This window comes from Paenibacillus sp. YAF4_2 (genome assembly GCF_052113225.1).
GTDB lineage: Bacteria > Bacillota > Bacilli > Paenibacillales > Paenibacillaceae > Pristimantibacillus.
This window is the reverse complement of sequence record NZ_JBFRCT010000007.1, coordinates 115,344-230,686: the sequence shown is the minus strand read 5'-3', so window position 1 is coordinate 230,686 and position 115,343 is coordinate 115,344. Positions and strand designations below refer to the sequence as shown.

Sequence of the window (115,343 nt, the reverse complement as noted above, 5' to 3'; positions counted from 1 at the left end):
GTTCTTCGATTTCATCGTTTCCGTCAGAGGACCTTGGAAGTAGTTTTTCATACGAATTTCTTTTTGCTCCATAACAATCTTCATCGCTTCAACATTCTCTGGCTTACGGATGGCCTTGGTTTGCTCCTCGTAAGGAGTCGTCATCGCTTCGCCATTGGCAATCTTAATCATGGTATCTGCGTACAAGGACGGTTGACGTGCACCTTCAAATGTCAGCGAGTAGTAAATTGGTTCTACAAGATGCGTGCGGTCCGCATAGTTCGGGAACAGGTCCGGATATTTTTGCGGGTCTTTTGTAATCGTGCCGTCTGGCAATTTAGCCCAGTCGTAGCCTTCTGCGAAGCCGTTCTCGAACTGGCTGCCTTTTGCTGGGTTAGCCCAGTTATCGAAGAAGAAGTTATAGTAACGGAGCAGCGCTTCAGGATGCTCTGCTTTTTTGTTGATCAGCATCCAACCGTTAACGGATGGGTTGCCGCTTTGGGAACCAATTTTACCGTCTGGACCAGCAGGAATCGGGTATGCTTTGTATTTCGCGCCTGGAACGTTGTTGATCAGGTCGCCAAACGGCCAGTCTGGAAGCCAGTTACGGCCTACAATTGCGCCTGCTTGACCTTTCGTGAAGAACTCGGAACCGGAAGTATCATCCTTCAGACCAGAGTCTTTCGAGATCCAGCCCTTATCCATCCAGTTTTTCAATGTACCGAGAGCTTGCTTCGACGCTGGATCAACTGATCCAAATGCCAGCGTACCGTCAGCAGCTTTGTTCCATTGACCTGGCATTGTACCGTAAGCGCCGAACAGCCAGCTTACGTCTGTCATCCAGTTCAAGAAGCCGTTCTTGAAGCCAAGAGCCATACCAAATGTATCTGGTTTGCCGTTGCCGTCTGGGTCTTTGTTTGTGAAAGCATCCATAATGACTTCGAGGTCAGCTACTGTTTTTGGAGCTTGCAGACCCAGTTTATCCATCCAATCTTGGCGCAGCCAAAGAACCATGTCATCGTTGTATGCATAATCGAGAACTGGCAAGGCCATTTTCTCTCCGTCACGTGTTACAGGAAGGAACGTATCCGGGTTCAGAGCAGCTGCTTTTTTGTACTCGTCACCAGCGTATTTATCGAACAGATCGTTAACCGACATGAATTGACCGGAGTCAATCAGCATGTTAACCGTCTCCATGTCACCGCGGTAAGTAATGACGTCTGGCATTTTCTCGCCGGAGGAAAGCATCAGACGAAGCTTTGTTTTGTAAGCGTCATTTGTATCCGTCACTACCCAGTCATACTTTACATCGATGCCAAGGTTTTCTTTCATATACTTCTGCAAAACGTTGTTTTCCATCGTTTCGCCAGTCTTGAAGAAGTAGTTGGTACCTACGCCTTTTACTGTTGTAAGTGTAATAGGCTCAGCATATTTCGTGCCGTCCCAGCCGGTTTCGTCTACGCCGCTGCCCGCATCGTTAGTAGCCGCGTTGTTTGTAGCTGCTGCGTTGCCTGAGTTTGAAGGTTTTTCGCTGGCTGGCTGGTTGTTGCCGTTATTATTGTTGCTTGATCCGCATGCCGCAAGGCTTGCTGCAAGTACACCAGTCAACGAAACGAGCATTAGCTTTTTCATTGAATTACGCATTGTTTTCCCCCCGTAATATGATTATTCATAGATGAGAGCGCTTTATTTACTCTCAAGTAATACTATAGTCTTGGTTTTTACTGATAGAAATACCATAATTTTGAGTACGATACCAATTTATTATCTTCTTAAATTCTTATTCTTTTACCGCCCCAAGGACAATCCCTTTGACGAAAAACCGCTGCAGAAAAGGATATACAAGCAGCACCGGAAGCATTCCGATAAAGATCTGCGCTGCCTTCACCGTACGCTGCGAGATGTTCTTCAGCTCGTTAACATCGGGGTTCAGCTTGCTGAAATCCTGCTGTACGATAATCGTCTGCAAGAAGGTTGCCAGCGGGTAATTCCGATAATCGTTAATATAAAGCAAAGCGTCAAACCATGCATTCCAGTTGCCAACAATCGTGAACAAGGACATCGTTGCAAGTGCCGGCATTGCCAGAGGAAGATAGATTCGGAATAAGATCGAGAAATGTCCTGCTCCGTCAATAAAGGCTGCTTCTTCCAGCTCCTTCGGAGTTGCACGGAAGAAATTCATCAAGAGAATCATATTGAATACAGCAACCGAGCCTGGAAGAACGAGCGCCCAAATCGTATTCATCATGTGGAGATTACGAATGACGATATAAAGCGGAACGATACCGCCGCTGAACCACATCGTAAATACGAAATACCAAGCGTATCTCGACCGGCTCTTGAATACCGTTGTATCCTTCGACAACGCATATCCGCCTAATGTAATAACAGCTAGTGTAATCGAGGCGCCAAGCGCTGTCCGAAAGATCGAAATCCAGAACGCCCGGAGGAAGTTCGGGTTATTCATTGTTTTCGTATACGATTCAGTGTTGAAGTCTACCGGCCACATGCCGACCAAATGCGCATTCGCAGGGGCACTGGCACTAAAGCTGATAGATAGAATATGAATGATTGGTATAATGCACAGCAGTCCCGCGAGACTTAAGAGAAGATAGTTAAAGATAGAGAATACACGGTAGCCTAATGTTTTCTGATACATGTACGCAGGTACCCCTTTCTAGAAGATTTTATAATCCGCATATTTATGAGCAAGCTTATAGCCAACAATAATGAGCACGAAACCAATGAGTGATTTGAATATGCCGACTGCTGTCGCCAAGCTGTACTGCCCGTTCAAAATACCCGTCCGATAAACGAAAGTATCAATGATATCGCCTTTATCGTAGACTAGCGGATTATACAAGTTGAAGATTTGGTCAAAGCCTGCGTTCAAAATATTACCAAGTGCAAGCGTACCTACAACAATTACGATTGGCAAGAGCGAAGGAATCGTAACATGCCAGGTTTGCTTCCAACGTGTGGCGCCATCGACCTCTGCTGCCTCGTAAAGGGATGGATTAACCCCCGCAAGCGCTGCTAAGTAGACGATTGTACCGTAACCAAATTGCTGCCATACATCACTAAGTACAACGACGAATCGGAACCAATCTCCGTCCCCGAGGAACAGGATCGATTCTTTCACCCCGAACCAATCATGCAGCACAGAGTTAATGATCCCATCCGAAGCCAGCATATCGTTCAAGATCCCGCCGAGGAATACCCAGGAAATGAAGTATGGCAAATAGACCAGGGTTTGAACAGTACGTTTGAATGGATTAAAGTTCACTTCGTTTAGCAGAAGCGCGAAGATAAACGGCACGATAATGCCGCAAATAATCTTCAAGCAAGCGATAAACGCTGTGTTTGTAATGACTTGCTGAATGTCCGGATAATCGAACATAAACTTGAAATGCTCAAGCCCAACCCACTTGGAATGGAAAATACCATCGTAAGGTTTATAATCTTGAAAAGCGATTACCAATCCCCCGAGAGGTACGTACACAAAGATAAATTGCAAGATGACTGCCGGAAGCAGCATGAGATGCAGCGGCCATGTCCTTTTCAGGAAACCTCTTGCTTTAGTTTTTTCAGTGCTCTCTCTAATGACCTCATTACGGGCTATCGCCTTTGTTGTTGTCCCCATCCCCATTGTCCTTTCCGCTGTTCTTTTTGTCGATTGACAGAGTTTCATCATGATGTATAGTAAGTATAGCAATCGGGGAATCAGCAAGTCTGCGCCAATGATTTTAGAACGATACCCATTTCTTTTGTTTTCATCCACTTTGATGCGGGGAGACGAACAAGTATGTCGCTGCGAATGAATACGTTTACAAAAATAGTCGGCATCATCGTTTTGCTGCTCATTCCGATTATCTTACTCTATTGGTACTCGAATAAAACAAGTATGGATGTTGTGATGAATGAAGTTGAAATCTCCATGCATAAAGACTTGTCCTATTTCGCCGACAAAACCGATGAGACGGCAAGCCAGCTTGCGAGGAGCGGCCTCATGATCACAGAAGATATTAACGTTCGCACCCTCGAGTTTCTGGAAATCGCCACCTTATATGAACAAACCGATCAGAAGATCCGGATTGCCGACAAGCTCCGGCTCATTAACGCCTCTTCCCCGTGGGATACAACGATAAGCATCTATGCGCCGGCTACCAACACCTTCGTCTCAACCGACTTCCATCTGGAATACGATAAAGAGCTAGTCACCAAAAACTATTCAAAGGTATGGAAATATACCGAGAATGTCGCCCCCTATTACCAGCACAACCCGAGATTTGTCCGATTTCTGAGCGAGCCCTACGACAGTTCATCCGAGAAAGCCGGTCTGGTCGTAGAGGTCAGCTTTGCGGCAGATGAATTAGTGAAAGCCCTTGAACGCTTTAAGCAAGGCGGCAAAGGAGATGCCTTCTTCGTTTCACCTGACCAGCAAATATTAGCCGTGAACGGCTCTGATAGAGAGCTTCAGCAAACGCTTCTCTCTAAAATTAATTTAAACAAGCTGTCGCATGCCCAGTACAACCGGATTAAACTGAACGGAACCGAATATACCGTGAATAGCGTATACATGCCCGAGCTGGGCTGGTATCTGTTTGATTATTTGCCGATTGATGATGTTGTCAGACCGATTACAACAAACAGCAATCTCTTCTATATCTGCATCGTATTTTTACTTATCGGCAGTACGATTGCGGCCTATATCCTCTTCACAAATGTCCAGGTACCCATCCGTGAGCTTATCCGCGGTGTGAAGAAGCTGAAGAAAGGTGAATATCCGAAGCTTAAAGTCTTCCATCCAAATAACGAGTTTCACTTCCTGCTCGTCAGCTTCAACGATATGGCTGTCCAGATCGAGCAGCTGATTCAGAACGTCTATCTCGAACAGATCCGTTCAAGAGATGCTAACCTGAAGCAATTACAGTCCCAGATCAATCCGCATTTCCTCTATAATTGCTTCTCTCTCATTCGCAGCTTAACGAGACTAGGAGAGAAAGAATCGGTTATGGAGCTTGCTCTTCATCTCAGCCGTTATTACCGTTATACAACCAGATCCGAGAGACAGCTGGCCTACTTGCGCGAAGAAGTGGATCTTGTCAAAAGCTATCTTGCTATCCAAGCAATGAATGTCCAGGATATGACCTATGTCATTACGATTCCAGAGGCAATGGAAGAACTTGAAATCCCAAGACTAATCCTGCAGCCAATTGTAGAAAATGCCGTTGTGCACGGTTTGGAGCCTATCGGTACTGGCGAAGTCCAAATTACAGGCTCGCAAAATGACCGCTACAACCTCATTACCGTCACAGATAACGGCATTGGTGTTACCGAGGAACAGCTCGTCCAGTTGAAGCTGCAAATGTCCATGCCTCCTACCGAGGATAAGGGCTGCGCGTTATGGAATACACGCCAGCGTATGCTGCTCCAATATGGACAAGAAGCTGGCGTACGACTCTACCGAGGTGATGACGGCGGACTTACCGTTGAGCTGTATTGGCCAAATGAAACAAACAATTCATTTTAGGCCTATGCTTACGATGCAAGAATTGCTTCACAATTCTTTAAGCCTATGCTTACGAAGTAAGAATTGCTTCACAATTCTTTAAGCCTATGCTTACGAAGTAAGAATTGCTTCACAATTCTTTTTAGGAGGAACTTAACATGCGCCAACTTCTTATAGTAGATGACCAATCCATACTGGCAGATGATCTTGCAGATATGCTGCCATGGGATGAGGCCGGGATCGATGTCGTACATAAAGCTTATTCCGGTCCTGAAGCGATCGAGCTGATGCATGTACACGCAATTGATGTCGTCATTACCGATATCCGGATGCCTGGCATGACGGGACTTGAGCTTATTCAGGAAATTAAACAGAACTGGAAGCATACGAAATGCATCCTGCTCTCCGGGTATTCCGATTTTGAATATACGAAGCAGGCACTGAAGTTGAAATCCACTGATTACTTACTAAAGCCCGCATCTGATGATGAGCTTCTCACTTCGGTCCGAAGGGCAATTAAGGAACTCGAGCAGGAATGGCTGGAGATCAGCTCTATGCAGCGAGCCATGTACTCCCTTCGTGAACAATTGCCTAAGCTGCGGGAGTATTTGCTTCTTGATCTCTTAAGCGGCAAGCAATCGATAACGCTGCAGCATTTGTCCAAAAAGCTAGCAACCTATTCGATCCCTTTCCAGGAGGGAGATCCGTTCCATGTCTTGCTGCTCCGGTTAGACGATGAGGATCGGCTGTATGATGATGGAGAAAGTGAGGCCCTCATTGATTATGCCCTATCCAATATGGCGGAAGAAGTGTTTGGGGATCAGCTGGATATGTGGCATTGCAAGGACTCGAACGGGTTTATTGTCTGTCTTTTAAAAGCCAAAGTCGGTTCAACCATACCGACTGACCTCGACGGCTGGATCGAAAGCCATGCCTTCCAGCTGCAGCATGTTGTGAAGGCCTATCTCAAGGTCGGCATCTCCATTCTAACGAGTAAAAGCGGCACATTCCCACAAGATGTAAACCCGCTCTATCAGAATTCCATCACTAACTTCCGTCAGTTCATCGGCGGTGAGAGAGACCTATTCGTGTCGCTCGCTAAAGAGCCTACACGCGGAGCCCCTCAGCTGCTCGGCGAGCTGTACCGCCCGCCATCCGTCTTGCAGATGCTCGAGCTTGGTCAATGGGAGATTGCAAACGACAAGCTCGAGGCGATTTTCCGGGAGATCGAAGAAGAATGGCGTGGTTCCCAAGAGCATGTGCTGGAAGCCTATTTCTCTATCGCTGCCTCTCTTGCTGCATTAGCACACAAGAACAAGAAATGGCTCTCTGACATGATCGGCGATGATTTCCACGCTTTCGCGAATGGCAGTCCGATCAATTCCGTTGAGGATTTGCGTGCATGGACAAGCCGATCCATAACTTCCTATCAGAAGTCGGTTAATAGTGAAGATAAGGATTCACGTTCGGGCATCATCCGTAAAGTCCAGGAGTTTATTCATGGCCATTTGGAGCAGGCATCGCTTCACTCCATCTCTACTCATGTTTATCTAAATCCTTCCTACTTGTCGAAAATTTATAAAATGGAGACCGGGGAAGGCATCAGCGAATATTTACTCCGTGCCAGGATGGAGAAGTCAGCTGAGCTGCTCGCCCAAACCGATGAGAAAATCTATGAAATCTCGGTCATGCTCGGCTACCAGAAGCCAAGCTATTTTATTCAATTATTTAAAAAGCATTTTGGCATCACGCCTCAGGAATATCGGAATAAGGTTGCTAACTAGGCGTAAACAAAAGAAGCTTCTCATCCAGATCGGACGAGAAGCTTCTTTTTGTTAGATCAGATTAGATTTCATTAGCAGCCGCTGAATTAGTACAGCAGTCTCTGCCCTAGTAATTTTTGCTGCAGGTGCAAGAATCGAAGCACTCTGTCCGGATACGATTCCGGTTTGCAAGCAAGCCGCAATTCCACTTTTAGCCCATACCGAGATGCTTCCTTTATCCGAGAACCCGTTAATCAGCTCGTTCACTTTGCTCTCTTGAAGGTCGGCTGGAATACCCGTTAATACCATCGCTTTGGCTATAATCTTCATAGCCTGTTCACGGGTAATGCTATCGTTTGGATGGAAGCTGCCATCCGTATACCCGTTAATGAGCTCATGCGAGTAAGCAGTCTGGACAGCCGCGGAGTACCAAGCCGATGTTTTCACGTCCGAGAAGCTGCCTATGCCCTTCTCCAATTGGAGTCCCAGCGCGCGTACAATAATCGCAGCGAACTCGGCACGGGTAATCGCTTTATTCGGGTAGAACAACCCCTCTCCCGCCCCGCCAACGATTAACCGCGACCCCATATCCTCTACTGCGCTCTTCGCCCAATGATGGTTGACATCAGGGAAGGAAACAGCCTTACTTACAAGTGCATACAAGCTGTTCGTAAGACTATTGATAACCGCGTACTGCTTGCCCTCAATCGTGGCCTGCTTCGTAGGCACAGGCCGAACAGAGCCGTCCGGCTCCACGACAATTGCCGTTAAGGCTGGATTCTGAGTGCCCACCGGAATGGCAATCATCCGTTCGACATAGGAGGCGAATGTCGAAAGCTCGATTTTCTTGCCACCATAAGAAACAAATACCGAGAAATTAACAGGTGGTGCTGCCAGGGTAAGATGATTTTGCTCGACTGCTTCCTTGGTCAATGAAGCCATTTCCGTCGTTGGTTTGCTGACTTCCAAGCTAATCACAACATCCTTGGCATTCACGTTGCCAATTAATAGATTCTCCATCGATTCGTAACTGATAGAACCCATTGGCAGAGAGTAAACGGCATACTCAGTCTCGATCCGTAAGATCGCTTGCTTCTGAATTAACATCTGCAGGACATCGCCGGACAGCTCGCCAATTGCAACATCCGATCCCGTCTTGATTGGAAGAGCAACTGTAACCTTCTGGTCCGCGGAGGCAAGCACCTCTTTCACTTTATCCGCATTCAGATGAATGGTTGAAACCGATTGCTCTCCTCGATTAGAGGACTTAAGCTCACCTAGGTTAAAAGATTTTCCGTCAATGATGATCTCGAAATTAGAAGACGGCTTTGGATTACTTCCACTGCTGTTATTGCTAATTTCAGTAAAGGTAGCTGTAACATTCAGGTTGCTGCTTACCCCCAAATCCGTTCTTGTTGCGGTTCCCACTCCGTCACTCCAGCTGACAAACCGATAACCAGCATCCGGAACAGCCGTTACTTCCGTCCCATCCGAGCTGTGAAGCACCATTTGGGCCGCATCACCGGTCAGTGTACCATGCAGGCCTGCCGTATAAGTTAGCGTATATTCGTTAATCTCAAAATTAGCCGTGACGTTCAAGTCAGCCACGATCCGGGTATCCTTACGGGTATCCACCAGAATACCGTCGCTCCAGCCGATAAAATGATAGCCGATTGCCGGTTCTGCTTTTACTTCCGCTCCATCAGCTTCGTAATTCACTTCCTGAGTTGCCGCTCCGGTCACGCTTCCCCCTGCTCCTGCAGAATAGGTCAGCTTGAACGTGTCGATTGCGAATTCTGCCGAGACATTCAGATCGCCGGTTACGTTCAGATCTGTACGGTTAGCCGTCGTCACGCCGTCACTCCAACGTACGAAGTGATAGCCTGCGTCTGCTGCCGCCGTTACTTCCGTTCCCCCGGATCCATGAAGCACCGTTTGAAGATTATCACCAGTCAGTGTTCCATGATCGCCTGCCGAATAAGTTAAGAAGTATTCGTTAATCTCAAAATTGGCCGTGACGTTCAAGTTAGCCACGATCCGGGTATCCTTACGGGTATTTACTAGAATACCGTCGCTCCAGCCGATAAAATGATAGCCGATTGCCGGTTCTGCTTTTACTTCCGCTCCATCAGCTTCGTAATTCACTTCCTGAGTTGCCGCTCCGGTCACGCTTCCCCCTGCTCCCGCAGAATAGGTCAGCTTGAACGTGTCGATTGCGAATTCTGCCGAGACATTCAGATCGCCGGTTACGTTCAAATCTGTACGGCTCGCCGTATTCACGCCGTCACTCCAACGGACGAAGTGATAGCCTGCGTCTCCTGCCGCCTTTATTTCCGTTCCATCCGAGCTATGCTCCCGCGTTTGATGAACAATGCCGGTCAGAGTGCCATGCGCTCCCGCGGTATAAATCAGGTCGTATTGATTAAGTTCGAATTCCGCCGTTACCGCAAGGTTTGCTTGGACATTTTTATCTTGGCGAGATGCCGTGAGCACACCATCGCTCCAGCCAACAAAATGATAGCCTGTGCTTGCTATAGCAGTTACCGACACACCGTCTGATCCGTAATCTACGGTTTGAATGGCATTCTGATCAATGCTTCCTCCAGTGTCAGCCGTGTAGGTTAATGTGTATTGATTGATTGAAAACAGTGCTGTAACGTTTTTGCTGGACATGACTGCGCTATCCATGCGGGATGCGGTCGTAACGCCATCACTCCAGCCGACAAAGCTGTAACCCTGATTCGGGATTGCAGTAATCTCACTGCCATTTGAGCCGTACGTTACCGTTTGGGTGGTTTGGCCAGTTAACCTCCCGCCTTCCGCGGCCGTATAAGTCAGCGCGTATTCATTAATCGCGAAGCTTGCTGTTACGCTTTTGTCCGTTCTGACGTTGCGATCCGCAGGACGAGCCGCGGTCTCCACGCCATCACTCCACCCGGTGAAATGATAGCCTGTATCCGGTGTCGCCGTTACGGCCTGACCATCCGAACCGACCTCTACAATTTGCTCCTTCGATGTTTGCCCGTCAATACTGCCCCCGGCACTTGCCGTATAGGTGAGCTTATAAGTGTCAATCGCAAATTGCGCGGTAACGCTCAACTCCCCTGTTACGTTGCTGTCCGTTCGGCTTGCATTCGTATCGCCATCGCTCCAGCTTACGAAGTGATAGTCTGGATTTGCTGCTGCCGTTACGGTGGATGCGTTCCCGCCGTGGGTTACCTGTTGAGTCGTAATTCCCGTAACACTTCCGTTCGCTCCCGCTTCATACTTAAGATCGTAAACGTTAATCTCAAAATTAGCAGTTACGCTAAGATCGCCAGTAATGTCGTCGTCCTTACGCATTACATCCGTATTGCCATCGCTCCAATCAACGAAATGGTAACCCGTATTCCCGACGGCCGTTACATCAGTACCGCTTCCTCCTGTGCGGACGCCTTGTACTGCGCTGCCGCTAATCGTACCATTCGAGCCTGCCGTATAAGTAAGCCTATGCTGTGCCATAAGTATAGTGCCGTTCGCTCCGAGCGCCATGAACTCTCCATTCACATACGCCGCTCCATACAAGACAGCTGTTGTGCCGCTCGAACGCTGCTGCCAGTTCTGCCCATCCGGAGAACTAAGAATCGTACCATTGCCGCCAACGACTACATACGTGCCGTCGCCATATGCGGCGCCATAGAACGTGCCGCTCACCGGAGGAGTGCTTGCAGTCCAATTTACTCCGTTCGAAGACGTAAGAATCTTGCCGCTGCTTCCAACCGCAACGAATAAACCATTGCCATATGTAATACCTCGAAGTGTCGTAGACACGCCTGAGGTTTGCGGCGTCCAGTTCACACCATCCGTCGAACTTAGAATCGCCCCTCCACTGCCGACCGCGACATAGGTTCTTCCGCCAAATGCAACTGCATTAAGCGCTCCGCTGCCCGGCGAAGCTGACTGCGACCATGTTGACCCGTCAGTCGAAGTCAGAATCGCTTGCGTCTGATTAAAATTAATATCATTGCTTGCCCCGACTGCTACATATCCTGAGTCTCCATACGAGACGCCATACAGAGTCATTCCTGACTCGCCGGGAGGCTTAATCAGCTTCCAATTAACCCCGTCATCCGAAGTCATGATCCTCCCAAGATAGCTCTGTTGACCATACATAATATATTGAGCATATCCTACGCCTACAAAATTAAGAGGACCGCCAGATACCAAACTTCTAATCTCGTGATCTCTCTCGTGTTCTTTGTTCGGGTTTGTCTTAACCTCGTACTCATTGTAAATGGCTTTATTTGTTAGAGTTGTCCATTCCACTCCAGTCGTGGAGGTCCCGTACAAAATTCCACTATGCATATAGCCGCCATTACTACCCGGAAACGGCATTGGCGGTGTACCAGCTGCAACAATCGTTCCGTTGCCGTAAGCCGCCGTACGGAACGAATCCGTAGGATCGGTTGAGCCTGACGGCTTCGCTACCCAAGACAAGCCATCCAATGCATCCGTACCACCGCTTGCAAATGCCTTACCTGCAAACGCACCGAGACCCGCTGTCGGCAGCAAGCCTACTACTATTGCGAAGACTAGCACAATTGCTATTGTCTTCTTTACCGCGTAACGATTCATCATGATCCCCCATATATTCAAACTCATCGCCTAATTCATCCCACCCTCACATGTGCCAAAATACGATAATTTCTAATTAGTATGATATACCATGCAGAAAAACTAATCTATCAAATACATATCCTTACAAATTCCATGAAACGCTAAAAAACCGGCTATCGCCGATAGCCGGTTTTTGTACTGACTCTATTCATTTGAGGCTGATTCCAAATCAATACATAATGTCCATTTAAGCACCTATTATTTCACTGCCTCCGCCTTCGCAAGCGCCTCAAGGAATGGCTGATGTACCTTTCCATTCGAAGCTACGACATGGCGGACACCGAGATTGTACGTTCCACCCAACGTATCGGTTACGATACCGCCGGATTCCTGTACCAGTAATGCACCTGCTGCGAGGTCCCAGCTGTTCAGACCAATCTCCCAGAAGCCGCTAAGGCGTCCGGCAGCGACATATGCCATATGAAGGGCAGCAGAACCTCCTGAACGAATGTTACGCACTTGCGGCGCCATTGCTTGCAATCCCTTCATATTCAGCGGCAGTGCATATTCTGCATCTGCCGGGAAGCCCGTTGCAATCAAGCTCGTCTTCAGTGTATCCTCACCAGACACACTCATCCGTTTGCCATGTACATAAGCGCCTTTGCCCTTTTCGGCAATAAACAGCTCATCCCGCATCGGATCATACACAACGCCTAGAATAACCTCACCTTTATGGGCAAGGGCAATCGATACTACAAAGAACGGAAAACCATGTACAAAATTGGTTGTCCCGTCAATCGGGTCAACAATCCATAGATACTCGGCATCGCTTAATTCTTCCAATGCACGCGCGGATGCCTCCGGCCCTGGCTCAACACCCTCTTCACCCAGGAACGAATGATGAGGGAAATGTGTCAGCACTAGACGTTTTATCAGCGTTTCCGAGCCTTTATCCACTTCTGTCACCAAATCATGTGCCGAATACTTTATATCAAGCTTCTCATAATTTCCTAGCTTAGACTTTATCCATTCTCCCGCTTTAGCCGCACAGTTGATCGCCACGGCGGCGAAGCTTTTGCCTCCGACGACGGTGCCCTGCTGATCACCTACAGTCACAGTCCATCACTCTACTCTCGTCATAATTTAATGAATGCTTTAATTGTATGTTTGTAACTTATACGTATGACTTCCTATGCAAGTTTCACACAAGTGATTACGTCATCTTTAGGAAGAGCAGCGTACACTTCACGAATGAAATATGAGCTCAGTATAGTGAAATCTTACACTTCCTATATTTTAAAAATATTAACCTAGTGTTAAAGCTTCGTCAAACCTTCGTATATCAATTGGCCAGCCAGCAGCAACAGCGTGATGCGCAGCAGCCAGAGCAGACCCTTTCCGCTCATGCGGCTAGCAATCATGGCCCCAAGCTTGCCGCCTATCCATGCACCCGGTACTAAAGCCAAAACAATCCAATAATTGATTTCGCCAAGAAAGCCATGCATCCCGCTCCCAAGAATAGAAGAAAGGAAGATCACAAACATAGATGTAGCGGTAGCCGTATGCGGTGGGAAGCGGAACAACAGCACCATAAGAGGAACAAATAAAGAACCGCCGCCAATCCCAAACAAACCCGAAATTAACCCGACAGCAAAACCAATCCCGAGTGCCGGAAGCATTGCATAGCTGTATGTATGCTCCTGCCCTTTTGCATCCACTATGGTCCGTTTGATTGGCCACTCCCGGGTGATCGGTTTCAAATAATCCTTAGCAATTAACAGACCTGCCATGAGCAGCATGAATACGCCGAACGAAAGCGAGAATGCAGCGCCTTGAAATCGGCTGGTCAAAGCAGATCCAATCATCGCAGCTGGCCCGCTAGTGATAAAAAACAACCAGCCGCTGCGGAAATCGACCAGTTTCTTCTTCGCATAGCTTAGGGTTGAGGCAAGTGCTGTTACAATCAGCATCGTGAGCGATGTACCTACGGCAGTCGCATGGCTGATCTCATCGCCCGTGAGCTGCGATCCGAGGAGCATCAGCACTGGGACGATAATAATGCCGCCGCCAAGACCCACGATACTTCCAAACATCGCTGCAACAACACCAAGCAGCGCGAGAAGAATCCACTCCAACACTTTCGTTTCACCGCTTTCTGAAGTCTCTGGATGCATCTGAATTATGTACCTGCATAAAATAACACCGCCTAAGGTGAAACGCTCTCCGCCATCTTCTGACGGCGTGATGCGTTTCATTCCGGAGAATTCTAAAGCTTATTTATAAGACAAAACTTATAAACACTTAGAATTCAAGGAGTTACCTTGACGGTGCTAACGATTATGGCTCGATCTCAATGGTTCCGCCATCAAGAATCCGGATCCCGTCTTCCTGCGCGGCCCTTTCCTTCAAATCCTCCATCAGCTTGAGCAGAGCGGCATCCTTGCTCTTGGCTTCAAGCATGCAATCAATCCTTGGCGTTATCGATGCAACGCTTCGAAGAAACTGTACAAGCGGCTCCGGCTCCAGAAACTCTGCATGACCGCGAGGATCCGAGAGACTTTTGGGACTCGAAGCATGAATTTTCGGCGGAAGTGCACCTTCTTCTAGCCCAAGGCGCTCCTCTTCCAGCTTCCAGGTACGTGCAATCCGCGGCCATAAGCCAGCAGACAGCTCGTCCATCGATACATCGCCGCTGTTGACGGCATGATGATGAATGTCCAGCACCATCGGCACGCCGACGGCTTCCGCTGCTGCCAGCGTTTCCCGAACATTAAATGTCTTATCGTCGTTCTCCAGCGTAACCCGATGCTTGTACCGAGGCGATAATGCACCAAACTGCTCGATAAATCGCTCACTGGACAGCTTTTTATCGCCATAAGCTCCACCCATATGAATATTGCATTTCACGGTCTCGGGAAGCTCCATTGCCTCAAGCATCCGGATATGATAATCGAGATCACGCTCGGAATTCACCAGAACTTCTGGCCGATTCGTGCTGAATACGCAAAAATGATCGGGATGGAACGAGGTCCTCATCCCTGTCTTAATCGCATAGTCGCCAAGCTCCTTCATCGTAGGACGAAGCACAACAAACGGATCCCAATCTGCAAGATCACCGTGGGTAGCAAGCGGGATAAGCTTTGACGAGAATCGATACATGTGGATGTCATGCGCATTAGCATGTTTCATAATACGAAGCGTGCTCCGCAGATTATCCTCTGCGATCCGCTCCATTTTCCGTATGCCGGCTTCTCGATCATTCAACTTATTAAAGCTCGCAAATGTCATCGTCCGAGATGGTGAAGCATTCTCAAGAATCATACTCATGGCGACGAATCCGAACCGGACGATCATTATGAATTATACCCTCTCTCCGAAAAACATCTCGTAGGCGAGAGCCGTCTGAATGCGCGCTTCCTCTTCGTTCAGCTTGCGCACCAGCTCCATCTCCACTTCCGTCACTTCTTCGCCTTGGAAATTAATTTCCGCAATCGAGGCTAGGACGCGAACGATCGCAATCGCTTCGTTATTAGGTGTATATGCGATTACTTTCTGGCCGGTTGGGAAGACGCGGAACCCGCTCTTCACCATTTTGCCCCTACCGTATTCAAGCAATTCATACAACTCTTGCTCCGATTTGAATTTACACACGGAATTAAACTCTGTTGCAAAACCCATTATAATCTCCTCCTTCCTCTAGAATTAGGGACCTCCATTGCCGCAACCGCCGTAATCAATCGTTTGCTTATCCGCGTAACGCTTCAGAGCAAGCTCGATCAGCTTATCGAGCAGATCGCGATAAGGCAGGCCTGATTCCTTCCACATAAGCGGGTACATACTGATTGGCGTAAAGCCCGGCATCGTATTCACTTCATTTATGAATAGCTGCCCATCTGTTTTTCTTAAGAAAAAGTCTACGCGGGACAGCCCCGACCCGTCAATCGCGAGAAATGCACGGATCGCCATATCTCGTATGACTTCTGCCTTATTGTTCGGGATATTCGCTGGGATATGAATCGTTGATTTGCCATCTACGTACTTCGCCTTATAATCGTAAAACTCATTGGAAGGCGCAATTTCACCCGGTACGGATGCCTTCGGTTCTTCGTTACCAAGTACGCTGACCTCAATCTCCCTTGCATCAACAAATTCTTCAACAATGACCTTACGGTCGAACCGAAAGGCAAAATCTATGGCAGCAATAAGCTCCTCGCGGTTCTTCGCTTTAGATATTCCTACGCTGGATCCGAGATTAGAAGGCTTCACGAAGCAGGGATACCCTAACGCTACCTCACATTCCATAATAAAAAAGGAGGCGTCCTTCTCCCACTGCGCCCGGTTGAAATAACGGAATACGCACTGCGGCAGACCCTCGTAGGCGAATACTTTCTTCATTGTAATCTTGTCCATCCCGACAGAGGAAGCTAAAACACCTGCCCCGACATATGGTATGTTCGCAATCTCCAGCATTCCTTGTATGGTCCCGTCTTCCCCGAAAGTGCCATGAAGCAGCGGGAAAACAACATCAATTCCTGCCGCAGCACTCCCGCCAGCTAGACTGCCAAGCAATGGAGTGAGCGGGAATGCTGGAGTTGCAGGTAGCTGTGAACCATCAGGAGGCAGGAGCCGGAGCTCATCAATTGCCGCCGGCTGGCTTCCAGCTACCTGCCCTACTCTCCATTCGCCAAGCTTTGTAATATAAAAAGGTGTTATTTCATATTTCGCGTAATCGAGCTCACCCATTACTGCAAATGCCGTCTGCAGCGATACGTCATGCTCTCCCGACTTCCCTCCATAAATCAACCCTAAGTGTACTTTCTTCCCCATTAGGTATCCTCCGGTATGATCAATTTTAGAAGTGGTCCGCTATATGAAAAAAACGATATCTCGTTTGTTCTGTCCAAGCATAGGAATCACGATAATCCCAGAAGCGATGCCGGCTCGGAACCGTGTTCGCATTAACGAGCGGCATACCCGCCGCATCGAAGGCCGTAATAATTGTGCTGTGCTGGTACCTATTATCCCCGTTCCAATCATACGTAATGACATCGCCAAGCTGCAGTTCCTCCACCGATTGAACAACCGTTGCATGCAGGCCAGAGCTTCGCTTGCCGGATAAATAATTGGTGAGCGCATTGGACACTGCCCAGCTGTAGCTCCACCATTCTTTGCCGCCATTTCGGCCTTTGTACCACCAGCCGCTTTCTCTTTTACCAGTATAGTTCATAGGTGCGTGGCCTGCAAAGAGACACTGGGAAATATAGTTGGTACAGTTCACTTCAAATTCTTCATAGGCTGGATTACCTTCATTCCACCATCTGTCGGCATAAGCAGCTGCCATTTCACGTCGGTATGGAATTCCTTTCACCCGCTGCTTCAGCTGTGGATACTGGTCAAGATTCAGAAATGGTGTAGACCGGAAGACCGATGCTTCCCGCGTCTGATCCAGCACTTCCTCTTCGACTGCACCTGTATATTCCGACATTCCAAATCGTGGTCTTCGCTCGGCAATGACAGGCTCAACTCGGAAAATACGCCAGGCTTCTCCTGTGAAATTCAGCCATAACCGCTCGAATTCGGTTCTCTCCTCCAAATAGAACAGGCCCGACTGCTCCATCTGCCTTTTGATATGAAGCTTCACAAGTACGGATACTTCTGTTGGGGATTCATTCACCCTTATCAGATCAGCCTTTGTCTCGCCTCTTGCTGGCAGCACACCGCGATACAAATCTCTTTCCCGTAATCTTTCGAGTCGATAACGAAGTCGTGAGCAGTGATCTTTATCGTCTATATAATCATCAAGGGCAGCAAAATGCTGATCCGTCTCAGCCTTATTATATAAGTTCACATATTTCGAAATGGCCGTTTTCCATTCACCAGAGGCCTCTCTCTTCTTTGCTCCTTCCTGATCCGAGGAACGAAGCAAGGAAGAAAGCTTTTGGCGGGCTGGCCTCTCAGCAGTATGTCCGGCAGAAGGCTGGGCAGACTTTGGATGGGTGGATTGGACGGGTAGCTCACTTAACGACGACAACGTCAGATTGCCGGGCTGCTCACGCACGGCTGTTTTAGGCACCTCAAACGGATGTCTCTCCTGAGAATCCGCTGGACTGGATGGCTGGACGGTACGCACCGCCGCCGGCTGGAGCAGAAAAGCTTTGTTTGACCGCTGCCTGTCGGCACGATTCCTTGGACGATCCGATCGCGTAGACATGGCTACCCCTCCCATTCCTGTATTTGCTGGTTCATTATATGAGCAAATGTATAATTTCATGTAACAATCACCACAGGGCTTGGGAACACTACTTGAGGTAAACGGCAAAGGATGCTAATGAAGTGAAGTTTACTTCGTAAACTTAAGCGTATGCTTTCGAAGTGAAGTTTACTTCGTAAACTTTTGAGCTAATGCTTTCGAAGTGAAGTTTACTTCGTAAACTTTTGAGCTAATGCTTTCGAAGTAAAGTTTACTTCGTAAACTTTTGAGGAGGAACAGAAACGTATGTCCACGAACAACCCTTTTGCACAGCGCAGTACGCTGGATGCTGCCGGCAAAACCTATGTGTATTACCCAATTGCAGAGCTGGAGAAGCAAGGGCTGGGCCCAGTTTCTAAGCTCCCCTTCTCTATCAAAGTACTCCTTGAAGCGGCTGTTCGCCAATTTGACGGACGGGCGATAACAGAGGAGCATGTAAAGCAGATTGCCGCTTGGGCGAATGGCCGGGTCGATAAGGAGATTCCTTTTATTCCAGCGCGTATTGTCCTTCAGGATTTCACCGGTGTTCCAGTCGTCGTAGATCTGGCTGCGATGCGTGATACGGTAAAACGTGTAGGCGGAGATCCGAAGAAGATCAATCCGCTAGTACCGGTTGACCTTGTCATTGACCACTCCATCATGATCGATACGTTTGGTACACCAGAAGCTCTTGAATACAACACCAAGCTTGAATTCAAGCGTAATGGCGAGCGGTACCGCTTCCTTCGCTGGGCGCAGACAGCCTTTGATAATTTCCGTGCGGTACCTCCCGGCACAGGTATCGTGCATCAGGTGAATTTGGAGTACTTAGCATCTGTGGCAGCGACCAAACAGATCGGAGAGGACACCCTCGTGTTCCCAGATTCGCTTGTCGGCACGGACTCTCACACCACGATGATAAACGGCTTAGGTGTTGTAGGCTGGGGTGTAGGCGGTATTGAGGCAGAAGCTGGGATGCTTGGACAGCCGCTCTATTTCGTCATGCCAGAGGTTATTGGCTTCAAGCTGACAGGCAGCCTTGCAGAAGGCTCGACCGCTACCGACCTTGCCCTGACCGTAACGCAAATGCTGCGTAAGAAAGGTGTTGTAGGCAAGTTTGTCGAGTTTTTTGGACCAGGGCTGTCCAATATCAGCTTGCCAGACCGTGCTACTGTGGCCAACATGTCACCGGAATATGGCGCGACAATCGGCTTTTTCCCTGTAGATGAAGAGGCACTCCGCTTCCTTCGTGATACCGGCCGGGATGAGGCGCAGATTGAATTGGTAAAAGCGTATTATAAAGCGCAGGATATGTTCCGAACCGATGAGACACCAGATCCTGTATTTTCGGATACGCTGGAGCTTGATTTATCGAGTGTTGTCCCTTCTCTCGCTGGGCCCAAACGGCCGCAGGACCGCGTAGAGCTTACCCATCTGAAAGAGGCGTTTAATGACATTATTAATACTCCTCTTGAGAAGGGCGGCTATGGTCTTAGCGAAGAGAACATTAAGCAGAAAGTAGAAGTACATCACAAAGACGGACGGGTCAGCGAGATGAGCACCGGTGCCGTCGTAATCGCCGCTATTACAAGCTGTACGAACACCTCAAACCCAAGTGTTATGCTTGGCGCCGGACTTGTTGCCAAGAAGGCCGTCGAGCGTGGCCTAAAAGTTCCTGCTTATGTCAAAACATCACTAACACCCGGGTCACTTGTTGTAACCGAGTATTTCAACCGCGCTGGTCTGATGGAACCACTTGAGGCGCTTGGCTTCCATGTGACTGGTTATGGCTGCGGCACTTGTATCGGCAACTCCGGTCCTCTCCCTGACGAGGTCAGCAAAGCGATAGCCGATAACGATATGACCGTATCCGCCGTATTGTCCGGTAACCGAAACTTTGAGGGCAGAATCCATGCTCAGATTAAAGCGAACTATCTGGCGTCCCCGCCGCTTGTTGTTTCCTATGCATTAGCAGGCACGGTTAATATCGACCTGTCGAAGGATCCAATCGGGCTAGGCTCCGACGGCAAGCCGGTCTATCTGAAGGATATTTGGCCAACAAATCAAGAGGTGCATGAAGCAATTAAGGCCTCGCTCCGTCCGGAAATGTTCCGTGACAAATACGCCAACGTTTTCACACAAAATGACCGCTGGAACGCGATCGAGGTTCCAAAAGGTGAAAGCTACGAATGGGATCCGGATTCAACTTATATCCAGAATCCACCATTCTTTGAGGATTTGGGTGCAGATATTGCCGACATCGTTGATATTCCAGCATCGAAGATCCTCGCCCTGCTTGGCGATTCAGTGACAACCGACCATATTTCACCTGCGGGTAATATTAAGACTGACAGCCCAGCCGGCACCTATTTGACCGATCATAACGTGGACAAGGTTGACTTTAACTCTTACGGCTCCCGCCGCGGCAATCACGAGGTCATGATGCGTGGTACGTTCGCCAATATCCGGATTCGCAATCAGGTGGCCCCGGGAACAGAAGGCGGTGTGACCACATACCTGCCAACGAATGAAGTGATGTCTATCTATGATGCTTCCATGAAGTATCAGGATGATGGCACCAACCTTGTCGTTATCGCCGGCAAAGAATACGGAACGGGCAGCTCCCGCGACTGGGCAGCTAAAGGTACTTACCTGCTTGGTGTAAAAGCCGTCATCGCCGAGAGCTTTGAACGGATTCACCGATCGAACCTTGTAGGTATGGGTGTCCTTCCCCTGCAGTTCATGGAAGGTCAAAGCTGGAAATCCCTTGGCCTGACCGGCCGCGAGACGATTGATATTTCCGGGCTGTCGAATGACGTGAAGCCGGGGCAAAAGATAAGCGTCAAAGCCACCGATGAGGACGGCAAAGTAACCGAATTCAGTACAACCGTACGACTCGACTCCATGGTCGACGTCGACTACTACMGCAACGGCGGTATCCTTCAAACCGTACTGCGCCAGATCATGTAATTTTGCAAAAAAGCGACTGTGCTAGGCTTAGCCCGCACAGTCGCTTTTTGTTGTTTCTATTTCTTCCACTCTTTAAAGTTAGGTTAATGGCAAACGGAGCAATTCGAATGATTCTGGAGAAGCGAAGCGTTCGCTTTTGCTCAGGGATTCCATTCCCATTGGAATTGTTCCAAGGAATCCCTGAGCAATGGCGATCGGAAGAACATTCGAATGCGCAGTTGCCCCTTAACGTCTACTTTAACCGTCACTTTATCATCGTCCCCATACGTTTCGCGTATTCGATCAAGACAGGTGAATATTCACGCATACTCTCCATCGTTAACCGGCTTGCAGGTCCAGACACAGATAACGCTGCTGCCACTTGGCCATGCCGGTTAAAGATTGGCGCAGACAAAGCCGCCACACCCGGCTCCCGCTCCTCGAAGCTCGTTGCGTAGCCCTGCTCTACGATTTCCTCAAGCTGCTGCTTATATTGATCCAGGTCGATGGTTAACAACCATGCTGGGTCGCCAAAAATCTGCTCTTGCACGAAACGGTCTGAGTAAGCAATCAATACTTTACTGGAAGCACCGGCATACAGTGGAAGTCTGGCACCTACCGGGGCAACCCGACGAACTGGCTGATTACTCTGCACGGCTTGAATCCGAACGCGTTCTGAGCCGTCACGCACATAAATACTTACCGTCTCTCCTAACCGGTCACGCAAGCGCTCCATCTCTGGCTGCCAAATAACAGCTTGATCATCCGAACGGGATAAATGCGCCGACAGCTCCCACATCCGCATTCCAAGATGATACCGCTCCGACGAAGGATCCCGCTCTAGAAAACCCCGATCCTCCAGCGTAGCCAGCATACGGTGGACGGTACTTTTATGCAGACCGACCTTCTCTGCGATCTCTGTCATCGCCAGATCCGTTCCCGCCGTAAAACATAGCAATATATCCAGCGCCCGCTCAACTGCCCGTACATTTGCTTTGCCTTCTTCCATGAAGTCCGTCCTCCTTTTGCCGTAAATCTAGTTCCGTACAATGAAACTTATTATCATCTAGTATACCTTACTAATGCGAGAATGGTAAAGATATGTTCCTTCATTACAGCCTGATTACAAATGTTTAACATTATATCGACATCAATTGACAGGCTCACCCTACGGGTCTACGATAAAAGTACTAGAGGCGTATAAGCGCTTACATAGTTTTTAGTTTTGTGGGGAGGGACACTGCGATGAGCACAACTATTATGACACCGATGCCGCTTGAAACCGGCTTTCCTCAATCCTTGCAGCCTTTTCCTCTTCTCGAAGGCGGACTGCAGAAACAAAGACCAAAAGCGAAGACCCGCAAGCATTTCTTCATCGCGCTGGTTGCATCTTTTACTGCGCTATGTTTGCTGCTTGTTCTCGTCTTTTACGGATATATCGCATGGATGCTGACTTATCCCTATGTTGCACCACTCACATCCAATCCGAAGGCCGCAGTTGGCCTCGATTATGAAGATATATTGTTACCTAGTGTAAGTGGTAAGACCACCGTCAGCGGCTGGTATGTCCCTGCTGCGGACAATGATTCAGACGCTGTCCTGGCAAGCTCGACCCAATCCTCGGAACGGACCGTTATTTTCAGCCATGGTTATGGCGCGAACCGGGAGGAAAGCTGGGTACCGATGTATGATCTAACAAAGCTATTGCATGGGCTTCACTATAATGTGGTACTTTTTGACTACGGATATGCTTCCCAGAAGTACAAAGCTCCAGCAACCGGAGGCATTGAAGAATCACAGCAGCTGCTTGCCATGATTAATTTTGCCAAATCCCGTGGAGCACAAGAGATCGTTGTTTGGGGCTTCTCGATGGGTGCTGGAACAGCGCTCCAAGCGGCACTCCAAACTAATGACATTGATGCCATGATTCTGGACAGCACTTTTCTTGCCAGCTCAGATACGATGTTCCATAACGTAACGCAAATCCTGCCGCTTCCTAAGTTCCCGTCTATGCCACTGATCGAGACTCTGCTGCCGATTTGGTCAGGTGCGAATTTGAAGCAGGTACCTGTCAAACAAATATTAGCGAAATCCTTTAATATACCGCTTTACATTATGCATGGTACGAATGACGCAAAGGCGCCTTATCAGTTAGCAGAGCAAATCGCAGCTGGTCAGTCGAATCCACTGTCCCGTTCGTGGATCGTACCAAACGGTCAACACGAAATGCTATTCCGAGCTTCACCAACTGAATATATTCAGCGCGCAGCCCTATTCTTAGGCCAAGTGGATCAACAGTTCCAAGCCCAATCTGAAGCTGAATCAAACTCATCCGCTGAATCATCTCAAACCTTATAATCGTATCCAGCACTTATACAAAAAAGCCTCCTGTGCAACAAGCGAATCATACACGCTTGCTGCACAGGAGGCTTTTCTTTCATTCACTTCTATTATTGCTTCAGCAGAGTCAGAAACTCCGAACGAAGCGCACTGTCAGAGAACACACCGCGGACTGCCGACGTAACCGTCTTGCTGCCCGGCTTTTTCACGCCGCGCGCGCACATACATAGATGCTCGCCTTCAACAACAACCATCACGCCTTGTGGCTTCAGCACTTCTTGCATGATATTAGCGATCTGCGTAGTAATCCGTTCCTGTACCTGCAGTCTTCTCGTTACCGCTTCAACAAGTCTTGCAAGTTTGCTGAGACCTGCGATTTTACCGCTTGGAATATATCCGATATGCACCTTCCCAAAGAAAGGCGCCATATGATGCTCGCATTGGCTGTAATAAACAATGTCTTTGACAATAACAAGCTCTTCATGCTGCTCGTCAAAGGTGACGCCTAGCACTTCGCGCGGATCTACCTCATAGCCTGCAAAAATCTCTTCATACATCCGGGTAACACGAGCCGGTGTCTCCAAGAGCCCTTCTCTTTCAACGTCTTCGCCAACCAGCTTCAATATTTCTTTCACATGATGCTCAATTTGCTCCCGGTTGCGCGATACCGCCGAATTGACGTAGTCTTTCATCCCCGCCATTTCGAACCACCTCTCCGGCTACTTCCAACTAACCGCACTTTATTTTCGTGGCATTTTCTGATTTTTCATCATATTCTGTGCACGATTCATTTGCTGCTTGTTTAAGTTGTAGCCCATTTGTTTAGCCATTTTTTGGATCATTTCAGGGTCATTCTGCATTTTCTCAAGCTGCTTGCGCAGGTAGAATACCCCGATAAAGAAGCCGCCTACAGCTCCTACGATTAACGTTACAATCGGAATAATGATGCTCCATGCCGACATTATTATAATTCACCCGACCCTTTCTATCATTGCTGCCTATAGTCTATAATGACCACTATAATAGCATGTAAAGCGGGCATTCGCAAACGTCCCGCAGAAGTAAATTTTCCTAGCTTTCACGCGGGATCGAAGGCGTATCACTAGTCCCAATCTGTACCGCCTCAAGACTAGCAATCGCCCGTTCTATATAAACTCTTGCTTCTTCATCAGATTCACTCGGCAGGGCTTCTCGCAAAGCGTCCAACGCATCCTCACCGCCAATTCGGCTAAGTGCCCAAGCTGCCGTACCACGCAGTACCGGCCTTGTATCTTCCTTCATGACGCCGATCAGATCGGGTACGGCGCTTTTCTCCTTGAAGTTACCTAGTCCAATAAGCGCGTTACGCTGAATCGGCTTCTTGCCCCGCCAAGCGGAGGAACTAGAAGCATAGCGCTCCTTGAACTCTCGATTACCTATCGTAAGCAGTGGGACAAGCAATGGCTTCACAAGCTCAGGATCCGGCTGAAGCTCGGGCTGATGCGTCCAGTTCTTACCCCGGTTCACCGGGCAGACAGTCTGGCACGTATCGCAGCCATATAACCGGTTGCCGATTTTACGCATAAGCTCATCAGATACGAACCCTTTGGTCTGCGTAACAAAAGAAATACATTTCTGTGAATCCAGCTGACCTGGGCCAACTAGCGCATCTGTCGGGCAAGCGTCGATACACTTCGTACACTCGCCGCAGCCTTCTGTTACCGGCGAATCCGGCGGGAATGGAATATTCGTAATCATCTCGCCGAGATAGATCCAAGATCCAAGATCCTCACTTAAGATCGAGCAGTTCTTAGCGCTCCACCCAATACCGGCCCGCTCGGCCACTGCCCTGTCCGATAACGCCCCCGTATCCACCATACTCTCCACACGCACTCCCGGAACATGCTCCTTCAACCAGGCTTCCAGACGCGCCAGCCTGTCCCGAAGCACCTTATGGTAGTCATCTCCCCAAGCAGACCGCGATAAAATGCCGCGCCGTGCGCCAGGCTCTGACTTAGGCGGGTTGTGCAGCTTAGCCGGATACGCAACCGCAATGGCGATAATCGATTGAGGATTATCAAACAGCAAAGCCGGATTTGTCCGCTTGTCCAAATCCGGCTCTTCGAAGCCTGATTCCCGGCCAAGTTCCCGGTGCCTGATCAGCCTCGTTTTTAATTCAGTAAACGGATCTGCGGAAGCGAAGCCGATCTTATCGATACCAAGGCTTGGCGCCGCTTTACGAATGTCCTCTTTTAACTTCGCCCAGTCCATCAGTATCGTGCTCCTCTCCTATTTATTCCTATTACAATCGTTTGATTGCTTCACGGGCAAGCTCGTCACAGCGGTTATTCCACTCGTTGTCACTATGCCCCTTGACTTTGATGTACTCCACTTGGTGGCGTTTCATCAGATCCCATAATACTTGCCATAAATCCTGATTCTCAACCGGTTCTTTCTTGCTATTCTTCCAGCCGTTACGCAGCCAGCCATGAATCCAGCCCTTCTGGAAGCAATTAACGACATAGGCAGAGTCACTGTATACTTTGGCTTTGCAAGGCTCCTTCAGCAGACTCAGAGCTTCTATAACCGCCTGAATCTCCATCCGGTTGTTCGTGGAGTGCTTCTCTCCCCCGGATATTTCTTTCCGATGAGCTCCATAGAACAGTACAGCTCCCCAGCCTCCAGGCCCCGGATTACCGGAACAGGCCCCGTCCGTGTATACCGTTACATCTTTCATGATCCATCTCCTAAAAAGAATTGCGAAGCAATTCTTACTTCGAAAGCATTAGCTTAAAGAATTGCGAAGCAATTCTTACTTCGTAAGCAACAGCTTAAAGAATTGCGAAGCAATTCTTACTTCGAAAGCATTAGCTTAAAGAATTGCGAAGCAATTCTTACTTCGTAATTACATTTATAGTGCGCTCGCCTGCTTAAAAGGCCATAGGATAAAATCCGCTCTTCCATGAATCATCGACCGCGGTACCGTACCAAAAATCCGGCTGTCCTTGCTTGCTCTCGCGTGACGGTTATCTCCCATGACAAAGTATTGACCCTTCTGAACGATAACTGGCATAAAATCCAGATCCTCGATCTCAACATCGGTATACTTCTCGGTTACTTTTACCCCATTGCGATAAAGCTCTTTATTGTAAATTTCGATACGGTCACCAGCTACTCCAACAACCCGCTTCACTAAGTAGTCCTTGTCCCCTCCATAATCAGAAGGATCCTCAAGGATCACCACATCCCCTACCTTCGGACTTCCAACGAGATAGGCGAACTTATTCACGAACAACCACTCCTTGTCCTGAAGCGTCGGCTCCATCGAATGGCCCTCTACCGTCGACAGGTTAAAGACGAACAGGTGAAGTACCATAACGATAAGAAAAGAAATCGTAATGGTCTTACCCCACTCCAGCAATTCTTTTATCCAGCGGGATTTGTTATCAAGAGTATTCTGCTCGGCCTTATCGTTGATTTCCGAAGGGGATACACTCACAGGCTTACCCCTCACTTTCCCCACAGGTGTTATGCCAGTCTGAATAGTAGCCTTGGACAATTTCATCCTGAAACGGGACCGCTCCCTCGTCCACTCGTTTCAGAAGAGCGGACAAGCCTTGCTGTACCTTGTCCTCCACCATCTGCGGATAATGGTAAGCTAATTTGTGCATCTGATACTCATCTTGATCGACAACATAACGGTTACCGTCAGTTGTTCGAATCACATCCAGATCATAATCGATATAGGTAAGCACATCCCCCTGCATATAAGGAGGAGATGCGATATTACAATAGTAACGAATGCCGCTGTCTTCAAGCAGAGCCACAACATTAAACCATTCACCGGGAATAAAAAACGATACCGCTGGTACACGGCTGATCCATTGCTTGCCGTCAGATTCCAAGATAGGCGTCTGACGATTTATAAGCACAATGATATTATGATCCCGATGCACCTGTGCAAGCCGTTCCGTGGGCACAAGGTAGTTGCGCAGCCATGTTCGATGAATATGACCATCGTGCTTGAAGCTTTTGATAACACAGTGCCTATAAATATCCATGACGCCTCTCCTTACTTATTGTGAAACGGTCGCGGTCTACCATCAGTCCGCATTCGTATGTTCCAAACAATAGTCCTTTTAAATAGAAAAGCATATCTGACCGCCAAAAGCAATGGCGATGCAGATATGCCCTGCACAATATGTGCTAAAATGCCGGCCAAGTGTAATGGCTGCGCCGTCCTGTGGAGACGAAGCTGCTTAGCCTGCTACAATACTTAATTTCTGGAATGAACGGAAAAAGTCGTTCGAAGCATATCCCATCGCTTCATATAACGGCAATACCGGTTCATTATGCTCGTCGGCGGTGATTAATATTTTGGAAACGTTGCGTTGTTCAAAGCGCTGCCGTAAGGCTTGTATAAGCGCTTTTCCAATTCCTTGACGTTGATACTCTGCATGAACAGCGATGCGATAATAATAACCTTTGTTATTATCGATCGTACCGATGATCATACCAACAACTTCCGACTCTTCGACAGCGACTAGTACAAGCTCACTGTCCCATGACAATTGACGAGCAAAAGCTTCCATCGTTTGTTCGTAACACTCTTCAGACAATACATCCTCGAGGAGTGTAGTAAGCGGTCTGTAGTCAGACAACTGGAAGGAACGAACGTTCATTAATTATACACCTTCTATACCTTGTCATAGTGCTGCATTAATATATTTTACGACATTTTGTAACGAAATCCTTCTTTCATCTTAAAAAAAACTTAAAAATTTTAAAGAAATTTGCGAAATAACGTTGAAAACGCTTTATTTTAAGCGCTTACAAGGACTTTTTAGCCATTTTCTTAAAATACGGCTCGTTTTCTAATGTTTTTGCATATTTCCTCCTCTTTCGTGAAATGATAGGGTTCGTATGTCTTTGTCCTCAAACAGTCGACTTTCGAAACCTTAATGTTGATTTATGCACTCGGATAAGGGATAATATGAGAAGAGTTTTACATAACCTATTTATGGGAGGCTGTTAATTATGGCTCATCAATTACCTGCATTGCCTTACGAGAAAAACGCACTGGAACCACATATCGACGCACTGACAATGGAAATCCACCACGGTCGTCATCACAACGCTTATGTAACAAACCTGAATGCTGCTCTGGAATCCGCTCCTGAGCTGCAGGACAAATCGTTGGAAGAACTGCTGGCTAACAACCTGGCAATCGTTCCTGACGCAATCAAAACAGCTGTTCGCAACAATGGCGGCGGACATGCTAACCACTCTCTGTTCTGGGAAGTAATCGGACCAAACGGCGGCGGCGCTCCTACTGGCGCACTTGCTGCAGCAATCGAAAGCGAACTGGGCGGCTTCGACGCATTCAAAGCTGAATTCGCTAAAGCAGCTACAACTCGCTTCGGCAGCGGCTGGGCTTGGCTGTCTGTTAAAGACGGCAAACTGAAAGTATCGAGCCTGCCTAACCAAGACAGCCCGATCTTCGAAGGCGAAACACCTGTACTTGGTCTGGACGTTTGGGAGCATGCTTACTACCTGAACTACCAAAACAAACGCCCTGATTACATTGCAGCGTTCTGGAACGTTGTAAACTGGGCTGAAGTTGGCAAACGTTACGAAGCAGCAGTTAAATAATTACCGCTCAAACAACAAGGCTGTCCCTTATGGGGCAGCCTTGTTTTATTTAGGATGAACTTTGTCGCAAAGTATCGTCAGCCTCAACTGCATCGTGCACACAGATAGGCATCCGCCGCATAAGATAGATGAGGATGAATGCCTAATCTGTCATACGAAGGAGTCTGACAAAAGCGCATGAGCAGCTATACTTATAGGTATATCGAAGGGAAAGGCAGCAACAACGTTGTTAGTAACTGCGGCTGCGGCGGCACTCGCATGTTTATGCCTGGCCCACCACCAGGGCCAGGACCGGGACCAGGGCCAGGGCCAGGGCCAGGACCGGGACCAGGGCCAGGACCGGGGCCAGGACCGGGACCAGGGCCAGGGCCAGGGCCAGGACCGGGACCAGGGCCAGGACCGGGGCCAGGACCGGGACCAGGGCCAGGACCGGGGCCAGGGCCAGGGCCATTTCCGCCGGGGCCGGGACCGTTCCCACCAGGGCCGGGGCCGTTCCCACCATTTCCGCCATTTCCTCCGTTCCCTCCTGGCCCTGGGCCAGCATTTGTAACGGTAGTTATTAACGGAGGACGTTTCTTCCCCAACGTAACTAATTCCTACAGGGTACCTTTCCGATTTGGAATGACGATTCGAAATGCCCTTCAAGCAACAGGCGTCGTACGTTTCGGGTTTAATGGCCAAATCGCATCTGTCAGCGGCATTCCACTTGGTGGACCAATTCAAGCATTATTGCGCTTAAATGGCCGTGTGATCCCGCAGAACTTCCTGAATGCCCAAGTACAGCGGTTTGATACCGTCTCTCTCGAGCTGATTTTTAATTTAACTGGCCGCTCCGAGGATGAACTGTCGCAAGACCTGACCGACATTGCACATTTGAACATTGCTGATCATTTTATTGAATAAGGTAATCCAACCCGAGCTGTAAGGCTGTTTTCAGCCTTTACAACCGAGATAGTGGCGCAAGTCTGCAGCACGCGAGTTACAGAAACACAAGAAAGGCCATTCCATCAATCGGAATGGCCTTTCTTTTCGCCTTCGCAGGGTTATTTCTTTTCCTTTTCCTCTTCCTGCTTGATGGCTTTCCCTTTACCACTGATCAGCTTAAGCTGATCGTTCTCGTAGCCAACATCGTAGGTTACTTGATATTTGCTCAGCCGATATTCCCCGTCTAAACGTTCATCAACGGATATAATTGCCGTTACAGTGGCTTCATCATCACCTTCTTTAGTGACATGAATGTTGTCGATGACCACATTCCGAGTCATCATGTATCCTTGACGGAATGACTCGTAGCTTGTGCCAAGCTTCCAATTCCCGCCTAGCAAGGAGTAAGCATATACATAGTCGGCGTTATTCAAACTATCGTAGAAGTGGGTAACCAAGTATTCCGCATACTCCGTAATTGAAGCATCCTGTTTGACCGCACTATCGTCTTCTTCCGGCTTCCATTCGGGGAGCGTCTTCATCGGATTTTTCGACCATGCCTCAGCTAGATCAAGTACGTTTACGATCGGAATACTAAATCCAATTGAGCTTTCCTCAATTCCGGCGGAATTGATACCAAGCACTTCCCCAGTCTTCTTGTCGACGAGTGGTCCTCCACTATTGCCCGGCGCAATTGGCGCGGAGATCTGGTACAAATCGTTATAGGTGTATGGCTTGATCTCAAAGCTCCTGCCCAAACCACTTACCATACCTGTTGTAACGGTATTCTGGAAGCCCAGTGGACTGCCTATCGCAATAACTTCATCACCAATCTCAGCCTTTTCCTTCCTCACCATAACAAGCGGCTCAACCCCAGCTAGTCCGGGCACACGAACTACCGCTACATCCGTCTCCGTGCTGATGCCAATGACATCCCCCTCAAGCTCCCGTGCATCTGCCGTCTTCACTGTAACTTTGCTCTCTCCAGCAACGACGTGAGCATTCGTAATCAGGTCGCCTTTATCGTTATAGACAAAACCTGAGCCTTGTGTTCCATCCTTTGTTTCAATCATGACAACCAGCTTTTGTGTTGCGTAAATAATATCCTTCAGTGATTTTGGCGCTCCTGCATTGGCATCTGCAAGCAGAGGCAATCCGCTTAACTGATTAGGCACCTTGGTGTGGATGAATACAGCTGCTCCCGCTCCCACACAAAGAATTGCCAACGACGTGATGAGGCTAATCCATGTTCCTTTTTTCATGATTAATTCCCCTACCTAATCCAAATACCATGTCATATGATCAATGGCCACTGTTGCATTCTCATCCTGCACATGATGTACAACAAAGGTAAAGCTGAACGTTTCTCCAGCCTCAATATAAGATGGAGTCGCATCCACCTTCCCGGTTGTAATCACTTTTCCTTTTGAATCATGAACCGTATATTCGATCAAAACGGAGTAAATCGGCCGAGTTGCCGCATTCAGCAGCTCCCCTGTCACATTAAAGTCACCCAAAGCATCAAGCTCTGCATTAATATGCTTTACTTTTACAGCTGCCGTCTGATTAAGCAGATCCTCTTCAGCCGCCTTCTGCATGGCCTGTTCAATCCGTTGCTGCTCCGCCTGCTCGAAGTTTTTCTTCTCCACGACAATTTGGTCATACAGCTTTGTCAGCTTCTCATTGTCTGACGCGTAGATCAATCCTTTTTGCGCTGCTGTGATCGCAGCCGTAAAATTCTTTTTCTTCCGCATGGAATCCGCTTCTGCATAGCTAAGATCAGCAATCTTTGTCTCGATCTTTTGCCGTAACGCCAGCGCCTCATCACCAGTCAAGCTTTTCACCTGATTGTATTCCCTTGCAAGGTCATCGATGTTCTCCATCGGTTCGAATTCAGCAGAAACCTGCAGAACCGTTACCCGAGTAGTCAAATTATCCACTTGCTCCCGCACGTTGCCAAAAACCGCTTCCTCCCGGCTGCGCAGCTTTGACTTCACCTGCTCGAGCATCGTGGATGCCTCGTCTAAATCATCACTATTCAGCCTCTGCTCGACTTCCGTAATCGAACGGTCCAGTGATAAGGCCTCTTCCACAATCTTCAGATCCGCCTGTACCGGTTTAAAATTGGGCCGTGCATCAGCTGCTTTATTCAGCTGTTTGAACGCCTCTTCATACTTGCCTGCAAGCGCCTCCTGCCTTGCAGATTCCTGCCATTCCAGTACACGGTCATTTAATCTAGCTTCATATAAATAATAGGACAACAGCAACGCTGCAATACCAATGAATAAGAAGAGGGGAATAAATCCAACTAGTTTTCGTACAGGCAGCTGCTTAGTTTCGAGAGCAGGACCGGCCTGATCCTTCGCCATATCCCATTCATCAAGTGCCGCTGTCTGCGCCTCAGTCCCATGCTGTATATTTCGTTTTTCAGGCTCGAGCAGCCTGCCGCATCTGCTGCAGTATACGGCATCCGCATCATGCTCCCTAACGCAATGATGGCAATACAATTTCATTCTCCTCCAGATTCATCTCTTATATCTCTTATCTATTCTATATGAAATAATAAATGATCTCCATTTTTCCTTTCTGGAAAATAAAAAAAGTTTCTCCAACACTTTTCAGCACAAAAAAAGCCGGTCCTACTTTCGCAGGATCCAGCTTATTACTCCTTGTTCTATTTTACTCCCTACCCCAATTGGTACCATATTAGACTAGATAAGCCGCTCACGCAAAAACTTTTTAATCTCATCAGCTAGATCTTCCCGCTCTAATGCGAAATCAATAGTAGCCTTCACGAAGCCAAGCTTATCCCCCACATCATGACGCTTGCCGGTAAAGCGATGCGCCAGAATAGGAGAAATATGATTAAGCCGCTGCAAACTGTCTGTCAGCTGAATTTCACCTGCTTTACCAGGCTTCGCATGCTCCAGAAGTTCGAAGATTGCGGGATCAAGCACGTACCGCCCGACTACTGCCCAATTGGAAGGTGCCTGTCCCGGTGCAGGTTTTTCGATCAGATCACGAATTCTTGATGGATCGGTTTCGTCGAAAGCAGCAATCCCGTATTTATGCGTCTGATCCCATGGCACTTCCATCATCGCAACAACGGAAGAACCCGTATCTTCATATTGAGCAATCATTTGCTGCAGGCAAGGAGGTTCGGAACGCAGGATGTCATCACCAAGCAGCACCGCAAACGGCTCATCTCCGATGAAACGCCGCGCACAAAGAACCGCATGTCCAAGTCCCAGCGGCTCCTTCTGACGGACATAATAAATATCAGCCAGATGCGAGATATCCCGGACAATCGTGAGCATCTCTTCATTGCCGCGTTCCTCCAGCTCCTTCTCCAGCTCATAAGATTTGTCAAAATGATCTTCGATCGCGCGCTTATGACGGCCGCTTACGATAATGATGCTGTCTATGCCAGACTGGACCGCTTCTTCTACGATATACTGAATGGCCGGCTTATCGATAATTGGCAGCATTTCCTTCGGCTGTGCCTTTGTTGCGGGCAGGAACCTCGTACCTAGACCGCCCGCAGGAATGATTGCTTTTCGTACCTGCTGCGTTGCCTTCTGTTGTACCATCCTGATCACCCTCTCTATATAAGCAGTTTAACCTACTTGTACCTCTGGCTGAAGAGGTAGACGTACTACAAATACCGTCCCCTGCTCCACATCCTCTATGTCGATTGTTCCGCCATGGATGTCGATAATCTTTTTCACAATAGACAAACCTAGCCCGCTTCCACCCTGTGTGCGATCCCGTGACGGATCAACCTTATAAAACCGCTCGAAGACACGGTCCCGCTCCTCCTCCGGAATGCCGCTGCCGGAATCGGCGATTCGGACGACGGCATTTCCATGCTCCTCTGACAGCTGGAACGAAATCTTGCCTTCCTCCGGCGTAAATTTGATGCTGTTGGTAAGCAGATTAATCCACACCTGATTAAGCTGATCCTCATCCCCCTTAATAACCGTTTCTTCCATTAAGAGCTCAACGGTCAGACGTCTCGCAAGCCAGGCAGGTTCAGAGGACAGCACAACGTCTTGGAGCTGCCGGTCCAGCCGGTAGGCAACCGGTTCGTACGGATGCTGCTCGGAGTCAAGAGAAGCAAGCTTCAGCAGGTTCTCACTAAGGCGGGATAAACGGCTGCTCTCCTGTTTAATAATACCAACATAACGATTTCGGTCCGATTCGGTCAACTCTTCGCTGCGAAGTGCTTCGGCAAATCCGCCGATCGAGGTGAGCGGCGATTGGATTTCATGCGATACATTGGATACAAAGTCACGACGCATCGTCTCCAGCTGCGACAAGCTGTGCGCCATCTGGTTAATGCTGTCAGCCAGCTCACCCAGCTCATTACGGTGAGACATAGGGAGCTGTACACTAAAGTCGCCTTTGGCAATGCGGATAGTCGCAGCCGTCATCATTTTGAGCGGCTTCACAAGGTAGCGGGCAGCTAGCAGAATTAAGATACAACCAACTACAAGAAGCGTAATCAGGATCGTAAATGTATTCCGTTGGAAGCTCTTAAACTGCCGCACATGATCGGGTGCAATAAACACCGCCCATTCCGTATTCCCAAACTGCGCAAGACGTCCATATGCCGGCGGCGAAGATGGCCCGGTACGATGCTCGTCAGCAAAGTCGACCCTCTGTGTTTGACCATCGAACACACTTGTAAGCGCCCTCCAGCTCAAATGATTCACAATGGACCGGCTTGTCCGGCCCACTTGAATGACCAATCCGTTCTTGTTCACCGCCACAATGGACATCTCTTGCAGGCTTGATACCTGTTCTAGAAAGGCAGGCAGAGAGCGAGGCGACGAGCCATTGTACAGCTTCTCCAGCCGGGTAATCATCATCTCTTCCATTCCGAACTGCCCCTGAAGATCACGCCGGAACAATTGATTAGCCGTAAAATAGGCAATACTTATACTTACTAATACGATGACCAGAAACGTCACCGCTATTCGCACATACAAGCTGCGAATCATGCCTGCTCCTCCAATCGATAGCCCAGACCGCGAATCGTCACGATGCGGAAGCCGAAAGCTTCTTCCGGGAACCTCTCGCGAAGCCGTTTGATATGTACATCAACCGTACGCTCGTCCCCTTCGTAGTTCATCCCCCACAATTGCTCGATCAGATGCTCCCTTGTGAAGGTTTTACCCGGGTAGCTGGCGAGCTTAAACAGAAGTTCGAATTCCTTCGGCGGCAGCAAAATCTTCTCTCCGTTTGCGACCAGCTGGAAGTCTGAGCGGTTCATCGACAAGCCGCCAAACTCAACGATTTGAGAAGAAGCTATGCGGTAGCGCTTGAGCAGCGCTTTTACCCTGACGATCAGCTCCGGCGGATCAAATGGCTTCACGACATAATCATCGGCTCCAAGCTCGAAACCTTTCACCTTATGGGCCGTCTCCCCCTTGGCGGTTAGCATGAGCAGCGGCATGTCGAAAGATTCTCGCAAAGCGGAGCACAGTGCCCAGCCATCCATCTTGGGCATCATGACATCAATGACAGCAAGATCCGGCTTCACTGCCTCCAGATGGGTAAGTGCGTCTTCCCCATTAGTCGCTTCAATAACTTCATAACCTTCCCTGCGCAAAAACAAGCTAACCAATTCCCTTATATTCGGATCGTCGTCTACGACTAGTATTTTCGGCATTGGAAGCACCTCCTGTACACTCTCTTTCTACAATAATACATCTAGATGAAAATAAGATGAACTGTGTTGACAAAGTTTACAGATTATAATAATTTTAAACTAGAAACATGATTCACCATATAGGACGGAGGAAATCATTATGCATAAAACAGTAATTATCGGTACCGGCCCTGCCGGCTTGACGGCGGCGATCTATCTGGCGCGCGCTAATATGGAACCACTCGTTATTGAAGGCTGGCAGCCAGGTGGTCAGCTCACTACAACAACGGAGATCGAGAACTTCCCAGGCTTCCCTGAAGGTATTCTTGGCAGCGAGTTAATGTCCAACATGCGCAAACAGGCGCAGCGCTTTGGCGCAACCTTCCGCAATGGCTCGGTTAAGAGCGTAGACTTCAGCAAACGTCCTTACACGCTTGATGTAGAAGGTATTGGCGAGATTCAAGCCGAATCCGTTATTATTTCGACTGGCGCATCTGCAAAATATCTTGGTATTCCAGGCGAGCAAGAAAACATCGGACGTGGCGTCAGCACTTGCGCAACTTGCGATGGCTTCTTCTTCCGTAATAAAAAACTCATTATCGTTGGTGGCGGCGACTCTGCCATGGAAGAAGCAGTGTTCCTGACTCGCTTCGCTTCTGAAGTAACGATCGTTAACCGTCGTGACGAGCTTCGTGCATCGAAAATCATGCAGGACCGCGCTCGTGCGAATGAGAAAATCAACTGGAACCTGAACAAAACTCCACTTGAAGTTGTTCCAGGCGAAATGGGTCTTAAAGGCCTGAAAGTGCGCAACAATGCAACTGGTGAAGAAGAATTCGTGGAAGCAGACGGCTTGTTCGTAACGATCGGCCACACGCCTAACACGAAATTCCTCGGCGGCCAAATCGACACGGATGAGCAAGGCTACATTATCGTGAAGCCAGGCACTTCGGAGACAAACATTCCAGGCGTATTCGCTTGCGGCGACGTGCAAGACCGTCAATACCGTCAAGCGATTACAGCAGCAGGCAGCGGCTGTATGGCAGCTCTTGATGCAGAGCGTTTCCTGGAAGCACAAAGCCATGACGCGGTACATGCTTAAGAAATAATTCCAATTGCCTGTGGTAGATTAAAGCCGCCCATAGTATAATGGGAGAAGTTTGATTAAACAACAATTTAAAGGCAATGCTACCTACAAAGGTACAACCTCGCTGATTTATTAGCAGGTTGTGCCTTTTTCTGTTTTTTACCCATTATTCGATTGGAGTGATCCTCATTTATGCTGCTGGAAGCGATCTATCACAGACCAAAACAAAACTGGGCTTATGCTTATAACGAAACGACCCTCCACATCCGGATCCAAACGAAACGTTATGATGCAATTCGTGTGGAGCTGATTGCCGGGGACAAATATGACTGGAGCGGCACGATGACGATCGTAGAGATGACCGCGCTCTCATCCGATGCATTGTTTGATTATTGGGAGGCAGCCATAGAACCTCCATTCCGCCGTCTGCGTTACGCCTTCCGCCTGACTGGCAGCGAGGGAGAAGTTTGTTTTACGGAAAATGGCTTCCCCGCGGAGCTGCCGGATAACCCAAATACGTTTTTTGACTTTCCATATATCAATAAGGTGGATGTGTTCGCTCCTCCGGCTTGGGTGAAGGATGCTGTCTTTTATCAAATCTTCCCGGAAAGGTTCGCCAATGGCGATCCCTCGCTTAATCCGGAGAAGACAGAAGCTTGGGGCGGCAAGCCAACTCCTACGAACTTCTTCGGCGGCGATCTGCAGGGTGTGCTTGATCATCTTGACCATCTGGTCGAGCTTGGCATTAATGCCGTCTACTTCACTCCGCTATTCGAAGCGACAACCAATCATAAATATGATACCGAGAACTATATGCAGGTAGATCGTCATTTTGGCACGAACGAGAAGCTGAAGGAGCTTGTGGAGGCTTGTCATAAGCGGGGGATCCGCGTGCTGCTGGATGCGGTATTTAATCATGCCGGCCGGACGTTCCCACCTTTTGTTGATGCGCTGAAAAATGGTGAAAAGTCCGTATACGCAAACTGGTTCCATGTGCGGGAATGGCCGCTACAGGTAGTCGACGGCATTCCAACTTACGAGACCTTCGCCTTCGAGCCTATGATGCCAAAGCTGAATACGGAGAACCCTGATGTAAAAGCCTATTTATTCAATGTTGCCCGGTATTGGATTGAGAAAATCGGCGTCGATGGCTGGCGGCTGGATGTAGCTAATGAGGTGGATCACCAGTTCTGGCGCGAATTCCGCCAAGCGGTGAAACAAGTGAATCCTGAGGCTTATATCTTGGGAGAGATCTGGCATGATGCAATGATGTGGCTTGAGGGCGATCAATTCGACTCCGTGATGAACTATCCATTCACGAATGCGGTACTCGACTTCTTTGGGCATCAATCCATTGATGCAACGACGTTCACCAATGCGATTGGCCGGCAGCTTGCCGCTTATCCGCAGCAGGTGACGGAAACGGCGTTCAACCTGCTGGACAGTCATGATACGCCGCGGCTTCTTACGATCTGCGGCGATGAAGTGGATGCGATGAAGCTGGCGGTTCTGTTCCAGCTGACTTATCCGGGAGCGCCGTGTATTTATTACGGCGATGAAGTGGGCATGAACGGCGAGGGGGATCCCGACTGCCGGAAATGTATGGTGTGGGAGCCAGAGCAGCAGAACCTCGAGCTGCTCGCGTTCTACAAGCAGGCGCTTGCGCTGAGGCGCGAGCACGCCGCTCTGCGGAGCAGCGACATCCGCTTCCTGCAGGCAGCGGATGGTGAAGATGGCGGCGTGATCGTGTACGAACGCCGCGATGGGGCTGAGCGCATCCTCGTCGCGATGAATGCGCGAGGGCGCGAGGCTGCTGCCGCCGTGCCAGCCGGCGGCGTTTGGGTATCGCTGCTGGATGCGCAGCAGCAGCTTGAGCCGGTGGCCGGGAAGCTGCTGCTGCAGCTCCCGGGCTACGGCTATGGGATTTGGAAGCAGCTTCATTAATGCAAAAAGACGGATGCAGCGTGGCTGCTCCGTCTTTTTTTATTTTAGTCCTACACCTAGCCTATCACCATTCCGCGAACGAGCCGTCATCGTAAGCAAGCCGCGGTGTATCCCAATCGCCTCCGAAGCTGCGTTCGATTAACGCTTCTTCGTTTATTTCAATACCAAGTCCCGGTCCTTGTGGAATCGCAACATGGCCGTCGATCACCTCAAACGACTGCTTTAAGTAGCCCTCACCTAGGTCCCATTTCTCCGCCATTGACGGATGTTCTTGGATGAGGAAGTTCGGCGTACAAGCATCAAGCTGCAGACAAGCTGCAAGCGAGATCGGTCCAAGCGGATTATGTGGAGCGATGGAAGCATAGTGGGTTTCCGCCATTGCCGCGATTTTACGTCCTTCGAAGATGCCGCCAGCATGGCATAGGTCGGGCTGCACGATAGCAACAGCACCTTTCTCAAGTGCCTCGCGAAAGCCCCAGCGCGTGAACAGACGCTCACCGGTTGCAATCGGAATACTCGTCGATTGAGCGACTCGCAGCAGTTGGTCCACATTTTCCGGCAGACACGGTTCCTCGATAAACATCGGGTAATAAGGCTCCAGTGCGGCGGCCAAACGGATAGCCATCGTTGGGCTGACGCGACCGTGGAAGTCGATTGCGATATCGACGCCGCTGCCAACCGCCTCGCGTGCGGCCGCGAACTTGTTCACCTGACTCTCTACGAAAGCCAGCGAATCAACATTGCGGACAGGTGCGTCTACCCCAGTCTTTATGGCGTCAAAGCCTGCAGCCACTCTCTGCTTCGCATTCGCAGCAAATTCCTCCGGCGTTGCACCGCCGCAGTGGCAATACATACGAATCTTGTCGCGGACACGCCCGCCCAGCATTTCATATACAGGCATGTTGTAGAACTTGCCCTTAATATCCCAGAGAGCCTGCTCAATGCCACTGATTGCACTGACGAGAACCGGGCCTCCGCGGTAAAACGTGCCGCGGTACATGATTTGCCAGTGATGCTCAATGCGCAGCGGATCTTCGCCAATCAGATAACGCTTTAGCTCTTCAATAGCCGTCGCAACCGTTAAGGCGCGGCCCTCTACGATTGGCTCGCCCCAACCGGCGATTCCTTCGTCGGTCTCAATCTTCAGGAACAGCCAGCGAGGCTTAACATGGTAAAGCTTCATATCCGTTATTTTCACGATTAGGACTCCTTTGCTTCGCTATACTTGGCATCAGCCGTTTAGGCGTTTATCCTTTCTCCGCCCATACCGGGAGAAGAGCACCGCCATCCATATAAAGGGTCGTTCCCGTTATATAACCCGCGCTGTCCGAAGCGAGGAATACAGCAGCTGCTCCGACCTCTTCCGGCGTGCAGAATCGTCCCATAGGAATACGGGAAGAAATATTCTCGATTGCCTTTTGAACTCGTTCGTTGCCTTCGGTCCAGCTGTTCCTCGTGTAGCCCGGAGCGATCCCGACGACCCGAATACCGTGAGGCGCGAGATCAAGCGCCATATTTTTCGCCAGCTTGTTCACACCAGCCTTCGCCGCTGCGTACACCGTTGAATTTGACCAATTGCCTTCTGCATGATTCGAACTGATATGAATAATGACGCCGCGTGTGCCTTGTTTGACCATCAGGCGCGCCGCATGCTGCGAACAGAAATATAAACCGCGCAGATCGGTATGCATAACCTCTTCAAACAGCTCTGGTGTGGTCTCCAGGAAAGGCTGCATTCGCGTAATACCCGAGTTGTTCACGAGCACGTCGAGCCGGCCGAACCTGCTCTCCACCTGTTCAATCAGCGAAACGATTTGGTCCAAATCGGCGATGTTTGCTTGAACAGCTTCCGCCCTCACACCATAGGTCAACAGCTGCCGGACAACTTCCTCTGCCTGCTCGGCGCTTTTGTTGTAATTGACGCACACATCGTATCCGGCTTTGGCAAATTCATGTGCAATCCCTTTGCCAATCCCTCGTCCCGAACCCGTTACTAAAGCAACTTTACGTTCCAAGCGATCCCCTACCCTTTGAGCCCCGTGAAAGAAACACCTTTCTCAATCAGCTTCTGACAGGACGTAATAATGAGCATAAGTGGTATTGTAGCGATGACGAGACTTGACATAATGACGTTTGAGCCTAGACTTCGCCGCTGCTGGAAGTCATTCAGCGCAACGGTAAAGGTCCATACATTCTGTGTCCGCGCAACGACAAGCGGCCATAGAAATTCGTTCCATACCGCGATAAACGTCATGACAGCAACAACCGTGAAAATCGGCGCCGACATCGGCACAACAATGCGATAGAAGATCTTCATTTCACTCGCCCCGTCAATTCGACCCGCCTGCAGAAGCTCGTTTGGCAGCTGCTCAAAGAATCCTTTGAATAAGAAGATAACAATCCCCCAAGCGGTATGCGGTAAAATAATCCCCCAAAGGGTGTTGACCAAATGCAGCTTATCCATCGTTAGATAAAGCGGTACGAGTATCGCAATCTCAGGAATCATGATTGTCGCGACGAAGAATAACGTCAGCCAGCCGCTGGTTCTGCTTCGCAAAAGATGTGCCAGCGCATACCCCGCTGTCCCTCCGATAATGAGCTGAAGGATAATCGTTGCGCCGGTGACAAAGACGCTGTTAAGCAAGAAGTGAGGGAAGCCGTACGATGCGGTATTCGACTTGCTGTCTGAACTGCCGGACATTTCCCACAGCACGATATAATTGTCAAACAAACGCTTCCAGTCGCTTACTTCATCGATGGTTTGCACCTTGCCCTTGACGACTTTGGACTCGGACAGCCATTTCAAGGCATGGGCCGCCTGCTCCGGCAGCTCAGCAGGAATCACCGTTTCGCCTCCGTACTTGCCGCCTTCACCCTTGAAGTCAAAGGTCGTATACTTGTTGTCTCGAATTTTCTGCAGCTTATTTTTCATCGTGGCATGGGTTGCGACCATCGTAGGGACAATCTCGGAGCGTCCTACCGTAAACTTGTAGGAAGGCATGGATGCTTTATAGACGACAACGCCGTCTTTAACGCCTGTAACCTTCATCGCACCAACGGCTTCGTTTTGCATCCGTTTCCATGTGAACCAGATCGCTTCCATCGCATCAAGCTCGTAATCTTCTTTTTTCAAATCCGTGCCGTCATAATTCAGCGTCAGACTAACGGACTTTGGTACCGTTGGAATCCATGTCGGCGGAAACTTATAGATGGTGATGTTGTCTTTCATCGATGAGCTGACCATCCAGAACAACGGCACTATGGATGCAAGGATAAAAAATGCAGCAACCGAATAAGAGACGATTTTGACCGATAATGAACCTTTCTCCTTAATACGTCCGCGTCCAGCCATGAGATGCTCCTTCCTGCTTTACAAATTACACGAGAGCGATTAGTCCCTGTTTGTTAATTTGATTTGCAAATAGGTGATGACTGCAATAATGATAAACATGACGAATGAGATCGAGCCTGCCACCCCAAAGCGGAACTCCTTAAAGGAGCTGTTAAAGACGAGCATCGAGAGTGTCCGCGTGCTGTTCGCCGGGCCGCCGCCTGTCATAATATACATCGGGTCGAAGGTTAAGAAGACGCCGGAAATAAACGAAATAAATTGAATGCCGATGACGAATTTGAGGCTTGGGAACACAATCGAACGCATCCGGCGCCATGGACCGGCACCGTCAATTTTTGCCGCTTCGACGTTCTCGCTCGGAATGCCCTGCAGCGCGGAATAGTAGATCAGCATCCCCATCCCTGTCGCAAATACGCCTGGCAGCACGATCGCCCATTTAGCCGTTGAAGGATCATTCAGCCAGCCGTACGGGCCAAGTCCGATGAAATGAAGAAGGTAGTTCAATAAGCCGTAATCCGGATTATAGAGCCACTTCCACAGCAGGTAACCGGCAACAGCGGGAACTGCCGTAGGCAGCAAATACAAGGATCTTAGCGTCTTGCTGGCGAACTTGATCTCATTGAGCAGGACCGCCTGTACAATTGGCACCCAAAACGTGAGAATAAAATAGATAAAGAAGAATACAAACGTATTTCGGAGTGCATTCCAGAACTCAGTCGAATGGATTAAATACTTATAGTTATCCAGCCAGACGAAATGGCCAGGCGGGTTAATGACTTTGTAATCGAAGAAGCTCATATATACGGCTTGAAGAAGCGGGTAGTACTTGAACAACAGGAAACATACAATAGCAGGAGTCAAGAAAAGAATTGCTGTCCAAGAGATCTTAATCCGGGGTTTGACCCGCACTTGCACCTGAGGCTTCTGGCCTTCAATGGCTGCTTTCAACGTTGTGACGCCTCCTTCCCAAATGGCAGGCGGAGCAGCTCACGGCGTCTTCATGCCCGTTCATCAACTCCGCCTTCACTTATTAAGCCACCCTTATTTCTTCACAGCTGCGTTAAACGCATCGATAACTTCTTTTTGTGCTGCATCTTGTGCTTCCTGGAGCAGCTGTTTCGGATCGGATTTCTCGTCTGTCAGCGCTTTTTGAACGGCTTTAACGACATATGGAGTGAGACGCTCTTTCAAGAAGTACTCCAGATGCGTATCGGAAGCCGCTTTGTTCACTGCCGCTACAAGCTCAGGCGAAATGTCTTTTGCAAATTGAGAAGGATCAACGTCGGATCGAACAGACAGCAGGTTCGGGAAGATCCCATTGTCTTGCTGGAACTGAAGGTACTTCTCAGCAACCTCTTTGGAGTTAATATAGGTGATGTATTGCCAGGCTGCGTCTTGCTTTTCTTTGGACGTCTTCGGATTAATGATCCAGTAAGCACCACCGATTTGTCCTGGACCTTTGCCGCCTGGACCTACCGGATATGGCGCGAAGCCAACGTCGTTCAAATCCATTCCTTGTGCCACATAGTCGCCGAACCCGCCGGAAGCTGCATTCGACATCGCTGCGCGGCCTTGGAAAATATCATTCATATTATCTTGGTAGCTTTGGAGCACGTTGTTTTGGACGATTTTGTGCACCCATTTCAGATCCTTATAGAATTGCAGGGCGGTCACAGAAGGCTCTTCCGTAAATGCCAATTGAACTGTACCGTCCGCATTGACATGCGTCAGGTCGCCGCCTGCTTGCCATACATAATACTCAAACCACCAGTCAGCCCATTCCATGCCAAGCAGCGTAATTCCGTATTGCTTCTTACCTGTATCCGTCAGCTTCTTGCCGAATTCAACCAGCTGATCCCAGTTTGCCGGAGGCGTATCTCGATCAAGTCCTGCTTCTTCGAACATCTTCTTGTTCCAGAACAGGCCTGTTACATACATATCGTGAGGAATGCCGTATACTTTGCCATCAATTGTGCCTGCTTCCATCGAGGATGGAATGAATTTATCTTTGTCTGCATAGCTGTCCCAGTAAGGAGACAGGTCAAGCGCAAGACCTTGGCCTACCCAGTCCGCAATGATCGGGAAGTGAGCCGAATGGTAAGCATCAGGTCCATTGCCGCCTGCCATCGCAGTTACGAATACTTCACGGTCATTTGTACCTTGCGGCATCAATTCGTGTTTTACTTTAATGTTGGGATTTGCTGTTTCGAAATCTGCATAAACTTCTTCTTTAATAGATTTCATCGTGTCGTCCGGATTCGGCTGATCCCATACCGTAATTTCGACGGTACCGCCGCTTGAAGCTGTGTTATCCGTAGTTGCTGGCGTATTATCGGACCCGTTGTTTGTTGCCGCATTCGTGCTTGAAGAGTCATTCGTCGGTTCAGAAGTGTTTGTCGTGTTGTTATTACCCCCACTGCAAGCTGATGCCATTAGCATTAAGACAAGAACAATTGCCAAACTTGACCAAGTCCTAAACCGCTGCTTGTTCTTCAATTGAATGCCCTCCTCGAATGGATATCGCATTTACAAATCCAGTATAATTCTAAAATGGTAGCGCTTTCTATGTAATATCTTAACCTCCTATTAGGAATATTTTAAGCAACTTTGGACTCAGCCCCTTCCTATAAAAAGGAAAACAATTGAAGTTATCGAATACAATCGAGTAAGCGGTTACAAAAGCGGTTGCTTTCGAAATATGAATCATCATGATGTCCTTTAAGAGGCCATTGTGGTGATAATTCATTGAAGATGCTTTCGAAGTATGAATCATCATGATGTCCTTTAAGAGGCCATTGTGGTGATAATTCATTGAAGGGGGTAGAACATGCAGTTCCGCAATAAAATGATTCTCTCCTTCTTCATCGTCATCAGTCTTACAGCGCTCATCATGGGTTACTCCTATTACCGTATGATGAGCCGCGAGCTCGAAGCTTCCACGCTGCAGGGTCTTGAGAAGATGACCACGCAGTCAGTCGATACACTGGATCTTCATTTCAAGACGATCTCCAATATTGGCTACAGCTATTTCAGCGATACATCCCTGCAGAAGTTTCTTGATGGTCCTCCCAATACCGACAATGAACAGTATTACCGCAACCGTCTTACCTCTCAGAAGCTGCAAAACCCTCTTATTTCGTTCATTTCCATAACCCGTTTAGACAGTCAGCAAATTTCCAGCTACTACTATTACAATAGAAACGTCAAATCACTTCTGGATGAGGAGCAGGCGAACCTGTTCGATAAAGCGCTCCAGATGGATGGCTTCCCCTTCTGGACTGTCTCGCATACGACCATCAGTACTACGGTTACGCCCGTCAAATCAATCAGTTATATTCAGCTGCTCAAGCGCATTACGATGAATGCGCAGCATCCAATCGGCTATATCAAGATCGATATCGACCCCGGCGTGCTGGATAAAATATTTCCTGGACTGCAAAAGGGCGACGCCAGCAGGTACTACATCGCAGACCGCTCCGGCCATATTATCTATACGCAGAATAAAGAGGATATCGGTAAGTCCATTGCGGGAAGCCCTTTGTTCGCGGCTTACAAGCAGACTACAAAATCAAATGATTACGTTAACTTCCGCTACGAGAACCGGAATAAAACCTATATCGGCTTTTACGAGCCGCTAAATGCCGGCGACTGGATCATGATCGGCAGCATTCCGCTCGATCAGGTGCTGAAAAAGGTGAACTCCTTCCGTCATACGCTCATCTTCATCGCCATGATCAGCTTTCTTACCGCAATGCTGCTCGCTTCTCTGATTGCCGCAGGTGTCACCCGCCCGCTGAAAGAGCTGAACAAAAAGATGAAGCAGGTGGAAATGGGCGATTTCGGGGCTACGATCGAGGTACAGGGCAAAGACGAGCTGTCGACCATCCAGCATAGCTTCAATATGATGACCGCTGAGATTAGTTCACTGATCTCCAAAGTGTATGAGACGGAGCTGCTGAAGAAAGAAGCCGAGATTAAAGCGCTGCAAACGCAGATTAACCCTCATTTCCTCTACAATACGTTAAGCACGATCGACAGCATTTCATCGATTGACGGGGACGAGCGAGTCTCTTATATTTGTATCGCGCTCGGAAGCATGCTCCGCTACAACTTGAATGGCGGTAGTCTAGCAACGGTTCAGGAAGAGATCACGCACCTTAATCAATATTTGTCCATCTATCAAATCAGGTTCACCAATCAGTTCGCTTACGAGATTGAAGTGGAGCCCGGCATAGAGGACATCATTATTCCTAAGTTTCTCATCCAGCCTTTAGTTGAGAATGCCATTATTCATGGCTTGGAGCAAAAAATCGGTAAAAAGACGGTACGCGTCACGCTTGGCAGTGTGGATGAATCCTCCTTGAAATTCCTAATTGAAGATAACGGGGTTGGTATGGATCCTGCCATGATTGAGCTTTTTCACCGCAAACTCAGCAATCCGAATGATATCGTGTCCAGGCAGTCATCACCCAGAACTATGATTGGATTAGCGAACGTATTCAAACGCATTCAATTGTACTATGAAAGCGACCCGCGGGTTGAAATCTCCAGTCAGCCAGGTGCAGGCACAAAGATTTATTTCGAGCTGCCGAAGCGGACTGCATGAAGGGATGAATCGGATGAAAGTACTTATTGTGGAAGACGAACCGCTGCTGCGGGAAGGTTTAATTCGCAAAATCGATTGGAAGACGCTTGGCCTTACGCTTGCTGGAGAAGTCGGCGACGGGTTTGAAGCGATGTCTCAGCTGGTCCACTGCCAGCCCGATATCGTCCTTACGGATGTGAGAATGCCCGGTATGGATGGACTCCAGTTCATTAACCAAGCCCGAGTCCTCTTCCCGAATGTGAAATTCGTCATCATTAGCGGCTTCAATGAATTCGAATATGTACGCGAAGCGCTGCTGTATCATGTGAAAGACTACTTGCTGAAGCCGATCGACAAAGAGAAGCTGCATGTGCTTCTTGCCGGCTTGGCGGAAGAGCTGCGAGCAGAGCGGCTGCAGGAAGCAGACCGTTCCAAGCTGAATGCGCTGGACGAAATGATTCGCCAGAGCCATTTGCAGCCGCTGGATTTCCAGCTTACACATCTGATTTCAGAGCAAGACAGCCACTTGGATGGACTTCCCTTGGAGCTCATTCGAAGCTGCTCGTTCGCAGGCGTATCTGTGCGTATCGTCTACCGCAACGAGACCTCCCGCTTTAAGGAGAACGAGGAGCCGCTTGCCCGGTTCGCCGTCCAGAATAGTATTGAGAATGCACTTGCTGCGCTCCCGATTGAAGTTATTGCGTTCAAGCATGCTTACCACTCGGAGGAAATTGTTGTCTTCCTCGCTTCTCAAAGGAGCACCCTCGACCTGGGACGTATTATAGAAACATTAACGCAGACGGTCGGTTGGATTCGCCAGCATCTTGGGCTTATCGTATCCATCGGCGTCGGCGGCGTGAAGGCAGAATTAACACAGCTTAGGCTCTCCTGTATGGAAGCAAGGAAGGCACTTCAAAACCGGCTGTTATTCGGAGGCGGCAACGTCTATACGGATACGGTTAACCATTCACCCGCAGCGGTGTTTCCGCTTCTTCATCAAGCGGAGCGTGGTTTAACCACCTTGCTGGAGGCTGGTCAGCACCGCGAATTTCTCGATTATGCCGCCCAGCTGTTCCATACTCTCGCGGAATCGCCTGACGCACGATATGACCACGTGGAATATCTGTACACCGAGATCATTCATATCCTCCGCAAACACGCCGCCAAGACGGCCTTCGAGCTGCCGAACTGGAATCTCGGCACACCTATCGCGAGCCTAGAGAGCTTTACGGACTGGCGCGAAATTATTGCGATTATTGAACAACAGCTCGAGCGGCTGAGCAGCGTACTAAACAGCGGCGCCGAGCGCTCAAGTGATGATATTATTGAAAGTGTGCAGCAGTATGTGCTGCAGCATTACGACGAAGACTTGTCCCTGCAATGGGTAAGCGAAAAATACTATATCCATCCCAACTATTTCTCAAAGCGATTTAAGAACATTGTCGGCATCAGCTACAACGATTACGTAACGCGGGTTCGCATCGAACGGTCGAAGGAGTTGCTCCGGACCACGACGCTGAAGATCGCGCGGATCTCACAGCTGGTCGGGTACGAGGATCAAGGCTACTTCTGCAGCGTGTTTAAAAAAGTGACGGGCGTTAGTCCGTCGGCGTACCGGATTTGAATCGCGAGTATTCAAATCCGTTCTTTTGACCGGGTACGTATCAGGGTGATAACCGATTGAATTAGCAGCATCAGCAGAATGCCGCTAAGAAACGAGTAGAAGTTAATATAGTTCGTATTCGTATACTGATTTAACCAACCAAATTCATTAACTTGGCCGTCAATTTGTTCATTAATTCGTGAGGCATTATCCATTTGAAGCAAGATCGATACGGCCAAAAATGCGAGAAGCATGAGAGGAATCCCTATCCCCTTTCGGCGCTCCAGATATCGCTCACGATGTACAATAAGAGCAATCCCTATTAATAGAAGCAGATACACCGGCAATTCAATAAACCACAAAATGATTACGGGATTCCCATTGCCCGAGATACCTTTGCCTGGCTCCATCTCAATCGTAAATAGATTCACGAGAAAGATGAGGATCAGGTTGATGAACAGAACAACCAGCGTTGCAATTCTGAGTGATTTTGTATTCACCGCTTCAACTCCTCTCACCAACCAAATATATCCATTTTATATTAGACCATAGATAATTAGTTTACCGCATTATCGTACGATTCAATCCCTATTTGTCGAAAACACAACCGTATCTCCCCATTCCTACCCTGCCACAGACTGTATTTTGTACAGCGTAATGGTGCACCAAGGCAAAGAAACTAAAGCTACATTGGATATCATCCAGCAGAATCTGCTCATTGGAGGCGAATGAGCCAAAGTTGGCGCTAGTTACTGGTTGGAATCCAACATAGCCCACATGTTCTACATTCGATTAAAGTTAGATTGGATGAAATCCAACCCCCCACTCAGTTCGATCTTTAGTAGGGATTCTCCTTAAACTAAAAAACCAGCCCTCTAAGAGGGCTGGTCAGAACGACTTCAATATGACACTGCTTGCTCTCGTCATCCTTATCCTTTCGAAGCACCTGCGGTAAGCCCCTGTACGAGGAATTTCTGCAGGAAGACGAACAGCAGCGTAATTGGAACGGCAATCAGGACGGCACCTGCGGCGAACATCGTAAAGTTCGAGTTCTGATACGAGCTGACCAGATCCCACATGCCGACGGCAAGTGTCCAGTTCTCTTTGGAACGCAGCACCAGCCGGGCGAAAATAAAATCTACCCATGCTCCAGCAAAAGTCGTCAGCGCCACATAGATCAGAATTGGACGGGCAAGCGGCAGCATAATCCGGTAGAAAATCTGCAAATGATTCGCTCCGTCAATCCGCGCCGACTCATCGAGGCTGCGCGGAATGGTATCAAAGAAGCCTTTAATAACAAAACCGTTCCCGAGGACAGAACCTGCGGAATAGACAATGATAATCGCGGTATGCGTATCAAGCAGGTTCAGCTGAAGCAGGAAAATATAGACCGGCACAAGGCTCATAAAGCCAGGGAACATACCGAGGACGAGCAAAGATGTCAGCATTGTTTTCCGCCCCTTGAACCGGAAGCGCGACAGCGCGTACATACTAATCGTCGATAGGAATGTCGAGAAGATCATGGACAGGACAGCGATTTTGAGCGTATTCAGGTACCATCTGCCATAGAGAAACACCTTAGAGTGAAACAGTTCCGTGTAATGCGATAAGGTGAACGACTTCGGAATAAACGAATCACTGTAGAGCGAAGTGCCCGGACGGAAGGACGACAGCAGTACCCAAAGCGCGGGGTAGATGCAGCAGATCGCAATACAGGTGAGAACCACGTAGCTAAGCACCAACCGAATATACCTGCTTCTAGATTTCATTGGATCATGTCCTCCTCTTTGAACGACTTCGTACGGCGGTAGTTAATGATGGAGAATGTAGCGATAATGATGAAAATAATAATACCAATCGCCGAAGCCATATTGAATTGGCTGTTGTTCAGCGTCAGTTTGTACAGCCACGTAACAAGTAAGTCCGTGCTGCCTGCATATTGATATTCACCGTTCAGCGGCTCGCCGTTCGTCAGCAGGAAGATCAAGTTGAAGTTATTAATATTGCCTGCAAATTGCGTAATAAGAATCGGCGCTGTCGTAAACAGAACAAACGGCAGCGTTATGATACGGAATTTCTGATAGCCCGAGGCTCCGTCCACTTCAGCCGCTTCATACAAGTCCCTTGGAATAGCGGTAAGAACGCCAAGAATCAGAACCATCGATACCGGAATACCAACCCACATATTAACGAGAATCGCAGTCGCCTTCGCCATAGTCGGATCCGTCAGCCAAGGCAGCTTGCCAAATCCGAAGTAAGACAGGTATTGGTTGATTGGTCCAAACTGGCCATTAAACAGATTACGCATGACAAGCAGCGAGATCATCTGTGGAATAGCGTAAGGCAGGATGAAGACCGTCCGCCAAAGCTTTTTAAACTTAACATCCTTTTGCTCAATTAAGAGAGCTACGAGCAGACCACCAAAATAGCAGGTTACCGTCGCCAGCACTGCCCAGATTATCGTCCACGTAAATACGCCAAAGAATGTTCTGCTCCACGACTTGAGCGTCAGCAGATCGGTAAACGTCTTAAAGCCGACCCAATCGACCAGCTTGGCTGGCGGGATATGTTGAGGCAATGAGTAGTTCGTGAAGGACAGCAGAATCATGAAGACGATCGGCATAATTGTTAAGAACAATACGCCAAGGCCTGGAATGCTCAGCAATAAATGCGGGAACTTACGATCCCATACATAGCTGATGGATTCCCGGAAGTTCGCAGCCTTTCCGCCTTGTTCTCTCTTCTCCCCCGTACGATACGCATCGCGGATATTCATAATGTAAATGACAATAAAAAGGGCAAGCAGCAAAATCGTAATAAGACCGTTAATCATGAGGAAGATCGAATGATCCCCTTTGACTGTCTGATAAATCTTCCCAACCTTCACCATCTTAGATGGAGTATCACCAAGCGTCCAAATCCCCCAAATATCCTGTGCCAAACGCGGAATGAAATAAGTAAGCGATACCGCTTCAATAACAAGCAGCAGAAGACCTTTTATATATTGCCTGTTGTACAGCTGACCAAGCCCCAGTGATAACGCTGACAAAATAGCAGCAGTATTGCGGCGGCGATTCATACCCGTGCACTCCTTCCCATAGCTTGCGCCCGCCGAAGTCGAAGTCGCTTCAGCGGGCGAGCCATCTATCTCTTATTTCGAAAAACGATTATTTCGTCGTGCCTTTAGCTGCCTCTTGTACTTGAGTTACTGCATTGTCAAGAGCTGCTTTTGGATCTTTATTCTCGTTCCAAATGTCAGCAAGCGCTGCACCCATTGGATCCCATACACTGCCCATTTCCGGAATGGATGGCATTGCTTGCGAGTTCACGAATTGAGCTGCGAAGCCGCTCGAGATCTCATCCGCTTTGAAGGTTGGATCTTCCATTGCTTCTTTGTTTGCTGGAATGGCACCAGTCAGAAAGTAGTCTTTCAGCTGACCTGCTTTAGAAGAGATGAAATTCGCGAACAGACGTGATGCATTCGGGTATTTCGTGAACGAGTTAACGTACCAAGCTTTTACGCCGGAGAACGAAACTGCTGGTTTGCCGTTTATTGCAGGGATTGGAGCTACGCCAAAGTTAATGCCAAGGTTTTTGAAGTCGGCAACTTTCCAAGGACCTGTAATCGTCATCGCAACCGATTTGTCTGCGAATTTGCCTTGGATAATATCAGCCGAAGCATCACCGGATTTGATTGGCAGAATTTCTTTCAAGGATTGGAAGTATTTCAGGCCTTCTACTGCACCATCGTTGTTCATACCGATATCAGCAGGGTTTGTGCCGTTCTCACCAAACACGTAACCACCTGTCGATGCGAAGAAGATGTAGTTGAAGTACAAATTGCCCATTTCCCACATGAACGCATATTTATTGCTTGCAGGATCATTAAAGGTTTTCGAGAATGTCTTGATGTCATCGAATGATGCCGGTGGTGTTTGTACCAGATCTTTGTTATAGAACAAAGCATATGTTTCTACCGAACGAGGGTAGCCGTACAGGATACCGTCCGTCGTTACTGCGTTAACAGCTGCTTCTGCATTTGCTTGTTTTGTCTCATCTTCAAAGAAATCGTTAGGAAGAACGAGGCCTGCAGCTACCGCTTGACCAAGGTTGTCATGCGGGAATGTTACAACATCTGCGCCGATACCGGCAGGACCGTCAGTCGTCAGCTTTTTCACTTGATCCGGTGATTCTACTTCTTCGATTTTTACCGGAATGTTATATTGTGCTGTGAATTCCTTTGCCATCTCTTCTACAAAGCCACGTTCGTTCTTCGAATCCCATACTGTGAGCGTTGCGCCTTCTTCAGGCACGATGCCTTCTTCAGTTGGTGCTTCACTTGCATTACCCGCGTTGTTTGCAGAAGCTTCTTCCGTTGCAGCAGGAGCATTAGTTGCCGCAGAGTTGCCATTGTTGTTATTGTTGCCCCCACCACAGGCAGACACAATGAACAAAGCAGTGATCATCGTCGATACAAACCATTTTCTCATTCTTAAAGATCCCCTTCCGTAATGTCTGACTTGGAAAAAACGCTTTGTGCGCCGATTAGGCTCCTTTTTCTACGCCTGCTGTTATCGTTGCAGTCTATAATTAGCTTGTGCAAACGTTTGTCTAACAGGCCGCAGAAAAATAAGGGAACGCATCGTTTCCATTTAAAATTAGCCTTATTCACGCCAATTTCCGCTATGAAAGCGTTATATCCACGAATTCATCATACAACAGCCCCTCTCGTTTGTTAAAACGTTTGCACAGATGATCTGCGCAAGCATTCTTAAAGTTATCTCGTGATTCCTTCGTTTTTCGCATTTTTCCCCAATATTTCATCTTTTGTTCATCAAACCTCAAGTCAGACAGTTTACTTTAAACTGCCGTTCAAGTAACATTAATGCATAGAGTTCAAACGATTGCATAACAGGTAAGGGGATCACGATAACGATGGTAACCATTAAAGATATTGCAAGAGCTGCAGGAGTCTCCCCTTCGACAGTGTCGCGGGTGGTGTCCAATCATCCCCGCATCAGCAAGGAGACTACCGCCAAGGTTAAAAAGATCATGAAGGAGATGGGTTATCATCCAAACGTCATGGCTAAAAGCCTCGTGTCAAAGACAACGAAGACGTTAGCCATTATGCTTCCGCGTCCAGCAGAAGAGCTGTTCCAGGACTTCTTCTTTGGTGAATTATTAAGAGGAATATTAACCCACTCTACTAGAGCCGGTTACGATATGCTGTTAACAACAGCAACAAGTGCACATGATGAGACAGAGACCATCTCCAGACTCGTATTCGGCAGAAGAGTTGACGGAGTGATCCTGCTGTCTGCAAGGGTAAACGATCCGCTCATTCGTCATTTGAACCAGCAGGACTTCCCGAGCATTCTGATCGGCAGAAGCGATGAAGAAAGCAGCCATATGATGACCGTCAATAACGATAACGTGCAGGCTGCTTATGATGCGACACAACATCTGATTAAGCAAGGCCATTCACGTATCGGCTTTGTGAGCGGACCAACGAATTTGACCGTTTCACATGATCGGATGGAAGGTTATAAGAAAGCGATGCGCGAGGCTCGGCTGCCGATGCAGTCAGAATGGATTGTGGAAGGCGAATTCCTGCAGGAAAGCGGCTTCCGTGCGATGTCCTTTATCATGGGGCTACCGGAGCGCCCTACCGGACTTGTCGTTATTGATGATGTCGTTGCTTTTGGCGTGTTACGTGGATTGACCGAAATCGGCTTTAAAGTTCCGGATGATATCAGTCTTGTCAGCTTCAACAATATTGCTTTGTCTGAGCTTGCGACTCCACCCATCAGTTCGGTTGATATCGGCACGTACCAGCTTGGCTATACAGCCTCCCAAATGCTGATCCGTCTTATTTTAGACGAGCCTGTTCATCAATCTCATGTCACGATTCCGCATCGGCTGATTGTACGGGAATCTTCCGTTCATTTGGCAGCCAATCGCCCCCTCTAAGGCGTATGTAATTCCTTTCCTGCGTACACACTATTGTCTAGGAAAGGAATGAGGAACCTATGACCCAAACAAATGACGTTCTGAACAAACAAATTGCCAACTGGAGCGTCCTGTATATTAAGCTGCATAATTATCATTGGTATGTAAAAGGAACTCAGTTTTTCACCCTGCACGTAAAGTTTCAAGAGTTCTATGAGGAAGCTGCTCTGCATGTCGATGAGCTTGCCGAGCGGCTGCTTGCCTTAAAAGGTGCGCCAGTTGCTACAATGGCAGAATACGTAAAGATCGCCAGCATTAAGGAAGCTAGCGGCAGCGAATCAGCCACCCAGATGGTCGAGACATTGATCAGCGACTTTACCACCGTTATTACAGAATTAAAGCAAGGTATGGAAATTGCCCAAGGAGCCGGTGATGAGACAACCGCCGACATGCTGCTTGCGATTCATACTACACTCGAGAAGCATGTATGGATGCTGACCGCTTTTAACACTTAAATATGCTAGAATGTAACCCCGCCGAAGCTTAGTTTGGCGGGGTTTTGTTTTGCTGCTGGGCAAAACCGCTGGCTGTCGCCGAGTTAAGACCCTGCGAGGGTCTTATTGAGTACCGAATGGCCAGATTTTAATCCAATAAGACCCCGACAGGGTCTTATTCAACTCCAGATGGAGATTGGATGGGCAAAGCCGCTGGCTGAGGCTGAGTTAAGACCCTGCAAGGGTCTTATTATGCAATGAGTTGGACGTGGCGAAGCGGCCGAATGAGAAACTTGAAACATTTGCCAAGCTTCACTGAGATCGTATACAATTGTATACATCAAAGGAGGAATAAACAGCATGCCAATGGAAAAGATCAATACGAATGATATTGAACGAAAATGGCTTAACCTTCCTTATTACTCCGAATCCCCTGCTCAACAGCTTGATATTTATTTGCCAGAGACTGGCGACGGACCCTTCCCGGTCATTATGTCCATCCATGGTGGAGCGTTTAAATTCGGCGATAAAGCTGATATGCAGCTGAAACCTATGCTGAAAGGCTTAAAAAGACAGTATGCGGTTGTCTCTATCAATTACCGTTTAAGCGGTGAAGCTATCTTCCCTGCCCAAATTTATGATGTAAAAGCAGCCATCCGGTGGGTAAAAGCGAATGCTCATACGTACCATCTCAATGCCACGAAAATCGCTCTTTGGGGCGGTTCCGCCGGAGGTCATCTGTCTTCTCTTGCAGGCACTTCTGCGCACGCTTTTGAGCTAGAGGACCTTAGCATGGGCAACTCTGATTACTCCTCTGAGGTGCAGGCGGTTGTTGACTGGTTTGGCCCAACCAACTTCCTCACGATGGACCAGCTGTTCATTCATAGCGCCGTTGCACCACATCAGGTGCACATCGCTTCCGACTCCCCAGAATCTCTACTTATTGGACAGACCATTACAGAGGCTCCCGAGAAAGTAAAGGCGGCCAATCCCGAAACCTATATTACGGAGCAAACCCCTCCGTTCCTCATCCAACATGGCACACATGATCCACTTATCCCTACGGAGCAGTCCGTTGTCTTTTATGAGAAGCTTACTGCTGCAATTGGTGCAGATAAAGTGAAGCTGGATCTGCTCGAGGGAGCCGGCCATGGCGGCAAAGAATTCGAGACCGCAGATAATGTTAAGCGAGTTCTGAATTTTATTGATCGTTATTTAAAGGCTTAGACAGCATTACCAAACATACACTGCAAAAATAAAAGCGGCATGCCCGATTCGGCATACCGCTTTCTATATGAACTAAATCAATTTGATTGTGCAGCTGGCTGCTTTTTCGCCGCTCCACAGCGCTTCAAGCACGTCGCCGTCATGCAGGGCGGCTACGCCAGCAGGCGTGCCGGTAAAAATAATATCGCCGGCGCCAAGGCCATAACGCGAATCGATATGCCGGACTAACTCGGAGATGCTGAACAGCATATCACGCGAGTTACCAATTTGCGCTTGCTCGCCGTTGCGAAGCAGGGCGAAATCTTGCGCCTTCAATGCTTCTTCACCCGGATACGCCATCCATTCACCAAGCGGCGCGGAAGCTTTGAAGCCTTTGGCATCCAGCCAAGGCTGGCCTTTTGCCTTCAGCTTACTTTGCACATCACGAAGTGTCAGATCAAGTCCAAGCGCAAGCCCATCAATAACATCATCCGGCTCCATACCAGGCTCAAGGGAACGGGAAATCCGCAGTACCAGCTCCAGCTCAAAGTGAACTTCCCCACGACCACCTGGAATTTCAACCACATTACCGTTCATTGGAATAACTGCATGGGAAGGCTTCGTAAAGACGAGCGGCTCCTCCGGTACTTCATTACCCAGCTCAAGCGCATGCAGACGGTAGTTCCGCCCGATGCAATATATGTTTCGAATATCATTTGCCATCATGAAATCCTCCTCCAAACAATTATCTCGTGCTTTTCGTGATAATCCTTACTTCGTAAGCAAAATCCTATTGCTATCCTGACTAGCCCTTCTTCTGGGCGGCAATCATTTCGGCGAGCTCATTAAGCTCCGTCCACCGGTCCATCAATTGCTCGAGCTTCTGCTCCAACTGTTGCTGCTCTTCAATTAATTGCTGCAGCAAAACAGAATCACTGCCTGCGTTATTCATCTTATCTGTAACAGAAGCCAGCTGCTCTTCTGCTTTCGCGATCCATTCATCAATTTGCTCGTAATCCTTCTGATCCTTATAGGACATACGTGTTACACGATCACCGGAAGGCCTGCTGCCGCTGTCTGCGGCAGCAACACTTGTCCCTGCAGCTGGTTTAACCACCGTCGCTGCTGGTTTGCCGTTTCCTGCCGAAAGGCCGGATGAGCTTCCAGCGCCGCCAAACTTTTCGACGTACTCCTGGTATTCGGTATAGTTGCCCACATGCTGCGTAATGACGCCTTCTCCTTCGAACGCGAAGATCTTATCTACCGTCCGGTCCAGGAAGTAACGGTCATGGGATACAACGAATACGACGCCCGGGAAGTCATCAAGATAATCTTCCAGAACAGATAACGTTGCGATATCCAGATCATTGGTTGGTTCGTCCAGCAGCAGGACGTTAGGTGCATTCATCAAGACACGTAGCAACTGCAAACGACGCTTCTCACCGCCGGATAGTTTGCTGATAATCGACCATTGCATCGCAGGCGGGAAAAGAAACCGCTCCAGCATTTGGCCCGCTGAGATCGTTGTACCATCTGCCGTGCGTACCTGCTCCGCATCTTCGCGAATATACTCGATCACACGAAGCGACTCGTCCATTTCTTCATGTTCTTGCGAGAACCAGCCTATCTTAACGGTCATACCCAGCTCAATTGCCCCTTCATCGGGCTGCAGCTTGCCTGTAATGAGGTTAAGTAAAGTGGATTTACCACTGCCGTTACGGCCAACAATTCCAACACGATCCTCGGGCACTGCGATATAGCTGAAGTCCTTGATGAGGGTACGATCACCAAACCGTTTGGTGACTGACTCCATCTCTACGATTTTTTTACCCAGCCTCGTCGAGGCAACCGATACATCCATTTTGCCAGATGATTGCTTAGGAGCCTGCGCTTTCAGATCTTCAAACCGGTCAATCCGGGCTTTCTGTTTGGTTGACCGGGCTTTCGCTCCACGTCTGATCCAAGCCAGCTCATTACGAAGCAGGTTCTGACGTTTATCTTCCGAAGCCGCTTCCCGCTCTTCGCGCTCCACCTTCAGCTCAAGAAACCGACTGTAATTGGCTTGATAGAAATAGGCACGCCCTTTGTCCAGCTCAATTACGCGGTTGCTGACCCGATCCAGGAAGTAGCGATCATGCGTAATCATAAGCAAAGCGCCTTTGCGCTTCTGCAGCATACCTTCGAGCCATGCAACGGACTCATTATCAATATGGTTGGTAGGCTCGTCCAAAATAAGAATATCAGATGGCTGCAGCAGCGCCGCTGCCATCGCAACACGTTTCCGCTGACCACCAGAGAAGGTATCTACTTTATCGTCGAAATTCAGAATGCCCAGCCGGCCAAGTGCCGTCTTCGCTTCACTTTCGAGCGTCCAAGCATCAAACTCATCCATCTTCTGATTCGCTTTGATGAGCCGATCCTGCAGTGACTCATCACTTGGCTTAAGCTCAAGCGCCTCAAGAGCAGCCGCATACTCGCGAACTGCGCGCAGTTGAGGCGAGTTACCGCCAAGCACATGCTCCAACGCTGTTTCGCCGGGTGCAAATACCGGGTCCTGTGCAAGCATCCGGACAACCACACGGTTGCCAATGGAGATTCCGCCAGCATCCGCAGGCTCAAGCCCTGCGATTACCTTCAGAAAGGTTGATTTACCTGTACCGTTTACACCAATAATGCCGATCTTATCTCCATCCTCGACGCCAAAGGTCACGTCTTCGAAGAGCATCTTCTCGCCATAGCTTTTCGTTATATGTTCAACTGATAATAAATGCATGAGGGAACCCTACTTTACATCCAAAATGTGCAGCATCCCGCAAGGGCATCTGCCATCCGTATCATACCATATTCCACCGTCCGCTGGCACCCGAGGCAATCATGCAGCCGAACTCCTTCACACTGTATGCCAAGCTAGTTCTCATCATTCAAGCTTAACGATGCTGTGTAGTGTTAAGTAAATCAAGCCGCCACCTTCGGGCCACCTTAACGATGGCACACACATCGTTAAAAATAGACAAAACAGCCATCTTCGGGCGATTTGCCCACTAATCCAACCTCTTAACGATGCGGCGCATCGTTAAGCTCCTCAAAATGCCGCCTTCGCGCAACCTTTACGATGCCGTACATCGTTAAGCTACTCTTAACGTGGTCTGGATAGATAGATGGCCAAGTTTAAGCCCCTATAGAGCCCGCCTTAAACAAAAAAAACAAGCTCCGAATTCTCGGAGCCTGCCTCATCTAAAATTAACGTTTGCCGACCATAGCTTCCGGTTTCACGTATTCGTCGAACTGTTCCGAAGTAAGGAGGCCGCTTGCGATCGCGGATTCTTTCAGCGTCAGTCCTTTTTTGTGCGCGTTTTTCGCAATGGCTGCTGCATTCTCGTAACCGATGTATGGGTTCAGAGCCGTAACCAGCATCAACGATTGATCCAGGTTACGCTTGATTACTGCTTCGTTTGGCTCGATGCCAACTGCACAGTTATCGTTGAATGAGATCATGCCGTCCGCCATCAGAGCAACGGATTGCAGGAAGTTGTAGATAATAACCGGCTTGAATACGTTAAGCTCGAAATTGCCTTGGCTAGCTGCAAAGCCGATTGTTGCATCGTTGCCAAACACTTGGCAAGCTGCCATCGTCAGCGCTTCGCTTTGTGTAGGGTTTACTTTACCTGGCATAATCGAGCTGCCTGGCTCGTTCTCTGGAATCGAGATCTCGCCGATGCCGCAGCGCGGGCCGCTTGCCAGCCAGCGAACGTCGTTGGCAATCTTCATCAGATCGGCCGCAAGCGCCTTAACTGCACCGTGTGCGTACACGATTTGATCATGGCTTGTCAGCGAGTGGAATTTGTTTGGAGCTGTAATGAATGTTTTGCCTGTCAGAGCAGTAACTTCTGTTGCCACTTGAACAGCAAAATCAGGATGAGCGTTCAGGCCTGTACCAACTGCTGTACCGCCAAGCGCCAGTTCGCGCATGGTGTCTACGCTTTGAATCAGCATAGCGCGAGTTTTCTCAAGCATCATGTGCCAGCCGCTGATTTCTTGGCCAAGCGTAATCGGCGTTGCATCCTGCAGATGCGTTCTGCCAATCTTCACGATGTTATCAAATTTCTCCATTTTCTCTGCGAACGTACCCGCAAGGACATCAATGGCTGGAATCAGTTTATCTTCTACTTCAACAACACCTGCGATATGCAGAGCTGCCGGGAATGTATCATTCGAGCTTTGCGAACGGTTCACATCATCGTTAGGATGGATGCGCGCTGCGCTGCCGCGTTCAGCAAGCAGCTGATTAGCACGGAAAGCAACCACTTCGTTCACGTTCATGTTTGTTTGTGTACCGCTGCCTGTCTGCCATACAACAAGCGGGAACTGCTCATCCCATTTTCCAGCCAAAATCTCGTCAACTGCTTCGCCGATCACGCCCGATTTCTCCGCATCGATCATGCCAAGCTTTTGGTTCGCAATTGCTGCAGCTTTCTTAATGATCGCCATAGCGTATACAACTTGAATCGGCATCCGTTCGCCGCTAATTTTGAAGTTTTGCAGGCTGCGCTGGGTTTGAGCTCCCCACAGCTTGTCTGCAGCAACCTTAATCTCACCCATTGTATCTTTCTCAATCCGGTATTCCATGTTCTTTAACGGCCTCCTTCGTTATTACATGCACATAGTACTACTTTATACAAAATCACCTGGTCATTTCAATACGATTACCGCTTCATATCGATGCCGGGACGGCATAATTCATAAATTCAGCATACATGAAAAAGCCCTGAGCGGGGAACAAACCCTCCTCACTCAGGACGTTTCGAGTCTTACAAGCCTTTCGCGCTGCGATAAGCTTCCATATATGCGCTTGCTTTTTGCTCGATTAGTGAGAAGTCGCCAGTTGCTACTGCATCCTTCGTCAGGTCAGAACCGATACCAACCGCTACTGCACCTGCTTTGATCCAATCCTTCAGATTGGAAAGCGATACGCCGCCCGTTGGCATAATGTTTGCTTGCGGCAAAGGACCTTTGATCGACGGGATGATGCTAGGCGAATACAAGTTGCCAGGGAACAGCTTGACCACATCAACACCAAGCTCAAGCGCGCTTTGAATTTCATGAATCGTCATCGTGCCCGGCATTACGGGAATCGCATAACGGTTGCAAAGCTTAATCGTATCCGGGTTAAAAGCAGGTGCCACTACAAATTCCGCGCCAGCCAGAATAGCAGCACGAGCTGTCTCCGGATCTAGCACCGTACCAACACCAATAATTGCAAAGTTATCCGAGTCCGGCGAAGCCGTGCTGGAATACTCTTTGGACAGCTGTTCAATCGCACGAAGCGCGAACGGCACTGTCATTGTAATTTCAATCGCCTTAATTCCGCCTTTAATAGCACGGCGTGCCATCTCTGCTACTTCCTCCGGTGAATCCGCACGCAGTACGGCAACGACACCTGCCTCTGCTAATTGCCCAAGTACTTTCAGCTTCTTCATGAATAATGACCTCCCATAGTCATAGGTGAAATAAACGCAAAAAGATTGAACATTCCCGCTCCATTATAGGCACATATCCATAATTCGGACAAGCCTACAAGTGAAAAACGGCTGTCCCATCCATAGGAGGGGCAGCATACGTTTCGCGAGTGAAATAGAAGTAGAGTATAATTGAAGCTTATATTTTTAAAAATCTGGTTCCGTTTTCGCTTGTAAGCGGATACTTATAATATAGTCTAGCGTAAACGGCTGTGCCGTCCTCAGGAGGAGCAGCCTACGTTTCGCGGATGAAATATAAGCATAGTAAAAATGAAAATTTATACTTTCTTATATTTCCCCTCAGTTATTTCAAGAAAGGAATGATTCTCATGACAACGCCATCTGCTTCCCACCTCATTACGCCAGGATCAACCCTTTTCTCCCTCATGACCCGCCATAAAGGAAGTCTTATGACCGTATCGACAACCGCCGGTATGGAGCAAGGCATTCTGACGGCATTTGATCCCTCTTATTTGACACTTGTTACCGATACGAACCAAACCAGATACGTGCTGGTCATGAATATTGCTTCCTTTTCCTTTGAACCCGCCTACTAATGCAAAAAGAGGGTGTCCCAAGCGGCCTGTTCAGACCTCGTGAGACACCCTCCTATTGTTCTAAACTTCCGAATAATCGATCTCGAGGAACGCTTCGACTTCCTTCTCCCAGCGCTCAGCTACAAAGCTTACATGCAACGGATGCACATTATAGGCCTCGTAAGCCGCCTGATCTGAGAACTCCATCGAGAATCCAAACTTATAATCATTCTTGGGGCTTACTTGCCGGAATACCCGGAACTTCGAAACAACAGGAATGGAGCTGAGAATCGCCTTGCCATCCTCCAGAAACTTGCGCTCCTGCTCAGAACCTTCTTCATGCTTCAATGTGAAAATAACGGAATGCTGGATCCAAGATGTCGACAATTGCTTCCTCTCCTTCAACGCTTTGTTAAGGCCAAGCCTGCCTTAAGTATATAATTAATAAGGACGGTCGCCAATAATGGAAATCCGTTCCGCCACACGGCGGTTTGGATAATAATCGGATGAGGCATAATGCTGCGTCGAACGGTTATCCCATAACGCTATCGAATTCTTTTTCCAATTGAAACGTACTTGATATTCCGGAATCTCCGCTTGTCTGAACAAGTACTGGAGCAGCTCTTCCCCTTCTTCCTCGTTAAGCCCAACGATTCGTGTAGTGAATACCCGATTGACAAACAGCGTCTTGCGTCCAGTCTCCGGATGTGTTCGGACAACCGGATGTTCTGCAGCAGGGAACTCCGCTTGTTTCTGAGCGAGCAGCTCTGGCGGCATGTTCCGTCCGAAGGTTGGCGTAAAGTCATGAATTGCTGTCAGACCATTAATACGCTCTTTCACCTCTTCCGGCAGGTTATCATATGCAGCGCCCATGTCCGCCCAAAGGGTATCCCCGCCTTGTGGAGGCACTTCGGATAAACGGAGCACCGCGCCAAAGGACGGCTCCAGTCGCCAAGACACATCCGTATGCCAATTGTTCTCTTGGCCCTTCATGTTTGCGTCTTTCTCGAAACGAGTAATTTCAGCGGCTGCACCTTTTGGCAGGAACGGATGATTCTCAAGCTCACCCCATTGTCTTGCAAAATCCAACTGCTGCTGGCTCGTAATATCCTGCTCGCGGAAGAAGAGCACCTTCCACTCCAGTAATGCACGATGCAGTTCAGCCTTCACCTCCGCCGATATCTGCTCTCTAAGGTCCACTCCTTCAATCTCAGCACCGATCACCGGGCCAAGCGGCTTCAATGTGAATAATTCATAGGGACGCTCTTCAAGGCCATCAGCCAAACGCTGCAAGAAACGTGGGCCGCCTTGGATTTGGCGCTTCGAGAAAAGATCAAATTGACGGGATGTGTCGACTGTTGATTGAGTCATGGATAATCGCTCCTTTAATTTGTAATATTTATTGGGACAGCTTCTCAAGATAGCTAAACGCTACATGGTCCTGGAAGCTAACCTTATTTTTAATGAAGCCGTTGCTGAGCAAGAGCTCCGCCGACTTCTGCTGCGCATCCAGCTCTTCTTGGGTATACACTCGAAGATTAGGGGCTGAGCTTGCAAGCAACGCCTTAACGACACCGGCATCAATCTTCTTCAGATCGGCATAGATTTGAACCGCTTCGTCGGTATTAGCGTTCTGCCAATCAATGGCTTGTTTGTATACCTTCAAAAACGCTGTGACCAGGTCCGGATTCTTCTCAGCAAATTCCGATCTTGCTATGGCAGATACCGGCGCTGAGATCCCTTCCTCCGCTCCCGCAATAACGGTTGCCTTACCAGATGCCGTTTCCTTTGTCGTATAAGGATCCCAGGTTACCCAGGCATCCACCTTGCCGGTCTCGAACGCAGGCAATGCATCCTCTGGCTGCAACGCGATAAGATTAACATCCTTATCACTCAACCCATGCTTCTCAAGCACCTTCAGCAGAAATACATGTGCCGTCGTACCTTTTGCAACTGCCACAGACTTGCCCTTCAAATCCTCAACCTTTGAAACCCCTTTGTCCTTTGGCACGATAATCGAATTCGCAAGCTTGCCATCACTGACCAGCCCAATGATTTCGAAGGGCAGGTTCGCCGACAAACCGGAGATCGTTGCCCCATCTCCCAGGAAGGAGAGATCTACCCGCTTCGAGGCGAGCGACTCCAGCAGTGGAGGACCGCTTTGGAATTCACTCCAGCTTACCTCTGCATTCAGCGGCTTGAGCTCTTCCTCCAGCCAGCCTTTTTGCTTGGCCAGAAGCAGCGGCGACAATCCGCCGTTAATTGCAACGTTTACGGTAACATGCGGACGATCTGTTGCTTCAGCCGCTGGTGCTGCTGCCGATTCTGATTCGGACTTCTCGTTCGAAGCCTTGCTGTTACTGCCGCAGCCTGCCAGCACCGATACCAGTGCAATAACCGACAATGCCGTAATCGTAAGTGCTCGTAACTTGTTTCTCTTCATAAGCTCCATCCCCTAACCTTAGTTTACTTATCTACTTAATCGGATTTAGAGAATAAAAAAGATTCGATTTCATAAACGCCCTGTAATCAGGTGGACGGTTATAAAATCGAATCTCCGGTGAACCAGTCGATTCTCTATTCTCTTGTTATGCGACAAACTGATAAAATGATCAATTTGTCATTTGGTGATTCTGATATTAACAGCTGACCCAATTACTGTCAACCCTATTTTCATATAATTCCAATCTATTTACTGAGGTTACTTTATAACCAGCCTCAACATAATGTCTATGACATGGTCAGAAGGCTCCCCAAACCCACGATACGCCCACATCGCCGTATTATGGAACAGCGTCAGCAAGAGGGTCGCCAGTTCAAGCGGATCACCATCGGCAATCGTACCTTCCGCTTGACCATCACGCAAAATATCTGCAAGAAGATCACGGTTCCGATGCACATTCCGGTGAATGACTTCCTTCTCCTCTGGACCCAACACTTCTGTCGCTTGTGCCTGCAGCACAACCCAATACAATGTTCCAGTCCTGCTGCTGTGCATATATTGGCTGATCAGCCACCTTAACTTATCGATAGCTGTACCGCGGCCATCCCTTGCTGCCTGCAGAAGCTCCGTATACCTCTCTTGCGAGGACTGCACGAGCAAAAGCAAGATCTCTTCCTTGGATTCAAAAAAATTATAAACATGACCGTAGCTTAATCCCGCTTCGGTCGCAATATCCGATATTTTCGCTACAGCTACGCCACGTTTGGTAAAGACCGAGGCTGCTGCAGTTAAGATCTGATTGCGGCGCAGCTCCCTTTGCTGCTGATCCTTGATGACATTCCGGGCCATAGATTTTGCTCCTTCTACCATGATCCTCTCATGAGGTTCTCATACGCTCACTCCTGTTCACTCCTGATTTCTGTTAGAATGGATAGGCATGAGCAATTAATCGGGGGTTAATATATGGATTATATAATTCTGGACATTGAATTTAACGGACGCAAATTCGCGAGTGACCTTCCGATGGAAGTCATCGAGATTGGCGCTGTACGGCTGAATGCTGACTTGCAGCAGACAGATATCTTTTCTTCCCTAATCAGACCGGTCTACTTTTCCAAGCTGAATTCCTTTATTAAGAAAAAAACAGGTATTCCGCAGGAAGAGATTGATATAGCACCAAGATTCCCTCGTGTCATAGAGGAGTTTATCAAGTGGCTGGACCGAGGTGAACCGTTTATCATCATGACCTGGGGCGGCGAAGACATGAAGCGAATTGTCTTTGATACGCGGATGCACAAGATGGATGATGCCTTTTGGCTTTCCGTTGATTCTTTTGATCTGCTTAAAGGCTATCTTCGCTATAAAAATGTTACGAACGACGTCAGCGTCGAAGGCGCTATAGCCGATCTGAATCTGATCTCCGCAGGCAATGCCCATCGCGCACTTGACGATGCGATCATGACGGCAGATGTGTTCCGGGCCGTATTTGATCATCTTGATTTTGACGGCTATAAGCAGAAATACAAGGATCAATATACGAATGCCAAAGAACGCAGACTCGTCAAAAATGCAGTGCGTTCCATGCGCTCTCATAAGACAGCACCATCATGGGAGCTGTTTGTGACCAAGCATCTGGAAGGCAAAGTAACGATGACGGACCCGCGTAAGGAAGCCGAGCTTAAGCAATATTTCGAAGCGGAAGCTGCCAAGCTGCCGCCAAGCGTCAATCCACCTCAAATGTAATTATCCTTTGTAGCTGTCGCGCCATTTGAGCAGACGACGTTCCAGCACCCGTACGAGCGAGTCGGTTAATTTGCCTACGGCACCGAACAGGATAATCCCAATAAATACAACCTCCGTACGCATAAACGACCGGGCATCCTGGATTAAGTAGCCGATGCCCCGATCGGCTCCCATCAGCTCCGCTACAACAAGCACCAGCCATGCAATACTGATCGATAGCCGCAGACCAAGCAGAACATTGGGCATCGCAGTCGGAAGAACGAGCCGCAGCATTTGGTTCACCCGCTTGAACTCCAGGACACGCGCCACGTCAAACAGCTTCGAATCCACATTCCTCACGCCAAGAAACGTATTCACATACAGCGGGAAAAACGAGCCTAGCGCAATAAGTAATATTTTCGACGTCTCCCCAAATCCGAACCATAAAATAAACAGCGGCGTAATCGCAAGCAGCGGTACGGTACGAATCATTTGAACAGTAGGGTCCACAAGCTCTTCGAACTTGCTGAACATACCCACCGCAAGACCAAAGAGCAGCCCAAGGCTGCCGCCAAGCAGGAAGCCAAGCAATGCCCTGAGCACACTAATCTCCAGATGACGGAACAGTTCACCGGACACAACCATTTCATAGAACTCTTTCACAATCGAAGAAGGTGCCGGGAACAACATCGGATCCACGATTCCCGTCCCGCTTACATACTGCCAGCTCCCCAGAATGATTAGAGGCAGCAGGCTGCCAAGCAAAAATTTTCTTCCCTTGAAGTCCCCCTTCTTCCTTTGCGTGTGAACTCCCGCTATCGGCTTTGCTGTAACTTGGGACGGCGCAACTCCTTTTAAAGCTTCTGTTGTTGGATTAGACATGTTTTTCTCCTTTCAGCGCTTCAGTTATTTCAGTCGATTGCTCCTTGCGGTTTGTTTTTTTGATTAAGCGGTTTCTATGGTTAAAAACAAACACGCAATAGTCGCACTCGACCGAAATAACCTCCGCTAACAATTAGATACAATGACAATCTCCGCTGTCGCTAGATTGTGTAAGATTCTTTCTCTGGCTCCTCATGCTCCAACGACCTTAAGATTAAAGTACGAAGCTCCTGGAACGCAGCGCCTGTTCTTTTCCGAGGAAACGGAAGATCGATGGGTACGATCGTTTTGATTCGGCCGGGACGTGCGTCAAGAACGATAACCCGATGAGATAGAAAGACCGCTTCATCGATATCATGGGTTACAAATAGCATCGTTGTACGGTTCTCCCGCCATATATCGAGCAGCGCCTCCTGCATATGGCTGCGGGTAAAGGCATCAAGCGCGCCAAACGGCTCGTCGAGCAGCAGTACCTTTGGATTGCGGAGCAAGGCTCTTGCAATAGCAACACGCTGGGACATACCGCCAGACAGCTGTTTCGGATACGCTTTTTCAAAACCTTGCAATTTGACTAGCTTGATCAGCTCATCGACCTTCCTCCGGACATCAGGCTTCCGAAGAGACAGATCTGCGGCAATATTCCGCTCGACCGTCAGCCAAGGGAATAAACGATGCTCTTGAAAAATAAATCCTTTTTCCTGAGAAGGCTTCTTCACCTGCTCTCCTTCGAGCAGAACACGGCCTTCGATATCAATATCAAGTCCTGCAACAATCTTGAGCAGTGTGCTTTTGCCGCAGCCGCTTGGTCCAATAATCGATACAATCTCCCCTTGATTAACTGTCAGCTTCAGCCGATCCAGAACCGGGACCGCATCTCCTGCGGAGCGGAACGTTTTACTCACATCTACAATTTCCAATAATGCCGTCGACATAGCCGGCACCTCCTCTATTTGGTTTGTTTTACTCGATCCATCTTTTCCTCATTGGAATAGTAGGATTTAGGAATAAAAAAAAGATCCAATGGACACAGCCGAAGCCGTCTTCCATTGAATCTCTGGTTCGTCCAGTCGATTCGATCTCATTCTGACAGACTGACATTTCCGTCAATCCATCTCTATTGGTACTGATCATAACGAGAAAGGAAACAACTGTCAATCGTTTTTTCAAGAGGCTCGCAAGGAAAGGCAGGAGTTACAAATTGCTCCCGTTTGCCCTCTTGTAGTAGTATTACATGTTGGGTTTTTTATTCTATTTTATTGCATGGGAGAAGTATCATTCATGAATCGCGCATCAAACTACGCCTACGAGCTGCTCTATGTCGTTGGCATTATTGCCATCTCATTTTCATCGATCTTCATTAAGTGGTCGAGTGCCGAGCCGTCGGTTATCGGTATGTACCGCTTGTATCTAACCATTCTGATCATGCTGCCGCTCGCTTGGAAATACCGGCACGAGCTTACCCAGCATAGCGCCCGCCAGCTTCTGCTTTTATTTGCCTCCGGCGTCATGCTTGCTTTGCATTTTCTTCTGTGGATGTCATCCCTGAACTATACAACCGTCGCCAGCTCAACCATCTTCCTGGCGCTCGAGCCGGTTCTTGTTATGCTTGGCTCCTACTTGCTCTTTAAGACCAAAACAAACCGGATTATGCTGCTTGGTATGGGCATTGCAATGATCGGTACCGTTATCATCGGCTCAAGCGACCTCGCGTTATCGCAGGAAGCGCTGTACGGAGATGTCTTGTCGATTCTAGGTACAATCGCGGTCGCCATTCATATGCTGATCGGCAAACAGCTGCGGAACAATATAAGCGCATTCGCCTACAACTTCCTTGTGTTTGCGATTGCCGCTACAACCCTTGCCATTTATAACCTCATCCAAGGTTATCGTTTTACCGGCTACAGCTCGCATGAATGGGGCATCTTCCTTCTTCTAGCGATTGTACCAACCCTCTTTGGTCATTATTTGTTCAACTGGTTGCTGAAATATATGAACGCCACAGCCGTCTCCATGTCCGTTCTAGGCGAGCCGGTTATTGCATCAATTCTGGCGTGGGCTTTGCTGAAAGAGGCATTGACCGCTTGGCAGCTTAGTGCCGGAATAGTAATTTTGTTCGGGGTGTGGCTGTTTATGAGGCACGGAAAGGAATAACTTCTTTCCGTATTAACTGTTTGAGGCATAAAAAAAGAGAGGTCGTTTTTAATCACCTTAGAGAGGATAAGCAGAAAATGTATCTCCTGGAAGAGCGAAGCGTCTGCCTTTGTCTCCCCTTTGCTACCTTATTAAATTGTTCAAGGCAAAGGGGAGACAACAGCAGCGGAACACCGAATCTGCAATCAGTTAATCAAATCTGTTGCAGATTCGGTGTAGAAGATACATTTTTTGCGTTCCGATTCTAGGGATTAACTTCGAACTCTCTACCGCCGGCAGTATGCCACTACCTCATCATAGGACAGATTACCGCCGAAGATATCCAGCGCGCTGCCGATCGTAATATCCAGCTTGCCGTTAGTCAGACGGCGGAACAGCCCTAAATCCTCGAATGAACGGGCGCCGCCCGCATATGTCGTCGGAATTTTCACCCAAGCAGCCAATTGCTCGACCAAGCTTTCTAGAATGCCTGTCCGTTTCCCCTCTACATCTACCGCGTGAACAAGAAACTCACTGCAATACGATTCCAACTCGCGAAGGTTCGCTTCATTGACCTCAAAGTTGCTGAACGTCCGCCATTGATTCGTGACGACATGCCAGCTTCCATCCTTTTGCTTACAGCTCAGATCGATAACAAGCTTGTCCTTACCAACCTCAGATACGATCTTGTTCAAGTTGTCCATATTGAGCTCGCCATCACGGAAAATATACGAAGTGACAATAACCTGCGAAGCACCTGCCTCCAGGTATTGAGCCGCGTTGTCTGCTGTGATGCCGCCGCCAATCTGCAGGCCGCCAGGGTATTCACGCAGCGCTGCTAATGCAGCCTCTTCATTACCGCCGCCAAGCATAATAACATGACCACCTGTCAGGCCGTCCCGCTTGAACATCGAAGCATAATAAGCCGAATCATGCTCGGATACAAAATTTTCAACGACACGCTGCGGATTGGCATCCAGCGTTTCCCCAACAATTTGCTTAACCTTCCCGCTATGCAGGTCGATACATGGTCTGAACTTCATGTGATCTCCTCTTTCTCATCATCTGTTCCTTTATTGTAGCAGAATCGCTTGGCAGACGTATGCCGCAAAGGCAAATTTTTAGGGACTTCGAGGAGGATGCCATGTGTTACACTAGTAGTACTAGAGATGATAGAGAAGGAGAATACCGCTATATGAAGCTTGTATCTTGGAATGTAAATGGCCTTAGAGCCTGTGTAAATAAAGGATTTATGACGTATTTTAATGACATGGATGCAGACTTTTTCTGCCTGCAGGAAACAAAGCTTCAAGAGGGTCAAATTACGATGGAGCTAGGCGAACAGTATCATTTGTTCTGGAATTATGCCGAGAAGAAGGGATACTCCGGTACGGCGATTTTCACAAAGCATATGCCTCTTTCGGTAAGCTATGGGCTAGGCGAAGAAGATGATGACAACGAGGGACGAGTCATTACACTGGAGCTTGAAGACTTCTATCTCGTCAATGTGTATACGCCAAATGCAAGACGTGATCTGTCGAGGCTGGAGCTCCGGCTTGAATGGGAAGACAAGTTTAGAAGCTATCTCTTGCAGCTGGACGAGCATAAACCTGTTATTGTTTGCGGGGATTTGAATGTGGCCCATCAGGAAATCGACCTGAAAAACCCGAAATCCAACCGCGGCAACTCCGGCTTCACCGATGAAGAGCGGGAGAAAATGACGCGGATTCTGGACTCCGGGTTTATCGATACGTTCCGTTATCTGTATCCAGAGCAAACTAACGCTTACTCCTGGTGGTCCTATATGCCGAAGATCCGGGAACGGAATGTAGGCTGGCGTATTGACTACTTTCTGGCGTCAGCAAGACTTGCTCCAAGTGTCGTCGATTCCGCTATCGACAGCTTAATACTCGGAAGCGATCATTGTCCGGTTGTTCTGACGCTCGACTCGAGCAAGTCTAACGCTTAATATCCCAATTCTCCACATTGATAAACATGCCATAATCCTTTGGCGTTGCGCCGATCACTTTATGATTAACAGCGCCAAGGGGACGAGTCGCATAGATGGACGGCATAGGCACTTCTTCGGCCGTGATCTGCTGCAGCCTGCTGTAGGCTTGCTTAATCGCCGTTTCCTCCGTCTCCGACTGAAGGGATGACAGCAGCTTATTCACCTCGGGATTTGCATAACCGTTAGGATTCCCTTCTTGCAGAAAATAAGCAATATCCGGCAGCGGATTAACAAGAGACATCGAGACTGTCATGATGCCAAGATCGTAGTCTTTCTTAACGAGCTTATCCACCAAGGAAGCAAAATCGAGCATCTTAATGGTAACGTCGATCCCAACTGCCTTCAAATCATCTACCATCATACGAGCCGCCTGCTCCAGCGTGCTGTCTCCGGACAAGACGGATAACGTCAATTTTGTACCGGATTGCCAGCCCGACTCGGCGAGCAGGCTTTTTGCTTTATCCGGATTATATTCCACCTGCTTAACGGAAGGATCAACATAAGGACTGTAGCTTGTAAAAAAGCCATCCACTGTCTCCCCCGCTCCACGCAGCAATTTATTTACTATCCTCTCACGATTAATCGCGTAGGATACCGCTTTTCTTTGCTTTGCATTCGGCAGCACTTGTTCATTGATGTACATCAATTGAGTCGTGATCGAGGGTCCGTCGATTGTCGTTACATCAGACAGAGATTTGACCATCCCCTGATCTTGAATAGGAATCACGCCAAACGACGGAATGTTCATATCGATCTTCCCATTCTGAAGCTGTGCCGCAATGATGGAGCTTGGCAGCACCTTTACATTTAACCGGGTAATATGCGGCTCCCCTTTGAAATAAGCTTTACTTGCTGTCATTCGAACAAGCTTATCCTTTTCATAACTATCCAGCTTATACGGGCCGCTTGTGACGGCTGATTTTTGCACAAAATCACCCTGTTTAATTGTCTCCAGAGACTCGTCCTCAAGCTCAGCTTTCGGAAGCGTCAGCAAATAACGGCCAATCCTATCCTGAAACATGGTTAATGTTGTAGGTGCCTTTGTCTTGATCGTCATGGCATGGTCATCGACCTTCTGAACTCCGGCTAATTCCGACTGTGCCTTAGGCAAATATCCCTCTGAATCAACACCCTCAATGATCGCGAACATATAGGCATAGTTAGACGCAATATCTCGATTCGTCATTAGCTTCAATGTATAGATAACATCATCTGCAGTGATTGTTGTACCGTCACTCCATTTGGCATCAGGATTTAGTTTAATTGTAAAAGTAGTTTGATCTGTTGTTGTAATGGAATCCGCCAGCATCGGCTTTAAAGTCAGATCGTCATCCAGCTCCACCAGCGGCAAATACATCAGACCAGAAATATAGGAAGAGACTTGTCCAGCCGGCGACAGAGGATTTAAGGAATTAGGCGAGTAGGTTACTCCAATATTTATCGTTTTTGTATCAGAGGCTGGATGAAAGGTCATCTCTACTTTCCCGCATGCCGAAAGGATAAGTATTACGCCTATCAGCAGACTTAATAGGGAGCGCCTTCGGGTATGGCTTCGCAACGCCTATCACTCCTCTCTATTCCCAGCAGCTTCAAATGTCTAACCTATAGTTTACCACTCTAATCATTATTGTCTATCTTATCCATTATTCATGAAATCGGTCGCGATAACGGCTTGGTGACTCCCCCGTCCAACGTTTGAACTGTCTGCTGAAGTGTGCAATATTGTTGTACCCCAGCTTTGCGGAGATTTCTTCAACGGTAAGCTCAGGATCCATAAGCAGAAGCTTGGATTTCTTCAGCATTAACGTCGATAAATATTGCCTTGGCGATACGCCAAACGCGCGGGTAAACATACGGTTTACCGAAGAGGTGCTGTAACCGACCGCTACAGCAATAGCTGTTATTGTATCTTTATCGTCAAAAATCCCGCGTTCCTCCACATTCTCCACTGCTTGCTCCAGCAGAGCTGCAACTTGAGAAGCAACTTCCGAACTTCGGGCTCCTGCCGGATCCTGATTGAGCTTGGACAAAGTGCCGCTGATAACGGCAAACAACTCAAATAAAGCCGACAATATATGCATACGGGCTTCCGTCCGCACAACCGATTCCTCCGAGGTTAACTCGATCAGCTTGTCCAATGCAGGACGGATCGCCATCGCAAGTTCACTATCTGAAGGATAAAAGCATCTAGGACTGCGGCAAAGCAGCTCGCGAAAAGAAGGCTCGTCCACATCAAAATGGAGACAGTAATACGTCATCTCCTCTCTGCCAATCACTCTGCTTTCATGCCGGTCTCCAGGTCTAAACAGCAGCAGGTCACCTGGCTTTTGTTCATACCGCGTTCGATCAACAATAAACTCCTGCGTTCCGGATAAAACCAGGTTAATTTCAAATATAGGATGCTTATGCAGCGGATAGCTCCAATCCTTGTCAACGGTTCTCCAATGTGCACCAAAGACGCGGAAAGTAGAGTCCATATCAGGCAGCATAAACTCTCTTTTTTGTCGTTCTTTTTGCTCCATTCCAAACGCCTCCCGCATGATGCATCATATTGCTTGATTTGGGTAAATATCTTCTCACTATGGATATGGGATATCCGTTAATACCTTGATAATATATTGTTATCATAACATAACAGCTAATCGATTTAGGTGACGAAGAAGGGTAATTTTTTTTCTATTTCCAGTCTTTCCATTAGCTTATTTCGTGAACGTTGAGAGGAGAATTTTATCGCTATGGCCGTTATTCAGAACCCGATCTTGCCCGGCTTTAACCCTGATCCATGCATTTGCCGTGTAGGCGAAGATTATTATATTGCAGTGTCTACCTTCGAATGGTTCCCTGGCGTTGGAATTTATCATTCAAAAGATTTGAAAAATTGGCGGCTTGCGTCTCGTCCACTGAGTCGCCTCAGCCAACTGAATATGATGGGTAATCCGGATTCCGGCGGCGTTTGGGCCCCTCAATTGTCTTATAGTGACAACCAATTCTGGCTCATTTACACCGATGTGAAGGTGGTTGAAGGAAATTGGAAGGACTGCCATAACTACCTTGTGACTTGCAATACGATTGACGGTGAGTGGTCCGAACCAATCCATATGAACAGCTCCGGCTTTGACCCGTCACTCTTCCATGATGAAGATGGCAAAAAGTATTTTGTTAACATGCTGTGGGATCAAAGAGTCGGTAATCATCCGTTTTACGGCATTGTTCTGCAGGAATATGACGCTGCCGCGCAAAAGCTTGTTGGCAAAGCAGAGGTCATCTTCAAAGGAACGGATATTAAGCTGACAGAAGCCCCTCATTTATACAAGATCAACGGATACTACTACCTGCTGACGGCTGAAGGCGGAACAAAATACGATCATCAGGCGACGATCGCCCGTTCGAAGGAGCTTCGTGGACCATATGAGGTTCATCCGGAAAATCCGCTGATCTCGTCGCATGCCCATCCGCGTATTCCACTGCAAAAAGCGGGACATGCTTCGATTGTCCATACGCATACGGACGAATGGTTCCTTGTTCATCTGGTTGGACGTCCGTTGTCTCGGGAAGGACAACCGTTGCTTGATCCACGCGGCTTCTGTCCGCTTGGACGCGAGACTGCAATCCAGCGTCTCGAGTGGAATAACGACTGGCCCTATGTCGTTGGCGGCAACAAGCCATCTCTGACTATTGAAGGGCCAAACATCGAAGAAGTCGTATGGGGACCTGATTTCCCGGAGAAGGATGAATTTGATTCAGAGACGCTAAACCTTCATTTCCAGACGCTGCGCATTCCACTTGGCGAGAAGATCGTTTCCTTGAAAGACAACCCGGGCCATCTGCGTATCTACGGTAAAGAGTCGCTGACATCGAAGTTCACGCAAGCCTTTGTTGCCCGCCGCTGGCAGCATTTCCACTTTACGGCAGAGACGAAGATTGCTTTCAACCCAACGACATTCCAGCAATCGGCTGGTCTCGTGAATTACTACAATACGCAGAACTGGACGTCTTGCCAGATCACTTGGCATGAAGAGAAGGGCCGCATTCTTGAGCTGGTTGCCTGCGATAATTTCTCGTTCTCGCAACCACTGCAAGGAGCGGAAGTTGTAATTCCAGAAAGCGTGGAATATGTCTATATTCGTGTTGATGTAACGGAATTGACGTACCGTTATTCATATTCCTTCGATGGCGGTCATTGGACGACACTGCCCGTAACATTCGAATCACACAAGCTGTCGGATGATTATATCCAAGGCGGAGGCTTCTTCACTGGTGCATTTGTTGGTATGCAGTGTCAGGATACATCGGGTAGTGGGCAATATGCGGACTTCGATTACTTCTCGTATACTACATCGTAGCTCGTCATGGCGGGAAAAGTTCTCCTTACGGCTGCTGTTGCCCATGTGAATTTTTAATTGGATTAATTATAGTATATTCACATAGGCAAAGGCAGACGCTGTGCTCCTCCAGGAGAAACTTTTCCCTCTATTCCTCGTCGATGTCTTTATTTTTTGGGGGGAACAGGTAGATAAAAGAACGGAAGTAACCCGTGCCTGCGGGTTACTTCCGTTCTTTGTTTGTTATATGATTCAAAGAGTAGATGAAAACTTACAAACCTGAGGATGGTGACATGATGACAAGAGATAGGTTGAGTGAATTAATTAAACGGCGTGAAGAAGGACGAGCGAAGCAAGATCAAGAGATGTTGAGTGAAGTTCGTGAGCAGTTGTTAGAGCTGCTGTCGGAATACCCGGATGATGCGGAGATTAATTACCAGACAGGGATAGCTTATGATAATACCGGTCTTGGAAATTTGGCTATTCCCTATTATGAGCGAGCCATTGAGCTGGGCTTAAGTGGTGCTGATTTGGAAAGATGCTTAATGGGCCTTGGGAGTACATACCGCTACTGGGGGCATTACGAGAAAGCAGTTGAGACTTTAAGCAGAGGTATGAGGGAATTCCCTGATAACCGCGCCATTCAAGTGTTCCTCGCCATGGCACTGTATAATAGCCACCAGCCTAAGGAGAGTGTTGAACTGCTGATTACTAATCTAATGGAGACCACTACAGACGAAAAGCTTCATTATTTCAAACGTGGGATATTGGCTTATAATGAAAATCTTGATGAAAAAGCGGAGTAAGACTTAGCTTAACGGTTCTAGCTCTTCATCCGCACGATGAGTTTCCCCTTCACTTCGCCTTTCCCAAAATATCGAAAATTTTGAAAACAGAACGGGTACCCACAACATCGAGAATAAGATCGTATTGCTGTCCGCCAGCCGTAAAGTCTTCTTTTGTATAATCGAGGACATGATCAGCCCCTATGGAAAGCAGCATCTCCCGTTTGGCGGCACTGTCTACAGCGGTCACTTCTGCCCCAAATAACTTGGCATATTGGAGAGCAAATGTACCCACTCCTCCGCCAGCCCCATTAATTAGGACACGCTGGCCCTGCTGCAGATTCCCTTTATCCCGCAGCCCTTGCAAAGCTAGAACTGCCGCTTGAGGAATTGCCGCCGCTTGCTCAAAGCTTATTCTCTTAGGCTTTGGAGTCAAAGCGTTCTCATTAGCACATACATACTCTGCAAATCCACCCCAGCCGCAGCCAGACAGATCCCCAAACACCTCATCCCCTGGCTGAAACCGTTTGACGGAGGCGCCAACTGCGATGATCTTCCCCGCAATATCTGCACCAAGAATCGGAAATCTCGGCTTACGAAGTCAATACGGTGTGCTGGAATCTCTACCTCTTTGATCTGCAGAACATCAGGTGAGCCATATGTTTCATAGACCATAGCTTTCATCGTACGAGGTGATTGCTTTCCGGGTAACTCCGCAGCCTTTATCTCAACCTTCATAATAGCCCACCTTAGCTTGACGTCTCTAACTTTCTATATATACTCTCTCCCCTTCTAACGATGACTTTTCAATTATCACATGATACAATCAACAAAATCCACAGGAATAAAAGGAGAGAACGAATGAAGAGGTTGGCTTCAGATGCCGTACTGTTTCGCAGCAGAGGCAACAGCGATTCAGGAAAAGTATCCTTTATTGAATTGTTTTTTGATTTAATCTTTGTCTTTGCCGTTACCCAGTTATCCCATTCTTTTCTCAAAAATTTTACTTGGGAAGGGGCCTTTCAGCTAGGGATTCTGACCATGGCTATCTGGTGGGTCTGGATTTTTACCGCATGGGTGATGAACTGGCTTAATCCTGAAACCTCCCGTGTACGATTCATGCTGATAGGCCTTATGCTCGTTGGACTTATCATGTCGGCATCATTGCCGGAAGCTTTTGAGAAGTCAGGTATTTATTTTGCCTGTGCCTACACATTGTTTCAAGTTGGGAGAACAGCTTACACCGTCTGGGTTCTTCAAAAGGGATCAACGGAGCTCCGCATCAACTTTATCCGTATTCTTAGCTGGCTGACTTTATCCGGGATCTTCTGGATTGCTGGAGGAATTGCACACGAGGAAACCCGATTGGTGCTATGGTGCATTGCGTTATTCATTGAGTATCTCTCACCATCCCTTGGCTTCTGGATTCCCAAAATCGGCAAAACCCCAACAACCGTGTGGGATGTGGAAGGCTCCCATATGGCGGAACGATGCGGGTTGTTCATTATTATTGCTTTAGGTGAGTCCATTCTGGTTACAGGGGCGACCTTCGCCGAGCATGAATGGGATATCCTTGCCCTTAGTTCATTTGCCACAGCCTTCCTTAGTACGGTTACCATGTGGTGGATCTACTTTAATATGACAGCCAAAACAGGACATCACTTTATTGCTCATTCCAATGATCCCGGCCGTGTTGCCCGTTCCGCGTATACGTATACGCATCTGCTCTTGGTTGGAGGTATTATCTTATCTGCTGTTGCCGATGAACTCGTGCTCGCGCATCCAATCGGTCATTTGGAGATGAAGACCGCTGTCGTTATATTGGCAGGCCCTGCCCTGTATTTACTCGGTAATATGCTGTTTATGCGAATTGCCGCAGGTGTCATCTCTGCCCCCTATACAGCAGGTATCATCATGCTGGTTGTTCTATTTCCTTTTTACAGCATCCTGTCTCCCCTGCTCTTATCGTTCATTGCAACGGTTACGCTTATTGCCGTTTCGATTTGGGGATCCGTCTTCACCGAGCGGCTCTGTCAGGCCACACCGCTTCAAGGGCATCATAAAACGGAATCGCATTAAGAACAAAACGACCGCTTCCCCATTGATGGGAAACGGTCGTTTTCACTTTACATCAAGAATTAACCTTTAACCGAACCTGCAGCAATACCTTCTACAATCCGGTCACTGAGGAACAGGAACGTAATGAGGATCGGCAGAATACTAATCATCAGTGTCGCGCCAATCGCACCCCAGTCGGTTGTGTATTGACCGATAAAGTTCTGAACACCAACAGTTAGTGTTTTAAATTTATCCGAGCTGATAAACGTGTTAACGAAAATAAATTCATTCCAGTTGTAGATCATGTTGATGATCCCCGTAGTAGCGAGCACTGAGCTTGTCATCGGGAAGACGATCCGGAAGAAGACGGTATGAATGCTTGCCCCATCAATAACAGCAGCTTCTTCTACTTCCTTTGGCAGTGCATAGTAGAAGCCAAGCAGGATCATAATCGTGATTGGCATATTAAATGCCACATACGACAGGATCAGAGACAACGGGTTGTCGATCAAGTGTACTTTGTTGAACATACTGAACAGCGGAATAAGTGTCGAATGAACGGGGATCATCATCGCCACCATGAAAAGGCCAAGGACAAGCGAGCTGAGCTTCCATTTCATCCGAGTAATTGCGAAGGTAACCAAGCTGCCGAAGACAATCGTCAGCACGGTAGCCGCAACAGTAATCCATACACTGTTCAAGAAGTAAGTATCAATATTGCCAGCATTCCACACTTTGCTGTAGTTTTCCCAATGTGGAGGCGATGGCAAGGCAAATGGCGAGAGATTAAAAACCTCCTGGTTATTCTTCAGCGAGAAGAACATTAACCAGATAAGCGGATAAACCTGGAACACCGCAACGGCGATGAGAACAATGTACAGTACAGCATAGCCGACCTTCATTCCTATTCTCGAACCGGATTTCGCTTCGCCGCCCAGTTTCATAGTTGTAGATGACATGAAGCGTACCCTCCTAAAAAGAATTGTCACACAAACAGCCTGTAAAGGCTGTTCGTGATGATTCTTACTTCGTAAGCATATAAGTTTTGTCTTACTTCGTAAGCATATGATTCTTTGCTTCGTAAGCAAAAGCTTACGAATATTGGATCGTGTCCTTACTTGCTGTTGCTTTGCGGATGATATAAGTCGCAATGAGACAGATCAAGAGCAGGAAGAATCCAATTGCACTGCCATAGCCGAAGTCATAAGCTTTGAATGCTTTGTGGTACATATAAGAGGCCATTACTTCACTAGAGCCGTTAGGACCACCGTCGGTCATCACATAAATCAAATCGAAATACTTCAAGGAACCAACCACGGCAAGGACAATCGTTACTTTTACAACTTCCATCACAAGCGGAAGCTTGATTCTCCAAGCAATTTGGAAGGAGTTCGCTCCGTCGATCTTAGCCGCTTCCTCAAGTGAAGACGGAATGTTCTTCAGTGCTGCGTAATAAATCAAAATATAGAAGCCCGCGTATTGCCACAGAATCGGAATAAACAATGCGAACAGAACAAGATCCGTTTCTGCAAGCCAAGCGGGAGGATTTGCAACGCCAAGGGATTCTAGCAAGCTATTCATAATACCGTTAGTAGGATGATAGATTTTGAGCCAAAGCTGTGCAATTGCTACTGAGGACAGCAGCATCGGAATTAAGTAAATTTTACGAAACAGGTTTGCTCCTTTAATTTTTGCCGCTAACACCATTGCTACAATAAGATAAACGATAAGACTGACCATTGAAAATACAGCTAGCAAAAGCGAATGTCCTGCACTTTTCCAGAAATCTTCATCTTTAATCAGTGTTGCGTAGTTATCCAGGCCAACCCACTTCATAGCTCCAATTCCGTTCCACTCATTCAGCCCGTAATAGCCTGTCAGAACAATCGGAATATACACGATGGCCAGAATGAGCAGCAACGAAGGCAGGATATATAAGGCAATAACTTTCTTGTTCGATAGTACTTTATCCAAATTGGCCGACTCCTTTCTGCAAAAGGGGAGAGCGCCTATCCGGTCAGTTGCACACCTGGCCGGATAGACCTCCTCTATTCTAGATGTCTGAATTAGTTGCCTTTCGCAATCGCAGCGTCTTGCTCAGCTGCGAATTTGTCTGGCTTAACCGCTTTTCCGAAGAGCGACTGGATCATGTTCAGATGAGTTTCAGCCGCATTAGCCGGCAATTGAACGTCTGCGAACAAGGTGATGCTGCTTGCTTTGTTCAGTTCGTTGAACAGGTCGATGTACAGTTGCGGCAGCTGCAGCGTTGATGTATCGATCTTCGTAGCCGGGATAACACCTGCACCAGTTACGGATTTCTCGCCCCATTTCGTTACGAAGTATTGAACGAAAGCTTTTGCTTCATCTTTCACTTTCGAGTTTTCCGATACGAAGAGGCCTACACCAGGTCCGCCAACCCAGCTGTCCGCGTTTCCTTTGCCGCCTTCAACCGTCGGGAATTTGAAGAACCCAACGTTGTCGCGGAACGATTGCGGAATATCTTCATTCGTTGTGAAGTTAGGCAGGTCCCAAGTACCCATCAGGTACATAGCCGCGTTGCCGTTCGTGAATTCGGATTTTGCTTCTTCATTGGACAGGCCGTTAAAGCCTTTCACGAATGCGTTAGCATCAACTAGTGACTGCACTTCAGTTGCTGCTTGCTGCAGGCCTGGATCTGTGAATTTTGCTTTGCCCGTAATCGCATTAGCTACTGTTTCTTGACCAGCGATGCGGTCAGCCAGGTACATGTACCACAGGGAACCCGTCCAGCGGTCCTTGTTACCAAGGGCGATTGGAGCAACACCGTTATCAGCAAGTGTTTTTACAACCGTTTTGAATTGATCGTAGGTTGTAGGGATTTCAAGGTTATATTTTTTGAAAATTTCTTTGTTGTAGTAGATTGGAGCAATGTTGAACTCCAGTGGAAGCGCATACGTTTTACCGTCAATTGCATAAGCTTCTGTTGTACCTGCTACGAATTTGCCATTCAGCTCACCGCTCAGGAGATCGTCAACTGGTGTGAACAAATTGCCGTCAACATAAGGCTTCAGGAAGCCTGCTGCCCAAGTTACACCTACATCAGGAAGTTGATTAGAAGCAGAGAGGACTTTCAATTTGTTCTTGTATTGCTCGTTATCCAGAACCTCTTGCTTGACTGTAACGTTTGGATGTTCTTTTTGATAATCGTCGATGATTTGATTCACAATTTTATTCTGACCTGCGGATACGCCTTCCGGCCACAGATGCATGAAGTTAATCGTTACTTTCTTGTCGGAACCGCTTTCAGAAGAGCCCCCGTTAGACGCTGTGTTGCCACCGTTCGAGCTGCTGTTGTTGTTATTGCCGCATGCCGCAGTTACAACTGCCAGGCTTAAGATAAGTGCCATTGTCATCCACTTTGTTTGTTTGAACACGTTTACAACCCCTTTTTGACTGATGTGTTTGTGTTGCTAAATAAATTGTAACAGCGCTTTCACAGCAGCATAAGGTCATATGAGTTGGGAAAAGTACTACTTTTATTGGATTGTCTCTTCTGCATGGGAAATGCTCTTCCGGTACTGCCCTGGACTAACTCCTTCATGGGAACGGAATACTTTTACGAAATATTTGGCCGTTTGGTACCCGATCTTCTCGGCAATTTCATTAATAGAAAGCCGTGTATTCGTCAGCAATTCCTTGGCTCTTTGCATTCTTCTTCTCGTTAAATAATCACTGAATGTAAGTCCGGACTGCTCTTTGAAAAGCACGCTGAAATAACTCGCATTCATATGCAAGTAGTCTGCAATATCCTTCATTGTGATTGGCTCACCCAGATGTTCATCCAAGTATTGAATCGCTTCTTTCACCTGCGTACTATATTGGGTTTCCTGCTCCGTTGTCTCCAGCAGCTTCGTATCAACGATCCGCTCCATTCGTTCAACACGATTCATTTCTTCTTCACGGCGGAAAGCAAGCTCCACCGCCTCAACAAGCTTGGTTTTATCTAAAGGCTTAAGTAAATACTCGATAACGCCAAACTGCAGCGCTTTGTGCGCATAATCAAACTGCGGATGACCGGAGATCACAATGATAACTGGAGAATGCGGCCTTTCCCTCAGCTTCTCGACTAGTTCCAGCCCGTTAATCTCCGGCATACGGATATCGGTAATAACCAGATTAGCTTCATTCTCATCCAGCCATTTCAATGCCTCTACTGCGCTGGTCGACGTCGTTATACGGTAACGTCCTGCCGACCAGGATTCCAGCACTTTGCGTACACCTTCTCTTGTTCTTGGTTCATCATCCACGATTAGTATTGTCTTCATTTCCATTCGCCCCCATGCTCAATCGGTATTTCAAAGGACATCTTCGTGCCCGCTCCCTGCTCGCTCTGAATCTGCAGTCCTTCTGCCTCTTCCCCGTAGTAAAGCCTTAACCTGCGATCCACGTTCGATATCCCAACTCCAGTGCCTTTGGCATCATGTACATGTCCAAGCTTCATTGCAGCATACAAGGACTGTACCTTATCAAAGCTCATTCCCGGACCATTATCGAAGACAGATACACGAATATAGCCTGTGCGGTCCGAAGGCTCCACGGTGATGACAACCGCTCCTTGTCCTAGCTGCTGCTCTACTCCATGGGAGATTGCGTTCTCCACAAGCGGCTGAATAAGCAGCTTCGGAATAGGAACACGACGGCAGCTATCATCCGCTTCTATCCGCCAATTGAGGCGATCAATCAGGCGCATCTCCATAATTTTGAGATAACGCTCGGCATGCTCCAGCTCATCTGTCACCTTTACCCATTCATCGTCGTCAGCAGGGTTAATGACATATCGGAATAGGCCTGACATCGCTACAACGACTTGCGAAAGCTCTTCTTCATCTTTGTCTTCTAGCGCCCAATAAAGGGCCTCAAGTGTATTGAATAGAAAATGCGGGTTAATCTGTGCCTGCAGTGCCTTCAGCTCTGTACGGCTCTGTATAATCTCCTTCTGATAAACGACTTCAATCAATTCATTTAACGAGGCGACCATTTGATTGTACGTATTGTTAAGTTCATTAATCTCCAAGGTGGAAGAGGTAACCGGAATCGGCTTCAGTGAGCCGTATTTGGCCCCCCGCATCGCTTTAATCAGATTAAGGATCGGTCTCGTAATCATCGTCGACAGGATGAACGTTAAGATCAGGAACAACAATCCCCCAACCATAATAGATATCTCTATAGCCGTTCGAAGGACCGAGATCCCTTCTGTCGCATAATCAACCGGCGTCAGAATTAGCACCTTCCAGCCTGCCGCCGCATCAAGCTGCTTTTGCACTGGAATAAACGCTTTGCCATTCATCGTAATTCTCTTACTGTCCGTTTGCTGGAGGACATCCTGCGGTATATCAGCCGAGAAGTTAGCAGCAATAATCTGGCCAGAGCCATCGATCAGCCCCATCTCTTCTTTGCTGGATGTTTCATTATCAATCAGCTCAAAGTATTTTTTATCAATCCGAACCAATAAATACCCTGCATTCGAAAAAGACTGGTCAATCAAACGAACGCGGCGGATCGCCGTAATCTGATTCGGATTTTTTGGATCAATTCCGAACCATACAAGCTGACCTGCAGCGTGATCCACTTCACGGATCCATTCATTCGGCACCCGGTCGAACAAGCTGATATCTGTCAGCGGGAACAGCACCCGAAAGCCGTTCGTATATAATTCAATGGACTGCACCCCACTTACATAAGCCTGCTGCTTCCGGATTTCATGCTGCAGGACCTGCCGCTCCTCGAAAGTAAGCTGTGTACCGCCAACTTCCTTGGCCATCAGAGTTTGAATGGAAGCATTAGTCGCCACCTGCATTGTAAACGTATCCATTTGATGCAGCAGAACATCCATCTTACCGGTAGCCTGCACCGCCGTCTGCTGAATATGCTTCTCGGCATTATTGCGCAGCAGCTCCGAGACCTGTCCATACGTGAAAAAGCCTACAGACACAAGTACCAGCAGCATAACGAGCATAAAGCCTAAGAAAATCTGATTCCGTAACGTGTTTATCCGATTGAACTGGAACAACTCGAACCCTCCTGCTCTACTATCTGTAGCCACTACTATACACAAGATGACTAAAAAAAAGAAAGCCCTCTTATGGGCTTGTTTCATTCGCCTGCTGCGGCAAGCTGCTTCTGAGTATGCTCAATCAAGCTTTTCTCCGGCTCCACCTATAACAAAAGGGGATATTGCTGCTAAGAACAATAAGACAATACAGCCCCATATGATCATAGCTAATGCCATCCTCTACTGCTTAAAAGCCTTACAAGATGTCCCTTCACCTGTGGCCATTCTTCCGAAATGACACTAAATATCACATAATCGAGTCCGTTATATTTCTTGCGGAGTACTCCTTCACGTTGTGCTCCCAGCCGTTCGATCGCCTGCTGAGAGCGGTGATGCGACGTAGTTGTAATAAGCTCCACTCTAACCGCTTCCCATTGTTCAAAGGCATATTTCAAGAGCAGGTATTTGCACTCCGTATTTACTTCTGTCCGCCACACCTCTGGTGAATACCAGGTCCAGCCGATATTCAAGTTACGATGAGAAGGGGCAATCCGCAGAAATCTTGTTGTTCCAATGATTCGATTATGCTGTTTGTCGAAGACGGCAAAAGGGAATTCATCGCCCCGTGATACTCCCACAGCTCATCCGAGCGAGAGCATTCATATAAAGCCTTGGCATGCTGCGGCTCAAGCGGAAGCAGCTTTACTCGACGGCCTTCCAGTTCAATAAAATCCATCACTTCCGCCCCCAGTTTTATCCATAATTTTCTATATTGCTATCATATCGTCTCCACAATAATATCGTAAAGGACAAACAAAAAAACGAAAGCATCACAAGATGCCTTCGTTTTCATTTCTACTAGCTATAGGACCTAATCCGCTCTAGAGCGGAAGCCGCTCTTGGCCATCCCACATAAAAAGCTAAGTGCGTAACGGCCTCAATAAGCTCATCCTTGGTTAGGCCATTCTCTTGCGCAAGACGAAGATGATAAGGAAGCTGATCGGTATGTCCTCCTGCTACAAGTGCCGCTACCGTAATCAAGCTCCGCTCCCTAAGCGGCAGCTCCTCTCTGCGCCATAAATCTCCGAACAGAATTTCATCAGAATATCGGGCAAAAGCAGGCGCGAATTCGCCATAGTTCTCTTTTACACTAGTCGTATCAATCTTCGGATGCATGGGGCTGCACCTCCCTTACGATTTCAAGCATCTGAGCAATTCCGCTGCCAAAGGTCCAATCCTCTAACTCCGTGCCTACCAGCACAACAAAGACGTCCTCTGCACGAATACCAATCTTACTCAGACGCTGTGCAAGCTCCGAATAGAAGCTTTTCTTCTGCTCCACGGTTCGTCCGGACTTGAGTGTAATCTGGATATATAGCAGCCGATCCGTTCGCTCGACATTCAAGTAGCTTGGGCTGTAGAAAAACTCACCTGGTTTATGAGCATGGAACAGCTGGAAATAATCATCCACGGGCACGTGGAAATGCTCCATCAGCGCAGCATGAATCTCAAGGCTGATAAGGGAGAGTTCCTTTCCTTCATACTGATCCTCCCTATAACTGACTCGGATAAAAGGCATAAGCATCACTCCTTGGTTAAGATGCTTTTATTGTATATCGCTCAGCTAAATCTATATAATTGAATTAATTAAACAACTCATTCAGTTATATAGATGGAGATGATTCCATGGATTTAAAGGAACTAACCGCCTTTCAAACGATATTAAAAGTAGGCAGCTTCGCCAAAGCRGCTGAAAAGCTGAATTATGCCCAGTCTACGATTACGAACCAGATTCAGCGGCTGGAGAAGGAGCTTGGGTTTCAGCTATTCAACCGGGGCTGGGAAGCGGAGCTGACACCTGCCGGTCGAATATATGCCGCAGAGGTTGACCGCCTGATTCAGCACTGGCATTATGTCTCCGATCAGGCAAAAGCTATCCTGCAGGATGAGATCGGCACCATTCATGTCGGCATGCTTGAGACTCACGCCAGGGGGATCATGCAAGAAGCATTACAGCAGTTTCGTGCAACAAGGCCCGGTGTGACCTGCAACTTTATCATTGGGAATACCGATCAGCTGTCAACTGAGCTTCAGCTTCAGCAAATTGACTTTGCCATTTGCGGCGAGCCGAGCGACATATCTGAGTTACGCTTTGAACCTTTGTATGAGGAGAAGATTTTACTCGTGGCGGCTGAGAACCACCCCATTCACGACCACAATCATCCCGTAAAATTCGAGGACTTGCTTCAGTACCCCATGTTCGTTGGTGGCCCGACTTGCCTTTATTACATAAGCCTAACGAAGCAATTCGCGAGATATGAGAAAATGCCGCAGCTGTACTCTGTCAGCCAGATATCTGCTATTCCTGGCTTCGTAGCGCAGGTTCCTTTCATTGGCGCCGTGCTCGCCACCACTCCGCTGCCGAAGCATGTAATCCCCATCCCTGTCGATTGGAATCCGCCGTCTATTCCTGTTGGTCTTCTTCAGATGCGGGGTACGATTTATCCGTCTATAGCTTGTGAGCAATTAAAGAAACAGATAAAAGAAGTCGTTGCCAACCATTACCAATTCCATTTATGATAGATCAATCAAACTTTGTGAGGTGTAATTGCCATGTCTATTGAATACCGCATTAAAGCTCCAGTTACAGCGATTCAAATTGCAGAAGTATTCCGCAGCTCCGGTATCAAACGTCCTGTAGATGATCTTGCCCGCATCCAAAAAATGATCGACAACGCCGATCTTATCCTGTCGGCATGGAATGGTGACCAATTGGTCGGCATCGCAAGAGCAATTACCGACTTTTCTTATTGCTGCTACCTGTCCGATCTAGCGGTCATCCAAACCCATCAACGACTTGGAATTGGCAAAGAGCTCGTTAATCGGGTTCGCGAACATATTGGTGAAGAGGTTGCACTTTTGCTTCTTTCCGCACCTTCTGCCATGGACTATTATCCTCAGATCGGCTTTGCCAAAGCCGACAATGCCTTTCTCATCAAGCGTATCCGATAAAGAATGGACATAAAAAATGAGCTTCAACGAGGACCCGTTGAAGCTCATTTTTGTATACTTAAGCTTGGGCTTATAAAGCCGTGTTCTTCATAATGTACCAATAATCTGTCTCATCAGGATAAGCATGTTTCTCAATGGCTTCGTAATTCAGCTTGCTATAGAAGGCAATATTGTCCGGAATGGATAAGCGTACACCCAGTCTCGATTCCTTAAGCCCTTTATCTTTCGCATACGATTCAACAAATCTCACAAGCCGCTTGCCAATTCCTTGACCCCGATAAGAGGGAAGAACGGAAACTCTGCCGATATAAACATGCTGATCGTGAAGTACGAATTGCCCGGACCCTGCTATTACGCCGTTCACAAGTGCCAGAACCGCTCCGCCACGCTCTGTAATCTTTTTTGTTATATCCTCAACCGTCTCCGAAAGTGCTCCAGCAGGAGGAGTCAGTTTCCCTCTATATTCCTCGAAGGCCATCATCATGACCTTATGCACAACTGGTATTTCTTCTAAACCTGCCAGCCGGATAACTACCTCCATATGGCCCTCCACCAATCATTTTTCTTTTCATTCTAACACCGTTAAAGGCGCAGCGTCACGCTCATCACTACTCTTAGTCCAGCCAGCCATTCTTCTCCGCGATGCCAATCGCATCGATCCGGTTCTTGGCGTCGAGCTTCTGAATCGCTTCCGATAAGTAATTGCGGACCGTACCCGCTGAAAGAAACAGCGTTGATGCAATCTCACCGGCCGGCTTGCCTTCCCGTGCCAGTCGAAGCACTTCCCGCTCCCGCTCGGTGAGCGGATTCTCCGCTTCCCAGAAGGATAAAGCAAGCTCCGGACTAACCGCCCGTTTCCCAGCATAGACATTGCGAAGCGCAGCAGACAGCTCGTCAATCGGGGAATCCTTGAGCAGGAAGCCCTTTACCCCCGCCTTCATCGCCCGCTGGAAATAACCTGACCGTGAGAACGTCGTCAAGATAACAACAAGGCAAGGATGTTTATTAACACGAAGACGCTCTGCTACGTCGAGCCCGGACAGCTTCGGCATCTCTATGTCCATCACACATATATCGGGTGTCAAACTTCGGATCATCTCAAGTGCCTGCTCGCCATCTTCCGCTTGTCCCACGACCTCAAGATCTTCTTCCATATCCAGTAAGGCGCTAAGCGCACCGCGCAGCATGCCCTGATCTTCGGCTACAAGTACTCTCATTTATGTGGACTCTCCCTTCTTCGATGACGAGCGTACTCTAGGCACGACTATGGTCAAAATACTTCCAGTACTTTTCGTGGATTGGAAAACCAACTTGCCGTCCACCAAGTTTAATCGTTCCTGCATGCCTCTAAGTCCAGTATGAGCAGGACCCTTATCTGCCAAATCACAGCCGACCCCATTATCCCGGATTGCCAGACGATACTGATCAGGCGTCATCGCCCACTCAATCACACATTGGCGCGCTTCGCTATGCTTGACCACATTCGTTACCGCTTCACGCAGACTCATGCCAAGCATATTGTTGATAAGCGGGCTTAGTGATGCGGAAGCTGGATCACCTTGAACCTTCATCGTAATATATGCCGCAGCAAGTATCCTTTTGGCATTCGACAGTTCATCCTGCAAAGTTACTGTGTTCATGCCGGACACCAGCTCGCGAACCTGCTTCAGTGCTGCCCGAGAGGTAAGCTGGACATCACGAATTTCCTGCTTGGCCCGCTCCGGATGTTGAACAATAAGCTTCTCAGCTAATTCACTCTTCAGCGTAATCATCGTCAGCGTATGACCGAGTGTATCATGCAGCTCGCGGGAAATCCGCTGACGTTCCTCCTGCTTGGATAAACGGGAAATCTCATCATTGGCCAGTTGTAACTGGGTGCGGAGCAGCTTGGAACGGCGCCCAATAAACATAACAAACGGCAATAACAATACCGCAAGCATCGCGGGCAGCAAATCAAGCAGTGCATCCATCCGATCAAGTACTTCGTAATGCCACACCTCAAACCCAAATAACAGAAGTATCCCCGACAGTGCAATACCCACCTGACGCAGATTGGGCAGCAGGCCAATCATCGAGGCCGTAAAGAAGCCCATGTACATAAAATCCTCATCATATCGCCAACTGAAATAAGCAATGATACAAAGGTGGAGCATAACAGCCCATATTCGCCATTTTCTGCTCAAATGACCAACAATATAGCTGACAATAAACAAGATAATGAGCGGAAATCCAACCCATTGATCCACCAGCGACTGCTCTCCGATTGAAAAGATTGGAAATAAAATGTAGACAAGCCATAGCAGCATAAAGAAAATTGGCGGCCCCCCGTCAGGGGGCCGCTTTGTTATAAATCGACGTAAAGCATGCAGTAAGTTTTGCATTACACCGCTTCCTGTTTTTTCATGATATAAGACGAAATCGCAAGGAATACAACCACATAAGCAACCAGTATCCCAACACCACCCCAGTCGATCGACACGCCTGCAACCGCATCCCAAGCCCCTTGGCCAAGACGATAGGTTGGTGTAAGATGGGCGATTGTCTTCATAGTGCTAGACATCGTATCCGTTGGGAACCACAGACCGCCCAATATGGAAAGTCCCATATAGCATATCATGGAAAGCACCTGTACAAAATCCGCATTTTTGATCGAGCCGATTAGTGTGCCAAGCCCCATAAAGGAGAAACCACCAATAAAAATAAATAATCCGCATGTAATCCAGGTCGAAGCACTTAAGTCCACACCTTTGAAAATACCACCAACAAGGAACATCACGATAATAATAGTAAGGTTAATAACGGCTTGCGACAGTACTTTAGACAATACATAAGACCATGATGGCAAAGGTGTGATTTTCAGCAAAGCCAACCATCCTTGACTTCGCTCTCTTGACAGCCGCTGAGCATAGGAAGTAAGGCTCGCCCCTACAACGCCATACACTGTCATTGACATTAGATAATAGGATTTCCAATCGACGTTGCCAACTTGCGCATTGTCACCAATTGTATTGGTGAATATAAAGTAAAACACAACCGGCATAATAAACGAGAAAATAACAAACCGGCGATTACGCACTGTACGCAGCAGCTCCGCTTTACATTGGGCAAGCGTTGCTTTCATATTTGAAGATTGACTCATTAGAAAATATCCCCCTTTAGTTCGTGGAGTGGACGATTGCCTGGAAGGCATCTTCCAGACCGCCACTTTGGATTTCGATATCTTTCATATCGATACGTTGTTCAATCAACGTTACAATTAGTCGATCCGTATCCCGGCTTTGCAGCTTCACGCGTCTGCCGTTCCATTCCACATCTATTACACCTGGCAGCGCTAGCAGCTGTTCCGATGTAACGGAAGCACCAGCTGTGAACGAAATGACGCGGCCCGTTGTTTCTGCTTTAATCTGACTTGGCGAGCCATCAGCAACAACTTTGCCTTGATTAATAACAACAATGCGGTCTGCAAGGCTGTCTGCTTCTTCCAAGTAATGCGTCGTCAGGACAACCGTACGTCCTTTATCAGCCATAGAACGAATCGTATCCCAGAACATCTGGCGGGACGTTACGTCCATTCCAACCGTTGGCTCATCGAGGAAAATAATCTCCGGATCGCCTGACGCTGCAAGCGCAAATCCCAATCGGCGCTGCTGTCCGCCGGACAGCGAAGCGGCCATTTTGTCTTTTTCCTTCTCGAGGCCAGAGATGCGAAGCAGCTCCTGCAGGGAAAGCGGATTGCTGTAATAGTTGCGGAACAGCTCTATGGTCTCCGCGACTTTCAGGTTATCGATGACACTGACTTCCTGGAGCATCGCGCCGATTCGGTTGCGCACAGCTATATCTTTTGGGCTTCCGCCCAGCAGCTTAATCGTCCCGGAGGTCGGCTGCTTCAGTCCTAGAATCATGGAGATCGTCGTCGTCTTACCGGCACCATTTGGCCCGAGCAGCGCGATAACGGTTCCTTTTTCCACCTTCAGCGATAAATTATCTACCGCCTTTTTGCCTTGGTAGATTTTCGAAACATTATTTAGTTCGATTGCAAAACTCATTGTTTAGTTCACTCCCGCTATCTATAATTTGTCATGATGTTATCGGCTTCTGAAGTTGTTGTCTTGCTTATGTATTCATCTTACCGTTTCCGGATCTGTGATCCTACGCATGAACGTAATCTCTTTCAGATGACAAATGTCATATCATGGACATGATAAGTTACAATAAAGGCCGTACATACAAACAAAAGGAGCTTACCGACATGATTGATTCCATCTTCGAAACCCATCTGCAAGTGACAGATCTGGACCGTTCCATCAGGTTTTATACTCGTCTGGGGCTGACTCTTGCGTTACATAAAACTGAGCGGAGGTCGGCTTTCTTCTATGTAGGAGAACGCAGAGATCTGCTGGCATTAAAAGAGGTTCCTAACGGACAGAAGCTGCAGCCTCGCCATTTCGCCTTTGGCGTTGAGCTCAACCAGCTGCTGCTGGCCTCCGACTGGCTGATTGAACGGGGGCTCTACCCGCTTCCCGGCTTTGGCAAAGATGCATCTGAGCCATTCGTCCATGCGTGGATGCCGGCAGCAAGCGTCTATTTCAACGACCACGACGGCAACGAGCTCGAATTTATGGCATGGCTGGACGACGAGCCGCAGAATTTGGACTATGTTCCTCACTTAAGTGAATGGAATAAGATCAAAAATACGCTGACGTAAAAAAGACCTCCGGCGGGTCTTTTTTTCTTGGATTGACAGTCACATCGACTATTGAGTCTCAGACCCGCCGCGTAAATTGTAGTTTGTACAGGATATGAGAGGACTTTCGTTTGTAGGGGATGCTGCGTTGTATTTTGTGCAACATAATACCCCTTGCTCGGGCTATTCAAGGTTGCACACACCTAAAATACTGCACGAAATACAACGCAGCTTCTATATAAGGAGATTCTGATGGAATACGTTGTACAAAATACAATGCAGCTTATGTGGGCTCTAACGGTTCCCGTCCCACTCCTCGTAAAACTGCTCCACATACTGCTCCATATAGCGATGACGCTCCTCCGCTATCCGTTTGGCTGCGTCCGTGTTAACCAAATCTTTAAGCTTAAGCAGCTTCTCATGAAAATGATTAATAGCCGTGCTTTTCCCGTTCCGGTATTCCTCCGTGGTCATCTCGCTGCGGGGCGGAATATCCGGATCATGGATCGGATGCCCTTTCCAGCCGGCGTACAGGAATGCTCTTGCTATAGCGATGGCGCCAATAGCATCAAGACGGTCGGCATCCTGCACAACCTTACCTTCTAGTGTACGCATCGGTGGATTAGTCCCAGCGTTATAGGACATATTCGAGATGATTTCCACAACATGGCCCCGCTGCTCTTCATCAGGCATATACGCTTCAAGCCATGAAAGGACCTTTTGCAGTCCAGCTTCCTTCGATGGGTTAAGCTTTTCGTCCGCCACATCATGCAGCAGCGCCGCAATCGTACAGACGAAAGCATCCGCCCCTTCCTCTCGGGCGATACGTTTAGCCATTTGAACAACCCGGTGGATATGCCACCAATCATGGCCGCTAGCGTCCTTTTCCATTTCGGAACGGCTGAACAACTCCGCCGCACGAATGATTTTCTCTTGTTCGGTATTCGCAATTCCCATCGTTACACCTCTTGTGTTAATGAATTTGTGGCATTCTTCGCTCTGGAGATAGCTGCACCTGCCAAACAAAGCTTTACCAATAATAAGCCGATCCCTATATATACAATGACCATCCAGAAAGTAAAAGCATTAGGATGCTCAGTAGCCCAGACCCATTGCGGAGGTGAATCCGTGCTCCAAGAATTCGTCATGTTCGGATCAAACCCGCTCTTCCTATAGGCTATAGCCCAAATCTGATAGATCTTTGCAATCGCATATCCGACGACACACCCAACAATTCCACCTACATGATAAAAAGGATTAACTTTCTCAAATAGATAATCTAACATTTATCCTAACGCCCCCTCCTACTGTAAATATTTGTATACCACCTAAAATGATTATACCCGTCTCTTCCCTTGTAGACCATGATGGAATTCGAGATGATGATAGTGGAGGTGACGGCAGCTTGATTACTATAAAAAAAATAACGGCAGACAACTGGTACGCCTGTACATTGCTTGAACCAACCGAAGAGCAAAGAGAGCTGTTTCCCGCTCCTGCTGTATTCTGGCTGGCAGAAGCCGCTTATTGCGGGATGAATGCGCTAGCCCTATATGCGGAGAAGAATATCGTAGGATTTGCTGTCTACGCCATTGATCCCGAGGACGGGCACTATTGGATTATGGCTTTTATGATAGACCGGAGATATCAGACCAAAGGATATGGACGTCTTGGCATGCAGGAGCTGGTCAAGCATATCCATAACAACCATCAATGCGAGGTTATTCGATTAGGACATCGCCCAAATAATGAGCGGGCAGCGCATTTATATGCCTCATTAGGCTTTATGGAGATCAACCAGACGGAATACGAGGTCATTCGGCAGCTCTCATTTGAATAAAACGCAAGAAAGGCCGATGCCCCTCATTCGGAGCTCCGGCCTTTCCCTTTATCTTTCCTTATAGCTGCTTCTCATAGCAAAGACTAGACTCACAATCCACATACTCACCAAAACGATCGATCGCGTAATAGCCATGTTTCCTATAAAAAGCAAGAGCCTCCGGCTGAGGAGCGCCTGCCTCGCTTAATTCCACCACACCCTGCTGGCTTACCATCCACATAGGCCACGACAAAAGTCATCGCCTTCACAGCTGGATCGCTAAAGTCGACTGTAAAAATCTCGTCCGGCGACGAATACCGCTGCCCCAAGTCCTCATCCAGCTTGCGGATTAGTTCATGCAGATGTACATTATCATGCTGTACTTGCTCAATTGTCCGTATCATATTTCTCTCTCCATCCCAGCTTATGCTGTCTTTTCTCTTATTTTAGCCAATGATATAGAAACACAGCAAACCCCACTCTCATAGAGTGGAGTCCGCCGTTATTAATCGTATTATTCCTTGCCGTTCAAATTAAGCGTAGGTGTCTGGTCAAAGAAGTTCCACGGCTTGAGCATCGCGTACACCCACTCCGTTGGCATAATCGGCCATTCTTCCGCACGTGCCACATGGGTAGTACCTGTCGTCATCCAGACCACATTGTCTGTATTAACGATAGGCTCATCATCCGACACAAATTCCCCAAGCCCCGTATCTGTCTTCGCGCGGTTTGGATACTTGCCTTCCGGATATCGCTCATTCTCGTAGTAACGCGTCACCCAAAGCTGCTTATCCATAAAGTTTACGCGGTTAAACAACCACTCGTCCTTGCTGAAGTTTGCCCCTTTTGCAATCGGATGGGTGCCTCCTGCATACGGAATAATTTGATAAGAGACCGGATTACCTACTTTATTTTCTTTATTTGTGTTTGTCACAAGACGAATGGTCGAAGGATCGAACTTCTGAGCGGCGTCCTGCTCGGTCGCCACAATACGCGACTCGGTCTGCATCGTGCTCTCGCGCGGGCCGCCAGCTGTATTCTCTGCTACGACCGGATTAATCTCCATCAGGGAATTTTCTTCCCCATCTACGTCCATATCCAGACGGAAGTTATAAATATGCTGATGAGTTGTGCCAACAATATTATGGTCGATCAAAGTACCATATTTCGTGTCTTCTGCAGCGGTACCGTCATGCATTGTGCTGGACACAACGCCTTTTACAGCCTCGATTCCTGTAGCTCCTGCATTGATGCCGATGGTGCCATTTTGTGCAAATACCCAGTCGAAAATATAATCGTAGTTGCCAACCGTACTAATCCATCGAACAACAAGCTCACGACGTTCCGCGCTGACATTGTCTTGTCCCATCTCTTGATGCTTGTATTCCGGCCCTGCATAACGCTCGAAGATCGCCATTGCATTCGGAATGTTCATCGCGGAGCCTGTATAGTCCGCAATGGTCGCATCCAGCAGAACAGCATTATCCGGTACATCTTTGCCGCGTGCTAGCGATGACGTCAAGGTTCCCATGCCATATTCACCAGAATCCAGATAAGCTTTGAAGTACCAGCCCACATCCGGATCGCCATAAGGAACAATCATGCCGCCAAGCGAGCCCTCGTACATTATTTTGCGTTTCTTGCCTTGATCATTATAAGTAACCGTCGATAGGATTGGACCTACGCGGGAATCCAAACGAAGATGGAAGTCCCAATTCTGCCAATGAATCGTATTGCCGGTAATGGTATAGTTCTTGCCTTCCGGCTCGGTAATCTCAAGGGGCTTGGAAGGAGTTGCAGCAGTCATGTTGCTGCCGTCATACGGGGTTGCCTTCATCGGAATCGGTACAACACCGGCATCCTCGACCTTAATAACCTTCTTCTGTTCCAGATCGACCACAGCGACCAAGTCTTCAATAGGATGCGCCCAGTAGTTGCCGTCCCCTGTATTCAAATAGGCGACTACTTTAAGCAGACGCTTATCCTGCTGGAGCTCGTCCTTCCCATCGAAATAACCAACCGTAAGCGGCGTTGATACGACCTGCTTTACATCATTAATGCCGCGCTTCTTCAAGGCCGCTGCATATTCTGTGCTTTCCTCAATGGCGGATTGCACGGTACCAAAATCATCAAGCAGCACCATACCATGAGCGCCTTCAACCGGCTGCCATGCCGTCACTTTTTTCGTTACCAGGTCAACTGTTCCTTCGATCACATGCTTGCCGTCCAGAATAACAAAAGCAGCAGAACGATTGGCAGTCACATTCGTGCCGTTAAGCGCAAAGTTCCATACTTGATCCTTTGGCGGTGCCTTCAGCGTAATTTCAGTGAAGCGGTAATTGTCCTGGAATTTTCCTTCTGCCTTTAACACATTCACGGTCGCCGCAATCTCAGAGGACGTAAGCGGGTTCAGCGGGTTAGGTTTTGTCTCCACCTGGAACGTCTGGTCAAGACCGGATTGGAACACTTCACTTATAAAATGATGGGAGACATAAGCCAGATTTTTCTTCATAATAACCGGAGCTTCCATCTCAAGACGCTGTCCGTTCACCAAGGCAATATTGGAGTTTGGCTTCACCTTCACAATTGTGCTGTTCTTCGTGATTTGAATCGTGCCTGCAAAGCTGTCCCACTTAATGGTTGCTCCAAACTCCTCCAAGGTCGTGCGAAGCGGAACAAAATCCTCCGTACCGCCATGTGCCATAGCTGTTGGTGCCGAGACTGGACCAACCGCTCCACTCCCCAAAGCAACCGAAAGTGCTGCGCCAAGTACGGCTGATTTTTTTACGACAGAGCTTCTTAGTTTCTTCATCTGTGTATGCCTCCCCATTTTTTCGTGTCTGTTCTTGGTGTTAATTTACCTCACACAAACAGATGGATAATTGTAAAAAACGGAACAATAACGTAATTTATGTTAGATTATATAACTTAAATCTATTGACGGAAGTGTTGGGCCTTTGCTATTGTTGTACGCATATTAGGCATGCGGGAGGAAGAAGACAACGATGAGCGGATCAATCGAGGGACTCATTAGTGGTATTCAATACGGTTTTGAATGGGAAACAACGAATTACATAGAGCGCAAAGTCTATTATGATGGGCAGCCTGTTATCTATTATCAATTCCTAACAGGCAGCGGCAATCAGATGATTCGTGTTGTGCCTGATGGCTGTGTAGACCTTCTCTTTTGCTGTGATCCTGTTCTGCCTTCAGCTAGAGTATGCGGCACCGTTCTGCAGGGCAAAGAGCTTTATTTTGAACCAAATACCATCTACTTCGGGGTACGTTTGTCTGCCAGATTAAGTCTGCTATTGCCTAATCTTCCGCTTAAAGAGGTCATCGAGGTCCAGATTCCGTTCGAGGACTCCCTAACGAAGTATAAAGATATGGGTGTGATGATTGCAGAGCTCAACTTCTTCTCTGATCGAATGGCCTGCTTCGAGAAGCATTGCATGCCGATTCTTGGAGGGGACGTCCGTTCCATTGGCATGATCGATTTTTGCTTAACGTCCATGCAACGCACCAACGGCAGTGTCACCATTCGTGACTTGGCAGAGGATACCGGTTATTCCGAACGTTATATTCGTACCAAATTCGAGCAATCACTGGGTATTTCTCCTAAACTGTACTGCCGCATCATTCGATTTCAACGTACGCTTGGAGCTATTGTTCGGGGGGACTCATCCCTTACCAATGTGGCAATGGAAGGCGGCTACTTCGATCAATCTCATTTCATGAAAGAGTTCAAATCCTTCAGTCAAATCACGCCAATTCAATTGAGAAAATATCAAAAAACGCCCTCCTAATTCCCCGGGAAATCGACAGATATCTACAAATAATCATCCCTAATCCATAAATATCCGATATAATGTTCATAGCGTCTGACTTCTCTGTGAGAGGAGAGTGGTATCTATGAATACAGATATACTCACCCGCAATAATGTTAAAGTATTTGGCCAGGGCAAGCAGACCATCGTATTCGCCCATGGATTTGGCTGTGACCAAGATATGTGGCGTTACATGGTTCCCTTTTTCCAGAAGGACTACCGAATCGTCTTGTTTGATTACGTTGGTTCAGGATCCTCACAAATCAACTATTACAACTCAGATAAATATAACCGTCTGGAGGGCTATGCCGAAGATGTCCTTGATATTATGGATACGCTCCAAATGGAGGATGCGATCTTCGTCGGACATTCCGTCAGCGGTATGATCGGCATGCTTGCCTCAATCCGGGAATCCAAATATTTTGAGCGAATCATTATGCTTGGGGCTTCCCCACGCTATGTAAACGATTTACCCGATTATTACGGCGGCTTTCATCGCGATGAGATTAATGAATTGCTGCAAATGATGCAAATGAACTTTATTGGCTGGGCAAGCTATCTTGCTCCAATTGTCATGCAGAATGACAACCGTAAGGAGCTGTCTAACGAGCTTGAGAAAAGCTTCTGCTCCAGAGACCCGCATATTGCAAGGCAGTTTGCCGAAGTAACCTTCTTATCCGATTATCGGGAAGAGCTTGAGCACTCGTCTATCCCTACGCTTATTCTGCAATGCTCAGATGACAGCATTTCTCCACCAGAGGTTGGCGATTATTTACATGCTCATCTGAGGAACAGCACCTTAAGGCAAATGCAGGCAACAGGTCATTACCCGCATCTCAGTCATCCGGAAGAGACAACGAAGTACATTAAAGATTATTTGGCCATCTCCTAATCTGTTATGAAAGGCAGTTATTTGAATGGATACCTTATTAAATGAAGCCCCTTGCGGTTATTTCTCCATTACGGCAAAGGGACAAGTTCAAGCGGTCAATCAGACACTGTTAACGATGCTTGGATATGACCGCGAGGAGCTGCTGGAACGGCATATTGAATTAACCATGTCGGTGACGAATAAAATGTTTTTCCACACCTGCTTCTACCCCTATATCCAGCTCTATGGCCAGGTCAATGAGATGTACTTTTCGTTCCGCACCAAGGATGGTAAGGAGCTGCCCGTTCTGCTGAATGGGATTCGCAGAGAGCGTGACGGCGTAACGGTAATCGACTGTGTCGCTCTCGAAATGCGTAAGCGGATCGAGCATGAGAAGGACATCATGCAGACTAAGCAGCGGCTCGAAGCCTTGTACCAGGAAACAAATGAGGCGAATCAAAGACTCGAACTGCTGCATGTCCAGTACGAGAAAAAACAGCAGGAGCTGCTGGAATTAAACGAAAAGCTGGAGATGTTAGCCTCAACAGATCCTTTGACTGGCCTCAAGAACCGCAGGTTCTTCCAGGAACAATTACAGAAATGTATAGCTAAGTCTCAGGAAACCGGAGAAGTCTTCTCCCTTTGCATCATTGATATCGACCGATTCAAATCCATTAACGATACATACGGTCACCCTGTTGGAGACCTGGTACTTTCCCAACTGGCGGAGCTGCTGCAGAAGCAGTCGGCGGAGGATTCCGTCGTTGCCCGGTTCGGCGGTGAGGAGTTCGTTATTTTGCTGCCGCGGCTTGACCAGGAGCAAACACTTCTCGTAGCAGAAAGGTACCGCTCCGCCACGGAGTCTACACCACTTGGTGAATTGCAGATCACCGTCAGCATTGGCGCTGCAACCTATTTACCGGAGGACACCGATCAATCCTTACTCCAGCAAGCAGACCAGGCCCTATATCTCTCGAAAAATAATGGGCGAAACCGGGTTACCTTCTACAATGCGTAACAAAAAGGCAGTCCCAATGCTATTGCATTGAACTGCCTTTTTCGGTTATGCAGGAGCTCAGTATTTTCGTTGCCAGCCTATACTTAACGATGCGCCGCATCGTTAAGACACCTCCAAGCTCCCAATTTTGGGCTAATTTACGTAAAAAGAACAACCTTAACGATGTGCGACATCGTTAAGGTCGTTAAAAAGTCGCACTAGAGGCCTCTATACGATGTGCCACATCGTTAAGACACCTGCAAACTCCCATTTTCGGCCGATTTCGAGCAAAAGGAACGACCTTAACGATGTGCGGCATCGTTTAGGTCGTTAAAAAGTCGCGCTAGAGGCTTCTATACGATGTGCCACATCGTTAAGGATTCGTAACTTGGGCTGTGCAGGACTACTAATGACGACTTGGTCTATTATTTGAATAGCTTTTGTTTAAGTACAAACCGTATATAAATAGGAGCAGAAGGATCAGACCGATGGCTAGAATGAAGCCGAAGAAAAGATTAGGATAATCAAACTCTCTGTGAAAAGATACATTTAGCCAGATAAAAATAGCACTTAATCCAAAATGCTCTCTATTGTACTTGGTTAGCTTATACTTGATGAGCCGGAAGATAAGCAGAAGAAAAATGAAAGCCATTGCGGTTAAGCCAAAATACATCATATTTACAGCCTCCTATCACTCATTACATTTTCCAGTTGTACCCAAATAGTACCATGATATAATAGGAGCTGTCTTATATAATTTAATGTAAGCGAAGGTTGTTTCGAGTCGAGTGTGACACTCGATCGAAACAACCGAAGCAGTGAAAGGAACTCGTCTCCATGTCATCTACTCATACCCTTCACACCCCGGCGGCACCAGCGGCAAATAGCTCTTTATCCAAGGGTCTGCTGCTCCTTATGGCTTTTACCGCTGGCATGACCGTCGCTAACTTGTATTACAACCAACCGCTGCTTGCAGATATCGGGCGCTCATTCGGGGTGCAGCCCGATGAGATTGGTCTTGTCTCAACCTGCACCCAGATTGGTTACGCGCTTGGGATGTTCCTCTTCGTTCCACTTGGCGACATTAAGGAACGCAAAGGACTCATTACTGTCCTGCTATCTCTTGTCTGTCTCTCCCTTGTTGGGGCAGCTGCCGCACAAAATCTTGCCTGGCTGTATATCGCCAGCTTCGCAATTGGTATAACGACAATTGTCCCGCAGATTCTTATCCCGCTCGCGGCGACACTAGCCTCCCCAGGCCAGCAAGGAAAAGCCGTCGGTACTGTCACAAGCGGACTGCTGCTTGGCATCCTGCTCACAAGAACGGTATCCGGTCTAATCGGTGGAACCTGGGGCTGGCGCTTTATGTATGGACTTGCCGCAGCAGCGATGCTGGCCCTGCTTATTTTGCTCCGAATGAAGCTGCCTGTCAGCCGGGCAGCTGCTAACCTCAATTATGGACAGCTGCTCTCCTCCATGGGACAGCTTGTGAAACGCTATGCGACTTTGCGGGAATCCGCATTGATTGGAGCTGCAAATTTTGCGGCTTTCAGCATCTTTTGGACTGCTTTATCGTTCTACGTAGAAGGTGAACCTTATCATTACAGCAGCCAAATCGCCGGTTTATTCGGCCTGATTGGCGCAGCCGGAGCATTAGGAGCACCATTCGTCGGAAGAATGGCTGACCGTATCCCTACCAAGTGGATGATCGGCGCTTTAATCTCGCTCAACATCTTCGCCTATCTGCTGTTTGGCTTATTTGGAAGCATGTTATGGGCGCTCATTCTAGGCGTCATATTATTAGACCTTGGCGTGCAAGGTACACAAGTCGCCAACCAAACCCGCATATATGCGCTTGAACCTCCAGCTCGAAGCCGTCTGAATACAGTCCAGATGGTAACCACCTTCCTTGGTGGAGCGATCGGCTCCTCCGTCGGAAGTTACGCCTGGCATATAGCAGGCTGGACAGGAGTATGCGTCGCGGGTGGAATCGTTGGACTTCTCAGTTTCTCCGTATGGTTAATTCATCGAATGAAAAAATAACTGCCGTATTACAAAACAAAAAGCGCTGAACAGCCCTTCCGGCTATTCAGCGCTTCTCCATATTTACGAGCGCATCCGCTCGAATGCGCTTTTCTCAGCCCGCTTATAATTCGCGGACGGACGGGAGCATATCCGCCCGGCGTATTGATCAAACACCTCGGCCAGCACCTCGTGCTGAAATTGCAGCTTGGTGCGTTTATAGCCTTCGCGTACGAGCCTTTCTCTCAGCGGAGTATCGCTGGCAAGACGTACAACGGCATCCGTAATTCCGAGGAGCGATTGGGGTTCTACGAGCAGTCCCGTCACGCCGTCCAGTACCGCCTCCGAAGCTCCTCCGGAACGACCTGCAATGACAGGCACACGGGCGGAGGCCGCCTCCAGATAGACGATACCGAATCCTTCCGCATCCCCTTTTTCAAGCTGTCGGCTAACCATGATGAACTGATTCGCCAGATTATAATAATCATTCAGCCGTTCCGAGCCGCTGACTCCCCCGACAAAACGAACCTTGCCCGCAACACCAACCGTCTCCGCCAGCTTCTCCAGCCGGCCAAGCTCCGGTCCATCTCCAACGATCATATAGACTGCATTAGGAATATGACGAATGATTGCCGGCAGCGCTTCAATAACCCGATCATGTCCCTTTCGGGTAACAAGCCGCCCTACGGATAACAGAACATACTTCCCCTCCAGATCATGCTGTCTTCTTAACTCTTCATCCATTGGCCTTTGCTCGAATAAGCTTTCTACGCCAGGGTGAACAATCCCGATCCTCCCAGCATCAACGCCATATTCCTCTACCAATCTTCGTGTAAACTCGCTGTTCGCCAGCACGCCATCCGCCTTACGCAGAATTAACTTCACAAGTTGATTAAGGCCTATGAATCTTCGGAACATGAGCATATCCATACCATGAACCGAGATCATATAACGACGCCGGCCAACTATTTTAAATAACAAACCTATAAAGCCAATGAGGACATAACCATATACGGTTACATCCGGTTCTTCCTTGCGAAGTGTCTTCTTTACCTGCCGGAACAGCTGCCCCCAGCTTGTTACATCTACTTTTTCCCTACGCATGAAGGACCCTCTAACAATCCGGTATGGCTGCCCCTCGTCGAATACATCACTGCCTGGATAATCCGGAGCGATAACGGTCATATCATGCTTCGTATGTTTGGACAGATTATAATAGTAATTCTGCATACCTCCGATACCTGGCGGAAATACCCCCGCAACAAGCACGATTTTCCTACGTTTCATAAACCTTCTCCCTCCTAGCCAGCATGCTGACAGCCCGAATAATCGCCCAGAACAACACCTCAGCCATAATGTTCCACAGCCTTGCAATCACTGAAATTTGAAGTGCCGTTTCCGTTCCCAGCTTGAGCGACAAGAAATAGACGAGAAAGCCTTCGCGTACACCAAGCCCGCCCGGCAGTGGACTAACAAGACCAAGAAGCCAAGAGGTTGCGAACGTCCCTGCGGCATAAAACAAGCCTACTTTCCCTTTATCAAAGCTGTTTGTCAGCATCCAGAAAGCAATCCCCATAATGAAATGGCTGCCAAGAAAGCAGCTCAAGTAGACGAAAAACTGATTGCGGGTGAGGCTTACCTCCGAACCAGTCATCTCTACACCGCCGAATGACTTCGTCATCTTCCCGATCATCCGCTGCAGAAATCTCCAGCGTGAAGCACGGACAAACAAGTTTTTGAAGAGCGCTGTCAGCGGGGTATAAAACAAGTAAATGACCACAAATACAGCAGCTAGCAGCAGCCCTACCCATAGCGGTACGATATGCAGACTGACAATCAGCATCATCGCATACACAAGTGCCGCAGCAATAAGCAAAATATTCTCGTATATGATAGCCGCAAATTGTGCATCAAGTGGAATCCCTGCTTTGGTCGCCATAACGATACGGCCTGCGACGTTCCAGAAGCCTCCGGGTATGTATTTGCCGAATTGGGTCTCAATAAATATACGAAGCCCTTGCAGCATAGGAAGCCCTTTTGTTCCACCTGCCAGCCTGCCGGAATCGGATAAGGAGGCATTAACGATAAGCACCCAGATTCCAGCTTGAAGCATTAGAAAAATCGCAAATAAGAGCAGAGACAGATAGAATCGGCCGTTCGCATTCACCATAAACGAAGTAATGTCCTCCAGCTTAAGCGGAATGTTGCGGACGATAAATACAACAACAACGGCGAGTACAGCGATCTTAAGCACCGTAGGCACCAGCTTGCGGTACGCAGGCAACCATTAACACCTCCCAGCGGGATTAAGCCATCTTCTCATTATAAAAAAGCTCTGTTATCCGTGATTCATCTAGAATGCCGAATTTGGTAAAAATCATACATTTTTCACTATGAAAAAAGAAGAACCGGCTGCAGCAGCAGCCGGTTCTTCTTTTTGTATCCAATATTATTTATTCCCCAGCGATAATCCCGATTCCAGATGAGCCAATGCCTCGTCGACCTTGACCATAAAATCGGCTTCCTCATGTTCGAGGCAATACATTTGTACAGACATTACCGCCCCTATTATTGCGCCGCAGAATGTAAGCACCTCGAAATCATCTTTAGAACGTCCCGTTCGTTCAGACACAATCGTTGCAAACATCAGCAGCGTATCATTCATTTGGAGCAGTGATGCCGCACGCAGCTCAGGAACGGATACCATCAGCCTCATCCGTCCCTGCATGGCCTCTTTGTCATCTTCAGGAATCTCTTCAAACCCAGCACGTAAAGCCGCACGGAACGCTTGAATCAGGCTCAGATCAGGAGGCTGATTCTGAAAAGCACGAATAAGGATCGGATCATAATCATCCTCCAGTACAAGTGCTTCTTTCGTCGGGAAATACCTGAAGAAAGTACTTGGCGAAATCTCGCTCGCCTCCGCGATCTGCTCAATTGTCGTCGCCTGATAGCCCTGCTCGCGGAACAGGCGCAAAGCCTGCTGCTGCAGCGTCAAACGCGTCTTTTGTTTTTTCTTCTCGCGAAGTCCGATTTTAACCGATTCTGGCTCTGAATGACCCGGGTGCATGGCAGAAACTCCTTATCTCTATCAAAATTAAGCTTCAATTGTTGCTCCACCCTCTTCAGGAAGGTTGCTTTCTTTATTCTCAGATATTGTCAGTATTTCTTTCTTCAAAAAGAAGCAGATGACAAGAACGATAAGTATGAAGAAGAAGGATATCCAGTAAAGATGCTGGAAGGCCTCTGAGAAGACCCCTTTAATCTGCTCAATAAGACCGGCATCGAGACCCTTCGGAATACCGCCTTGAGCGGCATGACTCAGCTCTTCAATACTGTCAGCCGGCACCGTGCCAGCAAGCTTGCCCATTCCCGAAGTAATGCTGGAAGCAAGCAAGCTGCCAAATACACTGACGCCAATGGTAAATCCAAAGGATTGGAACAAGCTGACGGACGTAATCGCAATCCCACTATTTTCCTTGTCAACAGACTCCTGCACAATTAGATTGTTATTGAATATAACCCCGAAGCCAAGACCAAGAATAAGGAAGAAGACAATGATCTCAATCAGGCTGGAATGCATCGTTAGACTTGTCATCAGGTAGAACGCGATCGCAGGCAGCACCATCGATACGATAAAAATATTCCGGTAAGGAAGCTTTGTCATCATTCTACCAGATATAATGCTGGACAGAATAGCTCCGACCATTAGTGGCAAGGTGATGTAGCCGGATGCGATTGGTGTCATGCCAAGTACATTTTGAGCGAAGAATGGGAAGGATGAGAATGAGCCCATCAGACCAATCCCCATAACAAAGATGATTAACGAGATGACGACAAACGTACGATTTTTGAATAAATGCATCGGCAGAATCGGTTCTCTCACCTTACGTTCTACAAGCACGAAGGCTACAAGAAGCACGGCACCAAGCACCCACAAGCTGATTAATATCGGCGAGCTCCAGGCATAGCTTTCCGTTTCGTGAAGCACCGGTGTGATGAGCAGCGAAATAATCGCACCTACAAGCAGTAATGCTCCGGCCCAGTCGATACTTACGTTCTTGTCGCCCTTCGATTCCTGCAATCCTGCAGACAAGACGATAGCCGCTAAGACACCAACAGGAATGTTCACCCAGAAGATCCAGTGCCACGAAACATGCTGTGTAAAATATCCTCCGATCAGTGGTCCAAGCAGCTGCGGAACAAACATAATAGCTCCGAAGATACCTTGCGTCTTGGCGCGCTGCTCTACGGTGAAGATATCCCCGAAGATGACCATGGCAAGCGGCATTAATCCGCCGGCGCCAACTCCTTGAATACCTCGTCCGAGAAGCAGTATCGGCATAGTATCGGCAAAGCCGCTGATAATTGACCCAGCAACAAACAAGCTCATGCTGAGAATATAAATTTTCTTGCGTCCGTACAGATCGGCCAGCTTGCCGAGAATCGGCATGAAGGCCGTCATCGTCAGCATATAGATACCGGCTACCCAGCCGTATAAGGACAATCCGTTCAAATCCCGGATAATGGTCGGCAAAGCCGTGTTGACTACCGTTTCATCGAGCTCAGAAAATACAAGTCCGATAATAAGGCCTGTGACAATTAACGCTTTGTTATTAGTGCGTGTCAAAGATGACCCTCCCTTGAATAATGTTCATAGTGAGAGTCTATATAAAATGAAAGTCACTGTCAAATTAAATCGACATCCACTTTGTGAATTGGCCTTACGACAATTCCCGCAGCTGCTTCTTAAAGCCTTGATTATCACTTGAATAGCCAAGCGTACGATAAAACTGATGAGCTTTCTCCCGATACCCGCTCGATACGAAGATAATATAGCTGCAGCCGCGTTCCCTCGCAACTTGCTCAAGGTGGAGCATCAACTGTTTGCCTACGCCTTGTCCTCTATAGTCTGAGCTGACAATAACATTCTCGATGACAAGGAATGGATAACAGTTTCCTACGAGGTCATAGCACTCAATGCCCATTGCCGTTCCAATCACCTTATCCCCATCACATGCCGCGGCAAGAAAATAATGACTGTCGCTTGTGATTTTCACAAGCTGCCGACTCATAGCTTCCTTATTAGAAGGAACCTCCATCAGTTCCTCGAAGAGTGTGGACAAATCATCTATATCCCTTAACTCTGCTTCACGTATTACAATCGTTGACATGCTTCTGAGACCTCCTACTTCCCTTTTCGATAGCCTATTGTAACATTCCGGCATGCAAAAGCCGAATCCTGCATTCCTAGCGCAAGATCCGGCTTTCATTATTACTCCGCCGCCCGCCAGCTGATCATTCTGGAGATGACAGCAAACGATAAAATGAGAAAAGCGATAAGTATCATCACATCCATCGTTACCGCCGTTGTCCAACCTTTAGTCAAGATTTCTCTTAAGGCAGAGGCTGAGTAAGTCGTTGGGAATATAAATCCAATATATCTTAGAACCGGCGGAAGCTGGCTCGCTTCCATCATTACTGGCGACAGAAACCCTACGAACATCATCAGCCCTTGCACGAGCATATTGGTCATTTGATGATCCGGCGACCAGAAGCCAATCCCCGCTCCTACGCCAACCATACTAAGAACGGCCAGCAGGAAGACCGGAATAAGTCCCCATTCATAATGAAGATGAATGCCATACGCAAACTGTCCGATAAACGCCATGATGATCACCGAAGGCAACGTGGTCATAAGTCCGCGTGCAAGCTGCGTAACAACAAAGATCGCTTTCGAGATTGGAAGTGACGAGTAGAAAGTAAAATAGCCGGCATGCTTCTGCCACGAAATTTCCGTGCCTAGTGCATTAAATCCCATCATAATGATTGCGAAAACAATATTGCCGACAATGACATTCACCATAATCTGTTCGGATGTAACGCCATACATAAACTTCATCGACAAGAGCGTTGTCAGCGGGAAGATCGTCGCCATAACAAAGATCCACATCCACTGCTCGCGTACTATGGCGACTTGAATCCGGAATAGAATGTACAGCTCCGTCCACATCCTGCCTTTTACAAAAGCCAGCGCATTATCCAACGTAGCTCCCCACCTTCTCGGCATCTTCTATTGCATTCACCGCTCGCTCTTCCGTAAACTTCTCTTTCTGGCCATCAATATAGAGATAGACATCCTCGAGATTTGGAGGAAGCATGGCATACTCATCAATAGGCAGATCACTGGCATGCACCATCCAGTCAAGTAGACTGCTCGCCCTGTTCTTGTCTATAAGCAGCCGTAGTCGGTTCTCCCCTGTCTGCTGGATATCGCCCCATTCTTCAAATCGCCTCATTAAATAACCCGCTTCTCCTTCAGCAGCTGTCAATTCCAGCTTCAGCCGGCCATCCACCCGCTGCTTCAGGTGAGGGACACTGTCTATTTCCAGCAGCCGGGCGTGATTAATAAAAGCAACACGGTCGACAACCCGCTCCGCTTCCAGCACATTATGTGTAACTAGAATAATCGTCGCGCCTTTTCTGTTCTGCTCCACGATAATATCCCATACCAGCCGCCGGTTTAGGGGGTCCAGTTCATTCGTAGGCTCGTCAAGGACAAGCACTCGAGAATCGCCAATAATCGTTGTTCCAATGCCAATCATCCGTTTTTGCCCGCCGGAAAGCTTCTTCAGTGGCCGTCCTGCCAGATCAGCCATACTGAACCGCTCGAGCAGCTCCATCGTTTGCTTCTCTGCTTCCTTCTTAGCAAGCCCACGCAGTATCCCTGTGAATAGCAGAGCCTCTTTGGCTGTGAGTGCACCTAGAGCATGAGGCTCCTGCGCATAGTAGCCAAACTCGGAGGCCACCTTCTTCGCCTGCTTCAGTACGTTAGTCCCGTTGTACCGAACTTCACCGGAGGTTGGAGCAAGCAGCCCAACGATCTGCTTTATCAACGTGCTTTTACCCGCGCCATTAGGACCAAGCAGACCTAGAATTTCGCCTTCTCTAATCGAAAAGCTGATATTAATATTCGCCTGCTTTTTCCCTTTCTTATACACCTTGTTCACCTGATCAATCTCAATCAATTCCACTGAAACCTCACCTCATGGCTCTCAAGATTATGGATTCGTTACAGGTACAGGTGCAAACATATGGATGCCTACGCGGCGCATGGAGTCCCAGATTGGTGAGGAAGACTCATCGGTGTTCACTAACCCCACACCTTGAATAAAGCAGATGTAGCCCCATGCCGCCTCTCTTGCATCCAGCTTCTGAAGCTGCCCAGCAGCCTGACCTTCTTCAATGACAGCAGTCAGTTTATTCATGCTTTCTTCAGCGAAATGGTATAGCGCTTCAGCTTCTTGTGGAAAACGTTGATGCTGACCTAATACATACTGAACCAAGCGCAAATAAGATGAGGTGTTCGCCACCATCTGAACATGCCAATCGATCATCGCTAAAATTTTCTCCAGAGGCGTCCCTTCATAAGTGGAGAAAGCAAGGAATGGCTCCCTGAATCGTTCCAGCGGCTCGATGACGGTACATCGGAACAACTCCTCTTTGCTCTCGAAGTAGAGCAGAATGGTTGCCGGACTGATCCCTATCTTTTTCGCTAACAAAGCAAATGTCGTTCCAGAAAAGCCATGCTCCGGGAATACAGTGACAGCTGTTTGTATGATCAGATCCCTTTTCTCTTGTCTTGCCTGAGCATTGATGGTTCTAGCCATTCGTAGAGCAGCCTCCCTGCCATTAAATATATAAACGTTTATTTATATAATATGCCGATATCCTGAAATTGTAAATACATCCAATTAAAAAATAAGAATCCACGAGGCAACTCGCACTTCGGACGGCAACGAGCATTTTGCAAAAGCTTGGATGACAATGTGAAGTAATAACAGATTAGGCCGGCATTCCCACCCATCTGGGCTGCCGGCCTTTCTTTTACGAATAATTATTGACGTTAATTAGGTATTTAGTCTAAACTTACTGATGGTTTATACCGAAATGGAAGTTATACAAAAAAATAGGAGAGTGTCAATTTTATTATGAACGCAACGTACTCAGAACTACGCGCAAGAGCAAGAGAGAGCCTGCAAGGCAATTGGGGCAAATCGATCCTAGCCCTCGTTGTCTACGCGATTGTTGCCGGAGTAATCGGCTTGTTTACCCTTATTCCGTTCTTAGGCTATATTGTACAATTCATCACTACAGGGGCACTTACGCTTGGCTTTATCATCTTCTTTGTTGGCATCGCCAGAAAAGAAGGGCCACCAATAAGCGAAGTATTCAGCGGTTTTTCACATTTTTTAAAAGCCCTTGGTGTTTATTTTTTCATGACTATCTTTACATTACTTTGGTCACTTCTGTTCATTATTCCAGGCATCATTGCTTATTATCGCTACTCGCAAGCATACTACATTCTTCAGGATAATCCAGACATCGGATCTCTTGAAGCGATTCGCCAAAGTAAGGAATTAATGAAAGGCCGCAAATTCAAACTGTTTGTTCTGCATCTTTCGTTTATCGGCTGGGTATTACTTTGTCTCCTTACCATTGGCATCGGATTCCTTTGGCTCTACCCGTATTTCTTTGTAACACAAGCCCATTTCTACGATGAGATTACTGGCAGAACAACGCCTCCACCACATCCAGACTCCTTCTAACGAAACAATACCAGGATTCATTAGATATGAATAACGGCCAAAATTGGCCAAATAAGAATATGACGGTTCGTTAGCTTAGACGCGAATAGGGCAGTTCCAAAAACCAAAAGGTTTTTGAAACTGCCCTATTCTTTTTCTCCGTTTATTACTTTGAAACAAATCAAGAATGTTCCTTGCAGGTAAAATTCATTCTCACGAGCCGGCCTGCAATGTTCATAAGGTTAACCTTTTGTCCGGAACATTAAGTATAAGAAATAAGGTGCACCGATCACAGCGACAACAATACCGGTTGGTATCTCCACAGGCTGCAGCACCCATCTGCCAAGGGTATCCGCTACGAGCACAAGGAATCCTCCGGCAAGCGCCGTTGCAGGCAACACGACTTGATAACGATTACCAACTAACCGGCGGGCCAAGTGAGGCGCTATAAGTCCAACAAACCCGATACTGCCGCTGACGGCAACACAGGAGCTGGCTAGACCAACCGCAGCCGCCAAGAGCCAAATCTGCTGTCTAGCAACAGCCGCTCCAAGTCCGGTTGCCATTGGCGCACCAAGGTTTAACACATTAATGGTCTGCGCTTTGAAGAACACATAAGGCATCAGAATGATAATAAACGGCAGCAAGGCGTATACGTAATTCCAATCCTTACTCCAAATGCTTCCCGCTATCCATGTTGCTACGAATTGATACTGCTCCGGATTAATCCGCAAAGAGACCAGAATCGTAACCGCTGAGAAACCTGAGCTGATTGCTACCCCATTCAAGATCAGTCGATTAGGTGATAACCCTCTATGTCTGCGATAAGAAATAACAAAGACAAGAAATGCCGCAATACCTCCACCTAACCAAGCAAGAATGGGAAGTAAATATACCGGAGCCGCAGCAGGTGTTGTATAGAACGCAACATACAGAAGGATAACCATTCCCGCCCCGGAGTTAATCCCAATAATGCCCGGATCAGCCAGTGCATTACGGGACAAGGCTTGAAGTACAGCACCGGATATGGCAAGTCCCATCCCAATCAGAATGGAAATGATAATACGCGGTAATCGGAAATCGTATAACACTAAATGCTGTTGAGCCGTTCCAAAGCCAAACAAAGTTTTTAGTACATCAAGAGGAGTAAGCCGGATAACACCAGTGTTCATACTAATCAGGAAAGCGATAAGAATACCAACGATCAATATGGACATTACGAGAATGGCGCGACGGCGTCTCTTCTGCTCCACGGAGGAAATTAGACTATTATTCATCGGCTACAGCTCCCTCTTTTCCTTGTTTGCAAGATAGAGGAAGAACGGAACGCCAATAACAGCTATCATTGTCCCAATCGGCGTCTCGAAAGGAGGATTGACCATTCTAGCAGCCAGATCGGCTAATACAACAAGCAGAGCACCAAGTACTGCCGAAGTTGGAATAATCCATTTGTAATCGACACCAACAAGCTTACGGGCAAAATGCGGGACAAGCAGTCCAATGAAGGATACCGCACCCGCTACAGACACGGCCGCCCCTGCCAGCATAATAACAATTATGACACCAGCCAGCTTAACCGGTCCGGTTCGAAGGCCCAGACCCTTTGAAACCTCTTCACCAAGACTAAGCATCGTAATCGAACGTGATAATACCATCGCCCCAATAAGAGTAATTGCCACCAAAGGGAACATGATTTTTAGCTGCTCCCACCGAATGCCAGCCACACCACCCGCGTACCAGAAAGCCAACTGTTGACCAATTCGGAAGTAAAGCGCGATCCCTTCACTAAGTGCAGTTAGCAATGCGGATAAAGTAACCCCGGCCAGAACCATTCGGGTTGGGGTAAGCCCGCCTCGAACCGATGCACTTAAGCCAACAACAACAATGGTGCTGACTGCAGCACCAATGAAAGAAAATAAAATGATATAAGGGTAAGAAAGTCCCGGTGCAAAAGCAAAACATAAAGCAAGTGCCAATCCTGCACCGGAATTGAGACCAAGCAGCCCTGAATCTGCAAGCGGGTTACGTGTCATCCCCTGCATAACCGCACCTGCAACGGCAAAAGCACTGCCGACGAGCATACAGCCGAGTACCCTAGGCAAACGAAGCTCCCGAATAACCTGGTGCTCTTTCAGTCCGGAATTGAAATGAAAAACAGCTTCCCACACCATCGTAAATTTTATATCCATTGCACCAAACGATACGGATAATGCCAAACTGAGCACTAACGCAACAAGACCGCCAAGGATGATAAAGATCGCTGTAACTGGCCGTGAATAAATCTGTTCAACCTCTGAGCCAGCCGATGCGGATTGAGATTGAACATGAGAATGATCTGCCATAACTCCACTCCACCTGATTGGTATATTCAACGGAAAAAAAAGGGAGCAGCAGCTCCCTCCCTTCCTTTCTACTTATTATTGTTTCGCAATATCTTTTAATACGTTATCGATCATTTGGGAGCTAGCTACTGGTCCATAGTACAACCAGCTGGATGTTCCTTCATACTCATACACATGACCATTCTTAACAGCCGGGATGGATTGCCAGATCGGATCCTTCAACGCTTCAGAGCCAGTAGCTTTGTCGCTGTTGATCAGAATTAGATGGTCAGCATCCAGATCAGCAAGCTTCTCAAGAGAAATTTCATTCCAGCTGCCTGCTCCAGAAGCAGAGATCTCTTTCACGACAGCAGGAACTTTCAGACCCAGGTCATTATAGAGAACCGCGCCGCTTGAAAGCTTATCACTAACAACATAAAATTTGTTTGCTACAAGCCAGATTGCTGCAACCGATTGGTCTGGAATAGCTGCTTGCAGTTTCGTCTTCGCATCTGCCGCTTTTGCCTCGTAGTCGTCAAGCACCTTTTGAGCTTGGTCTTTCTTCTGCAGAACCTCACCGATCTTCAGCAGGGCTTTGCGCCAGTCGCTGTTCACTTCATCACCAAGTACGAAGGTTGGAGCGATTTTATTATATTGATCATATTTGCCGCCATCAACTGTGCTGCTTGAACCAAGGATCAGAAGATCAGGAGCAAAGCTTGTTACAGCTTCAAATGGCAGATCATACGAAATTGTTGGGATATCTTTCAAATCCGTTTGCAGGTAGTCTTGAATTCCGTTTGGAACGCTCCATTGTGCAACTGGCTTCACGCCAAGAGCAACCAGGTAATCTTCCAGGTAGGAAGCAATAATTTTTTGCGGATTAGCCGGAATCGTAACTTCGTTACCAAGACCGTCAGTCAGCTTTTGTTCCGTTGGTGCTGCTGCAGTCTCCGTCGCATCTGCCGAAGGCGATGCACTTTCCGTTTTATTGGTATTATTTGCGTTATTCTCTTTATTCCCTCCGCATGCTGCAAGGACAAGGGAAAGGACCATTACACTTATAAGAACTACAATTAGTTTTTTACTCTTACCGAACACGAAAACATCCCCCTACAAACTATTATGTTGTAATCTCGTTTTTTAACTAAGGTGATGATAACAATTCTCATTATCAAAGTCAACAATTAATTATACCCTATTCCTATGAACAAGTGAAAACGGCAGCGCTGTCCTTAGGAGGAGAAGCTTACGTTTCGCGAGTGAAATATATGCCAGTATAGGAAAAACATTTACTTTCTGATATTTATAAAAAACCTCTATCGAGGTCTCTCAAAGATGAGCGACCTCGTTAGAGGCATTTGGGTTTTATAGCTAAATCGCATGATGATAAAAAATGATTATTCCTTTACAGCACCAATGACGACACCTTTCACAAAAAAGCGCTGAAGAAACGGATATACAATCAGAATCGGCAGAGCACCGATAAAAATCTGCGATGCGCGGAGTGTCCGCTGCGACATGTTCGCGATCGCTGCCGCGTCGAACGACGTCATATTCGACTGCACGATGAGCGTCTGCATGAAGCTCGCGAGCGGAAGCTTGGCCGAATCCTTCATGTAGATCAAGCCATCGAAGTATGCGTTCCAGTGGCCAACCATTGTGAACAAGCCTACCGTCGCAAGCGAAGGCAGCGAGATCGGCAGATAGATGGAGAAGAAGCTGCGAAGGTGGCCCGCACCGTCCATGAACGCCGCTTCCTCCAGTTCCTTAGGCACCGTGCGAAAGAAGTTCAGGAGCAGAATCATGTTGTAGGTCGCCACGAGCCCCGGCAGGATAAGCGCCATGATGTTGTCGATCAGATGCAGCCTCAGGATAAGAATGTAGCTCGGGATCAAGCCGCCGCTGAACAGCATCGTAATGACAAAGTACCAAAGATAGATGTTTCTTGCACGGAACACTCGAGTGTCCTTGGACAGCGCATAAGCCGCGATCCCATTCACGAACAGTCCAAGCGCCGTTCCGAGAAAGGTACGCTCGATGGCCACCCACAGCGAGGTGAGAAAATTTTTGTTTTCGAACGTCTTGGCGTAAGCCTCGAAGGTAAAGCCCTTCGGCCAAAACGTAACCAAGCCTCCGTTAGCTGCGGCGCTGGAGCTCAACGACACCATTAGTAAATGGAACATTGGAAGCAAGCAGAGAATTCCGATGACGAGCAGTAGTATGTTATTAAATCCGCTGAACACGCGGTAGGATAATGTTTTGTGATACATGAGGCTTCCCCTTCCCTTTCCTAGAAAATCCGGTAACCAGCGAATTTATAGGCAATCCTGTACGAGATTACGATCAGAATCAGACTGATGATTGACTTGAACAGGCCGACCGCCGTTGCGAAGCTGAACTGTCCGCTTAACAGGCCCTCACGATAGACGAACGTGTCGATGATGTCACCTTGCTGGTAGATCATCGGGCTGTACAGGTTGAATACTTGGTCGAAGTTGGCGTTCAGTACATTGCCCATCGCAAGGGTCGCGACCACGATCAGCATCGGCAGGAGCGACGGAAGCGTGATGTGCAGTGTCTGTTTCCAGCGGGTTGCTCCGTCCACCTCCGCCGCCTCGTACAAGGATGGATTGATTCCTGCGAGCGCCGCTAGAAAGACGATAGTGTTGAAGCCGAATTCCTTCCAGACGTCACTTACGACAATCGTCATTCGGAACCATGTGCCATCCCCCAGAAAGAAGATGGGCTGAATGCCAAACGCATAGGTCAGAAACTGGTTGACGATACCGGTCTGGCCAAGCACGTCAATCAATATGCCGGATAGTGTAACCCAGGACAGGAAGTGAGGCAGGTACACCAGCGTCTGAATGGAACGCTTGAGCCCCATGTTTCGGACCTCGTTGAGCAGAAGCGCGAAGGCGAATGGGATGATGAGGTTCAGGACGATTTTTGAACTGGCGAAAAGCA

The 115,343-nt window shown here is 48.0% G+C and carries 105 protein-coding genes and 1 pseudogene (2 of these 106 cut by a window edge); 29 read left to right on the top strand and 77 right to left on the bottom strand.

Annotated elements, in window-relative coordinates; genetic code table 11:
• The 3 genes from AB4Y93_RS18020 to AB4Y93_RS18010 all read right to left on the bottom strand — a co-directional run.
• On the bottom strand, positions 1-1,623 hold the 5' portion of the coding sequence (locus AB4Y93_RS18020) for an extracellular solute-binding protein (protein WP_441894245.1). Its footprint begins 159 nt before the window's first position; the window shows 1,623 of its 1,782 coding nt (coding positions 1-1,623); it begins with the start codon at positions 1,621-1,623; its stop codon lies beyond the left edge, outside the window.
• A gap of 136 nt (positions 1,624-1,759) precedes the next feature.
• Positions 1,760-2,638, bottom strand: a complete 879-nt coding sequence (locus AB4Y93_RS18015) for a carbohydrate ABC transporter permease (protein WP_441894244.1) — start codon at positions 2,636-2,638, stop codon at positions 1,760-1,762.
• Positions 2,639-2,656: 18 nt separating this feature from the next.
• Entirely contained in the window at positions 2,657-3,622 is a 966-nt protein-coding gene (locus AB4Y93_RS18010) for an ABC transporter permease (protein WP_441894243.1), read from the bottom strand.
• A gap of 162 nt (positions 3,623-3,784) precedes the next feature.
• Here AB4Y93_RS18010 and AB4Y93_RS18005 point away from each other — a divergent pair, with 162 nt between their 5' ends.
• Both AB4Y93_RS18005 and AB4Y93_RS18000 read left to right on the top strand, forming a co-directional pair.
• On the top strand, positions 3,785-5,512 hold the full coding sequence (locus AB4Y93_RS18005; protein WP_441894242.1) for a sensor histidine kinase: 1,728 nt from the start codon (positions 3,785-3,787) through the stop codon (positions 5,510-5,512).
• A gap of 137 nt (positions 5,513-5,649) precedes the next feature.
• Complete coding sequence (locus tag AB4Y93_RS18000) at positions 5,650-7,275, top strand: response regulator transcription factor (protein WP_441894241.1); 1,626 nt, start codon at positions 5,650-5,652, stop codon at positions 7,273-7,275.
• A 51-nt stretch (positions 7,276-7,326) separates the two neighbouring features.
• Here the strand turns inward: AB4Y93_RS18000 and AB4Y93_RS17995 are convergent, their stop codons facing one another.
• The 7 genes from AB4Y93_RS17995 to AB4Y93_RS17965 all read right to left on the bottom strand — a co-directional run bounded on the left by AB4Y93_RS17995 (position 7,327) and on the right by AB4Y93_RS17965 (position 18,061).
• The gene (locus AB4Y93_RS17995) at positions 7,327-11,895 is read right to left on the bottom strand and encodes an InlB B-repeat-containing protein (RefSeq protein ID WP_441894240.1); all 4,569 of its coding nucleotides are present in this window, start codon (positions 11,893-11,895) and stop codon (positions 7,327-7,329) included.
• Positions 11,896-12,108: 213 nt separating this feature from the next.
• Positions 12,109-12,966 (bottom strand): inositol monophosphatase family protein, encoded by an 858-nt coding sequence (locus tag AB4Y93_RS17990; protein ID WP_441894239.1) that lies wholly within the window; start codon positions 12,964-12,966, stop codon positions 12,109-12,111.
• Between the two features lie 200 nt (positions 12,967-13,166).
• Positions 13,167-14,024 carry a sulfite exporter TauE/SafE family protein gene (locus tag AB4Y93_RS17985; RefSeq protein WP_441894370.1) on the bottom strand — a complete coding sequence of 286 codons (858 nt, stop codon included), beginning with the start codon at positions 14,022-14,024 and terminating at the stop codon, positions 13,167-13,169.
• Positions 14,025-14,187: 163 nt separating this feature from the next.
• On the bottom strand, positions 14,188-15,204 hold the full coding sequence (gene uvsE, locus AB4Y93_RS17980) for a UV DNA damage repair endonuclease UvsE (protein ID WP_441894238.1): 1,017 nt from the start codon (positions 15,202-15,204) through the stop codon (positions 14,188-14,190).
• Positions 15,205-15,210: 6 nt separating this feature from the next.
• Positions 15,211-15,528 (bottom strand): hypothetical protein, encoded by a 318-nt coding sequence (locus AB4Y93_RS17975; protein ID WP_167278765.1) that lies wholly within the window; start codon positions 15,526-15,528, stop codon positions 15,211-15,213.
• Positions 15,529-15,552: 24 nt separating this feature from the next.
• Positions 15,553-16,677, bottom strand: coding sequence for a D-alanine--D-alanine ligase (locus AB4Y93_RS17970; protein ID WP_441894237.1), 1,125 nt, complete (start codon positions 16,675-16,677; stop codon positions 15,553-15,555).
• A gap of 25 nt (positions 16,678-16,702) precedes the next feature.
• Positions 16,703-18,061, bottom strand: coding sequence for an amidase domain-containing protein (locus tag AB4Y93_RS17965; protein WP_441894236.1), 1,359 nt, complete (start codon positions 18,059-18,061; stop codon positions 16,703-16,705).
• Between the two features lie 285 nt (positions 18,062-18,346).
• Between AB4Y93_RS17965 and acnA the strand changes: the two genes are divergently transcribed.
• On the top strand, positions 18,347-21,049 hold the full coding sequence (gene acnA, locus AB4Y93_RS17960; protein WP_441894235.1) for an aconitate hydratase AcnA: 2,703 nt from the start codon (positions 18,347-18,349) through the stop codon (positions 21,047-21,049).
• Between the two features lie 244 nt (positions 21,050-21,293).
• On the opposite strand, the gene AB4Y93_RS17955 is transcribed toward acnA, so the two are convergent.
• On the bottom strand, positions 21,294-22,037 hold the full coding sequence (locus AB4Y93_RS17955; protein ID WP_441894234.1) for an IclR family transcriptional regulator: 744 nt from the start codon (positions 22,035-22,037) through the stop codon (positions 21,294-21,296).
• Positions 22,038-22,273: 236 nt separating this feature from the next.
• Between AB4Y93_RS17955 and AB4Y93_RS17950 the strand changes: the two genes are divergently transcribed.
• Positions 22,274-23,386 (top strand): alpha/beta hydrolase, encoded by a 1,113-nt coding sequence (locus tag AB4Y93_RS17950; RefSeq protein ID WP_441894233.1) that lies wholly within the window; start codon positions 22,274-22,276, stop codon positions 23,384-23,386.
• Between the two features lie 92 nt (positions 23,387-23,478).
• On the opposite strand, the gene folE is transcribed toward AB4Y93_RS17950, so the two are convergent.
• The 7 genes from folE to AB4Y93_RS17915 all read right to left on the bottom strand — a co-directional run bounded on the left by folE (position 23,479) and on the right by AB4Y93_RS17915 (position 28,029).
• The gene (folE, locus tag AB4Y93_RS17945) at positions 23,479-24,069 is read right to left on the bottom strand and encodes a GTP cyclohydrolase I FolE (protein WP_167278759.1); all 591 of its coding nucleotides are present in this window, start codon (positions 24,067-24,069) and stop codon (positions 23,479-23,481) included.
• Between the two features lie 39 nt (positions 24,070-24,108).
• Complete coding sequence (locus tag AB4Y93_RS17940) at positions 24,109-24,330, bottom strand: YneF family protein (protein ID WP_167278758.1); 222 nt, start codon at positions 24,328-24,330, stop codon at positions 24,109-24,111.
• 109 nt (positions 24,331-24,439) lie between these two features.
• Positions 24,440-25,618, bottom strand: a complete 1,179-nt coding sequence (queG, locus tag AB4Y93_RS17935; protein WP_441894232.1) for a tRNA epoxyqueuosine(34) reductase QueG — start codon at positions 25,616-25,618, stop codon at positions 24,440-24,442.
• Between the two features lie 31 nt (positions 25,619-25,649).
• A complete protein-coding gene (rnhA, locus tag AB4Y93_RS17930; protein ID WP_167278756.1) occupies positions 25,650-26,084 on the bottom strand; it encodes a ribonuclease HI in 435 nt (144 codons plus the stop codon).
• 174 nt (positions 26,085-26,258) lie between these two features.
• Positions 26,259-26,846, bottom strand: a complete 588-nt coding sequence (lepB, locus tag AB4Y93_RS17925) for a signal peptidase I (protein WP_441894231.1) — start codon at positions 26,844-26,846, stop codon at positions 26,259-26,261.
• 4 nt (positions 26,847-26,850) lie between these two features.
• Positions 26,851-27,408: a DUF402 domain-containing protein gene (locus AB4Y93_RS17920; RefSeq protein ID WP_441894230.1), complete on the bottom strand. Its 558-nt coding sequence runs from the start codon at positions 27,406-27,408 to the stop codon at positions 26,851-26,853.
• Positions 27,409-27,606: 198 nt separating this feature from the next.
• Positions 27,607-28,029 carry a GNAT family N-acetyltransferase gene (locus tag AB4Y93_RS17915; RefSeq protein ID WP_167278753.1) on the bottom strand — a complete coding sequence of 141 codons (423 nt, stop codon included), beginning with the start codon at positions 28,027-28,029 and terminating at the stop codon, positions 27,607-27,609.
• A gap of 355 nt (positions 28,030-28,384) precedes the next feature.
• Here AB4Y93_RS17915 and AB4Y93_RS17910 point away from each other — a divergent pair, with 355 nt between their 5' ends.
• Entirely contained in the window at positions 28,385-28,999 is a 615-nt protein-coding gene (locus tag AB4Y93_RS17910; RefSeq protein ID WP_167278752.1) for a superoxide dismutase, read from the top strand.
• A gap of 262 nt (positions 29,000-29,261) precedes the next feature.
• Here the strand turns inward: AB4Y93_RS17910 and AB4Y93_RS17905 are convergent, their stop codons facing one another.
• Entirely contained in the window at positions 29,262-29,510 is a 249-nt protein-coding gene (locus AB4Y93_RS17905) for a hypothetical protein (protein WP_441894229.1), read from the bottom strand.
• A gap of 110 nt (positions 29,511-29,620) precedes the next feature.
• Between AB4Y93_RS17905 and AB4Y93_RS17900 the strand changes: the two genes are divergently transcribed.
• On the top strand, positions 29,621-29,902 hold the full coding sequence (locus AB4Y93_RS17900) for a hypothetical protein (RefSeq protein WP_441894228.1): 282 nt from the start codon (positions 29,621-29,623) through the stop codon (positions 29,900-29,902).
• Between the two features lie 140 nt (positions 29,903-30,042).
• On the opposite strand, the gene AB4Y93_RS17895 is transcribed toward AB4Y93_RS17900, so the two are convergent.
• The 5 genes from AB4Y93_RS17895 to AB4Y93_RS17875 form a co-directional block, all read right to left on the bottom strand.
• The gene (locus AB4Y93_RS17895) at positions 30,043-31,185 is read right to left on the bottom strand and encodes a S1C family serine protease (RefSeq protein ID WP_441894227.1); all 1,143 of its coding nucleotides are present in this window, start codon (positions 31,183-31,185) and stop codon (positions 30,043-30,045) included.
• Positions 31,186-31,200: 15 nt separating this feature from the next.
• Complete coding sequence (locus AB4Y93_RS17890) at positions 31,201-32,436, bottom strand: FxLYD domain-containing protein (protein WP_441894226.1); 1,236 nt, start codon at positions 32,434-32,436, stop codon at positions 31,201-31,203.
• 198 nt (positions 32,437-32,634) lie between these two features.
• Positions 32,635-33,513, bottom strand: coding sequence for a UTP--glucose-1-phosphate uridylyltransferase GalU (gene galU, locus AB4Y93_RS17885; RefSeq protein ID WP_441894225.1), 879 nt, complete (start codon positions 33,511-33,513; stop codon positions 32,635-32,637).
• Positions 33,514-33,540: 27 nt separating this feature from the next.
• Positions 33,541-34,926, bottom strand: coding sequence for a sensor histidine kinase (locus AB4Y93_RS17880; protein WP_441894224.1), 1,386 nt, complete (start codon positions 34,924-34,926; stop codon positions 33,541-33,543).
• On the bottom strand, positions 34,923-35,597 hold the full coding sequence (locus tag AB4Y93_RS17875) for a response regulator transcription factor (RefSeq protein WP_441894223.1): 675 nt from the start codon (positions 35,595-35,597) through the stop codon (positions 34,923-34,925). The genes AB4Y93_RS17880 and AB4Y93_RS17875 overlap by 4 nt, the downstream gene beginning before the upstream one ends.
• Before the next feature lie 139 nt (positions 35,598-35,736).
• Here AB4Y93_RS17875 and trxB point away from each other — a divergent pair, with 139 nt between their 5' ends.
• Together trxB and AB4Y93_RS17865 are read left to right on the top strand one after the other, a co-directional pair.
• On the top strand, positions 35,737-36,678 hold the full coding sequence (trxB, locus tag AB4Y93_RS17870) for a thioredoxin-disulfide reductase (protein WP_441894222.1): 942 nt from the start codon (positions 35,737-35,739) through the stop codon (positions 36,676-36,678).
• A gap of 177 nt (positions 36,679-36,855) precedes the next feature.
• Positions 36,856-38,607 (top strand): alpha-glycosidase, encoded by a 1,752-nt coding sequence (locus AB4Y93_RS17865; protein ID WP_441894221.1) that lies wholly within the window; start codon positions 36,856-36,858, stop codon positions 38,605-38,607.
• Between the two features lie 64 nt (positions 38,608-38,671).
• Here AB4Y93_RS17865 and dgoD read toward each other — a convergent pair whose 3' ends face one another.
• The 5 genes from dgoD to AB4Y93_RS17840 form a co-directional block, all read right to left on the bottom strand.
• Complete coding sequence (dgoD, locus tag AB4Y93_RS17860; protein WP_441894220.1) at positions 38,672-39,805, bottom strand: galactonate dehydratase; 1,134 nt, start codon at positions 39,803-39,805, stop codon at positions 38,672-38,674.
• Between the two features lie 49 nt (positions 39,806-39,854).
• Positions 39,855-40,622 (bottom strand): SDR family NAD(P)-dependent oxidoreductase, encoded by a 768-nt coding sequence (locus tag AB4Y93_RS17855; protein ID WP_441894219.1) that lies wholly within the window; start codon positions 40,620-40,622, stop codon positions 39,855-39,857.
• Positions 40,623-40,630: 8 nt separating this feature from the next.
• Positions 40,631-41,959 carry a carbohydrate ABC transporter permease gene (locus AB4Y93_RS17850; RefSeq protein ID WP_441894218.1) on the bottom strand — a complete coding sequence of 443 codons (1,329 nt, stop codon included), beginning with the start codon at positions 41,957-41,959 and terminating at the stop codon, positions 40,631-40,633.
• Positions 41,960-41,998: 39 nt separating this feature from the next.
• Complete coding sequence (locus AB4Y93_RS17845) at positions 41,999-42,907, bottom strand: carbohydrate ABC transporter permease (protein WP_441894217.1); 909 nt, start codon at positions 42,905-42,907, stop codon at positions 41,999-42,001.
• Positions 42,908-43,000: 93 nt separating this feature from the next.
• Positions 43,001-44,455 carry an extracellular solute-binding protein gene (locus AB4Y93_RS17840; RefSeq protein WP_441894216.1) on the bottom strand — a complete coding sequence of 485 codons (1,455 nt, stop codon included), beginning with the start codon at positions 44,453-44,455 and terminating at the stop codon, positions 43,001-43,003.
• Between the two features lie 331 nt (positions 44,456-44,786).
• On the opposite strand from AB4Y93_RS17840, the gene AB4Y93_RS17835 reads away from it, so the two are divergent.
• Together AB4Y93_RS17835 and AB4Y93_RS17830 are read left to right on the top strand one after the other, a co-directional pair.
• Positions 44,787-46,565, top strand: coding sequence for a cache domain-containing sensor histidine kinase (locus AB4Y93_RS17835; protein WP_441894215.1), 1,779 nt, complete (start codon positions 44,787-44,789; stop codon positions 46,563-46,565).
• A gap of 13 nt (positions 46,566-46,578) precedes the next feature.
• Positions 46,579-48,168: a response regulator gene (locus AB4Y93_RS17830; protein WP_441894214.1), complete on the top strand. Its 1,590-nt coding sequence runs from the start codon at positions 46,579-46,581 to the stop codon at positions 48,166-48,168.
• Between the two features lie 11 nt (positions 48,169-48,179).
• Here the strand turns inward: AB4Y93_RS17830 and AB4Y93_RS17825 are convergent, their stop codons facing one another.
• The 4 genes from AB4Y93_RS17825 to AB4Y93_RS17810 form a co-directional block, all read right to left on the bottom strand.
• Complete coding sequence (locus tag AB4Y93_RS17825) at positions 48,180-48,647, bottom strand: hypothetical protein (RefSeq protein ID WP_441894213.1); 468 nt, start codon at positions 48,645-48,647, stop codon at positions 48,180-48,182.
• A 429-nt stretch (positions 48,648-49,076) separates the two neighbouring features.
• Positions 49,077-49,916, bottom strand: coding sequence for a sugar ABC transporter permease (locus AB4Y93_RS17820; RefSeq protein WP_441894212.1), 840 nt, complete (start codon positions 49,914-49,916; stop codon positions 49,077-49,079).
• A complete protein-coding gene (locus AB4Y93_RS17815; RefSeq protein ID WP_441894211.1) occupies positions 49,913-51,226 on the bottom strand; it encodes a carbohydrate ABC transporter permease in 1,314 nt (437 codons plus the stop codon). The genes AB4Y93_RS17820 and AB4Y93_RS17815 overlap by 4 nt, the downstream gene beginning before the upstream one ends.
• An 88-nt stretch (positions 51,227-51,314) precedes the next feature.
• Positions 51,315-52,637, bottom strand: a complete 1,323-nt coding sequence (locus tag AB4Y93_RS17810; protein ID WP_441894210.1) for a sugar ABC transporter substrate-binding protein — start codon at positions 52,635-52,637, stop codon at positions 51,315-51,317.
• Positions 52,638-53,082: 445 nt separating this feature from the next.
• Here AB4Y93_RS17810 and AB4Y93_RS17805 point away from each other — a divergent pair, with 445 nt between their 5' ends.
• The 3 genes from AB4Y93_RS17805 (at position 53,083) to AB4Y93_RS17795 (ending at position 55,817) form a co-directional block, all read left to right on the top strand.
• Positions 53,083-54,117 carry a LacI family DNA-binding transcriptional regulator gene (locus AB4Y93_RS17805; protein WP_441894209.1) on the top strand — a complete coding sequence of 345 codons (1,035 nt, stop codon included), beginning with the start codon at positions 53,083-53,085 and terminating at the stop codon, positions 54,115-54,117.
• Between the two features lie 59 nt (positions 54,118-54,176).
• The gene (locus tag AB4Y93_RS17800) at positions 54,177-54,611 is read left to right on the top strand and encodes a Dps family protein (RefSeq protein WP_441894208.1); all 435 of its coding nucleotides are present in this window, start codon (positions 54,177-54,179) and stop codon (positions 54,609-54,611) included.
• A 339-nt stretch (positions 54,612-54,950) separates the two neighbouring features.
• Complete coding sequence (locus AB4Y93_RS17795; RefSeq protein ID WP_441894207.1) at positions 54,951-55,817, top strand: alpha/beta hydrolase fold domain-containing protein; 867 nt, start codon at positions 54,951-54,953, stop codon at positions 55,815-55,817.
• Positions 55,818-55,889: 72 nt separating this feature from the next.
• Here the strand turns inward: AB4Y93_RS17795 and AB4Y93_RS17790 are convergent, their stop codons facing one another.
• The 4 genes from AB4Y93_RS17790 to AB4Y93_RS17775 form a co-directional block, all read right to left on the bottom strand.
• Positions 55,890-56,519, bottom strand: coding sequence for a fumarylacetoacetate hydrolase family protein (locus AB4Y93_RS17790; protein ID WP_441894369.1), 630 nt, complete (start codon positions 56,517-56,519; stop codon positions 55,890-55,892).
• An 82-nt stretch (positions 56,520-56,601) separates the two neighbouring features.
• A complete protein-coding gene (locus tag AB4Y93_RS17785) occupies positions 56,602-58,569 on the bottom strand; it encodes an ABC-F family ATP-binding cassette domain-containing protein (protein WP_441894206.1) in 1,968 nt (655 codons plus the stop codon).
• A 467-nt stretch (positions 58,570-59,036) separates the two neighbouring features.
• Positions 59,037-60,422 carry a class II fumarate hydratase gene (gene fumC / locus AB4Y93_RS17780; protein ID WP_441894205.1) on the bottom strand — a complete coding sequence of 462 codons (1,386 nt, stop codon included), beginning with the start codon at positions 60,420-60,422 and terminating at the stop codon, positions 59,037-59,039.
• A gap of 182 nt (positions 60,423-60,604) precedes the next feature.
• Complete coding sequence (locus AB4Y93_RS17775; protein WP_441894204.1) at positions 60,605-61,273, bottom strand: bifunctional 2-keto-4-hydroxyglutarate aldolase/2-keto-3-deoxy-6-phosphogluconate aldolase; 669 nt, start codon at positions 61,271-61,273, stop codon at positions 60,605-60,607.
• Between the two features lie 368 nt (positions 61,274-61,641).
• On the opposite strand from AB4Y93_RS17775, the gene AB4Y93_RS17770 reads away from it, so the two are divergent.
• The gene (locus AB4Y93_RS17770) at positions 61,642-61,869 is read left to right on the top strand and encodes a hypothetical protein (RefSeq protein WP_441894203.1); all 228 of its coding nucleotides are present in this window, start codon (positions 61,642-61,644) and stop codon (positions 61,867-61,869) included.
• A gap of 60 nt (positions 61,870-61,929) precedes the next feature.
• Here the strand turns inward: AB4Y93_RS17770 and AB4Y93_RS17765 are convergent, their stop codons facing one another.
• From AB4Y93_RS17765 to AB4Y93_RS17750, 4 genes are all read right to left on the bottom strand, one after another.
• Positions 61,930-62,235 (bottom strand): Dabb family protein, encoded by a 306-nt coding sequence (locus AB4Y93_RS17765; protein ID WP_441894202.1) that lies wholly within the window; start codon positions 62,233-62,235, stop codon positions 61,930-61,932.
• A 54-nt stretch (positions 62,236-62,289) separates the two neighbouring features.
• The gene (locus AB4Y93_RS17760; RefSeq protein ID WP_441894201.1) at positions 62,290-63,219 is read right to left on the bottom strand and encodes a TauD/TfdA dioxygenase family protein; all 930 of its coding nucleotides are present in this window, start codon (positions 63,217-63,219) and stop codon (positions 62,290-62,292) included.
• 28 nt (positions 63,220-63,247) lie between these two features.
• Complete coding sequence (locus AB4Y93_RS17755) at positions 63,248-64,291, bottom strand: aliphatic sulfonate ABC transporter substrate-binding protein (RefSeq protein WP_441894200.1); 1,044 nt, start codon at positions 64,289-64,291, stop codon at positions 63,248-63,250.
• Positions 64,292-64,549: 258 nt separating this feature from the next.
• Complete coding sequence (locus AB4Y93_RS17750; RefSeq protein WP_441894199.1) at positions 64,550-65,140, bottom strand: TetR/AcrR family transcriptional regulator; 591 nt, start codon at positions 65,138-65,140, stop codon at positions 64,550-64,552.
• A gap of 114 nt (positions 65,141-65,254) precedes the next feature.
• Here AB4Y93_RS17750 and AB4Y93_RS17745 point away from each other — a divergent pair, with 114 nt between their 5' ends.
• Positions 65,255-66,034, top strand: a complete 780-nt coding sequence (locus AB4Y93_RS17745) for an exonuclease domain-containing protein (protein WP_441894198.1) — start codon at positions 65,255-65,257, stop codon at positions 66,032-66,034.
• Here AB4Y93_RS17745 and AB4Y93_RS17740 read toward each other — a convergent pair whose 3' ends face one another.
• Together AB4Y93_RS17740 and AB4Y93_RS17735 are read right to left on the bottom strand one after the other, a co-directional pair.
• Positions 66,035-66,895 carry an ABC transporter permease gene (locus tag AB4Y93_RS17740; RefSeq protein WP_441894197.1) on the bottom strand — a complete coding sequence of 287 codons (861 nt, stop codon included), beginning with the start codon at positions 66,893-66,895 and terminating at the stop codon, positions 66,035-66,037.
• A 161-nt stretch (positions 66,896-67,056) separates the two neighbouring features.
• Entirely contained in the window at positions 67,057-67,827 is a 771-nt protein-coding gene (locus AB4Y93_RS17735; protein ID WP_441894196.1) for an ABC transporter ATP-binding protein, read from the bottom strand.
• Positions 67,828-68,173: 346 nt separating this feature from the next.
• On the opposite strand from AB4Y93_RS17735, the gene AB4Y93_RS17730 reads away from it, so the two are divergent.
• Positions 68,174-69,046: a DMT family transporter gene (locus AB4Y93_RS17730; protein WP_441894195.1), complete on the top strand. Its 873-nt coding sequence runs from the start codon at positions 68,174-68,176 to the stop codon at positions 69,044-69,046.
• A 266-nt stretch (positions 69,047-69,312) separates the two neighbouring features.
• Here AB4Y93_RS17730 and hisA read toward each other — a convergent pair whose 3' ends face one another.
• On the bottom strand, positions 69,313-70,068 hold the full coding sequence (hisA, locus tag AB4Y93_RS17725; RefSeq protein WP_441894194.1) for a phosphoribosylformimino-5-aminoimidazole carboxamide ribotide isomerase: 756 nt from the start codon (positions 70,066-70,068) through the stop codon (positions 69,313-69,315).
• Positions 70,069-70,220: 152 nt separating this feature from the next.
• Here hisA and AB4Y93_RS17720 point away from each other — a divergent pair, with 152 nt between their 5' ends.
• On the top strand, positions 70,221-70,994 hold the full coding sequence (locus tag AB4Y93_RS17720) for an exodeoxyribonuclease III (protein WP_441894193.1): 774 nt from the start codon (positions 70,221-70,223) through the stop codon (positions 70,992-70,994).
• Here the strand turns inward: AB4Y93_RS17720 and AB4Y93_RS17715 are convergent.
• Positions 70,984-72,510, bottom strand: coding sequence for an ABC transporter substrate-binding protein (locus AB4Y93_RS17715; protein WP_441894192.1), 1,527 nt, complete (start codon positions 72,508-72,510; stop codon positions 70,984-70,986). The genes AB4Y93_RS17720 and AB4Y93_RS17715 overlap by 11 nt on opposite strands.
• Before the next feature lie 169 nt (positions 72,511-72,679).
• Positions 72,680-73,558, bottom strand: a complete 879-nt coding sequence (locus tag AB4Y93_RS17710) for an AraC family transcriptional regulator (protein ID WP_441894191.1) — start codon at positions 73,556-73,558, stop codon at positions 72,680-72,682.
• A 213-nt stretch (positions 73,559-73,771) separates the two neighbouring features.
• On the opposite strand from AB4Y93_RS17710, the gene AB4Y93_RS17705 reads away from it, so the two are divergent.
• Both AB4Y93_RS17705 and AB4Y93_RS17700 read left to right on the top strand, forming a co-directional pair.
• The gene (locus tag AB4Y93_RS17705; protein WP_441894190.1) at positions 73,772-75,379 is read left to right on the top strand and encodes a glycoside hydrolase family 43 protein; all 1,608 of its coding nucleotides are present in this window, start codon (positions 73,772-73,774) and stop codon (positions 75,377-75,379) included.
• A 272-nt stretch (positions 75,380-75,651) separates the two neighbouring features.
• Positions 75,652-76,164, top strand: coding sequence for a tetratricopeptide repeat protein (locus AB4Y93_RS17700; RefSeq protein ID WP_441894189.1), 513 nt, complete (start codon positions 75,652-75,654; stop codon positions 76,162-76,164).
• Between the two features lie 49 nt (positions 76,165-76,213).
• Here AB4Y93_RS17700 and AB4Y93_RS17695 read toward each other — a convergent pair whose 3' ends face one another.
• Positions 76,214-76,693 (bottom strand): NAD(P)-dependent alcohol dehydrogenase, encoded by a 480-nt coding sequence (locus AB4Y93_RS17695; RefSeq protein ID WP_441894368.1) that lies wholly within the window; start codon positions 76,691-76,693, stop codon positions 76,214-76,216.
• Between the two features lie 311 nt (positions 76,694-77,004).
• Between AB4Y93_RS17695 and AB4Y93_RS17690 the strand changes: the two genes are divergently transcribed.
• Entirely contained in the window at positions 77,005-78,222 is a 1,218-nt protein-coding gene (locus AB4Y93_RS17690) for a low temperature requirement protein A (RefSeq protein WP_441894188.1), read from the top strand.
• A 59-nt stretch (positions 78,223-78,281) separates the two neighbouring features.
• Here the strand turns inward: AB4Y93_RS17690 and AB4Y93_RS17685 are convergent, their stop codons facing one another.
• The 8 genes from AB4Y93_RS17685 to AB4Y93_RS17650 all read right to left on the bottom strand — a co-directional run bounded on the left by AB4Y93_RS17685 (position 78,282) and on the right by AB4Y93_RS17650 (position 85,811).
• Positions 78,282-79,160: a carbohydrate ABC transporter permease gene (locus AB4Y93_RS17685; RefSeq protein ID WP_441894187.1), complete on the bottom strand. Its 879-nt coding sequence runs from the start codon at positions 79,158-79,160 to the stop codon at positions 78,282-78,284.
• Positions 79,161-79,293: 133 nt separating this feature from the next.
• Positions 79,294-80,175 carry a carbohydrate ABC transporter permease gene (locus tag AB4Y93_RS17680; RefSeq protein ID WP_441894186.1) on the bottom strand — a complete coding sequence of 294 codons (882 nt, stop codon included), beginning with the start codon at positions 80,173-80,175 and terminating at the stop codon, positions 79,294-79,296.
• Between the two features lie 92 nt (positions 80,176-80,267).
• Positions 80,268-81,593, bottom strand: coding sequence for an extracellular solute-binding protein (locus tag AB4Y93_RS17675; RefSeq protein ID WP_441894367.1), 1,326 nt, complete (start codon positions 81,591-81,593; stop codon positions 80,268-80,270).
• A gap of 123 nt (positions 81,594-81,716) precedes the next feature.
• Positions 81,717-82,505, bottom strand: coding sequence for a response regulator transcription factor (locus tag AB4Y93_RS17670; protein WP_441894185.1), 789 nt, complete (start codon positions 82,503-82,505; stop codon positions 81,717-81,719).
• Entirely contained in the window at positions 82,502-84,250 is a 1,749-nt protein-coding gene (locus tag AB4Y93_RS17665) for a cache domain-containing sensor histidine kinase (RefSeq protein WP_441894184.1), read from the bottom strand. The genes AB4Y93_RS17670 and AB4Y93_RS17665 overlap by 4 nt, the downstream gene beginning before the upstream one ends.
• Before the next feature lie 209 nt (positions 84,251-84,459).
• A complete protein-coding gene (locus AB4Y93_RS17660) occupies positions 84,460-84,870 on the bottom strand; it encodes a GNAT family N-acetyltransferase (RefSeq protein ID WP_441894183.1) in 411 nt (136 codons plus the stop codon).
• A 220-nt stretch (positions 84,871-85,090) separates the two neighbouring features.
• On the bottom strand, positions 85,091-85,408 hold the full coding sequence (locus AB4Y93_RS17655) for a carboxymuconolactone decarboxylase family protein (protein WP_441894182.1): 318 nt from the start codon (positions 85,406-85,408) through the stop codon (positions 85,091-85,093).
• Positions 85,392-85,811, bottom strand: coding sequence for a tautomerase family protein (locus AB4Y93_RS17650; protein WP_441894181.1), 420 nt, complete (start codon positions 85,809-85,811; stop codon positions 85,392-85,394). The genes AB4Y93_RS17655 and AB4Y93_RS17650 overlap by 17 nt, the downstream gene beginning before the upstream one ends.
• Before the next feature lie 107 nt (positions 85,812-85,918).
• Here AB4Y93_RS17650 and AB4Y93_RS17645 point away from each other — a divergent pair, with 107 nt between their 5' ends.
• Both AB4Y93_RS17645 and AB4Y93_RS17640 read left to right on the top strand, forming a co-directional pair.
• On the top strand, positions 85,919-86,812 hold the full coding sequence (locus AB4Y93_RS17645; protein ID WP_441894180.1) for a LysR family transcriptional regulator: 894 nt from the start codon (positions 85,919-85,921) through the stop codon (positions 86,810-86,812).
• 33 nt (positions 86,813-86,845) lie between these two features.
• Positions 86,846-87,244 carry a GNAT family N-acetyltransferase gene (locus AB4Y93_RS17640; protein WP_441894179.1) on the top strand — a complete coding sequence of 133 codons (399 nt, stop codon included), beginning with the start codon at positions 86,846-86,848 and terminating at the stop codon, positions 87,242-87,244.
• A gap of 70 nt (positions 87,245-87,314) precedes the next feature.
• Here the strand turns inward: AB4Y93_RS17640 and AB4Y93_RS17635 are convergent, their stop codons facing one another.
• The 5 genes from AB4Y93_RS17635 to AB4Y93_RS17615 all read right to left on the bottom strand — a co-directional run bounded on the left by AB4Y93_RS17635 (position 87,315) and on the right by AB4Y93_RS17615 (position 91,290).
• Positions 87,315-87,785 carry a GNAT family N-acetyltransferase gene (locus AB4Y93_RS17635; RefSeq protein ID WP_441894178.1) on the bottom strand — a complete coding sequence of 157 codons (471 nt, stop codon included), beginning with the start codon at positions 87,783-87,785 and terminating at the stop codon, positions 87,315-87,317.
• A gap of 73 nt (positions 87,786-87,858) precedes the next feature.
• On the bottom strand, positions 87,859-88,461 hold the full coding sequence (locus tag AB4Y93_RS17630; RefSeq protein ID WP_441894177.1) for a response regulator transcription factor: 603 nt from the start codon (positions 88,459-88,461) through the stop codon (positions 87,859-87,861).
• Complete coding sequence (locus AB4Y93_RS17625) at positions 88,462-89,625, bottom strand: sensor histidine kinase (protein ID WP_441894176.1); 1,164 nt, start codon at positions 89,623-89,625, stop codon at positions 88,462-88,464.
• On the bottom strand, positions 89,625-90,383 hold the full coding sequence (locus AB4Y93_RS17620) for an ABC transporter permease (RefSeq protein ID WP_441894175.1): 759 nt from the start codon (positions 90,381-90,383) through the stop codon (positions 89,625-89,627). The genes AB4Y93_RS17625 and AB4Y93_RS17620 overlap by 1 nt, the downstream gene beginning before the upstream one ends.
• 16 nt (positions 90,384-90,399) lie before the next feature.
• Positions 90,400-91,290, bottom strand: coding sequence for an ABC transporter ATP-binding protein (locus tag AB4Y93_RS17615; RefSeq protein ID WP_441894174.1), 891 nt, complete (start codon positions 91,288-91,290; stop codon positions 90,400-90,402).
• Positions 91,291-91,493: 203 nt separating this feature from the next.
• Between AB4Y93_RS17615 and AB4Y93_RS17610 the strand changes: the two genes are divergently transcribed.
• A complete protein-coding gene (locus AB4Y93_RS17610; RefSeq protein ID WP_441894173.1) occupies positions 91,494-91,949 on the top strand; it encodes a VOC family protein in 456 nt (151 codons plus the stop codon).
• Positions 91,950-92,222: 273 nt separating this feature from the next.
• Here the strand turns inward: AB4Y93_RS17610 and AB4Y93_RS17605 are convergent, their stop codons facing one another.
• Both AB4Y93_RS17605 and AB4Y93_RS17600 read right to left on the bottom strand, forming a co-directional pair.
• Positions 92,223-92,885 (bottom strand): HD domain-containing protein, encoded by a 663-nt coding sequence (locus tag AB4Y93_RS17605; RefSeq protein WP_441894172.1) that lies wholly within the window; start codon positions 92,883-92,885, stop codon positions 92,223-92,225.
• 2 nt (positions 92,886-92,887) lie between these two features.
• Complete coding sequence (locus AB4Y93_RS17600; RefSeq protein ID WP_441894171.1) at positions 92,888-93,214, bottom strand: hypothetical protein; 327 nt, start codon at positions 93,212-93,214, stop codon at positions 92,888-92,890.
• A gap of 119 nt (positions 93,215-93,333) precedes the next feature.
• Here AB4Y93_RS17600 and AB4Y93_RS17595 point away from each other — a divergent pair, with 119 nt between their 5' ends.
• Positions 93,334-93,768: a GNAT family N-acetyltransferase gene (locus AB4Y93_RS17595; RefSeq protein ID WP_441894170.1), complete on the top strand. Its 435-nt coding sequence runs from the start codon at positions 93,334-93,336 to the stop codon at positions 93,766-93,768.
• A 58-nt stretch (positions 93,769-93,826) separates the two neighbouring features.
• On the opposite strand, the pseudogene AB4Y93_RS17590 reads toward AB4Y93_RS17595, so the two are convergent.
• Together AB4Y93_RS17590 and tynA are read right to left on the bottom strand one after the other, a co-directional pair.
• Positions 93,827-94,151: pseudogene (locus AB4Y93_RS17590) on the bottom strand (GNAT family N-acetyltransferase).
• A gap of 110 nt (positions 94,152-94,261) precedes the next feature.
• Positions 94,262-96,559, bottom strand: a complete 2,298-nt coding sequence (gene tynA, locus AB4Y93_RS17585; RefSeq protein ID WP_441894169.1) for a primary-amine oxidase — start codon at positions 96,557-96,559, stop codon at positions 94,262-94,264.
• Positions 96,560-96,752: 193 nt separating this feature from the next.
• Here tynA and AB4Y93_RS17580 point away from each other — a divergent pair, with 193 nt between their 5' ends.
• The 4 genes from AB4Y93_RS17580 to AB4Y93_RS17565 all read left to right on the top strand — a co-directional run bounded on the left by AB4Y93_RS17580 (position 96,753) and on the right by AB4Y93_RS17565 (position 101,485).
• Positions 96,753-97,553, top strand: a complete 801-nt coding sequence (locus tag AB4Y93_RS17580; protein ID WP_441894168.1) for a helix-turn-helix domain-containing protein — start codon at positions 96,753-96,755, stop codon at positions 97,551-97,553.
• Between the two features lie 106 nt (positions 97,554-97,659).
• On the top strand, positions 97,660-98,466 hold the full coding sequence (locus tag AB4Y93_RS17575; protein WP_441894167.1) for an alpha/beta fold hydrolase: 807 nt from the start codon (positions 97,660-97,662) through the stop codon (positions 98,464-98,466).
• Positions 98,467-98,491: 25 nt separating this feature from the next.
• A complete protein-coding gene (locus AB4Y93_RS17570; RefSeq protein ID WP_441894166.1) occupies positions 98,492-99,463 on the top strand; it encodes a sensor domain-containing diguanylate cyclase in 972 nt (323 codons plus the stop codon).
• Between the two features lie 816 nt (positions 99,464-100,279).
• Positions 100,280-101,485, top strand: a complete 1,206-nt coding sequence (locus tag AB4Y93_RS17565; protein ID WP_441894164.1) for an MFS transporter — start codon at positions 100,280-100,282, stop codon at positions 101,483-101,485.
• Positions 101,486-101,548: 63 nt separating this feature from the next.
• On the opposite strand, the gene AB4Y93_RS17560 is transcribed toward AB4Y93_RS17565, so the two are convergent.
• From AB4Y93_RS17560 to AB4Y93_RS17525, 8 genes are all read right to left on the bottom strand, one after another.
• The gene (locus AB4Y93_RS17560; protein WP_441894163.1) at positions 101,549-102,751 is read right to left on the bottom strand and encodes a glycosyltransferase family 4 protein; all 1,203 of its coding nucleotides are present in this window, start codon (positions 102,749-102,751) and stop codon (positions 101,549-101,551) included.
• Positions 102,741-103,748, bottom strand: a complete 1,008-nt coding sequence (locus AB4Y93_RS17555; RefSeq protein ID WP_441894162.1) for a lysylphosphatidylglycerol synthase transmembrane domain-containing protein — start codon at positions 103,746-103,748, stop codon at positions 102,741-102,743. The genes AB4Y93_RS17560 and AB4Y93_RS17555 overlap by 11 nt, the downstream gene beginning before the upstream one ends.
• A gap of 165 nt (positions 103,749-103,913) precedes the next feature.
• A complete protein-coding gene (locus tag AB4Y93_RS17550; RefSeq protein WP_441894161.1) occupies positions 103,914-104,534 on the bottom strand; it encodes an acyl-CoA-like ligand-binding transcription factor in 621 nt (206 codons plus the stop codon).
• A 27-nt stretch (positions 104,535-104,561) separates the two neighbouring features.
• Positions 104,562-106,094, bottom strand: coding sequence for an MDR family MFS transporter (locus tag AB4Y93_RS17545; RefSeq protein WP_441894160.1), 1,533 nt, complete (start codon positions 106,092-106,094; stop codon positions 104,562-104,564).
• A 94-nt stretch (positions 106,095-106,188) separates the two neighbouring features.
• Entirely contained in the window at positions 106,189-106,638 is a 450-nt protein-coding gene (locus AB4Y93_RS17540) for a GNAT family N-acetyltransferase (protein WP_441894159.1), read from the bottom strand.
• Positions 106,639-106,739: 101 nt separating this feature from the next.
• Positions 106,740-107,510 carry an ABC transporter permease gene (locus tag AB4Y93_RS17535; protein WP_441894158.1) on the bottom strand — a complete coding sequence of 257 codons (771 nt, stop codon included), beginning with the start codon at positions 107,508-107,510 and terminating at the stop codon, positions 106,740-106,742.
• Complete coding sequence (locus tag AB4Y93_RS17530; RefSeq protein ID WP_441894157.1) at positions 107,503-108,498, bottom strand: ABC transporter ATP-binding protein; 996 nt, start codon at positions 108,496-108,498, stop codon at positions 107,503-107,505. Before AB4Y93_RS17530 ends, AB4Y93_RS17535 begins: the two co-directional genes overlap by 8 nt.
• Positions 108,499-108,525: 27 nt before the next feature.
• A complete protein-coding gene (locus AB4Y93_RS17525) occupies positions 108,526-109,134 on the bottom strand; it encodes a TetR/AcrR family transcriptional regulator (RefSeq protein ID WP_441894156.1) in 609 nt (202 codons plus the stop codon).
• A 321-nt stretch (positions 109,135-109,455) separates the two neighbouring features.
• Between AB4Y93_RS17525 and AB4Y93_RS17520 the strand changes: the two genes are divergently transcribed.
• Entirely contained in the window at positions 109,456-110,073 is a 618-nt protein-coding gene (locus AB4Y93_RS17520) for a DUF975 family protein (protein WP_441894155.1), read from the top strand.
• A 221-nt stretch (positions 110,074-110,294) separates the two neighbouring features.
• Here AB4Y93_RS17520 and AB4Y93_RS17515 read toward each other — a convergent pair whose 3' ends face one another.
• The 5 genes from AB4Y93_RS17515 to AB4Y93_RS17495 all read right to left on the bottom strand — a co-directional run.
• Positions 110,295-111,329, bottom strand: a complete 1,035-nt coding sequence (locus AB4Y93_RS17515; RefSeq protein WP_441894154.1) for a FecCD family ABC transporter permease — start codon at positions 111,327-111,329, stop codon at positions 110,295-110,297.
• Between the two features lie 3 nt (positions 111,330-111,332).
• Positions 111,333-112,394 carry a FecCD family ABC transporter permease gene (locus AB4Y93_RS17510; protein WP_441894153.1) on the bottom strand — a complete coding sequence of 354 codons (1,062 nt, stop codon included), beginning with the start codon at positions 112,392-112,394 and terminating at the stop codon, positions 111,333-111,335.
• A 75-nt stretch (positions 112,395-112,469) separates the two neighbouring features.
• Positions 112,470-113,474, bottom strand: a complete 1,005-nt coding sequence (locus tag AB4Y93_RS17505) for an iron-hydroxamate ABC transporter substrate-binding protein (protein ID WP_441894152.1) — start codon at positions 113,472-113,474, stop codon at positions 112,470-112,472.
• 299 nt (positions 113,475-113,773) lie between these two features.
• Positions 113,774-114,646 carry a carbohydrate ABC transporter permease gene (locus AB4Y93_RS17500; protein WP_441894151.1) on the bottom strand — a complete coding sequence of 291 codons (873 nt, stop codon included), beginning with the start codon at positions 114,644-114,646 and terminating at the stop codon, positions 113,774-113,776.
• A 20-nt stretch (positions 114,647-114,666) separates the two neighbouring features.
• Positions 114,667-115,343, bottom strand: the 3' portion of a protein-coding gene (locus tag AB4Y93_RS17495; RefSeq protein ID WP_441894150.1) for an ABC transporter permease. The gene runs 268 nt beyond the window's last position; 677 of the gene's 945 nt are visible here — the last part of the coding sequence; the start codon falls outside the window, past its right edge; the stop codon is at positions 114,667-114,669.

Bases quoted from the DNA above. Each gene is read 5' to 3' on its own strand.
- AB4Y93_RS18015 (WP_441894244.1), bottom strand. From the start codon at position 2,638: ATGTATCAGAAAACATTAGGCTACCGTGTATTCTCTATCTTTAACTAT.
- AB4Y93_RS18010 (WP_441894243.1), bottom strand. From the start codon at position 3,622: ATGGGGACAACAACAAAGGCGATAGCCCGTAATGAGGTCATTAGAGAG.
- AB4Y93_RS18005 (WP_441894242.1), top strand. From the start codon at position 3,785: ATGTCGCTGCGAATGAATACGTTTACAAAAATAGTCGGCATCATCGTT.
- AB4Y93_RS18000 (WP_441894241.1), top strand. From the start codon at position 5,650: ATGCGCCAACTTCTTATAGTAGATGACCAATCCATACTGGCAGATGAT.
- AB4Y93_RS17995 (WP_441894240.1), bottom strand. From the start codon at position 11,895: ATGAGTTTGAATATATGGGGGATCATGATGAATCGTTACGCGGTAAAG.
- AB4Y93_RS17985 (WP_441894370.1), bottom strand. From the start codon at position 14,024: ATGCATCCAGAGACTTCAGAAAGCGGTGAAACGAAAGTGTTGGAGTGG.
- uvsE (WP_441894238.1), bottom strand. From the start codon at position 15,204: ATGATCGTCCGGTTCGGATTCGTCGCCATGAGTATGATTCTTGAGAAT.
- AB4Y93_RS17975 (WP_167278765.1), bottom strand. From the start codon at position 15,528: ATGGGTTTTGCAACAGAGTTTAATTCCGTGTGTAAATTCAAATCGGAG.
- AB4Y93_RS17970 (WP_441894237.1), bottom strand. From the start codon at position 16,677: ATGGGGAAGAAAGTACACTTAGGGTTGATTTATGGAGGGAAGTCGGGA.
- AB4Y93_RS17965 (WP_441894236.1), bottom strand. From the start codon at position 18,061: ATGTCTACGCGATCGGATCGTCCAAGGAATCGTGCCGACAGGCAGCGG.
- AB4Y93_RS17955 (WP_441894234.1), bottom strand. From the start codon at position 22,037: ATGGAAGAAGGCAAAGCAAATGTACGGGCAGTTGAGCGGGCGCTGGAT.
- AB4Y93_RS17950 (WP_441894233.1), top strand. From the start codon at position 22,274: ATGAGCACAACTATTATGACACCGATGCCGCTTGAAACCGGCTTTCCT.
- folE (WP_167278759.1), bottom strand. From the start codon at position 24,069: ATGGCGGGGATGAAAGACTACGTCAATTCGGCGGTATCGCGCAACCGG.
- AB4Y93_RS17940 (WP_167278758.1), bottom strand. From the start codon at position 24,330: ATGTCGGCATGGAGCATCATTATTCCGATTGTAACGTTAATCGTAGGA.
- queG (WP_441894232.1), bottom strand. From the start codon at position 25,618: ATGGACTGGGCGAAGTTAAAAGAGGACATTCGTAAAGCGGCGCCAAGC.
- rnhA (WP_167278756.1), bottom strand. From the start codon at position 26,084: ATGAAAGATGTAACGGTATACACGGACGGGGCCTGTTCCGGTAATCCG.
- AB4Y93_RS17920 (WP_441894230.1), bottom strand. From the start codon at position 27,408: ATGGATATTTATAGGCACTGTGTTATCAAAAGCTTCAAGCACGATGGT.
- AB4Y93_RS17915 (WP_167278753.1), bottom strand. From the start codon at position 28,029: ATGAACGTTCGTTCCTTCCAGTTGTCTGACTACAGACCGCTTACTACA.
- AB4Y93_RS17910 (WP_167278752.1), top strand. From the start codon at position 28,385: ATGGCTCATCAATTACCTGCATTGCCTTACGAGAAAAACGCACTGGAA.
- AB4Y93_RS17905 (WP_441894229.1), bottom strand. From the start codon at position 29,510: ATGGCGGAAATGGTGGGAACGGCCCCGGCCCTGGTGGGAACGGTCCCG.
- AB4Y93_RS17900 (WP_441894228.1), top strand. From the start codon at position 29,621: ATGACGATTCGAAATGCCCTTCAAGCAACAGGCGTCGTACGTTTCGGG.
- AB4Y93_RS17895 (WP_441894227.1), bottom strand. From the start codon at position 31,185: ATGAAAAAAGGAACATGGATTAGCCTCATCACGTCGTTGGCAATTCTT.
- AB4Y93_RS17890 (WP_441894226.1), bottom strand. From the start codon at position 32,436: ATGAAATTGTATTGCCATCATTGCGTTAGGGAGCATGATGCGGATGCC.
- galU (WP_441894225.1), bottom strand. From the start codon at position 33,513: ATGGTACAACAGAAGGCAACGCAGCAGGTACGAAAAGCAATCATTCCT.
- AB4Y93_RS17880 (WP_441894224.1), bottom strand. From the start codon at position 34,926: ATGATTCGCAGCTTGTATGTGCGAATAGCGGTGACGTTTCTGGTCATC.
- AB4Y93_RS17875 (WP_441894223.1), bottom strand. From the start codon at position 35,597: ATGCCGAAAATACTAGTCGTAGACGACGATCCGAATATAAGGGAATTG.
- trxB (WP_441894222.1), top strand. From the start codon at position 35,737: ATGCATAAAACAGTAATTATCGGTACCGGCCCTGCCGGCTTGACGGCG.
- AB4Y93_RS17865 (WP_441894221.1), top strand. From the start codon at position 36,856: ATGCTGCTGGAAGCGATCTATCACAGACCAAAACAAAACTGGGCTTAT.
- AB4Y93_RS17850 (WP_441894218.1), bottom strand. From the start codon at position 41,959: ATGGCTGGACGCGGACGTATTAAGGAGAAAGGTTCATTATCGGTCAAA.
- AB4Y93_RS17835 (WP_441894215.1), top strand. From the start codon at position 44,787: ATGCAGTTCCGCAATAAAATGATTCTCTCCTTCTTCATCGTCATCAGT.
- AB4Y93_RS17830 (WP_441894214.1), top strand. From the start codon at position 46,579: ATGAAAGTACTTATTGTGGAAGACGAACCGCTGCTGCGGGAAGGTTTA.
- AB4Y93_RS17820 (WP_441894212.1), bottom strand. From the start codon at position 49,916: ATGAAATCTAGAAGCAGGTATATTCGGTTGGTGCTTAGCTACGTGGTT.
- AB4Y93_RS17815 (WP_441894211.1), bottom strand. From the start codon at position 51,226: ATGAATCGCCGCCGCAATACTGCTGCTATTTTGTCAGCGTTATCACTG.
- AB4Y93_RS17810 (WP_441894210.1), bottom strand. From the start codon at position 52,637: ATGAGAAAATGGTTTGTATCGACGATGATCACTGCTTTGTTCATTGTG.
- AB4Y93_RS17805 (WP_441894209.1), top strand. From the start codon at position 53,083: ATGGTAACCATTAAAGATATTGCAAGAGCTGCAGGAGTCTCCCCTTCG.
- AB4Y93_RS17800 (WP_441894208.1), top strand. From the start codon at position 54,177: ATGACCCAAACAAATGACGTTCTGAACAAACAAATTGCCAACTGGAGC.
- AB4Y93_RS17795 (WP_441894207.1), top strand. From the start codon at position 54,951: ATGCCAATGGAAAAGATCAATACGAATGATATTGAACGAAAATGGCTT.
- AB4Y93_RS17790 (WP_441894369.1), bottom strand. From the start codon at position 56,519: ATGGCAAATGATATTCGAAACATATATTGCATCGGGCGGAACTACCGT.
- AB4Y93_RS17785 (WP_441894206.1), bottom strand. From the start codon at position 58,569: ATGCATTTATTATCAGTTGAACATATAACGAAAAGCTATGGCGAGAAG.
- fumC (WP_441894205.1), bottom strand. From the start codon at position 60,422: ATGGAATACCGGATTGAGAAAGATACAATGGGTGAGATTAAGGTTGCT.
- AB4Y93_RS17775 (WP_441894204.1), bottom strand. From the start codon at position 61,273: ATGAAGAAGCTGAAAGTACTTGGGCAATTAGCAGAGGCAGGTGTCGTT.
- AB4Y93_RS17770 (WP_441894203.1), top strand. From the start codon at position 61,642: ATGACAACGCCATCTGCTTCCCACCTCATTACGCCAGGATCAACCCTT.
- AB4Y93_RS17760 (WP_441894201.1), bottom strand. From the start codon at position 63,219: ATGACTCAATCAACAGTCGACACATCCCGTCAATTTGATCTTTTCTCG.
- AB4Y93_RS17755 (WP_441894200.1), bottom strand. From the start codon at position 64,291: ATGAAGAGAAACAAGTTACGAGCACTTACGATTACGGCATTGTCGGTT.
- AB4Y93_RS17750 (WP_441894199.1), bottom strand. From the start codon at position 65,140: ATGGCCCGGAATGTCATCAAGGATCAGCAGCAAAGGGAGCTGCGCCGC.
- AB4Y93_RS17745 (WP_441894198.1), top strand. From the start codon at position 65,255: ATGGATTATATAATTCTGGACATTGAATTTAACGGACGCAAATTCGCG.
- AB4Y93_RS17740 (WP_441894197.1), bottom strand. From the start codon at position 66,895: ATGTCTAATCCAACAACAGAAGCTTTAAAAGGAGTTGCGCCGTCCCAA.
- AB4Y93_RS17735 (WP_441894196.1), bottom strand. From the start codon at position 67,827: ATGTCGACGGCATTATTGGAAATTGTAGATGTGAGTAAAACGTTCCGC.
- AB4Y93_RS17730 (WP_441894195.1), top strand. From the start codon at position 68,174: ATGAATCGCGCATCAAACTACGCCTACGAGCTGCTCTATGTCGTTGGC.
- hisA (WP_441894194.1), bottom strand. From the start codon at position 70,068: ATGAAGTTCAGACCATGTATCGACCTGCATAGCGGGAAGGTTAAGCAA.
- AB4Y93_RS17720 (WP_441894193.1), top strand. From the start codon at position 70,221: ATGAAGCTTGTATCTTGGAATGTAAATGGCCTTAGAGCCTGTGTAAAT.
- AB4Y93_RS17715 (WP_441894192.1), bottom strand. From the start codon at position 72,510: ATGACCTTTCATCCAGCCTCTGATACAAAAACGATAAATATTGGAGTA.
- AB4Y93_RS17710 (WP_441894191.1), bottom strand. From the start codon at position 73,558: ATGGAGCAAAAAGAACGACAAAAAAGAGAGTTTATGCTGCCTGATATG.
- AB4Y93_RS17705 (WP_441894190.1), top strand. From the start codon at position 73,772: ATGGCCGTTATTCAGAACCCGATCTTGCCCGGCTTTAACCCTGATCCA.
- AB4Y93_RS17700 (WP_441894189.1), top strand. From the start codon at position 75,652: ATGATGACAAGAGATAGGTTGAGTGAATTAATTAAACGGCGTGAAGAA.
- AB4Y93_RS17690 (WP_441894188.1), top strand. From the start codon at position 77,005: ATGAAGAGGTTGGCTTCAGATGCCGTACTGTTTCGCAGCAGAGGCAAC.
- AB4Y93_RS17685 (WP_441894187.1), bottom strand. From the start codon at position 79,160: ATGTCATCTACAACTATGAAACTGGGCGGCGAAGCGAAATCCGGTTCG.
- AB4Y93_RS17675 (WP_441894367.1), bottom strand. From the start codon at position 81,593: ATGACAATGGCACTTATCTTAAGCCTGGCAGTTGTAACTGCGGCATGC.
- AB4Y93_RS17670 (WP_441894185.1), bottom strand. From the start codon at position 82,505: ATGAAGACAATACTAATCGTGGATGATGAACCAAGAACAAGAGAAGGT.
- AB4Y93_RS17655 (WP_441894182.1), bottom strand. From the start codon at position 85,408: ATGCATCCGAAGATTGATACGACTAGTGTAAAAGAGAACTATGGCGAA.
- AB4Y93_RS17650 (WP_441894181.1), bottom strand. From the start codon at position 85,811: ATGCCTTTTATCCGAGTCAGTTATAGGGAGGATCAGTATGAAGGAAAG.
- AB4Y93_RS17640 (WP_441894179.1), top strand. From the start codon at position 86,846: ATGTCTATTGAATACCGCATTAAAGCTCCAGTTACAGCGATTCAAATT.
- AB4Y93_RS17635 (WP_441894178.1), bottom strand. From the start codon at position 87,785: ATGGAGGTAGTTATCCGGCTGGCAGGTTTAGAAGAAATACCAGTTGTG.
- AB4Y93_RS17630 (WP_441894177.1), bottom strand. From the start codon at position 88,461: ATGAGAGTACTTGTAGCCGAAGATCAGGGCATGCTGCGCGGTGCGCTT.
- AB4Y93_RS17625 (WP_441894176.1), bottom strand. From the start codon at position 89,625: ATGCAAAACTTACTGCATGCTTTACGTCGATTTATAACAAAGCGGCCC.
- AB4Y93_RS17620 (WP_441894175.1), bottom strand. From the start codon at position 90,383: ATGAGTCAATCTTCAAATATGAAAGCAACGCTTGCCCAATGTAAAGCG.
- AB4Y93_RS17615 (WP_441894174.1), bottom strand. From the start codon at position 91,290: ATGAGTTTTGCAATCGAACTAAATAATGTTTCGAAAATCTACCAAGGC.
- AB4Y93_RS17610 (WP_441894173.1), top strand. From the start codon at position 91,494: ATGATTGATTCCATCTTCGAAACCCATCTGCAAGTGACAGATCTGGAC.
- AB4Y93_RS17605 (WP_441894172.1), bottom strand. From the start codon at position 92,885: ATGGGAATTGCGAATACCGAACAAGAGAAAATCATTCGTGCGGCGGAG.
- AB4Y93_RS17600 (WP_441894171.1), bottom strand. From the start codon at position 93,214: ATGTTAGATTATCTATTTGAGAAAGTTAATCCTTTTTATCATGTAGGT.
- tynA (WP_441894169.1), bottom strand. From the start codon at position 96,559: ATGAAGAAACTAAGAAGCTCTGTCGTAAAAAAATCAGCCGTACTTGGC.
- AB4Y93_RS17580 (WP_441894168.1), top strand. From the start codon at position 96,753: ATGAGCGGATCAATCGAGGGACTCATTAGTGGTATTCAATACGGTTTT.
- AB4Y93_RS17575 (WP_441894167.1), top strand. From the start codon at position 97,660: ATGAATACAGATATACTCACCCGCAATAATGTTAAAGTATTTGGCCAG.
- AB4Y93_RS17570 (WP_441894166.1), top strand. From the start codon at position 98,492: ATGGATACCTTATTAAATGAAGCCCCTTGCGGTTATTTCTCCATTACG.
- AB4Y93_RS17565 (WP_441894164.1), top strand. From the start codon at position 100,280: ATGTCATCTACTCATACCCTTCACACCCCGGCGGCACCAGCGGCAAAT.
- AB4Y93_RS17560 (WP_441894163.1), bottom strand. From the start codon at position 102,751: ATGAAACGTAGGAAAATCGTGCTTGTTGCGGGGGTATTTCCGCCAGGT.
- AB4Y93_RS17550 (WP_441894161.1), bottom strand. From the start codon at position 104,534: ATGCACCCGGGTCATTCAGAGCCAGAATCGGTTAAAATCGGACTTCGC.
- AB4Y93_RS17540 (WP_441894159.1), bottom strand. From the start codon at position 106,638: ATGTCAACGATTGTAATACGTGAAGCAGAGTTAAGGGATATAGATGAT.
- AB4Y93_RS17525 (WP_441894156.1), bottom strand. From the start codon at position 109,134: ATGGCTAGAACCATCAATGCTCAGGCAAGACAAGAGAAAAGGGATCTG.
- AB4Y93_RS17520 (WP_441894155.1), top strand. From the start codon at position 109,456: ATGAACGCAACGTACTCAGAACTACGCGCAAGAGCAAGAGAGAGCCTG.
- AB4Y93_RS17515 (WP_441894154.1), bottom strand. From the start codon at position 111,329: ATGAATAATAGTCTAATTTCCTCCGTGGAGCAGAAGAGACGCCGTCGC.
- AB4Y93_RS17510 (WP_441894153.1), bottom strand. From the start codon at position 112,394: ATGGCAGATCATTCTCATGTTCAATCTCAATCCGCATCGGCTGGCTCA.
- AB4Y93_RS17500 (WP_441894151.1), bottom strand. From the start codon at position 114,646: ATGTATCACAAAACATTATCCTACCGCGTGTTCAGCGGATTTAATAAC.